The sequence below is a fragment of the Bradyrhizobium sp. 33ap4 genome (assembly GCF_032654765.1).
GTDB lineage: Bacteria > Pseudomonadota > Alphaproteobacteria > Rhizobiales > Xanthobacteraceae > Bradyrhizobium > Bradyrhizobium australafricanum.
The window spans coordinates 1-112,939 of record NZ_JAUMTJ010000017.1; the positions used below are offsets into that span (position 1 = coordinate 1).

A 112,939-nucleotide genomic window follows, 5' to 3' on the forward strand; every position below is an offset into this window, starting at 1 on the left:
TCCTCGACCACGTTGAATCTCCCTTAATATGCGATTCTCAACCCTCCAGATCGCGGCTTTCTGACTCAGTAAGACTAAGGCGCGATGAGATTGGGTTGAATCGTCATCGCGCCTTAGCTCTTTGTTTGAGCATGAGCTTTTCGGAAAACCGCTTCGCACTTTTCCGGATCATGCTTTAGCTCGCAGCAGCGACCGGCGCCTCGTCGTACAGGCCGTAGACCCGTTCGGCCTTGGCAAATCCAGCGATAGGAAACTCGCCGAGATCGCTCCAGCCGCCGTCGCTGATGCCGGCGAAGCGCTCCGAGGCCACCACGGTGCGGCCAAGACGGCCAGCGATCTTCTCCAGCCGCGCGGCGAGATTGACCGCCGGACCGATGCAGGTGAAGTCGAGCCGGTTGCCGCCGCCAATATTGCCGTAGAGCACGCGCCCGAGATGCAGCGCGAGGCCGAAACGGAAGCGTTCGACGGCATCGCCATTGGCGAATTGCAGCGCCTCGACGCCGGCGCGGGACGCGCGCGCAGCTTCCAGCACCCGTGAACAGACCTGCACCTCGTCGCCGAGATATTCGTCGACCGGGAACACCGCGAGCAGGCCGTCGCCCATGAATTTGAGCACTTCGCCGCCATGGTCGCGGATCGCGGTGACCTGGCAATCGAAGTAGAGGTTGAGGATTTCCACCACCGTCTCGGCCGGCAAGCGGTCCGACAGCGCGGTGAAGCCGCGCAGGTCCGACAGCCAGATCGCGGCATCCATCGTATCGGCATGGCCGCGCCGGATCTGGCCGCCCATGATGCGCTCGCCGGCACGGTTGCCGACATAGGTGTCGAGCAAGAGCGAGGCGGTGCGGCGCAGGGTGATGATCTCGATATAGCGCGCCAATGGCACGGTGATCGACCGGATCGCATCGAGCTGCTCCTCGGTGAAGCCACCCGGCTGCCTGGTGGTCCAGCTCGAGGCATTGACGAAGCCGTCGGTATAGACCAGCGGCACGGCGATGTAGTCGGTGACGCCTTCGGCCTGCAGGTCCACGACGATCGGAAACCGGGCGCTTGCGGGATCGTCGAGCCGCGCGCGTACTTCAACACCCTGCCTGAACACGGTCGACAGCGGGCTGACGGCAAATTCCGGGGAGTCCAGGATGTTGTGATCGACGGTGCCGGTTTCGACCTCGGCGCCGGGCTTCCAGAAGAAATGGCGGCCATAGATCTCCGGATGCAGCGTGCGCACGAAGACGCCGATGCGCCACAGCGGCAGGCCGGCCCGCACCAGGCGCTCGCAGCATTCCGCCATCATCTGCGGCGGGGTCGGCGCCGACCGCGCGCCGCCGATCATCCATTCGATGATGTCCCGAAGCTCCGACGCGTTCATGGCATTCCCCCAGGGCGGTCTGGCGACCGCCACTATATAAGGGATCAGCGCCCGGTCTGCCCGCGGTCGCGCAGAAAATGATCGGCCAGCACGCAGGCCATCATGGCCTCGCCGACCGGTACCGCCCGGATGCCGACGCAGGGGTCGTGGCGGCCCTTGGTCAGGATGTCGGTATCCGCGCCCTTGCGGTCCACGGTCCGGCGCGTGGTCAGGATCGAGGACGTCGGCTTGACCGCAAAGCGCACCACCACAGGCTGCCCGGTCGAGATGCCGCCGAGGACGCCGCCGGCATGGTTGGACAGGAAACGCGTTCCGTTGTTGCCGGTCCGCATCTCGTCGGCGTTCTCCTCGCCCGACAATTCGGCGGCGCCGAAGCCGGCGCCGATCTCGACGCCCTTGACCGCGTTGATGCTCATCATCGCCGCCGCCAGGTCGCTGTCGAGTTTGGCGTAGATCGGCGCGCCGAGGCCGGCTGGCACGCCCTCGGCGACGACCTCGATGACGGCGCCGATCGAGGAGCCGCTCTTCCTGATGCCGTCGAGATAGCTTTCGAAGAACGCCGCCTTGTCCTTGTCGGGACAGAAGAACGGGTTGTTCGCAATCTCGTCCCAGTCCCACTTCTCGCGGTCGATCTTGTGCGGCCCCATCTGCACCAGCGCGCCGCGCACCTTCACCTCGGGCAGCACCTTGCGCGCGATCGCACCGGCCGCGACGCGGGTCGCGGTCTCGCGCGCGGAGGAGCGTCCGCCGCCGCGATAGTCGCGCAGGCCGTATTTCGCTTCATAGGTGAAGTCGGCATGGCCGGGCCGGAACTTGTCCTTGATCTCGGAATAATCCTTCGAGCGCTGGTCGGTGTTCTCGATCAGCAGCGCGATCGGCGTGCCGGTCGTCACCTGCGCGCCGGTTTCCGGATGCGCCATCACGCCGGACAGGATCTTGACCGCATCCGGCTCCTGGCGCTGGGTGGTGAAGCGCGACTGGCCGGGGCGGCGGCGGTCGAGGTCGTGCTGGATCTCCTCCGCGGTCAGGGGGATCAGCGGCGGGCAGCCGTCCACGACGCAGCCGATCGCGACCCCATGGCTCTCGCCGAAGGTCGTGACGCGGAACATATGACCGAAAGTATTGAAGGACATGGCGTGTCGTAACGCGCAGAGGCAGCGGGGTCAAACAGCCAAGCTGTCATTCCGGGGCGATGCGGAGCATCGAACCCGGAATCTCGAGATTCCCCGGGGCGCAATTGCGCCCCTGAGGTTCGCTTCGTGCCCCGGAATGACAGTGCGAGTTAACTATGCTTCCGCAGCCCCTGCTCACCGAATACGTAGACCGCCCCCTGCTCGATATAGAGTTCGGCGGCCGAGGCCGGCGTCTCGAAGCCGAGCGCCACCATCAGCGCCCGCGCCGTACCGCCATGGGCGACCGCGACCGTGTCCGACGTCACCGACCGGTACCAGTCGGTCATCCGCACCTGCACGTCGACATAGCTCTCGCCGCCGGACGGCGACACCGTCCACTTCTCGGCCAGGCGGCGGGCATACAGCGCGGGGTCCGCAGCCTGCGCCTGCGCCAAGGTCGAGCCCTCCCACGTCCCGTAGCCGATCTCGCGCAGCCGCGCGTCGAGCGCGTAGTCGCCCGGCGGCAGGCCGAGCTCGGCGCGCACCAGCTCCATGGTGGCACGCGCCCGGATCAGCGGGCTTGCGACGAACGGCAGCGTCGCCTTGTCACGGCGGTCGCGCGCGAGGAGATCGCCGAGGATGCGCCCGGCATGCGCGGCCTGGGCGCGACCGCGCTCATTGAGGGCGATGTCCTGCACGCCCTGGAGCCGCCCTTCGGCGTTCCACGCGGTCTCGCCGTGGCGGATGTAATAGATCGTCGGTACCGGCATTCCCGTAACGGCTGGTCCCTGCTGCGCGAGAGGTCGGCCGCCTCAAGGCTTCCACGCTTCGAATTTTTTCGGCTCGGAGGTACACCAGCACTTCGGCTGGCGACAAGCCCAAATCGGCCGCAGCTTGGGCGGTATGCGCGCAGATCGGCGCAGACGGAATAGCCACGCCGCCAGGGTGTTATGTTGGACAAGGCTATCGCCGAGACCATCGAAGACTGGGATGCATGACCGCGTTTCGTCAAAGTGTCGAAGCCATGATACCGGCGCTGCGTCGCTATGCGCGCGCGCTGGCGCGTGACACGGATATCGCCGACGATCTGGTGCAGGACACGCTGGTGCGGGCGCTGCGCTCGGAGCGGCTGTTTCTCGGCGGCGACGTCAGGAGCTGGCTCTACACGATCCTGACCAATCTGAACAAGAACCGCCGGCGCTCGCTGGCGCGGCGGCCGGCGTTCGTGCCGCTGCTCGATAACAATGCCGACGCCAGCGGCACCGAGGCCGAGGGACGCGACATCGAACGCGCGCTGTCGACGCTGGTCGAGGAACAACGCTCGGTGCTGCTGCTCGTCATGCTGGAGGGCATGAGCTACCGCGAGGTCGCCGATATCCAGGGCGTGCCGATCGGCACGGTGATGTCCCGCCTCGCCCGCGCCCGCGCCCATGTCCGGGCCTCGATCGAGGGCCAGCGCCCGGCGCTCCGGCGGGTGAAATGATAATGTGCGCGATGGCCGGCGTTATGCATGAACGATTTTCGAACAAGATTTGGCAGAGACGACTGATATGACCGACCCGAACATTCCCGTCACCGAAGACGAGTTGCACGCTTACGTCGACAACGAGCTGCCAGCCGAACGCCGCGGCGATGTCGAGGCGTGGCTTGCCGCGCATCCCGACGACGCGGCGCGGGTGCAGTCATGGCGTGCGATGGCCGAGACACTGCATGCACGCTACGACACCGTGCTGGACGAGGCGGTGCCGAAACGGCTCGAACTCGAGCGGCTGGTGCGCCAGCCGCGCCGCTGGGTCTATGGCGCGGTGGCGGCGACGGTCATGGCCTTCGTCGCCGGTGGCGGCGCCGGCTGGATCGCGCGCGGAGCGGCGGCGACGCCGTCGGCATTCCAGAGCTTCACGGTCGATGCACTCGATGCGCATCGGCTCTACGTGGTCGAGGTCCGGCATCCCGTCGAGGTGCCCGGCAGCGAGCGCGACCACCTGCAGCAATGGCTGACCAAGCGCTGCGGCTGGGACGTCCGCGCGCCGGAGCTGACCGGGCTGAAGCTGGTCGGCGGCCGCCTGCTGCCCGGACCGAGCGGCCCGGCGTCGTTCCTGATGTATGAGAGCACGTCGGGTGAGCGGTTCACGGTCTACACCGCCAAGGTGAAGACCGAGGCGACCCAGATGCGCTACGCCGTGCAGGGCAGCGACGGCGCGCTGTTCTGGGCCGATCGAGGCGTCGCCTATGTCGTCAGCGGCGGCACCGATCGCACGCGCCTGACCCAGGTCGCGCAGGCCGTCTACGATCAGATGGAGAAGAGCGGCGGATGATCTTCCGTAATTTTACGGAAGATCAGGTCGTCGAAATTGCGTCATTTCGAGCAAGTGAATCCAGCCTCACTCAGCGTCCCAATTCCGACATCGAAAACTTCGATTCGCGTCATCGACGCGTCTCATTATCGCACCGGATGCTCACGCGAAGATGATCCGCGCCAGATCCGCCGATCGGCGCACGCGGCCTCGATTGGGGTTTTGTGTACCGCGCTGGTCCCCCTCTCGAGGCCGCACTCCTTTCCGCCGTCCAATCTGCACGCCGCAGATGGGACTTCCGGCGGCCGATCATCTTTTGACGCGCTCACGACACCCGCGTCTACCCCGATAGACTCCGGGGTAGTTGCAGTTTCGCGTCTTCGCGTCTTTGGGGCGCGCTCTCGGCGGTCAGCCGAGATCGCTGCGCGGATTATAGGGGTTACGATCCCGCCACGTCTGCATCAATGCCTCAAGCTCGGCATCGTTCCCGTCGGGAAGGATGATGCGGGTCGTGACATAGAGGTCGCCGGTCGCGCCCGCCTTCGACAGCCCCTTGGCCTTGAGGCGGAAGGTACGGCCGCTCGAGGTGTTCTTCGGGATAGACAGTTCGACCGCGCTGCCGAGCGTCGGCACGCGGACCTTGCCGCCCAGCACCGCCTCGTAGAGGGTGATGGGCAGGTCGATCCTGAGGTCGTTGCCGTCGACCTTGAAGAACGGGTGCGGCGCGACCGAGATCGTGATCAGGAGATCGCCGGGCGGATGGCCTTGCGCGGTCTCGCCCTGCCCCTTCAGCCGGATCTGCTGACCCGCAGCAACCCCGGGCGGAATCTTGACGTTGAGCTCGCGGCCGGTCGGCAGGCGGACGCGCTTGTCGCCGCCCCTGACCGATTCCTCCAGCGACACCGTCATAGCGACCGAAAGATCGAGGTCGACGCCGACCCCGCCGCCGTCAAACTCGAACGGACTGGCCCGGCCCGCGCGGCTGCCGCCTCCGCGAGCCGCATTGCCAAACATGCTGTTGAGGATGTCCTCGAAGCTGCCGCCGCCCATGCCGCCGCCGGGCCCGGAGCGGAAACTGTACTCGAAGCCGCCCGGACCGGCACGGCCGCCGGCACCGCTGCCGCCAGGGAAACCCTGGAAGCGCGGCTTGCCTTCGGCATCGATCTCGCCGCGGTCGAACTGCTTGCGCTTGTCCTCGTCGCCGACGATCTCGTTGGCCGTGTTGATCTCCGCAAAGCGGGCCGCCGCCTTCGGGTCGTTCTTGTTGTTATCAGGGTGATGCTTCTTGGCGAGCTTGCGATAGGCGCTCTTGATCGTCGCAGCGCTGGCGCTCCGCTGCACCCCCAAGACCTCATAGGGGTCGCGCATCCGTCACGTCTCCTTCACGGGAAAAATCAGTCCTGGCCGGGAACCCGTCCGGGCCCACTTTACCTTGATGTGGGGGCTCAGTGGCATTTTTGCAACTAGTCCGGCTTCGCCGGAATTCTCAGGATTTTCTCCAGGGCTTCAGGCTATGGATTTCCCACCGCCCTTGTCCAGCCTTGCATGCGGCGCCCTGCAGCCAGCTCTCGGTGGCTCCGTTGACGTAGCTGGCAAGGAAATCCCGGCACGTCTTGCCGTCCTCGCCCGAATAGGCCTGGGCCAGCGGCGTCACCGAGCCGCGCGCGCCGGTTTCAGGATTTTCCCAGGGCTGGCTGGAATCCTTGTCGCCCTTGGTCAGCACGTCGGAGGCGGCATTGCGGGCGAAGGCGAGATCGCTGTCGGTCGGCATCACCGCATTGATCTGGGTCGGCCTGATCGAGCCCGTCACATCCTTGTCGTCCAGCTTGGCGAAGGCCTCGCTGCGCGACAGGCTGCAACCGCTTGCGCCGACGCCGATCAGGATCAATGTCACCACCGCGCCTGCGGGGTGGATCGCCGATAGGCCAACGCGCCCCCATGCCCTATATAGGGCTAGTAACGCGCTTTCAGACGCGGGCGGATGCAAATCGGGACTCCTGACATGACCGACACGACCTCCATCAAACACCCGACACCGTTAACATCGGGTGATTTCACCGCGGCGGAGGAGCCGTTCGCCCTGTTCGCCGAATGGTTTGCGGAGGCGATCAAGTCCGAGCCGAACGATCCGAACGCGATGGCGCTTGCGACCGTCGATCCCGACGGCCTGCCCGACGTGCGGATGGTGCTGATGAAGGGCTTCGATGCCGACGGCTTCGTGTTCTACAGCCACATTGCGAGCGCCAAGGGCCGCGAATTGGCCGCAAATCCCAAGGCTGCTTTACTCTTCCACTGGAAATCGCTGCGCCGCCAGGTGCGCATCCGCGGGCCGGTCACGCCGGTGACCGATGCCGAGGCCGACGCCTATTTCGCCACCAGGCCGAAGCAGGCGCAGATCGGCGCCTGGGCCAGCAAGCAGTCGCAGCCGCTGGAGAGCCGTTTCGCATTCGAGCAGGCGATCGCCAAGACCGGTGCGAAATACGTCATCGGCGAGGTGCCGCGGCCGCCGGGCTGGAGCGGCTGGCGGATCACGCCGCAGCGCTTCGAGCTCTGGCACGACCGCCCGTACCGCCTGCACGACCGCATCGAATTCCGCCGCGACGGCGCCGGCAGCGCCTGGTCGAAGGTGCGGCTCTATCCCTGAAAGCTGCGACCGTCATGGCCGGGCGAAAGCGCGAAGCGCATCTTCGTGTAAGATGACCCGGCCAGCGACGTCTTGATCCCAAGTCATCCCAAGTCGTTCGAAGGCGTGGATGCCCGGCACGCCGCCGCGCATGACGAAAACGAAAGAAACCGTCGATGCCCCACCCATCCAATGCGCCGCGGCGCACGCTGCTTCTGACCGGCGCAAGCCGCGGCATCGGCCATGCCACCGCGATCCGGTTCTCGTCCGCCGGCTGGCGCGTCATCACCCTGTCGCGGCATGCGTTTCCCGAGGTCTGCCCCTGGGGCGCCGGGCCGGAAGACCATATCGAGGTCGACCTCGGCAGCCATGACGACACCGTTCGCGCGATCTCTGAGATCCGCAGGCGGCTCGAGAACGATGAACTGCACGCGCTGGTCAACAACGCCGCGATCTCGCCGAAGGCTGCGGGCGGCGGCCGGCTCGGCACCATGGACACCGACATCGAGACTTGGACCCACGTTTTCCACGTCAACTTCTTCGCACCGATCATGATCGCGCGTGGGCTGATCGAGGAGTTGAAACACGCCAAGGGCGCGGTGGTGAACGTCACCTCGATCGCCGGCTCGCGCGTGCATCCGTTTGCCGGCGCGGCCTATGCGACGTCGAAGGCCGCGCTCGCGGCGCTGACGCGCGAGATGGCATCGGACTTCGGCCGCGTCGGCGTCCGCGTCAACGCGATCGCGCCGGGCGAGATCGATACCTCGATCCTGTCGCCGGGCACCGAGAAGATCGTCGACCAGCAGATCCCGATGCACCGCCTCGGCACGCCGGACGAGGTCGCCAAGATCATCTACGTTCTCTGCACGGAGACCAGCTCTTACGTGAACGGTGCGGAGATCCACATCAACGGTGGTCAGCACGTCTGACGCTGGGAAGAGCCGTATTTCGGGGAAGGAAGTTTTGAGGCGATCCCGGCCGCCGCCGCGGCCGTCATTGGGATTGCTTCACTTGCAGGCGCAACAACGCAAACGAGGCTTCTGCCTCCGAGGCTTCGGCCTCTAGTCTGCGTAGAACCGACGCGACTTCTTCTCGGGCTGCCGCAGCGCGACGTCGTTCAGCGCGCTGGAGCATTCGTCTTCGTCCTCGCCATCCAGCAACGCAGCGCCACAGTAACGGCAAAGTCTCGGCGAGATCGCCTGCACCTTGCCTGCTGCGCGGTCCTGTTGATAGCGCGCAAAGTCGATGACGTTACGCCGTGGCGTTATGATCTTCTCAACCATTGCTGTCCTCCGGCTTCGAGGCGGGCGTTATCGCAGACAAGTTTCGCCCAAACGTTCAGCGCAACGCTCAAATTTTAGCAGAGGAAATAAGGCAGGAAGCGCGTCCCAAAACGCGACGCGTGGAACCGGTCTACAGCCACTTCTTCCACTTGAAGATCCAGTACGGCACGATCGCCGCGATCAGCATCAGCACCAGTGCATACGGATAGCCGTGCGCCCATTCGAGTTCCGGCATCACCTTGAAATTCATGCCGTAGATCGAGGCGATCAGCGTCGGCGGCATCAAGACCACCGCCATCACCGAGAACAGCTTGATGATGTTGTTCTGTTCCAGATTGACCACGCCGAGCATAGCGTCGAGCACGAAGGTGATCTTGTTGGAGAGATAGGAGGCGTGGTCGGTCAGTGAGGCCACGTCACGCTGCATGGTCTTGAGCTGCTCGCGCATGTCCTTGGACCATTTCACGCCCTCGACCACCGCGGAGAGGAAGGTGACGAGGCGGCCGATCGAGACCAGGCTTTCGCGAACCTTCGAGGTCAGGTCGCCCTTGCGGCCGATCGCGATCAGAATCTGCGAATATTGCTTGGCGTGGCCGTGGCGCTCGCTCTCCGGCTCGAAGATGTCGTGGGACACCTGGTCGATATCGGCCCCGCAGCGCTCCAGAATGTCGGCGCAACGGTCGATCACCGCGTCCAGCAGTTCCATCAGCACCTGCTCCCCGGTGATGCTGGGGGAACAGGCGCGCGCCAGCTTGTTCTCGACCAGCGCGAACGGCTTCGGCAGGTCGTAGCGCACCGTCACCAGCCGATGACCGGTGAGGATGAAGGTCACCGCCGTGGTGCGCGGCATGTCGGTGTCGGACTGGCACATCAGCGTCGCGGTCATGTAGCGCGCGCTGTTCTCGATATAGAGGCGGCTGGAGATCTCGATCTCCTGCATGTCTTCCCGGGTCGGCACCGCGATCCCCGCGAGCTTCTCGACCGCCCGGTCCTCCTCCACGGTCGGATTCACCAGATCGACCCAGACCGCTCCCTCGGGCAGCGCGCCGAGGTCCGTCGCGGTGGCCTTCTTGAGCGAAAACTCGGACGGAACGAACACCGACAGCATCACGAACTCCACGAAACAAGGCTGGCAGGACCCGCCGACTTAGCGCGATTCTGGGGGGCGCTTCATGACCGGGGTATTAACCGGGCATCCATACTTGTGGCGGCCAGGCGGCAGCGACGTGACGCCGACTCGTCGACCGTTGCCTGTTTGCACAAAAACCAACCCGGCACCAGAACAGTTGCGGCAAAAAAGCCACAGACAGCGTCCCGCGATGCGGGAAAGGCATCTAAAGTCTGGGAATAATGGCACGTTTCGGCAATAATGCCGCTAATGGAATCGTGGCGTTTGGGGCGTAATAGTGGCGCTTTCGGGCGCGGATTTTCGATTGGAATGTAATCATGTCGTCGCTCAAAGTTACCCTCGGGATCCTGGCCGCGGGCCTGATGTTGTCGGGCTGCATGCAGGCCACAACCTATGAGGCAACCAACACCGCGAACTTCAAGCCGCGTGACAAGGAACTCCTGGCCAAGACCACCTACGTCAAGACGCCGGTCGCTGAACCGTTCCGCCGCGCCATCGTCGAGTACCACCGCAAGGAAGCCCCCGGCTCGATCGTGGTCGATTCCGACAACCATTACCTCTATTACGTGCTGAACGACGGCAAGGCGATCCGCTACGGCATCACCGTCGGCGAGGAAGCCATGGCCTGGTCCGGCATCGCCAAGGTCGGCAGCATGACCGAATGGCCGGCCTGGCACCCGACCCCCGGCGAAATCTCGCGCCTTGGCGTCCCGACCTTCGTGGCCCCGGGCCCGGACAATCCGATGGGCTCGCGCGCGATGTATCTCTATTCGGGCGGCAAGGACACGCTGTTCCGCATCCACGGCACTAACCAGCCGGAATATATCGGCGCGTCGATCTCCTCGGGCTGCATCCGCATGACCAACGAGGACGTCATCGACCTCTACAACCGCGTCAAGCTCGGTACCATCGTCGTGGTGCTGGAGCCGAAGCACGGCGACTCGCCCTACAAGCCGCAGATGGCGCTGCAGGGCGGCGGCGGCACGACCTACTGATCCAATCGCAATCGCGATCAAAAGCGCCGGCTTTGCCGGCGCTTTTTTGTTGGCTGCGGTTTGGTCTTGGCGCTGCGGTCGGGCGCGGCCGCATCATCTGATTTTGTGGCGTCCGGCTTGCCGGTGCCAGACTTGCCGTGGGTCAGCTTTGGATGTGTCCGCTTTCGGCGCGTCGGATTTGGCGGCGACCTCGCGCGGCGGTGCCTCTTCGGGGCGCTCGGCCGGCAACAGCGGCGCGACCTGCGGCAGCGGGTCGTCCACGTTCCACTGGCAGATCCGGTAATTGTTGCGACGCTCGATCAGGTCGAGATGGATGTGGTCCTCGTGGTACCAGTCCGAGCCCGGACCGAGCACCGTGGAGAAGCGGGCACAGACCGAATGCAGCACGGTCTCGCGCAAGGTCCGCGGCACGCTGCGGTCGGTCAGCGAGATCGACTTGCCGTTGGCGAGACCGAGCGCGCGGACGTCGAGCGCATTGGCGCGGCCGTGCTCGGAGAGCTGCGCTCCGGCGACCCGATTGCGGCCGCGGCACTCGAACGAGTCGAAATTGTCGAGATTGCTGATCCCGCCCCCGAGGCTCTGCGCGAGCGGCGCGATATCGGTGCGGACCCAGTCGGCGACCGCAGCGGCCATCTTGCAGCGGAGGATCGCGGCGGGCTTGACCGCGACCTTGCGCTTGTCCGCTAGCACGATCGCCTCGAGCCGCACCAGATCCTCGCCGCCGCAGCCCCCGGCGCCGTGGATATCCGGAATGCTCGGGGCGATCGCGATCTCCTCGGTCAGCGCCTGCCGGCAGGCCGAAAGCTGCGGCGCGGCGGGCTCGGCCGGCTTGGCGGCATCAGCGGGCTTGGCCGTCTCGCTGGGCCTGGCCGCCTCGGCAGGCGCGGCCGGAGACTGCGTCCCGGCTGCGGGAGGTTCGGGCTCGGTTGCCGCCGGCGCGTGAGCTGCCGCCGGCGCCTCAGCCGGGCGTGGCTTCGGCAGCGGCACCGCTGAGCGGCGGGCTGCCTTATGCGGCCTTTGCGGCCGGGTGCCGAACAGATCGTCCCACGGAAAGCTGGGCGCGCGGCGGGCGGCCTCGGCGGGGCCTGCTTGCATGCCAAGGCAAAGCAGCACGGCGGCGGCGGTAACCATTGCCGCGCCCCCGCGACGAAACGCGCCAACAGGCCATTTTCGGCTTGCTTTCTCCGCGCTAAAGTTCATGTCAGTTCCATGATTTTACTGCCGGCCGTCCAAGATGCCGGCGGATCATGTGTGAGGATCGAGGAGGGATTCGCGTATGCTTGGTTTGATGCAAGATTGGCCCTTGCTGTGTCACAAGATTATTGAGCACGCCGCCAAATATCACGGCACACAGGAAGTCGTGACGCGGTCGGTCGAAGGCCCCATTCATCGCACCACCTACGCCCAGATCCACACCCGCGCACTGAAGGTCTCGCAGAGCCTGGAACGTGACGGCATCAAGCTCGGCGACCGCGTCGCCACCATAGCCTGGAACACCTGGCGCCACCTCGAGGTCTGGTACGGCATCATGGGGATCGGCGCGATCTGCCATACGGTCAATCCGCGCCTGTTTCCGGAGCAGATCGCCTGGATCGTCAACCACGCCCAGGACCGCATCGTCATCACCGACCTCACCTTCGTTCCGGTGCTGGAGAAGATCGCAGGCCAGCTGCCGAGCGTCGAGCGCTACGTGGTGCTGACCGACAAGGCGCACATGCCGCAGACCACGCTGAAGAACGCGGTCGCCTATGAGGACTGGATCGCGGCATCCGACGGCAAGTTCGAGTGGAAGACCTTCGACGAGAACACCGCGGCGGCGATGTGCTACACCTCCGGCACGACGGGCGATCCCAAGGGTGTACTTTATTCGCACCGCTCCAACGTGTTGCACGCGCTGATGGCCAATTCGAAGGACGCGCTCGGCACCTCCGCGTCGGACACAATGCTTCCGGTGGTCCCCTTGTTCCATGCCAACAGCTGGGGCATCGCCTTCTCCGCGCCGTCGATGGGCACCAAGCTCGTGATGCCGGGCCCGAAGCTCGACGGCGCCTCGGTGTACGAGTTGCTGTCGACCGAGAAGGTCACGCACACCGCCGGCGTGCCGACGGTGTGGCTGATGCTGCTGCAATACATGGCCGCCAACAACGTCAAGCTGCCGGATCTGCAGATGGTGATCTGCGGCGGGTCGGCGATGCCACGCTCGATGATCCAGGCGTTCCTCGACATGGGCAGCCAGGTGCGCCACGCCTGGGGCATGACCGAGATGAGCCCGCTCGGCACGCTGGCGACGTTGAAGCCACCGTTTACCGAGCGCACCGGCGAGGAGCGGCTCGACATCCTGCAGACCCAGGGCTATCCGCCGTTCGGCGTCGAGATGAAGATCACCGACGATGCCGGCAAGGAGCTGCCGTGGGACGGCAAGACCTTCGGCCGTCTCAAGGTTTCGGGCCCGGCGATCGCCAAGGCCTATTTCCGGGTCGACAGCAACATCCTCGACGATGCCGGCTATTTCGACACCGGCGACGTCTCGACGATGGACGAGCACGGCTACATGCGGATCACCGACCGCTCCAAGGACGTGATCAAGTCCGGCGGCGAATGGATCTCCTCGATCGATCTCGAGAACCTCGCGGTCGGCCATCCGGCGGTCGCGGAAGCCGCCGTGATCGGTGTCCATCACCCCAAATGGGATGAGCGGCCGCTGCTGATCGTGCAACTCAAGCAGGGCCAGAGTGCCACGCGCGAGGACATCCTGAAGTTCATGGACGGCAAGATCGCCAAATGGTGGATGCCCGACGACGTCGCCTTCGTCGACGGCATTCCCCACACCGCGACCGGCAAGATCCTGAAGACGGCGCTGCGCGACCAATTCAAGGATTACACGTTCCCGACCGCCGCGGCGTGAAAACAAACGCTCGTCATGCCCGGGCTTGACCCGGGCATCCACGACTTCATCGTGCGGCAAGACATGGATGGCCGGGTCATAGGCGAGCGCAAGCGACGCCGTCCTTCGGAGGGCTATGCGCGGCCATGACGATTCGGGGTAAAGCCCAAATCCCTTGAATTCGCCGCAGGTCCGTGGTCTCACACGACTGATCGCGGCGGCCGAGGTCGCCTGAGGACATCTCAACCGGCAGATTTTTCGACGATGGCGCGCAGGTTTTCCGCTCCCTACCAGCAGGAGCCCGTGTCCGGTCTCGCCACCTGGTCGCGCAACCTCGCCATCTTCTCCGTCGTCGCGGTGGTCGTTTCGATCCTGATCGTCCGCTTCGGGTTCCTGGAAGTCAAGCCGGCGCTGGCGACCTTCTTCGGCGCGCTGGGCCTGGCCGGCCTGTCGATCCTGCTCGGGCTGGCCGCCTTTGCCGCGATCTGGCAGAACGGCACCCGCGGCATGGGCCGGATCCTGCTCGCGCTGCTGATCGACGCGGCGATCCTCGCCTACCCGGCCTACCTCATCTATCAGTACCGCAAGCTGCCGCGGATTTACGACGTCACCACCGACGCGATCGACCCGCCGAAATTCGAGGCGCTGGCGCGGCTGCGCACCGGGGAAGGCACCAATCCTGCCGCCTATGCCGGCCTCTATTCGGCCGAGCGGCAGCGCGCGGCCTATCCCGATATCGAAACCGTCGAGCTCGAAACCCCGGTCGACCGCGCCTATGAGCTGACGCTGCGGCTGGTGAACCGCCGCAAATGGCTCGTCATCGACGCGCGCGCGCCGCAGCCGCCGCGCCGCATCGGCCGCATCGAGGCGGTAGCGCGGACGCCGATCATGGGTTTCCGCGAGGACGTCTCGATCCGGGTCACGCCTGACGACGAGGACTCCCGCGTCGATATCCGCTCGGCGTCGCGCTATTTCGACACCGATCTCGGCAGCAACGCCGCCCGCGTCAAGAAGCTGATCGAAGACCTCAACAGCGCGGCCGAGAACGACAATGCCAAGCCGGCGAAGAAGGCGGCTCCTGTCGCGCCAAAGGCGCCGCCGGCGAAGACGGTGAAGAAGTGACGCGGTAGCGTCATTCCGGGGCATCGCGCAGCGATGAACCCGGAATCTCGAGATTCCGGGTCTGGTGCTTGGCACCATCCCGGAATGACGAACTAGGCCAATCGGTACGTCCCGCCGATCACGGGATCGCCGTCCGTCGCCACGACGCCGCGTGCGACCAGGTCCTCCAGATGTGCCAGCACCGAATAGCCGGCGGCATTGGCGAGCCGCGGATCGAGCCCGATATAGATCGCCCGCACCATGGTCGGGATGTCGGCCTCGCCCTTGCCGAGACGATGCAGGATCGATGCCTCGCGCGCCCGGCGATGCCGCGCCAGGAAACGGACGTAACGCGGGCCTTCCGGAATCTCCGGGCCATGGCCGGAGAAATACAGCTGCTCGGGCCGCTGTTCCAGCCGCTCCAGCGAGGCCATGTAATCGATCATCGAGCCGTCCGGCGGCGCCACGATCGAGGTCGACCAGCCCATCACATGGTCGCCGACGAAATTGATGCTGCGCTCGGCCCAGGCGAACGCCAGATGGTTGGCGGTGTGGCCGGGGGTGGCGACCGCCTCCAGCGCAAAGCCAGCGCCCTCGATGACGTCGCCATGCTTGACCTGCACGTCGGGTCGGAAATCGCGGTCGGCGCCGGATTCCGGATTATGCTTTTCGCTCTCGAAGCGCGGCCGCGAGGCGCGGTGCGGCCCCTCGGCATAGACCGGCGCGCCGGTCGCGGCCTTGATCCGCGGCGTGTTCGGCGAATGGTCGCGATGGGTATGGGTGACCAGGATATGCGTCACGGTCTCGCCCTTGACCGCATCGAGCAGCGCCTTGGCATGCGCCTCGTCGTCGGGACCGGGATCGATGATCGCGACCTTGCCCTCGCCGACGATATAGCTGACCGTGCCCGTGAAGGTGAACGGGCTCGGATTGTTGCAGAGGACACGGCGAACGCCGGGGCGGACCTGTTCGACCACGCCGGGCTTCAGCGGAAAGTCGCGGTTGAACGGGATGTCGTCGTTGTCGGCCATGGGGATTTTCTCTGCATCGTCATTCCGGGATGGCCCGCAGGGCCAGACCCGGAATCTCGAAAGAAGGGAAAGGAACGCGGCACGAGATTCCGGGTTCGCGCCGTCCAAGTCGGCTGTTGCCGACTTAGACATTTAAAATCTGCCGAACTCGGGTAAACCTGAGTTCGGTTGGCGCGCCCCGGAATGACGAGCAAGCGCCCTTACGAGAACGCCTGGATGCCGGTGATCGCGCGGCCGAGGATCAGCGCATGGACGTCGTGCGTGCCCTCATAGGTGTTCACCGTCTCGAGGTTCGCGGCGTGACGCATCACGTGATACTCGATCTGTATGCCGTTGCCGCCGTGCATGTCGCGCGCCATGCGGGCGATGTCGAGCGACTTGCCGCAATTGTTGCGCTTGACGATCGAGATCATCTCAGGGGCCATCTTGCCCTCGTCCATCAGGCGGCCGACGCGCAACGAGGCCTGCAGGCCGAGCGCGATCTCGGTCTCCATGTCGGCGAGCTTCTTCTGCACCAGCTGGGTGGCGGCGAGCGGCCGGCCAAACTGCTTGCGGTCGAGCGTGTATTGCCGCGCGCGGTGCATGCAGTCCTCGGCAGCGCCCAATGCGCCCCAGGAGATGCCGTAGCGGGCGCGATTGAGGCAGCCGAACGGGCCCTTGAGGCCGGAGACGTTAGGCAGCAGCGCGCTTTCCGGCACCACCACATTGTCGAGCACGATCTCGCCGGTGATCGAGGCGCGCAGCGACAGCTTGCCGCCGACCTTCGGCGCCGACAGGCCCTTCATGCCCTTCTCGAGGATGAAGCCGCGGATCTGGTTGTCGTGCGCAGCCGACTTGGCCCACACCACGAACACGTCGGCGATCGGCGCGTTCGAGATCCACATCTTGGCGCCGTTGAGCTTGTAGCCGTCAGCGACCTTCTCCGCGCGGGTCTTCATGCCGCCGGGATCGGAACCGGCGTCCGGCTCGGTCAGGCCGAAGCAGCCGACCCATTCCCCGGTCGCAAGCTTGGGCAGATATTTCTTGCGCTGGTTTTCGTCGCCATAGGCGTAGATCGGATACATCACCAGCGACGACTGCACCGAGTTCATCGAGCGATAGCCGCTATCGACGCGCTCGATCTCGCGCGCCACGAGGCCATAGGCCACGTAGCTCGCATTGGCGCAGCCATACTCCTCGGGCAGCGTCACGCCGATCAGGCCGAGCTCGCCCATTTCGTTGAAGATCTCGCGGTCGGTTTTCTCTTCCAGATAGGCCTTGGTGACCCGCGGCAGCAGCTTGTCCTGCGCATAGGCCCGCGCAGTGTCGCGGATCAGGCGCTCGTCTTCGGTGAGCTGGTCGTCGAGCAGGAACGGATCATCCCACTGGAAGCTGGCGGCAGCCGGCTTGTCCTTGGCCTGGGGGCGCACGCTCATGAAACATCCTTTCGCATCGTCTATCGGAAATTGGCGGATAAATTAAAGCGCTATGCTGCGAAGCGCAATTGAATTGGGACCTTCGTCATTCCGGGGCGATGCGTCAGCATCGAACCCGGAATCTCGAGCTTCCGGGTTCGCGCTATCGCGCGCCCCGGAATGACAGTGCTAGGTCTCCAGCTTCTCGTTCGACACGATCTCGATGCCGAAACCTGACAATCCCTTGTAGTCATGCACCGACGAAGTCAGGTGCCGGATCGAGGTGACGCCGAGATCACGCAGGATCTGTGCGCCGACGCCGACCTCGCGCCACTGCCTGTGGCGATCGGCCTCCGCCGTCTTCTGCTCGCCAACCGGCTCGACCGGAACACCGGCGGCACCATCGCGCAGATATACCAGCACGCCGCGGCCGGCATCCTTGAAATGCCGCAGCACGGCTTCCATTCGCGCCGGCCCGGTGAACAGGTCTTTCACGATGTTCGGCTTGTGCAGCCGCGTCAGCACGTCCCGGCCGTCGCCGATGCCGTTATAGACGAAGGCGGCATGCATGATCTCGTCGAACGGCGAGCGATAGGCGTAGCCCTGCAGCGGGCCGATCGGGCTTTCGGTGGTGAAGGTCGCGACCCGTTCGATCAGCTTCTCGCGCGCCTGGCGATAGGCGATCATGTCCGCGATCGTGACATGCTTGAGCTTGTGGGCGGCGGCGAATTTGGCGACCTGCTCGCCCTTCATCACGGTTCCATCGTCGTTCATCAGCTCGCTGATGACGCCTACCGGCGGCAGGCCGGAGAGCCGGCACAGATCGACCGCCGCCTCGGTGTGGCCGGAGCGCAGCAGCACGCCGCCGTCGCGCGCGATCAGCGGGAAGATGTGGCCGGGACGCGCGAAATCATTGGCGCCGGCATTGGGATTGGCGAGCGCGCGGCAGCAGGAGGCGCGTTCCTCGGCCGAGATGCCGGTGCCACCATCGGGCTTGTAGTCGATCGAGACCGTGAAGGCAGTGGTGTGGTTGGACTCGTTGTGCGCCACCATCGGGTCGAGCCGCAGCCGGCGGGCATCCTCGGTGGTGATCGGCGCGCAGACGATGCCGGAGGTGTGGCGGATGATGAAAGCCATCTTCTCCGCCGTACAGAACGACGCCGCGACGATCAAATCGCCCTCGCCTTCCCGGTCGTCATCGTCGGTGACGACAACGAGTTCACCCTTCGCAAAGGCTTGCAGCACTTCCTGGATCGTATCGGCCATTGTCCTGACATCTCGCTATATGCAGGCAGTGGATTAGCCGGGTTCCGATGTCAGCGCCAGTATCATTATGCAACCCGCCATGCATCCGGCAGGGATACCAGGAGGGGAGATTTCACCTCTCCCAAAGGGAGAGGTCGGATCGCATCGCTCGATGCGATCCGGGTGAGGGGTTCAGCCCTCTCGTGGGACTCGAGCCCCCTCACCCGCTGCGCAAATCGACCTCTCCCCGATGGGGAGAGGTGATGGACAGCCTTGAGACCGGCGTTACGGCAGCACCTCGCGCCGGTCGCTGAGCTGGGCGTCCAGTTCGGCGCGCTTGTCGTCGAGCAGACCGGCGTCGGCCGCCTCGATCACGGAATAGAGCTCGCCGGCGTCGCTGAGCCGGGTCACCGTCACGTAGTCGGCGCCGGCGCTGTAGAGGTCGTCGACGCCGGTCAACAGGTCCGCGGTGGCAACGATCCGCGCGGTCGGATTGAGGGCGCGGACGTGGCGCACCAGCTTCTCATTGTCGGCGCCGACCAAGAGGAAATCCGGCACGCTCAGGATGATGATCTCGGCCTTGCCGATGCCGGCATGAACCAGGGTGTCGACATTGCTGATGTCGCCATAGATCACATGCATGCCGCGGTCGGACAGCGTGCGGAACACCAGCGGGTTGAAATCGATGACGCTGATCTGCTCGAGCAGCGACTGGTTCTGCCGCTCGATCTGGCTGATCAGCGCGCTCGCCGCGCGGAAAAAGCCGAGGATGACGATGCGCCGGATCTCGCCATGTCCGCCCTCGTGCCCGGCCTCGCCGCGGCCCTGGCCTTCCTGATCGAGGTCGCGCAGCCCGATCCGCTTCAACGGACCAATCAGGCCGCGCACGATCTGGTCGCTGCGTCCCATCGCGAAGGTCGAGAGCACCGCCAACACCACGAAGGCGAACGAGGCCGCACTCGCGGTTTCGGTTCCGATGTGGTTGGCGGCGACGCCGGTCTGGATCACGACCAGCGAGAACTCGGAGATCTGCGCCAGGTTGATCGCCGGCAGCAGGCTGGCGCGCAGGCCCTGCTTCATCAGATAGAGCGGCGTGAACGTCGTGATCAGGCGGCTCGCCACCGTGAAGGCCGCGATGACGAGCGCAAGCCAGATCACCGATAGGCCCGGAATCGGGATCGTCATGCCGAGCGCGACAAAGAACAGCGTGATGAAGAAATCCCGCAGCGTCGTGACCTTGGCGGTGACGTCGAGCGCATAGGGAAAGGTCGAGATCGAGACGCCGGCGACCAGCGAGCCCATCTCGCGCGACAGATGCAGCCGCTCGGCGATCTCGCCGATCAGGAAGCACCAGGCGAGCGCGCCGAGCAGCACGAGCTCGGGCCGCCGCGCGATCTGGTGGAACAGCCGCGGCAGCACGTAGCGGCTCAGCACCAGCGCGGTCGCGACCAGCACCGCGACGCGGGCAATCGACAACAGCACGACGCTGATCTGCAGATTGTCGAGGCTCGGCTGCACCGCCAGGAACAGGATCGCGAAGATGTCCTGCAGCACCAACACGCCGAGCGTGATGCGGCCCGGCAGCGTATCCAGCTCGCGCTTCTCGTAGAGCACCTTGACGATGATCACGGTCGACGACAGCGCGCAGGCGACGCAGAGATAGATCGCGTCGAACTTGCCGCCGCCGACCGCAAGCCCGATAGCGGCAAAGAACGCCACGCCGATCAGGCAGCCGCCGATCAGCTCGCCGGCTCCGGCGAACAGGATGACCTTGCCGGCACGGATGATCTTCTTGAGGTCGATTTCCAGCCCGATCATGAACAGCATGAAGATCAGGCCGAGCTCGGAGATGACGCTGATCGATTCCTGGGACTTGACCCAGCCCATGCCGAATGGACCAATGAAAAAGCCGGCGATAAGGTAGGCCAGTATCAGCGGTTGCCGGGAGAAATGGGCCAGCAGCCCAATCCCCCAGGCAAACAGGATACAGAGCGTGATATCGGGAATCAGTTCATGCATGCGTTCAAAGACTTCCTGTTGCCGCAACCTAGAGGGCCGGGCGTGAGGATCAACCGAGCAATGTGTCACATCCGCGCAGGCGGCATTTTTCTCGCAGTTTTGCTCTGCCTGCTCACCGTGCGCATGTCAGAGGCGCTAGCACAATCCTCGGCAAGTATTGAACAAAATTTCGCGAACTCGTTGATGGCGGTGCCATCGGAGGGCCTCACCGCCTCCGGTGCATTCTACGTGCCGGTGTATTCCAGCGTGTCGATGAGCCAGGGCAAGCTCAGGGCCGATTTTTCGGTGACGCTCAGCGTGCACAACGCCTCCGAGACGAAGCCGCTGGTGCTGAAGCGGATCGCCTATTTCGACACATCAGGCAAGATGGTGGAGAGCTACCTTAAATCGCCGGTCGCGCTAAAACCGTTTGCGACCGTCGAGGTCGCGATCGCCACGACCGATACCCGCGGCGGCACCGGCGCGAATTTCGTGGTCGATTGGGCGGCCGCCGGCGAGATCGCGGAACCGGCGGTCGAGGCCTTGATGGTCGGCAGTGTCGGCGCAGGGCACTACGCCTTCATCAGCCAGGGCCGGCCGATCCGGCCGGTCGGCAAGAACTAACCGCATGGAAGGCCGCTTGCCGCGGCCTTCTCAACGATAACAACACGGAGCGAAACGTCCATGTCCACCTCAGCCCAGTTCGACTTTACACCGCTACTCGCGGCCGGCCTGCCTGCCCCGGCCGCACGCTGGACCGGGCTCGCCAAATACAGCTTCGTCGGCGGCAACAACGATCCCGACCAGGTCCCGGTCGACGGGCTGCTGGAGGCGGTCAACGCCGTGTTGAAGCGCGAGGGCAGGAATCTGGCGACCTACAATCTCGCGCACGGGCCGCAGGGCTATCTGCCGCTGCGCCAGTTCCTGACCGAGAAGCTGAAGCGCGACGCCGGGATTGCCTGCACGCCGGACGAGATCATGATCGTCTCCGGCTCGCTGCAGGCGCTCGATCTTGTCAATCACACCTTGCTCGCCAAGGGCGATACCGTGCTGATCGAGCAGGAAACCTATCAGGGCTCACTGAACCGGCTGACACGGCTCGGCGTCAATGCGGTCGGCATTCCCCTCGATGGCGAGGGCATCAGGATCGATGCGCTGGCTGCGGCACTCGCCGATCACAAGCGGCGCGGCATCACGCCGAAATACATCTACACCATCCCGACAGTGCAGAACCCGACCGGCTCGATCCTTCCCGAGAGCCGCCGCGCCGAGATGCTGAAGCTGTCAAGGGAATACGGCGTGCCGATCTTCGAGGACGATTGCTATGCCGATTTGATCTGGAACGGCGAACGGCCGCCCGCGATCTATGCGATGAGCAAGCATGGCGGCGTGATCCATATCGGCTCGTTCTCCAAATCGATCGCGCCTGCGCTGCGGGTCGGCTTCATCGTCGCGCCCTGGGGGATCATGTCGCGAATGCTGCCGCTGAAGACCGACGCCGGCTCCGGCGCACTGGAGCAGATGGTGCTCGCGGAATATTGCGCACCGCATTTTTCGACCCATGTGCCGCGCCTGACCAAGGGCCTGCGCGCCAAGCTCGATACGCTGATGGAGGCGTTGAACGAGCAGTTCGGCACCGCGGCCGAATTCGAGGCGCCCAAGGGCGGCATCTTCCTCTGGGTCAAGCTGCCCGACAATGTCGACACGCTGAAGCTCTATCAGGCGGCGCTTGCCGCCGGCGTCTCGATCAATCCGGGACCGGAATGGTCGACCAGCAAGGCCCATTCCGGCAGCCGGCTCCGCCTCTGCTTCGCCAGCCCCTCGCACGAGCAGATCCGCGAGGGCGTTGCCGCGCTGGCCGAGGTGTGCCGCAAGGAGTTCGGCGTGCCGGCGCGCAGCAGCAATGTGGAGAAGCGCGGCTAGATCATGATGACTTTGCGCCGAAGCGAGTTGCGGACTCCGCTTCACCTCGCCCCGCGTGCGGGGAGAGGTCGGAACGCATCGTCAGATGCGTTCCGGGTGGGGGGAGCCTCCGCAACCTCAGCTATCACCGGATACGCGGAGGCAGCCCCTCACCCCAACCCTCTCCCCGTAAGAACGGGGCGAGGGAGCGCAGCGCGCTTGCGGTCGCCATTCGATCTGATCTCATCATGCTCTACCGATCTGCGCGCCTACCTCACCGAGAACGGCGCCTGATAGGGCCGGCCGAACGGCACGCCGTTGACCACGGTCTGCACCGGCTTCAGCAGCAGATTGCCGTCGCGCTTGTTGTTGCGGGTATCGACGAAGGAGACCGGGCCTTCGACGAGATCCATGATCGCGACGTCGCCGGGCGCGCCACGCTGCAGCGTGCCGACCTTCGGGGTCCGGTTGATGATCCGCGCCGGCGCCGAGGTCGCCATCGCCACCACCTGATCCAGCGACGAGCCCATCGCCAGGAACTTGCTCATCACGTTCGGCAGGAACGGAATGCCGGGCGAGTTGCCCGAGAAGACGTGGATGTCGGAGGAGATCGTATCGGGCGCGCAGCCGGCGGGGATCGCGACTTCGGCCACCGTGAAATCGAAGCTGCCGCCGCCATGGCCGACGTCGAACAGCACCCCGCGCTGCTTGGCCGCGAGCGCCGCCGGCAACAGCTTGCCCTCCTGCACGATATTGGTGAAAGCGCCGGACATGTTCGGCGCGCCGGAATATGCATGGGTCAGGATATCGCCCGGCCGAAGCAGATCGAGGATGTCGGACATCAGCTCCCTGGTCTCGACGCCGCCGATATGCACCATCATCCGCGCCGGCCAGCCGCACATCTCGCAGGCCTGAATGCCGCGCTTCAGCGGCTCGAGGCCATGCTTGAAGATGACGTTTTCCGACATCCGCACCTTGACCCCGATCAGGAAGTCGGGGTTCTCGGCCAGCGCCATCGCGCAGGCTTCGACCTGGGCGTTGTCGATGTTGTAGAGCTCGGCCACCGGGAATGCCGACAGGCCATTATTGGCGATGTGGACGAAGGCGTAGATCCGCGCCCGCGATTGCGCCACGATGAAGCGCCGCAGCGCCGCGAGGTTGTTGACGCCGGCGTCGCCCGCCGAGACGACCGTCGTGGTGCCCTGGAATTGCACCAGCTCGTCGGCGGGAATGCCGATCGCCGATCCGTACGGGTAGACGTGGCAGTGCAGATCGACCAGACCCGGCATCACGAGCTTGCCCGACGCGTCGATGGTCCTGGCGGCGCGAGCAGCCGGGATATCGTCTTCGATCGCCTCGATGATGCCCCAGCGGATGCCGATGTCGCGCTTGCCGCGCAGCGACTGGCTGGGATCGATGACATCGCCGTTCTTGATCACGAGGTCGAACTTGTCGTCCGGCCCCATCGCCGCAGCGGCCGGCCTCGCGATGGCTGCGGCAGCGGCCGATCCCGTCACTTTCAAAAAATCCCGGCGTGAAAATTCGCTCATGGCAACGTCCCCCCGAACATTGATTTTTATGGCGCGATGATGCGTCGGACGCAGCGGTTAGGCAAGGCCGGGAAAGCCGCCCGTGCGCTCGCTCATCGGTTGTGCGCACCAACACGCGACGGCAGCAGCGTTCGAGGCAGTTGCTGAACAAGTGTTCAGAAAACTCCTCTGGTTCCTGAGGAACGTTTCAATCTCCGTACGGTTTTCTCTTCGCTTATTTGAGGAGGATGAGATGAAAAAGATTGGCTTTGTTCTCGCGGCGGTTGGTGCGCTTGCGGTGGCCGTTCCGTCGATCGCGAGCGCCGAGACGGTCGTGATCAGACATGGCGGTCATCATCACTGGGACCGCGGCTGGGGCGCACGCGCCGAAATGCGCCATGACCGTGGCTGGCATCGCGGTTGGCATCATGGCTGGCATCACGGCCATGACCGGACGGTGATCATCAAACGTCATCACTACTAAGGACCGACACAACGGAAAATGGCTCCTCACGGAGCCATTTTCTTTTCTGCTTCCTCAGGGCCAGCGGCCTCAATCCCACGCCGGCGCAAACCCCGGATTGACGCAGCGCATGTCCTTGGGCAGCGCCGCAATCGCCTTGCGGTCCGCGTCGTCGAGCTTGACCTTCAGTGCGTCGAGATTGGCCTTTTGGCTTTCGGCGCGCGAGGCTTTCGGAATAGCCGCCACTCCATCCTGATCGAGCAGCCATTTCAGCGCCACCTGCGCCGCGGTCGCATCATGCTTGCTGCCGATTTTCGCCAGCGTCTCGTCGGTGGCGAAGCGGCCCTGGGCGAGCGGACAATAGGCCACCAGCGGGATCGATTTCGCGGCGAGATATTTGCGCACCGGCGTCTGGTCCAGCATCGCGTGATATTCGATCTGGTTGCAGGCGATCGGCGCCTTGATGTCCTCGACCACGGTCTTGAGCAGCGCGGTGGTGAAATTGGCGACGCCGATCGCGCGGGTGCGGCCTTCCTCCCTCAGCTTCATCAGCGTCTCGAAGACGGCAGGCAGCTTCATACTCCGCGACGGCCAGTGCACCAGATAGAGATCGACGTGATCGAGCCGCAGCTTCTTCAGGCTGGCGTCGAACGCTGTCCGGATCGCATCCGGCGCCAGGTTCTCGTGCCAGACCTTGGTGGTCACGTGCAGGTCCCTGCGCGCGACATTCGAGGCAGCGATCGCCGCCCCGATCGCCTCTTCATTGCCGTACATCTCGGCGGTGTCGATATGCCGATAGCCGAGCCCAAGCGCGCTCTCGACCGCCGCGCGGCAGGTATCGCCCTGCATGCGGAAGGTGCCGAGCCCGAGCTGCGGCAGGCTGATGCCCTGTGTCTGCAGATTTTCCATGGATAGCTCCTGACGCGTGGGACGCCGATGCCATCGACGACGTCACGCCAGCAAATCGTTTCGTGGGAATGAAATTGGCAGGAATGCCGACACGCAGTCTGCCCGCAAACCGGGCCCTCGGGCAAGACGCCGGCAATCAAGATGTCGCGACGGATCAGAGACGGCGCTAGATGTGCTGCGCCATGATCTGGCCGGGCCGCGCGTCCGGCCGCGGCTCGATATCGACCGACCAGAGGTCGTGGTTGTCGACGTCCTTCAGCGTCACCGTCATCACGCCGGTCTTGCCGTCGATGTCGACGCGGCCGAAGAATTGCAGCCCGAAGCACGGCGCGAGATTGTCGCCCTGCTCGGCCGAGCAGCCCTTCTGGTACATCGCCTTCGGGCCAAAGGTGTTGTCGAGCTCGCCCGGCGACCAGGTGCCGGCATGCAGCGGACCGGAGACGAACTCCCAGAACGGCTCGAACTCCTGGAACACCGCGCGGTTCGGATCATAGTGATGCGCGGCGGTGTAGTGCATGTCGGCGGTGAGCCACACCGTGTTGCGGACCCCGGCGCGCTTCATGAAGGACAACAGATCGGCGATCTCGTGCTCGCGCCGCGCGGGCGGCCCGTCGCCGAGCGCGACCGCATCGAGGCTGACGAGGCCGATCGGCAGATCCGCCGCGATCACCTTCCAGACAGCATCCGACGCCACCAGCTCCCGCTTCAGCCAGGCGAGCTGGCTCTGGCCGAGGATGCAGGCGTGGTCCGGATCGCCCTGCTTGTTCCAGCTGGAATCGCGATAGGAGCGCATGTCGATGATGAAGACGTCGAGCAGCGGCCCGTAGGGAATCTTGCGGTAGACGCGGCCATCGCGCTCCGGCATCAGCCGCATGGGCATGAATTCGTGGAAGGCGCGGCGTGCCCGTGCCACTAGGCGCGAGCTGCCGTCCGCCTCATAGCCGGTCGCATCGGTGGTGCCGAGTGGCGACCAGTCGTCGGCCACCTCGTGGTCGTCCCACTGCGCGAACATCGGCACCTCGGCGTGGAAGGCGCGGAAACTCTCGTCGAGCCAGTTGTATTTGTAGTTGCCGCGAAACTGATCGAGGCTCTGCGCGACGACGGATTTCTCCTCGGTGACGATGTTGCGCCAGATCTCACCGTTTGGGAGTTTCTGCTCCGACGGCACCGTGCAATCGGCGTAGATGTGATCGCCGGAATGGATGAAGAAGTCCGGACGCTCGTCCAGCATGGTGCGGTAGCTGCGCAAGCCGCCGCGCGCGGGGTCGATGCCCCAGCCCTGCCCGACGACGTCGCCGGACCAGACGAACGAGACGGGACGCCGGTCGGCCGGCGCGGTTCGGAAATGGCCGACCCGGCTTTCGCCTGATGTGCCCTCGCGGTCCTCGAAGCGCACGCGATAGAACAGGTCCTGGCCCGGCGGCAGGCCGTCGAGCAGCAGCTTGGCGGTGAAGTCGCGCTCGGGCAGCGCATCGGCGGACACGGTGCGCAGGATGCTGGCGAAGCTTTCGACCGCGGCGCATTCGATGTGCATCCGCGCGGCGCGATCGGCGCGCGCCCAGATGACAGCGGAATCGCTTGCCACGTCGCCGGACTGGATGCCCGCAATCGCGGGCCGATCCGCGGCGCGGCTCAGATACGGTCTTGCCAGCGCGCCGAATCCCGCCAGCGCCGCGGTCGACGCCGAGCGCACCAGAAGCTGGCGCCGGGTGAGGCCTCGCCGCCTCGCGGAGTTCGCTGTCGGCATCGAATAACCTTCGTCGAATCGCAACGAAGGTTTTGCCTGCGCTCCTTGACTCCGGCCTTACGGTTTCTTGACTCTCCGCCGACGGTTTTGCGACGGCGGGATGACTCGGGGGCGGCTGCTGGGACGGCGGCCCCGGATATCGAGCGCTCAAGCACCAAACCCGTCATCCTGAGGAGGTCGCGAAGCGGCCGTCTCGAAGGATGAACGGCCCGTCCGTGGCCGATCCATCCTTCGAGGCTCGCTTCGCTCGCACCTCAGGATGACGGGTCAAGGATTGACGCACTTCGAGAAAGCAGAGGCGCGAGAGCGCCGCCTCACCGATGCCAGTTGCAGATGCCGCCGGTGCGGCACGGCCAGGTCTGGATCCGTGTGTCACGGGCCTCCGCATCAAGCGGGTTCGAGTGGCGGCGCGCGAGCTTGGCACGGGCGGGCACGCGCGCTTCCGCGCGCTTCTTCTCGTGCGGCGCGGTCACCCTGGTGGTCCGAACGGCTTTCTTCGGCGCGACTTTCGGCTCCTCGACCTGCGGCTCGACATTCGCATGCTGATCGGGGCCATGGTCGGTCTTCGCCTCGACCGGAACGGGCTCGAACTGCGCCGGCGGGCCAAGCGGCTTCGGCGACAACACTGCGCGTGAAAGATCGAGGCTGAAGAACTCGCTGGGGCGATACTCGTCAGCCAACGCCACGCCGCCCAAAGCCAGGCACGCGGTACAAACGGTTGCAACAAAAGCGTTTTTCAGGACCATCAAACGGCCTCCTGAAATCACTCGAACAGACAGCCATCATGTAGGGGCTCGGGCGTACGAATCCAGCCACCGCTTGCAGGCAGGGTTGCCGGTCAACCAGGGCGGCTGTGGAAAGTTCCCCGGCCTTACTCCGCCGCCTGCGCCAGCGGCTGGCTGATCGCGCGCTCCAGCCGAGCGCATTCGGTGCGGTAGCGGGCGACGTTGCCCTCCTTGATGTGGCCATAACCACGCACGAGCTCCGCAGCCTTCGCCAGCGCCACGAGGCGCGGCAAGTCGAGCGGCTTCTTGCCGTCGAGGTGACGCAGGATCATCGCCGAATACTCGACCGGCAATGCGCGCTCCATCTTGCGCTCGGCGGTATAGCCGAAGATGTCGAAGGCGGTGCCGCGCAGGCCCTTCAGCCTTGCGAGCATGCCGAACGCCGTGAAGATCCACGGACCGAATTCACGCTTCTGCAGCCGCCCGGTGACGGGATCGCGCTGGGCCAGCAGCGGCGGCGCCAGCAAGACCTTCAAGCCGGAATTGCCTTGGAATTGTTCCCTCAAGGCCTTGCTGAACTCGCCGTCGGAATAGAGCCGCGCGACTTCGTATTCATCCTTGTAGGCCATCAGCTTGAACAGGCCCTTTGCGAAGGCCTCCGTCAGGTCCTGCGAGCCCGGCGCGGCCGCCGCCTCGGCGGTGCGGACGCGCGCTACATCGTCGAGATAGCGCCTGGCGTAGGCCGCGTCCTGATAGTCGGTGAGGAATTTGGCGCGGAACGCGATCGCCTCATCAAGCGTCTTCTTGGCCGGCGCGGCGCCGGCGCTCTTGAAGCGTGCGGCGCTGACCACGCGTTGCAGATCATGCGCGGCGAGCCGGCCCCACGAGAACGCGGTCTTGTTCATCTCGATGGCGGCGCCGTTGAGCTCGATCGCCTTCAGGATCGCTTCCAGCGACAGCGGGATCGCGCCGCGCTGAAAGGCAAAGCCGAGCATGAAGGCGTTGGTGGCGATGCTGTCGCCCATCAGCGCGGTGGCAAGCCCGGTGGCATCGAGGATATCGAGGTCGCCAGGCGTCACCGCGCCGTTTAGCGCGTCGCGCATCGAGCTGGCTTCGAAGTCGATATCGGGATCGATCACGAAGCTCGCGGTCGGCAAGAGATCGGCGTTGACCACGGCGCGGGTGACGCCGCGCTCGGCGCGGCTCAGCGCCGGCACGCTGGTGGCGACGACGAGGTCGCAGCCGAGGATCAGGTTGGCATTGCCCGGTGCGATGCGCACCGTGGTCAGCATGTCGGAGGCGGGCGCGAGCCGGACATGGCTCATCACGGCGCCGTTCTTCTGCGACAGGCCGGTGAAGTCGAGCGTCGAACAGGCGAGCCCCTCGACATGCGCGGCCATGCCGAGCAGCGCGCCGATGGTGATCACACCGGTGCCGCCGATGCCGGTGATCAGGATGTTGTAGGGATTGCTCAACGCGGCCACAGGCGGCGTCGGCAAGTCGGCGAACAACGCCTTGGGATCGGCGGCAGCGCGGTCCGCCTTGCGCAGCTTGGGGTCCTGCACCATCACAAAGCTCGGGCAAAAGCCCTCGATGCAGGAGAAATCCTTGTTGCAGTTCGACTGGTCGATGCGGCGCTTGCGGCCGAGTTCGGTCTCCAGCGGCTGCACCGAGACGCAGTTCGACGCCACCGAGCAGTCGCCGCAACCCTCGCAGACGCGCTCATTGATGAAGACGCGCTTGGCCGGATCGGGGAACAGCCCGCGCTTGCGGCGACGGCGCTTCTCGGCGGCGCAGGTCTGGTCGTAGATCAGGACGGTGAGGCCCTCGATCTCGCGCAGGATGCGCTGCACGGCATCGAGCTCGCGCCGATGATGAATGGTAGCGCCGGCCGGGAAATAATTGGCGGGATATTTGTCTGGATCGTCGGAGACGATCGCGAGCCGCTTGGTGCCCTCCGCCCAGACCTGGTGTGCGATCTGCGACACCGTAAAGCCGCCCTCGGCCGGCTGGCCGCCGGTCATCGCAACCGCATCGTTGTAGAGGATCTTGTAGGTGATGTTGACGCCGGCCGCGGCCGCTGCGCGCAGCGCCAGCAAGCCGGAATGGGTGTAGGTGCCGTCGCCGAGGTTCTGGAACACATGCTGTTCGCTGGTGAACGGCGCCTGCCCGATCCAGCTCACGCCCTCCGCGCCCATATGCGAGATGGTCTGGGTGTTGCGGTTCGGCACCGACAGCGCCATGCCGTGGCAGCCGATGCCAGCCATGGCGCGGCTGCCCTCGGGGATCTTGGTCGACGAGTTGTGTGGGCAGCCCGAGCAGAAATACGGCGTGCGCTGCAGCTTCGCGGTGCCCGTGCCCTCGGCGGGGCGATCGAACGCCTCGAGTTTTGCCAAACGCTGCTCCAGCAGCGGGCTGCGGTGACCGAGCCGGCGCAGCCGCGCCACCACGGCGGCGGCGACCATGGTCGGCGTCAGCTCGCCCTCGCTCGGCAGCAAGGGAGCGCCGCTCTCGTCGCGCTTGCCGACCACCGAGGGACGCTTGGAGGCGTCCATGTTGTAGAGGATGCGGACCAGCTGGTCCTCGATGAAGCCGCGCTTCTCCTCGACGACCAGCACATCCTGCAGGCCCTCGGCGAAGGCGCGCGCGCCGCGCGCTTCGAGCGGCCAGGTCAGCGCCACCTTGTAGATGCGCAGCCCGAGCGCCTGCGCATCGGCATCGGTGATGCCGAGATCGGCGAGCGCCTGGCGCAGATCGAGATAGGCCTTGCCGGTCGCCATGATGCCGAGCCGCGCCGGCTTCGAATCCAGCACGATGCGATCGAAGCGGTTGACGCGGGCGAAGGCCGCGACCGCCTCCATCTTGGGCCCGTGCAACCTGCGCTCGGCTTCGAGCGGCGGATCCGGCCAGCGGATCGAGAGCCCGTCCGGCGGCATCTCGAAATCGTCGGGCATGATGATCTTGATGCGATCGGGATCGCTGACGATCGAGGCCGAGCTTTCCACCGTCTCGGAGATCGCCTTGAAGCCGACCCAGCAGCCGGAATAGCGCGACAGCGCGAAGCCGAGGATGCCGAGGTCGAGATAATCCTGCAGCGTCGCCGGATTGACCACCGGCATCAGCGCCGAGGCGAACACCTGCTCGCTCTGATGCGCCAGGGTGGAGGATTGGCAGCCATGGTCGTCGCCGGCCAGCGCGATCACGCCGCCGTTCGGCGAGGTGCCGGCGGAATTGGCGTGCTTGAGCGCATCGAGCGAGCGGTCGACGCCTGGGCCCTTGCCGTACCAGATGCCGAACACGCCATCGACCTTGGCGCCGGGGAACATGCCGACCTGCTGGCTGCCCCACACCGCGGTCGCCGCCAGATCCTCGTTGAGGCCGGGGACGAAGGCGATGTCATGTTCCCTGAGGAAGGACTTCGCCCGCCACAGCGCGTGGTCGTACATGCCGAGCGGCGAGCCGCGGTAACCGGAGATGAAACCGGCGGTGTTCAGCCCGTGCGCGCGGTCGCGTTCGCGCTGCAACATGGGCAATCGGACCAGCGCCTGGGTACCGGAGAGGAAGATTCGTTTCGTGTCCAACCGGTACTTGTCGTCCAGTCCAACTTCCATCAACGCCATCAGTTTCACCGTCAGTCAGCCACGCCGGTCCGGACCGGTCTGATTATCTTCCGAAATGATCATGCATCAGCATGCACTGATTTTGTTATGCATGAACAGCCCCGTTCCATGGCCGCAGCACATATCTCATGTTGCGCATGCGAGGCCTTGTTGCGCTGCGAGGCCTTGTCGTTCTGCAAGGCCTTGCCGAACCCCGGCATCTTTGAAACGGTGGCGCGCAAAGGGAGACCAAGGATGATTACAGTCGAATCCGCATTCACGACGGAAATCGTGGAGAACGGCAATCTGCTGGTGGGTCCCTGGCGCAGCCCGAAGCAGATGCTGCAGGCCCAGACCTACGACTCCCACGCCTCGATTCACGACGATGCAACGGCGCAGAAGCTCGGCTTTCGCGGCGGCACGATCGAGGGACCGACCCATTTCAGCCAGTTCGCGCCGCTGTGCGAGCGGATCTGGGGCCGCGCCTGGTTCATCACTGGCTGCCTATCCGCGCATTACCGCAACCCGGTGTTCGAAGGCGAAGAGGTGCAGGCCCAGATCGAGAAGCCGAAGCCGGGCCAGACCGTTTGCACGATCGGGATGATCAAGCGCGACGGCACCGAGATCCTGCGCGGCACCGCCTCGATCGATGGCAACGGCAGCGAGACGGCGCTCAGCCACCGGCTCGGCGAATTGAAGCCGCTGACCGATCCCGTGATCCTCGCCGACATCAAGGTCGGCATGAAGACGCCGCGGCAGGCGATCAAGATGGATTTCGACCAGAACATGGGCGATCTCTATCCATTTTCGCTGGCCGAAAAGCTCAAGGTGATCACCGAGCCTTCGGATTATTATTCGCTGGAGCACAATCCCTGGGGCCGCGCCATCATCCCGATGGAGATGCTGAGCGTGCTGTTCCAGTACCGCGCGCGCGAGGACCGCCTGCCGGTCCGCGGCCCCGCCGTCGGGCTGTTCGCCGACCAGGAGATCCGTCTTCTGCGCGGGCCGCTCTTCCCCGGCGAGACCTATTGGGTCGAGCGCGAGGTCGTGGCGCTTTCCGGCAGCAAGCGCACCGAGAGCATGTGGGTGCGCTCGACCGTGTTCGATGCCGACAACGCGGTGGTCGCAACGATGCTGCTCAACGGCGCCAGCATGAAGGACTCCTACGCCAACTACGAAAGCGAGCACAAAGCCCTCTACGGCTGAAACGACAGCCGCCTCTTCCGCAAGCCGCCGAAACAAGGACAACAACAATGGCCCGCCTGCCCTATCTCGAAGCCGATCAGGTCGCCCCCGAATATCGTGACATGCTCAAGCGCAACACCAATCTGCACAAGCTGCTGGTGAACTCGCCGGACATGGCGCGCGCCTTCAACGGCGTCGGCGGCTATATCCGCTTCAAGAGCAAGCTCGATCCGCGCTTACGCGAACTCGCGATCCTGCAGGTCGGCTGGCTCGAGCAGTCGGAATACGAATTCACCCACCATGTGAAGATCGGCAAGGAGTTTGGCGTCACTGACGAGGATATAAAGGGCCTGATCGCGGAGACCAGTGGCCAGCCGTCGAAGCTCGAGCCGCTGGCAAAGGCGATCCTCAAGGGCGCCCGCGAGATGGTGCGCGAGCTCGCGATGTCGGAGGCGACCTTCGCCGAGATCAAGCAACATCTCTCCGACGAGCACATGACCGATCTCGTGCTGACGATCGCATTCTACTGCGCCGTGGTGCGGGTGCTCGCCACCATGCAGATCGACAACGAACCTTACTACAAGGAGGTACTGCAGCAGTACCCGCTACAGGGAGTGAAGTGAGATGCGCCTGCAAGATCGCGTCGCCATCGTCGTCGGTGCAGGCCAAAGCCCCGGCGAGGGCATCGGCAACGGCCGCGCCACCGCGCTGACCTTCGCGCGCGAAGGCGCCAGGGTGCTGTGCGTCGATTACAATCTGGCTTCGGCGCAGGAGACGGTCGACCTGATCGCGGCCAAGGGCGGGACTTCAGTCGCCTTCAAGGCCGACGTCACCAAAAATGCTGACATCAAGGCGATGGTGGCGGACGCACATGGCCGCTGGGGCAGTGTCGACATCCTGCACAACAATGTCGGCGTCAGCCTCTCCGGCGGCGATGCCGAACTGCTTGATATCACCGAGGAGGCGTTCGACCGCTGCGTGGCGATCAATCTGAAGAGCTGCATCCTCGCCGCCAAGCATGCGATCCCGATCATGCGCGCGCAGCAGCGCGGCTCGATCATCAACATCTCGTCGATGGCCGCGATCACGACCTATCCCTACGTCGCCTACAAGGCGACCAAGTCGGCGATGATCGCCTTCACCGAACAGCTCGCCTACCAGAATGCGCAATATGGCATTCGCGCAAACGTGATCCTGCCGGGATTGATGAACACGCCGATGGCGGTGGACACCCGCGCCCGCGAATTCAAGAAGAGCCGCGCCGAGGTCGAGGCCGAGCGCGACAGCAAGGTGCCGCTGCGTCACAAGATGGGCACCGGCTGGGACGTCGCCAATGCCGCGCTGTTTCTCGCCTCCGATGAAGCAAACTTCGTGACCGGCGTCACGTTGCCGGTCGATGGCGGCGCAAGTGTGCGGCGCGGTTAATCGAGACGATTAACCTGTGTGACAATTTGGGATTAATCACTGTGACGAAATCACGCGTTATTGCGCCGCAATGATTCGAAAAAATTGAAGTATTCCAATGACACGGCGATGTGACGACGCGTCCACATAAATCGAAATCCTGACTCGTTGTGGTCGCACGAAATTCATCTGCGCTCTGTATCTCGCACGCCAAGAACTTCTGGAGTGCCTGGACCGATGAGCGAAGAATTCGAACTCAGACCCGATCAGTGGGATGCGCTGAAAGCGTTGCGGGCTCCCGCAGCAAACCCTTCACGGCTGAACAGGTTCGCCGTCGAAAGCCTGATCACGCTCGGCTATGTCGCCGTGCGCGGCGATTCGTTTGAGCTGACGCCCGCGGGCCGCAAGGTGCTGGTCCGCGGTTCATCACAATTGCTGCTCGATATCGCAGCCTGATTCCGTTCGAAGCTGACACGAACGAGAGCTTCAGTTTTGATTGAATCAAAGCTGAAGCTCTCGTTTTTTTGTCTTGCCGCGTTTTCTTCACGCGAACCGGTATCCACTTCGCTCGAAAACGCTCTGCACACGCGGCATCATGCCGCGTGTGCTTTTCCAGGGATGGTCGTCTCGCCGTGCTGCGTCAGCGGCTTCATCCCGGTGAGGCTGCGCAGCAGCACGTAGAACACCGGCGTCAGGAACAGGCCGAACACCGTGACGCCGATCATGCCGGAGAACACCGCAACCCCCATCGCGCGCCGCATCTCCGAGCCCGCGCCGGTCGACAGCACGAGCGGCAGCACGCCCATGATGAAGGCCATCGACGTCATCAGGATCGGTCGCAGCCTTAAGCGACTCGCCTCGATCGCGGCACGGATCGGTGACCGCCCGGCGAATTCGAGCTCGCGCGCGAATTCGACGATCAGGATGGCGTTCTTGGCCGACAATCCGACCAGCACGATCAGGCCGATCTGGGTGAAGACGTTGTTGTCGCCCTTCGACAGCCAGACCCCGAACATCGCGGCCAAGAGCCCCATCGGCACGATCATGATGATCGAGAGCGGCAGCGCCAGGCTCTCATAGAGCGCGGCGAGCACCAGGAACACCAGGAGGATCGCCAGCGGAAACACCCAGATTCCGGAGTTGCCGGCGATGAACTCCTGATAGGTCAGGTCGGTCCATTCGAAAGCGAATCCGGGCGGCAGCACTTCGGCCGCGATCCGCGTCGCCGCCTCCTGGGCCTGGCCGGAGGAATAGCCCGGCGCGGCAGCCGCGTTGATGTCCGACGACAGGAAGCCGTTGTAGCGGATCGCGCGTTCCGGACCCGCGCTCTGGCGGACCTTCAGCAACGCCGACAGCGGCACCATGTCGCCCGACGACGAGCGCACCTTCAACTGCCTGATGTCGTCGGCACGCGCGCGGAACGGCGCGTCGGCCTGCACATAGACCGAGTAGGTGCGGCCGAATTTGTTGAAGTCGTTCACATAGTAGGAGCCGAGATAGATCTGCAGCGTGTTGAAGACCTCCGTGACGGGCACGCCGAGTTGCAACGCCTTGGTACGGTCGATATCGGCGAACAGCTGCGGCACGTTGACCTGGAAGCTCGAGAACACGCCGGCAATCTCCGGCGCCTTCTGCATCGCCGCCATGAACGCCTTGGTCGCGTCGTTCAGCGCTTCATAGCCGAGGCCGGCGCGGTCCTCGATCTGCAGCTTGAAGCCGCCGATGGTGCCGAGGCCGTTGACCGGCGGCGGCGGGAACATGGCGATGAAGGCATCCTGGATGCCGGCATATTTCTTGTTAAGCGCCGCCGCGATCGCCGGACCGCTGAGCGAGGGATCCTTTCGCTCGTCGAATGGCTTCAAGGTCGAGAACACGATGCCGGCGTTGGAGGAGTTGGTGAAGCCGGAGATCGACAGGCCGGGGAACGCCACCGAGCTTTCGACGCCGGGCTGGGTCAGCGCGATGTCGCTCATCTTGCGGATCACTTCCTCGGTGCGGTCGAGCGTCGCGCCATCGGGCAGGCGGGCAAAGCCGACCAGATACTGCTTGTCCTGGCCCGGCACGAATCCGCTCGGCACCTGCTTGAACAGAACGCCGGTCAGGCCGATCAGCAGCACATAGAGGCCGATCACCACGGCCTTGCCGTAGATCACCTTGGTGACGGTGCGGCCGTAGTTCTCGGAGGACTTGGTGAAGACCTTGTTGAAGCCGCGGAAGAACCAGCCGAGCGACCTTTCCATGATCCGGGTCAGCCAGTCCTTCGGCTCGTGATGTCCCTTCAGCAGCAGAGCCGACAGCGCCGGCGACAGCGTCAACGAATTGATCGCGGAGATCACGGTCGAGATCGCAATCGTCAGCGCGAACTGCTTGTAGAACTGTCCGGTGAGGCCGGAGATGAAGGCGAGCGGCACGAACACCGCGATCAGGACCAGCGCGATCGCGATGATCGGGCCGGACACTTCGCGCATCGCCTGATTGGTGGCATCGCGCGGCGACAGGCCGGATTCGATGTTGCGCTCGACGTTCTCCACCACGACGATGGCATCGTCGACCACGATGCCGATCGCCAGCACCAGGCCGAACAGGCTGAGCGCGTTGATTGAGAAGCCGAACACATGCATCACCGCGAAGGTGCCGACGATCGACACCGGGACCGCGATCAGCGGAATGATCGAGGCACGCCAGGTCTGCAGGAACAGGATCACCACCAGCACGACAAGCGCGATCGCCTCGAGCAGCGTATGGATGACAGCCTCGATCGACGAACGCACGAATTGCGTCGGATCGTAGACGATCTGGTAGGATACGCCTTCCGGCATGTTCTTCTTGATCTCGGCCATCGTGGCGCGGACATGGTCGGAGATCTCCAGCGCATTCGACCCCGGCGCCTGGAAGATCGGGATCGCGACCGCCTGCTTGTTGTCGAGCAGCGAGCGCAGGCCGTATTCGGAGGCGCCGAGCTCGACCCGCGCGACGTCGCGCAGCCGCACCACCTCGCCAGCCGAACCTGTCTTCACCACGATGTCGCCGAACTGCTCCTCGGTCGAGAGCCGTCCCTCGGCGTTGACGGAGAGCTGGAGGTCAATGCCCTTGACGCTGGGCGAGGAGCCGACCACACCGGCGGCAGCCTCGACGTTCTGGGCCTGGATCGCGTGTACGACGTCGCTCGCGGTCAGCGAATGCTCGGCGGCTTTCTGCGGATCGACCCAGACCCGCATTGAATAGTCGCCGGCGCCATAGAGCTGGACGTCGCCGACGCCGTCGATCCGCGCCAGCCGGTCCTTGACGTTGAGTACCGCGTAGTTGCGCAGATACGTCATATCATAGCGGTTGTTCGGCGACAGCAGATGCACGACCATGGTGAGGTCGGGCGAGCTCTTCTTGGTGATGATACCGAGCTGGCGCACCACAGCCGGCAGGCGCGGCTCGGCCTGCTGCACGCGATTCTGCACCAGTTGGGTCGCCTTGTCGGGGTCGGTGCCGAGCCGGAACGTCACCGTCAGCGTCATCGCGCCGTCGGTGGTCGCCTGGCTCGACATGTAGAGCATGCCTTCGACGCCGTTGATCTGCTCCTCGATCGGGGTCGCGACCGTCTCGGCGATCACCTTCGGATTGGCGCCGGGATAGGTCGCGCGCACCACGACCGACGGCGGCACCACGTCGGGATATTCCGAGATCGGCATCGCCAGCAGCGAGATCAGCCCGGCCAGGAAGATCAGGATCGAAAGCACGCCGGCGAAGATCGGCCGGTCGATAAAGAATTTTGAGAGATTCATGGCTCCGCCCCCGCGTGCAGCGCCTAGCGCTGCACGACGTGCTGGTTGGTTTCAGTAGATGCCTGCTGCATGCCGCGCGCGCCCATCTCGGCGACTTCCATCTTCAGGAGTGCGCCGGGACGCACGCGCTGCAGGCCGTTGACGACGATGCGGTCGCCGGATTTCAGGCCGGCGGAGACGATCCGCAGGCCATCGACCGAGCCGCCAAGCGTGATGGAACGATAGACGGCGCGGCTGTCGTCGCCGACCAGCATGACGAACTTCTTGTCCTGGTCGGTGCCGACGGCGCGCTCGTCGATCAGCACCAGCGTCTGCTGCTTGGGCTGGCCCATGCGCACACGGGCGAACTGTCCCGGGATCAATCGCCCATCATCGTTCTTGAATACGGCGCGGACGCGGATGGTGCCGCTCTGCCCGTTGACCTGGTTGTCGATGAGCTGGATGTGCCCCTTGGCGCTGAGGCCGCCCGACGTCACCATGTCGACCGGAATCTGGTCGAGATTGCCGCGCTTGCCGGAGGCATCCGCGATCGAGTTCAGCGCGCGCAGCACCACTTCCTCATCGGCATCGAAGCTCGCATAGATCGGATTGACCGAGACCAGCGAGGTCAGGACCGGTGACGAGGTGCCGGCGGCGACGAGATTGCCGACGGTGACCTCGATCCTGCCGACCCGGCCGTCGACCGGCGCCCGCACCTCGGTGTAGTCGAGATTGAGTTTGGCCGTCTGCAGCGCGGCCTCGGCGGCCTTGACGTTAGCGACTGCCTCGCGGTTGGCGTTGTCGCGCTGGTCGAAATCGCGCCTGGTCACGATGTTGTTGCCAACCAGCTGCGCGCCGCGCTCGACTTCGCTCGTGGTGAACACGACGCGGGCCTTGGCGGCCTCGAGCTGCGCCTGGGCGCGATCGACCTCGGCGGCGTAGGGCGCGGGGTCGATCTTGAACAGGATGTCGCCGGACTTCACCAGCGCGCCCTCGGTGAAGTTGGTCGAAAGGATCGCGCCCGCCACCCGCGGCCGGAGCTGAACCCGGTCGACGGCTTCGAGCCGGCCCGAGAAGTCATCGAACAGCGTGGTCGGCCGCGGCTGGATCACGGCAACGGTGACCGGGACCGCCGGCTCGGGGGCCGCGGCAGTCGCGGTCGCCTGTGCGGCATGGAAATAGTGGCCGGTCGCGATCGAACCGGCCACCGCGAGGGCGCCAAGGATCACGATACCGCCGACGACACGTCGGAAGCGGCCGGAACGGGGATTTTGGATTGACGAGGGCATTCACGCGCTCCAGATATCTGTAGTGTTCGCTACAGATGTGGAGCTGGACGCCGGTTCGCAAGATACTTATGTATCAAGCACTATGAATTTCTTATCTCATTCATGGGGAAATGGGAAGTCGCGGAAAAACATCACGTGCAACAAGAGGATAAGCCAGGGACAATCCGTCATAGAAACGGCACCCGGCTTACGGAGCAACGAAAAATGGGAATGGGACGCCCCCGCGCTTTCGACGCGGACGCCGCTTTGGACCAGGCCATGGACGTGTTCTGGCGCCACGGTTACGAGGGCGCGACGATCGCCCAGCTCACCGAGGCGATGAATATCAATCCGCCGAGCCTCTACGCCGCCTTTGGCAGCAAGGAGGGTCTGCTGAAGGCCGCGCTCGACCGCTACACCGAGAAGCGCGACGCCTGGATGGAAAAGGTTTTGGGCGCCGCCACCGCCCGAGAGGTGGCCGAACGATTTCTGATGGAGCACGCGGACGCCCAGACCGATCCCGCCAACCCGCCCGGCTGCCTGCTGGTGCAGGGCGGCCTTGCCTGCGGCACCGGCTCGGAGAATGTTCCATTTGAACTGGCAGCGCGCCGCACCCGAACGGAGGACCAATTGCACGAGCGTTTTGTCCGCGCGAAGGCCGAACGCGACCTGGGCGAAAGCGCCGATCCGGCCACCCTTGCCCGCTATCTCTCCGCGGTGACATCAGGCATGTGCGTGATGGCTTCCTCGGGCGCCGACCGCAACGCGCTGCGCGAGATTGCAGCGGTGTCGCTGAAGGCGTTTGATGAGCAGGCGAAGGGGTAGAGCGGTTGAAGGGGTAGAGCGGTTCACGTCAAGCGCCTGCGGCCCCAACGACGTTGGGAGTGACCGGCGATGAAGCATTGGACCGGCTGGCTGCCGGGTCTCAGCACGCTGCGTCGATATCAAGCGGCGTGGCTCCCACACGACATCGTCGCCGGGCTGGTGCTCGCGACCATGCTGGTCCCGGTCGGCATCGCCTATGCGGAGGCGTCCGGCCTGCCCGGCATCTACGGGCTCTATGCGACGATCATCCCGCTGCTCGTCTACGCGCTGTTCGGGCCGAGCCGCATCCTTGTCCTTGGGCCGGACTCGGCGCTTGCGGCCATCATCCTCGGCGTCGTCGCTCCGCTGTCTGGCGGCGATCCGATGCGTGCGGCAACCTTGGCCGCCATGATGGCGGTCGTCTCCGGGACGATATGCATCGTCGCGGGTATCGCGCGGCTGGGATTCCTGACCGAGCTTCTCTCCAAGCCGATCCGCTACGGCTACATGAACGGCATTGCCCTGACCGTGCTGATCAGCCAGCTGCCAAAGCTGTTCGGCTTTTCCATTGAAGGCGATGGACCTCTGCGCAGCCTCTGGGCGGTCATCGGAGCAATCGTCGACGGAAAGACGAATTGGGCGACCCTCGGGATCGGCCTTGCGACGCTGGCGGTGATCCTGCTGCTAGCCCGGAACAAGCGGTTGCCCGGCATTCTCATTGCCGTCGTCGCCGCGACGGTCGTCACCGGGGTTCTCGATCTCGGGGCCCGCTTCGGCGTGACGGTCCTGGGTTCGCTTCCCCAGGGCTTGCCGGGATTTGCCATTCCCCGGATCGGCTATGGCGACATCGTGCAGGTGCTGATCGGCGGCTGCGCCGTCGCGCTGGTGTCGTTCGCCGATACCAGCGTCCTGTCGCGCGCCTATGCAGGACGATTGGGCGATCGCGTTGATCCCAACCAGGAGATGGTGGGGCTCGGCGCGGCCAATCTGGCGGCCGGCTTCTTTCAGGGTTTTCCGATCAGCAGCAGCGGATCGCGAACGCCCGTTGCGGAAGCTGCCGGAGCGCGCACGCAATTGACCAGCGTCATCGGCGCGCTGGCCATCGCCTTCCTGCTGCTGATAGCGCCGAATTTGCTGCAGCACTTGCCCAACGCAGCATTGGCGGCCGTCGTCATCGCCGCTGCGCTCGGCCTGTTTGAGATCGGCGACCTCAGGCGAATCTACCGCATTCAGCAGTGGGAGTTCTGGCTATCGATGGTCTGCTTCGTCGGCGTGGCCGTGCTGGGGGTGATTCCCGGAATAGGCCTCGCCATCGTGCTCGCCATCGTCGAATTCCTGTGGGACGGCTGGCGGCCGCATTCCGCCGTGCTGGGCCGCGCCTCCGGCGTGAAGGGCTATCACGACATCACGCGATATCCGGACGCACGCCAGATCCCTGGCCTGGTGCTGTTCCGGTGGGATGCGCCGCTGTTCTTTGCCAATGCCGAGTTCTTCAAGGAACGCGCGCTGGACGCCGTGGCAAAATCCCCGACGGCGGTGCGCTGGTTGGTGGTCACGGCCGAGCCCGTCACCAGCGTGGACGTGACCGCGGGCGATATTCTCGCCGAGTTGGACGAGGCGTTGCACGCACAGAAGATCGAGCTGTGCTTTGCCGAGCTCAAGGACCCCGTCAAGGACAAGCTGAAGAAATTCGGCCTGCTGGCGCAACTCGGCGAGAATAACTTCTTCCCCACCATCGGCGTTGCCGTTGCGCGCTACCTCGAGATCAATGCTGACGTGACCTGGGAGGACTGGGAAGACCGCGCCGAGGCCTAAAGCGCGATGGGTTCAATCGTCAGCGCGCTATAAGCGCTTTTGTTTGAGCATGATCTCCGCGCAAACGCTTCGCGTTTGTCGCAGGGAAAACCGCTTCGCACTTTTCCGGATCATGCTTCCCAGCCGTCCGGGCGCATCACCACATCGTCTGTCGCGCGCGCTCCGGCCATTCCCGATCGTATTCTTCGCCGCCGACCGTGTGCTCGCTCATCTCGGCGAGGATCTGGCCCGGCGTCGGCAAGACCTTCGGATCGACCCGCTCGTCCGGATTCCAGAGATCGGAGCGCACAATCGCGCGCGCACACTGGAAATAGATCTCCTCCACATGCATTACGATCACCGTGCGCGGTGCCTTGCCCTCGATCATGAAGGAGGCGAGCAGCTCCGGCTCGGCCGTGACATAGGCGCGGCCGTTGACGCGCAGCGTGCTGCCTGAGCCCGGAATCAGGAACAGCAAGCCGACGCGGGGATCGCGAACGATGTTGCGCAGCGAATCGCAGCGATTGTTGCCGCGGCGATCCGGCATCATCAGCGTCTTCGCATCATGGATGCGCACGAAGCCCGGCAGGTCGCCGCGCGGCGAGCAATCGAGCCCTTCGGGGCCTGCGGTCGCAAGCGACACGAACGGCGATTTCTCGATGAGCACACGATAGAGCGGCGTCACGTGATCGGCGACCTTCACGGTCGACGCGTCGTTCGGGAAGCCGTAGATCGCCTCAAGCTGCTCGACCGTTTCGACCACCGACATTCGTGCCGTTCTCCTATGGTTGCTAGTCGTCCCAGCGTTCGCCCTTGATGATGCGGACAAGCTGTCGCGCATGATAGTCGGCGGTGCCGGAATTGACGATGGTGAAATCGGGCGTTGACGTGCTCTCGTCGACGGTGCGGGCCAGCCGCCGCTCGAGAAGGCCGTCGCTGCTGCGCGCCCGCATCGCGAGCCGCGCGGCCAGCACATCTGGCGGCGCCGTGACCAGCACCACGACAACATTGGCATAGTTGCGGCGCGCCGCGGCGATCACGGTACGCGAGACGTTCGCGATCACGGTGCGCCCGGCGCCGATATCGTCGTTGATCGACCGCGACAGCGCGTAGCGATGGCCGTGCGCTTCCCAGTGCATGGCGTAGTCGCCGGCGGCTACCGCGCGCTGGAAGCTCTCCGCGCTGACCTCCTCATTGTCCTCCGACGCCGAGGCCTGGCGGGTGATCAGTCGACGGGGAAACACGACATCGCGATCATCGCCACAGGCCGCCTTGGCGAACCCCAGCAGCGTATCCTTGCCGGCGCCGCTCGGGCCGACCACCAGGATCAGCCGGCCGGGACCGATTCCGGCGCGCCGATCGGCGACGACGGATGCATCGGTCATGCGACCCTCCCTCCCTCGCGCCAGACGCTGCGCACGACAGGCAGATCGCGCGCAACGTGCACGCGGATCAGGTCGGCGCGCCGGCCGACCGCGATCTCGCCGCGGTCGGTGAGCCCGACCGCTTCGGCCGGCGTCTTGGTCACGGTGCGCACGGCGGAAGCGAGATCGATCGCCGGCACATGCCGCGGCAGCTGCAGCGCCGCCATCAAAAGGCTGGACGGGATGTAGTCCGACGACAGGATATCGAGCATGCCCTCATTGGCGAGATCGACGGCCGCGATGTTGCCGGAGTGCGAGCCGCCGCGCACCACATTCGGCGCGCCCATCAAGATGTCGATGCCGGCGGCGTGCAAGCCTCGCGCGGCTTCCATCGTGGTCGGGAACTCTGCCACCGCGACCTTGTCGTTGACGGCGTCGACCACGTTCTCATCCGTGGTGTCGTCATGGCTCGCCAGCGGGATCCGGTATTCATGCGCCAGCGCGACGATCGCGCGGGTGTTCGCCACCGCATATTCCTTCTGATAGGCGAAGCGCCGTGCGAACAGCACGTCGAGCTGGGCGTCGGTCATGCCGCCGCCCTTGCCGCGATAGTAGTCGCGCAGCTTGACCTCGTCGCGGAACTGGCGCTGGCCCGGCGTGTGGTCCATCAGCGACATCAGCCGCACGTCCGGCCGGTCGATCAGCTCCTTGGCCTCGGCGACCACGTCCGGCATCGGGACCTCGCAGCGCAGATGTAGGAAGTGATCGGCGCGCAGCAGATTCTCCTCGCGCGCCGCCGCGATCGCCGCCGCCAGCACGCCGGCGCGGCCGTCGACATCCTCGGCGCCGTCCTCGCGCCAGACCCGCAGCGAATCCAGCACCGTGGTGATGCCTGAGGTCGCGAGCTGCCCGTCATAGGAGATCACGGCCGCGACCGGATTCCAGAACACCTTCGGCCGCGGCACATAGTGCATCTCGAGATGGTCGGTGTGCAGCTCGATCAGCCCGGGCATCAGGAGATCGCCGCCGGCATCCTCGGCGGCCTCGGGCGCCCTGCCCTCGTCGAACTCGGCGATCTTGCCATCAGCAATCGCGACCCAGCCCTGCTCGATCACGCGATCGGCGAGGACCAGCCGGGCGTTGCCGATGATAGTGTCTTGCTTGGCGGTCATTTCAAACGGTCCTTCAGGCAGCAGCCGCGAACGAGGTCACATCGACGATGCGGTCGGCAATCAGATGACGGATTTCGTCGTCATGGACAATGGCGACCATCGCGACGCCCTTGGTTTTCTTCTCCGCGATCAGCTCGACCACCACGGCGCGATTCGCCGCATCGAGCGAAGCGGTCGGCTCGTCCAGCAGCAGGATCGGCAGGTCCGAGATGAAGCCGCGCGCGATGTTGACGCGCTGCTGCTCGCCGCCGGAGAAGGTCGAGGGCGGCAAGGTCCACAGCCGCTCCGGAATGTTGAGCCGGCGCAGCAGCTGGCCGGCGCGCGCGCGGGCCTCCTCGCGCGCCACGCCGTTGACGATCAAAGGCTCGGCGACGACGTCGATCGTCGCCACCCGCGGCACGGCGCGCAGGAACTGGCTGACATAGCCGATGGTCGAGCGGCGGATGCTCAGCACCTGGCGCGGCTCGGCGGTGGCAAGGTCGACAACCATGCCGTGATGGCGGATGCCGATCCGGCCGCTGTCGCAGCGATAGTTGCCGAAGATCATCTTCAGGATGGAGGATTTGCCGGCGCCCGACGGGCCCGACAGCACCACGCACTCACCCGGATCGGCGTGGAACGAGACGCCGCGCACCACGGGCAGTTCGACGCCGCCCTGCAGATGCATGGTGAAGGTCTTCTCGGCGTTGGCAAGTTCGATCATCGCGGTCATTGGCACGCTCATGGCGGAAGAATCGAGGAAACGAGCAGCTGCGTATAGGGCTCACGCGGATCGTCGAGCACCTGGTCGGTGAGGCCGGTCTCGATGACGCGGCCGCCCTTCATCACCATCACGCGATGCGAAAGCAACCGCGCCACGGCGAGATCGTGGGTCACGACGATCGCGGCGAGCCCGAGCTCGCTGACGAGGTTGCGCATCAGGTCGAGCAAACGCGCCTGCACCGAGACGTCGAGGCCGCCGGTCGGCTCGTCCATGAACACCAGCCGCGGCTCGGTGACGAGGTTGCGGGCGATCTGCAGCCGCTGCCGCATGCCGCCGGAATAGGTCTTCGGCGCGTCGTCGATGCGGCCGGTATCGATCTCGACCCGCTCCAGCCAGGTCGACGCGGTGTCGCGGATGCGGCCGTAATGATTCCAGCCGACCGCCATCAGCCGCTCGCCGACATTGGCGCCGGCCGAGACGCCCATGCGCAGCCCCTGCGCCGGGTCCTGGTGCACGAAGCCCCAGTCGGTGCGGAACAGGAAGCGCCGCTCGGCCTCGCCGAGTTCAGCGAGATCGCGCAGCACGCCGTCGCGCATCCGGTAGCACACCCGGCCCGCGCTCGGCGCGAGCTGCGCCGAGAGCAGCTGCAGCAGCGTCGACTTGCCCGAGCCGGACTCGCCGACGATCGCCAGCACCTCGCCGGGATAGAGCGCGAACGAGACGTCGCGGCAGGCGGCAAGCCGGCCGTAATTCTTGGCAAGCCCCTCGGCCACCAGCAACGGCTCGTCGTTGTCGAGGCTCGAGAGCTCAGACATGCGCCTTCTCCTTGTGCGGCGCTGCGCTCTCGGTGCCGTGATGGCCGGCGGCCTGGCGCTGCTCGCAGAAGTCCGTGTCGGAGCAGACGAACATCCGCGCGCCCTTGTCGTCGGTGATGATCTCGTCGAGATAGGAATTGTCGGCGCCGCACAGCGCGCAGGGCGCGTTGAAGCGGTAGCGCGTGAACGGGTGATCCTCGAAGTCCAGCGACACCACGGTGGTGTAGGGCGGGATCGCGTAGATGCGCTTCTCGCGGCCGGCGCCGAACAGTTGCAGCGCCGCGCAATTGTCCATCTTCGGATTGTCGAATTTCGGCGTCGGCGACGGGTCCATTACGTAGCGTGCGTTCACCTTCACCGGATAGGCGTAGGCGGTCGCGATATGGCCGAAGCGCGCGATGTCCTCGTAGAGCTTGACGTGCATCAGCCCGTATTCGGCGAGCGCGTGCATGCGCCGCGTCTCGGTCTCGCGCGGCTCGAGGAAGCGCAGCGGCTCGGGGATCGGCACCTGATAGACCAGCACCTGTCCGGCATGCAGCGACGCCTCGGGAATGCGGTGCCGGGTCTGGATCACGGTCGCGTCCGTGGTCGAGGTCGTGGTCGCGACACCCGCGGTCTTGCCGAAGAATTTGCGGATCGAGATCGCGTTGGTGGTGTCGTCCGAGCCCTGGTCGATCACCTTCAGCACGTCGTCGGGACCGAGGATCGCGGCGGTCACCTGCACGCCGCCGGTGCCCCAGCCATAGGGCATCGGCATCTCGCGGCTCGCAAACGGCACCTGATAGCCGGGGATCGCGATCGCCTTGAGGATCGCGCGGCGGATCATCCGCTTGGTCTGCTCGTCGAGATAGGCGAAATTGTACGTCGGCGCGTTCATTCCGCGGCCTCCTGCATTTCCACGGCCTCGTTGGCTTCCGCGAACTCCTGCCGCAGCTTGCGCAACAGGCCGAGCTCGGACTGGAAGTCGACATAGTGCGGCAGCTTGAGATGCTCGACAAAGCCGGTCGACTGGACATTGTCGGAGTGCGACATCACGAACTCCTCGTCCTGCGCCGGCGCCGCCGCCTCCTCGCCGAGCTCGCGCGCACGCAGCGCGCGATCGACCAGCGCCATCGACATGGTCTTGCGCTCGCTCTGCCCGAAGGCGAGGCCATAGCCGCGGGTGAAGCACGGCGCCTCGGTCGTCGAGCCCTTGAACTGGTTGACCATCTGGCACTCGGTCAATTCGATCGAGCCCAGCGGCACGGCAAAGCCCGCGTCCTCGGCGAAGAACTCGACCTCGACCTCGCCGAAGCGGATCTCGCCGGCGAAGGGGTGATTGCGGCCGTAGCCGCGCTGCGTCGAGTAGCCGAGCGCGAGCAGGAAGCCCTCATCGCCGCGCGCCAGATTCTGCAGCCGCAAATCGCGGTCGGCCGGAAAGCTCAGCGGCTCGCGCGTGAGGTCGCCGACCGGCGTGTTGCTATCTGCCTGCGGCGAGGATTCGATCAGACCGTCACGGCCGAGAATGTCGGTCACCCGCGGCGTGGCGGCCTGCGAGGCCTCCGCGGTCGCCGGCTGCTCCGGCACAAAGCCTTCAGCGAGCTGCGGATCGAGCAGGCGATGGGTGTAGTCGAAGGTCGGCCCCAGGATCTGGCCGCCCGGAACGTCCTTGAAGGTCGAGGAGATCCGCCGCCGCACCTGCATCTCGCCGGTGTTGACCGGCTCGGTGGCGCCAAAGCGCGGCAGCGTGGCACGGAAGGCGCGGACCAGGAAGATCGCCTCGATCATGTCGCCGCGCGCCTGCTTGATCGCGAGCGCCGCGAGCTCGCGGTCGTAGAGCGAACCTTCGGTCATCACGCGATCGACGCCGAGCGCGAGTTGCTCGGAAATCTGTGCCAGCGTCACCTCGGGCACCTCGCGGTCGCCGCGCCGCTCATGCGCGAGCAGACGATGGGCGTTCTCGATGGCGCGCTCGCCTCCCTTGACGGCTACATACATCGCTCACACTCCGCTTGCGATCAGCCGCGTGGTGCGCGGGATCGCCACAATGGCATCGTCATGGACCAGCACGACATCGATGCCGCGCGGGAACAGGGCTTCGTTGATCGCAAGCCGCTGGAACAGGTCGCGCGGCTTGAGCATCGCCTGCAGCACGGCGCTCCCGTCGATACCGGGCCCTTTCAGCTCGAAGGCCGGCCCCTGCGACAGGCTGTCGACCTGCAGGATCAGCGTGGTCGACCGGTCAGGATATTCGCTGCTGCCGAATGCGAAGCGATCGAGCGCCGGCAGGCTCGCGGCATCGCCGATCAAAGCGAAGCTCGCGATCGAGGAATCGGCCACCACCGGCGCGCTGGCGTGAAACTTCAGCCAGCGGGCGACGTCCGGCGTCGCCGACATCGCAGCGTCAAGCCAGATCGGCGTGTCGTGATCGAACAGCGTCAGCGCGATCGCGGCCGAGCCGCGCATCATGCCGGCGGGCGTTCCGACGCTCGCGGCGACGCGCTGCACGCTGCCCGGGCGCGCCATCGCATCCATCACGGAACGGAAAGCCGACTGCGCCGACAGCACCTTGTCGGCAAAGCCCGCGGGCATTTCGGCAATCGTCGTCATTGCATCATCCCTCACCGCGCACCATCGTGTAGAAATCGACCCGCGTCGCCGCGGTTTCCGCTGCCTTGCGGCCGCGTTCGGCGTTCATGGCGACGCGCAGCGGCGCGATCACCTTGGCCTCCACCTCGCCGGACAACTCCGCCGACTGCACCATGGCGTCGCACAGCGCGATCATCTGCGCCTTCCGCGCGTCGCGGCCGAGCGTGTAGCCGAAGCCGACCTCGCCGGTCGCAAGCCGCACCGCCGCGCGCGACACCGTCGCCTCGCCGAGATTGAATGGCGCACCGTCGCCGCCGATCCGCCCGCGCAGCATCACAAGGCCGTTTTCCGGCTCGCGCAGGTTCTCATGCGCGGGCACCGCGATCGCGGCCAGCCTGCCTGCGATGTCCGTAGCGGCGGCGTGCGCCAGCACCGTCATCGCGGCCTTGCGCTGGGCCTGTTTGCTGTTTGGTCCGGTCGAACTCATGGTCGAACTCATGGGCAAACCTTTGGGCAACCTTGCATCAAGTTGTCTATGATACTAGACAACTTGATAGCGGAGCGCCATGACTGTTTCGTGACAAACCAAAGATTTCTGGTATCACCGCGCCATGAGCATGCAGGAAAGTTCCGGCGTCGCCTTGTGGCGGCAGGTCGCCGACGGCATCGAGCGCGGCATCGCTGACGGCCGCTTCGCCGCCGGCGAAAAGCTGCCCGGCGAGATGGAGATCGCCGAGACGTACCGGGTCAACCGGCACACCGTGCGGCGGGCACTCGCCGCATTGGCCGAGCGCGGCCTGGTGCGCGCGGAGCGCGGCAGCGGCACCTATGTCGAAGCCCAGCGCCTCGCCTATCCCTTGCGCTCACGCACGCGGTTCTCCGAGATCGTCGGCGCCGGCGGTCACGAGCCGCGCGGCCAGCTGATCGATGCGAGCAGCGACACCGCCAATCGCGAGCTTGCGCGCGAGCTCGGCCTGAAGATCGGTGCGCCGCTGATCCGGATCGAAGCGGTGCGGCTCGCCGACCGGACGCCGATCTGCGTCTCCACCACCTGGCTGTCGGCCGAGCGGTTTCCCGATGCCGGCAGCGTGTTCGCCAACGTCCGCTCGATGACGAAGCTGCTCGGGCATTACGGCGTCAAGGACTACCACCGCGCCTCGACCCGGATCACCGCGGCGATCGTCGATGCGACCGACGCCGCGCGACTCGACCTGCCGCTGGGACGGCCGGTGCTGGTGGTCGACGCCACCGACGTCGACATACTGGACCAGCCGTTGGTGACCAAGCGCTCGCGCTTCGCCGCCGAGCGCGTGGAGTTTCTGGTCGAGAACGGCTGACAATCCCCTTTGTAATCCGAACTAAACGGTCGAGCCCTGCAAGGCCCGATGTCTTGTTACACACGCCCACGGCCAGTATGAACGTTGGTCGTCGTCAGGTGCCCGATATTGCCTCGCTGCGCAACCACGGCTCATCCATGAGCCGATCGAGCACCCCCCCAGGTAAAAGCGCGGTACGATCCACTGCTCTCCAGCGCGAGATCGACCAGCACGGTATCGCGCACTTGGCCCGCGCGTGTTTGCGGCTCCTTCAAGGACATGGCGGGGCTCCGACTGGCGTGCGGCCACGTCGCGGCCGGCGAACGATAGACAAAGCAGCCATCAGCTCCTGCCGGGAAGCGGTTGCGGGAGTGGTTGCGGACGCTCGATTCCTGGCCGCCCAGGTCTCGGAGGCCGAGTGACCGGGCGGTGGCCTGGCCGTCGCCATCCGTGCCATCCCGCCGGACCACCCCAACCCATGCCGCGCCTTGAACCAAAACCACACCGATACCAACCGCCGCCGCGCCATCCCCTGCTGTACCAACAGTAGCGGTGGCCCCTCCAGGTGAATTGGACAGTTTCCGCGAGACGAAGCTCGTCGGCGGCCTGGCGCAGACCCAGCGGCGCAATGAGGCCGGCCTGCGAACGACCGCTGGTCGCCGTGATCGCCACCGAAGCAATCCCAAGTGCTAGGCCCCATAGAAACAATTTGCGCATGATTTTCTCCCGGCTCCTGGTTGCGCGGAAGGGAAGCGACCGCGGAGCCGAACGCCGCAGCCAACCTCATCGCTGGCGATCCGCCCAAGGACCGATGCTGTTGCGCACTGATCCCCACGCAAGTCCGCAGCGTATTAGGCCGCCACAAGATCGGCGACTAGGCAGCCTTGGCCTGAGTTGCGGCTGCGAGCGCGTCGCGAAGGTGCTGCTCCTTCTTTTCATCGAGCGAGGTCGTCAGGACGATCCCTCCCGCATCCTTGATCGCATTGAGAACCTTGTCTGAGGTCATGGACTTGATCAGCAGGAACAGAACGGCATCTCCCGATTTCACCTTCGACGCGAGATCCTTCATGAACTGGTCTCTGATCCCGAAATCGGTCAGCGCACCGCTCAAAGCGCCTGCGCCGGCTCCGAGCGCCACGCCGAGAAGGGGATTCAGGAATACCATCCCCAAGAGCAGTCCCCAGAAGCTGCCACTGGCGGCGCCGGTCATGGTGGTGTTCACGAGCTGATTGAGCTTTACAGCGTCCCCGGTTTTGACTGCGATCACGGCATCGCTGATCGTGATCAGGTACTCGCTCTGAAGCTTGAGTATTTTTTGCCGAACTTCCTCTGCTTTGACTTCGGATGGGTACACGATCGCAACGAGATCTGACATTGAACACTCCCTGATGGCTCGAAGTGCTGCCCCTATTCCGCGCGTGATGCACGGCCGAAACTTAGCACAGACCCGAAAGTCTCTTGCCGCGCAATCATGCACGCAGCTTCACAATCCCGAGATGTTTTTAGCGCTCGGTGCAATTGAGTAAGCGACATTGTCGCATGTGTCTCGAACAAGGACTCGCCGCAAGCCTGTGTGCCGCGCCCTTCTGAGTTCGACCCGTGCGACCAAAAAGCCGTCGCGGGATCGGCCGGATGACAAATCCTCATCCCGTGCTGACTTCAGGGCGCCGCTGCTTTAGGTTGATTGGTTCAATTGTCGGTGCACTGCGAAGAGAGCACGCATGTCGACGGCGATCTCGGTCCTCGGTGGAGTTGGTTTGTTCCTGCTTGGCATGAGCGTCATGACCGCCGGCCTCAAGGGACTCGCCGGATCCAAATTGCGGACAGTCCTGAGCAAGGCAGCAGCGACCCCGCTATCCGGTGCGCTGTGGGGCGCCATCGTGACCTTGATCGTGCAATCGTCCAGCGCCACGACGATGACCACCATCGGTCTGGTAAGCGCGGGCGTGCTGACCTTTCCACAAGGGCTGGCCCTGGTGTTCGGTGCGAACGTCGGAACCACGGGAACCGGCTGGCTCGTTGCGCTGATCGGCGTTCGCGTCTCCCTCACGGCCGCGGCGCTCCCGATGATTTTCGTCGGCGCATTGATCAAGCTGTTGGGCGGTGGCCGTGTATCCGCAGCGGGAGCAGCCCTTGCGGGGTTCGCGCTGGTGCTGTTCGCGCTGACGACCCTGCAGCAGGGCATGGGAGGACTAGCCGAACGGTTGCACCCGGCGGACTTGCCGGCCGTTCTCGGCGCCACCTGGTGGGCCGGCTTGTACGGGGTGCTGGCGCTGGCCGTCGTCGGACTGGTGATGACCGCCGTGATGCAATCGTCGACCGCGGCTATCGCGGTGACGCTCTCGGCACACTATGCTGGAGCCATCGGCCTAGACCAGGCATGCGCACTGATCATTGGGCAGAACATCGGAACGGCGACCAGTTCCGCCATGGCGGCAATCGGCGCGAGCAGCACCGCCAAGCGATTGGCCTTGGCGTACATCCTGTTCAAGCTGATTGCGGCGGCTATTGCGCTGGTGCTCTTCCCCGTGACCATTCCCCTTCTGGTCCGCGCCTCAGACAGCATTGGTGGTGTAACGCTGCTTGCAGCTTATCACACCGCCTACAACGTCATCGGCGTCCTGGTGCTGCTGCCTGTGATCAATGGCTTTACCCGGTTCGTCGAGCGCATCCTGCCCGAACGAGGCTCACCGCTGACCAGGTGCCTGGATCCGGCAGCGCTCGCGACCCCGATCGCAACCGTCGAGGCAGTGCGACGCACGGTCGCGCGCGCGCTTGAAGCGATGTGCGGATCATTGGCGACAGCACTGTCAACAGCGAGTCAGGACGCCTCCGTCCCGGCGAGACAGAACACAGTGCCAGCGGGGGAAGCTGCCTCTGCCCTGCGCCAGGCGCAGGAGTTCATATCAGAAGTAAGTGGACCTCCTGAATCGCAGAATGAGCAGCGGCGGCTCACCAGCACGGTACATGCACTTGACCACGCGTCTCGCCTGGCCGAAACCTTCGGCGAGGAAATCGAACTCGGTCGGCTCCCCAGCGGCTCCCAGGACATGCGCGCGGTGGAACTCTGCGTGGAGGCCATGCGTAGCGCGGCATCGCTCGCCGCTGAAGTCGCTGTCGTGCCCGACGCTTCCGATTCCGCCAGAAAGATCAAGCCGAGAACAGCGTCGACGCGGTCGCACCAGTCAGGGAAGGCACTCGCCACAGCCGGGACATCGACCGAGCAGGCCCTTGCGCATCTGGAACACTGCGCGAAAGCACTCGGCGAAGTGCGGAGAGACCACCGCAAGGCCACGCTCGACTCAGTGGCGGATGGAACGACGATCGCGGACGACGCAATCGCTCGCGTCGATACCGTACGGCGCCTTGAAACGCTCACGCATCACGCCTGGCGCTCCCTCGCGCATCTTCACGGTCGCAGCGCATAGTGCGATACAAAACTCGAGGCGCCCCGCAAGAGCAGGGCGAGGCAAGGTTCTACACCACGGCGCGCTGGCCGATGATGGCAAAACGCAGCTTGCTCGAGATGAAGTCGATCGCGGCGACCGCGATGAGAATCATCAGGATCAGGAACGACACCTTCTGCCATTCCAGCACGCGGATCTGCTCGGCGAGCTGCAGTCCGATGCCGCCGGCGCCGACGATGCCGATGATGGTAGCCGAGCGGGTGTTCGACTCGATGAAGTAGAGCACCTGCCCGGCGATGACAGGCAGCACCTGCGGCAGCAGGCCGAAACGGATCTCATGCAGTGCGCTGCCCCCGGAAGCGCGGATGCCCTCGACCTGCTTGCGGTCCGCCGCCTCGATCGCCTCGGAGAACAGCTTTCCGAACGCGCCGAAGTCCGAAACCATGATCGCGAGCACGCCGGCGAACGGGCCGAGGCCGACGACATTGATCCAGACCAGCGCCCAGATCAGCGTATCGACGCCGCGGATCGAATCCAGGAAGCGCCGCACCGGGAAGCGGATCAGGTTCGAGGGGATGATGTTGCGCGCCGCCAGCAGGCTGACCGGCAGCGCGAACAGCGCCGCAAGCGTGGTGCCGAGCAGCGCGATCGACAGCGTCTCGCCGAGTGCCTGCATGTAGAGCGGGAACGACGAGCCGGGATTCGGCGGGATCATCAACATGGTGATCCAGCCGAGCTGGCCGATGCCCGCGATCAGCCGCGACGGCGAGAAGTCGAGATCGACCAGGCCGAACACGAAGATCGCGAGCGCCGCCACGATCATCGCCGGCAACGCCAGCCGCGCTGACGCAGGCCGGTCGAAGGCGTCGGGGTATTTCGCGCGCAGCTCGCTGGTGTCCGGCCTCGGCATCTGGCTCATCGCCGCGTCTCCTTGCCGAACAGCCGGCCACGCAGCCAGCCGGTCGAGATGTCGATGATGAAGACGGTGACGATGATGGTGATGAGGATGGCGCTGACGTCGGAATAGTAGAACTTGCGGATCGCGACCACCAGCTCCTGGCCGATGCCGCCGGCGCCGACGAAGCCCATCACCGAGGCCTCGCGGACGTTGATCTCGAAGCGCAGCAGCGCATAGCTGGCATAGCCGGCCGAGACCTGCGGCAGCACGGCAAAGCGCATGCAGGACAGCCAGCTCGCGCCGGTGGAGCGGATGCCCTCGACCGGCTTCATGTCGGCATTCTCGACGATCTCGGCGAACAGCTTGCCGAGCGCCCCGGTGGTGTGGATCGCGATTGCCAGCACGCCGGCCATCGGCCCGAGGCCGAACGCGATCACGAAGATCAGCGCGAACACGATGCCGGGGACGGTGCGGGCGAATTCCAGCAGGCGGCGGATCGTGAAACGTACCCACGGGCCCGGTGACGTATTCTGGGCCGCGAAGAAATTGAGCGCGAAGGCGAGCACGGCACCCGTCAGCGTGCCGACATAGCTGATCAGGATCGTCTCGCCGAGCATCTTCAGCCACTTATGCCAACCCCAGAACCATTCGGCGGGATCGGTCCAGACCCGCGCGCCGGAATCCAGCGTCAGGATGCGATCGAAATAGCTGACGAAATTGCCGAAATAGGTGAACAGCGTGCGCAGGTTCACTTCCGCGCCGAACGCCGCGATCACCAGCACCGCACAGAATGCCGCCGTTGCCAGCGCGGCCTTCAACCGCTTGCGTGCGACGGACTTGCGGTAGGCGTCCCCCAGCGTCACCAGTTGCTGCGCTGGAAGAATGGATACGGCGGTCGCCATCGACGCGTGCCAGTCCGGTTCGGAGTTGAGTGGAGAGAAAGGGCCGGGCTATACGCCCGACCCTCGTGACGTCAGGCGTGCGATCAGCTCGCCTTCTTTCGCAAACCGTCGACGAACTTGATCAGCTCGATGGTGCCGTCCCAATCCTTGGTGGTGGCGGGATGGAAGCCCTTCTTCTGACCGTCGGACAGACGGTCGAAGGCGGCCTTGTCCTTGGTCGGGGCGTCGAAGAAGGCCTTTGCGATCGCGGCCTTCAGGTCCTCCGGAAGATCGGTGTTGTACGCATAGGGGCCGTTGATGATCAGCGCCGACTTGTGGATGATGCGGAAATCATCCTTCTTCATCGCCGAGCCGTCGGCATTCTTCAGCATGCCCTTGGTCAGCATCTGGGCGAGCGTGGAATCATCCTCGTTGGTCCACTGGTTGGCGGCCACATCAACGGTTCCCTGCGACAGCGCCAGGACGGCGTTCTCGTGGCTGCCGGTGAACACGACCTTGCCGAAAAAGCCTTCGGCGTTCGTGATGCCCATCTTGTTGAGTTCGAAGCGCGGCACGTTGTTGCCGGACGTCGAGTTCGGATCGACCAGGCCGAGATTCTTGCCCTTCAGGTCCTCGACGGTCTTGTACGGGCTCGACGCCTTGACGAAGAACACCGAGTAATAGCCGGTCGAACCGTCGGCGTTCATATCGTTGGCGAACGCGTCGGTCTTGACGCCGGTCAAGCGCGCGCGAGAGAACGAGGCCGAGCCGTAGCTGGCGATCTGGATGTTGCCGGCGCGCTGGCCTTCGATGACGGCCGCGTAGTCGTTGGCGATGCGCAGTGTGACCTTCACGCCGAGTTCCTTCGACAGATACGCCACGAACGGCGTCCAGCGCTCGGTGACGCCGGAGGCGTTCTCGGCCGGCACCACCGCGAAGGTGAGCTCCGGATACTTTGCCTTCCAGTCCTGCGCGGAGGCCGAACCGGCAAATGCCAGCGCGGCGGCGCCAGCCAGAATGATGCGACGAGTGAACATGACTACCCCTCTTTTGTTGTAGTTGCACCTGTTGGCCGGGCAAAATGCCCGGCCTCCCAGATTGAAAAATGCGCGACGCTCAGGCCGCGGCTGCGGTGCCGAGTGCCGGCGCAGTTGCACCGTCGGGCGCGGGCAGCGGTGCTGCGCCGATGACGTCATTGGCCTCGAGGTCATAGAGCTCGCGGGCGATATGGTCGGTGAGCGCCGCGGGGGCGCCATCGAACACCACGCGACCCGCGGCCATGCCGACCAGGCGGTCGCAATAGGTCCGCGCCAGGTCGAGCGAGTGCAGATTGCAAAGCACCGTGATGCCGAAATGCTTGTTGATGCGCAGCAGCGCGTCCATCACGATCTTGGTGTTGCGCGGATCGAGCGAGGCGATCGGCTCGTCGGCGAGAATGATGTCGGGCTCCTGCACCAGCGCGCGGGCGATCGCGACGCGTTGCTGCTGGCCGCCGGAGAGCTGGTCGGCGCGCTGTGCCGCCAGCTGGGCGATGTCGAATTGCTCGAGCGCCGACAGTGCGAGCGCCCTGTCCTGCTCCGGCCAGACCTGCGCCAGCGAGCGCCATGACGGAATCTGGGCCAGCCGGCCCATCAGCACGTTGGTCAGCACATCAAGGCGGCCGACCAGATTGAACTGCTGGAAGATCATCGCCGAGCGCGCGCGCCACCGCCGCAGTTCCTTGCCGCGCAACGCGGTGACGTCGGTGCCCTCGAACAGGATACGGCCGGAGGTCGGATCGGCGAGACGGTTGATCATCCGCAGCAGCGTCGACTTGCCGGCGCCGGAGCGGCCGATCACGCCGACAAAGCTGCCCGGCGCGATCGAAAAGGACGCGTTGTCGACTGCGGCTTTCGTGCCGAAACGGCACGTCAAACCTTCCACCACCAGCATGTAATGCTCCAACCGCGCCTCGTTGGGCCATCGCTATCCCCGGCGTTTTACAGTTATGTGACGACGGCGCTGCGGTGCGGCGATCGTCCACACCCCTCCCTTGTCGCTCCCTTGCCGTCATCGCAACGTCATGATGTTGTCATCAAGCATCCCGATGACGAGCGCGCATCCCCCGGAAGCCCAAGATTCTTGAAGATTTGCGGAGGCCCTGATGGCCGGAAAAACACTCTCGGTTGTGCCGACCGTCGACCCGACCGCGTCGGTCCGTGAGAGCAAGCTCGGCAAATATACCGAGGTCGGCGCGCGCACGATCCTGCTTGAAGTGAGCATGGATGACTATTCCTACGTCGTGAATGACAGCCAGATCACCTACACCTCGATCGGCAAGTTCTGCTCGATCGCGGCGATGACCCGCATCAACCCCGGCAACCACCCGATGCATCGCGCGACTCAAGCGCATTTCACCTACCGCGCCAGCGCGTATTTCCCCGGAGAGAGCGACGACACCGACTTCTTCAACTGGCGACGTGCGCATCACGTGCATATCGGCCATGACGTCTGGATCGGGCACGGTGCGATCCTGTTACCAGGACGGAACATCGGAACCGGCGCTGTCGTCGCTGCCGGCGCGATCGTGACCAAGGACGTTCCCGCATACACCATCGTTGCCGGTAATCCGGCGCGGCCCGTGAAGCGGCGCTTCTCCGAGACGATCGCCGACCGCCTCGCCGCGCTCGCATGGTGGGACTGGGATCACGAGACGCTCCGCCGCGTCCTGCCCGACTTTCGCAAGCTCGCGGTCGAGGAATTCCTCGACAAGTACGAGGCCGAGGCCGTATCCAAATCGCAAGCCAAACAACGGAGCGCCGCATCGTGACGGACATTTTCATCGAGGGCGGGCGCACGCTGGTTGACGGCGCCCTGGTCGAGACCTCGCTGCGGACCGCAGGCCGCGACATCGGCGCGCTCGACGCCGAGCAGGGTCGCGCCGTGCTTCACATCGATGCCAGTGGCCTCCTGGTGCTGCCCGGCATCATCGACCTGCATGGCGATGCGTTCGAGCGGCAGATGATGCCGCGCCCCGGCGTCGACTTCCCGACCGACGTGGCGCTGATCGACAGCGACCGGCAGGCGATCGCCAACGGCATCACCACCGTGTTCCATGGCGCGACCTGGTCGTGGGAGCCCGGCCTGCGCAGCGCGGAGAATGCGCGCAAGCTGCTCGATGCGATCGAGGCGCTGCGGCCGCAGCTCGTCGCCGACACCCGCTTCCATCTGCGCCACGAGACCCACAATCTCGAGGCCGAGGCCGAGATCATTCAATGGCTCAGTGAAGGCCGCATCGACCTGTTCGCCTTCAACGACCACAGCAACGTCAAGCCGAAGAAGCGCAACCAGCTGGCCGAGCGCACCGGGCTCTCCGTCGAGGCCGTCAACGACATGCTCGACCGGATCGTGGCGCGCCGCCCCGAGGTGCCCGCCTCGATCGCGCGACTCGCCGCCGCCGCGCGCGCGGCCGATATCCGCATGCTCTCGCATGACGACAACAGCCCGGCGATGCGCCAGGAGTTTCGCGCGCTGGGCGCCACGATCGCCGAATTCCCTGTCAACGAGGAGACCGCGCGCGACGCTGCGGCGGCGGACGACTTCATCGTGTTCGGCGCGCCCAATGTGGTGCGCGGCGGCAGCCATACCGGCTGGACCAAGGCATCCGACATGATCGCGCAGGGCCTCTGCTCGGTGCTGGCGTCGGACTATTACTATCCGGCGCAGTTGCTCGCGGCGTTCCGCCTCGTCGCCGATGGCATCCTGCCGCTCGCCAGGGCCTGGGACCTGATCTCGTCGGCGCCGGCCCGCGCGGCCGGGCTCGCCGATCGCGGCGTGCTCGCCGCGGGCCGCCGTGCCGACATCATCGTCGTCGACGACAAGGCGCCGCTGCGGCCGCGCATCATCGCCGTAATAGCGGCCGGACGGCTGGTGCATCTGGCGGACGCGAGCTGCCTCGTTCATTCACTCGCGCCGCGCAAGACGGTTGCGGCGGCGTAGCCCAGTCCCATGGCCAGCACTCCGCGCTACGCGATCTATTATGCGCCGTCACCCGACAGCGTTCTGCACCGCTTCGGTTCGACACTGCTCGGCTACGATGCGGTGTCGGGCGACGACCTGCCGTTTCCCGAAGGCGTCACGCCGGACTGGCGCGAGATCACCGAAGATCCGCGCAAGTATGGATTCCACGCCACGCTGAAAGCGCCCACCGCGCTCGCCGACGGTCGAAGCGAGGCCGAGCTTCTCGATGCCTGTGCCGCCTTCGCCGGCCGCGCGCGGCGCATTCCGGTGATCGAACCGGTGGTCGATGCGATCAGCGGCTTCATCGCGGTGATCCCGGCCAGCCGCTCGGATGATCTGCAGCAGCTTGCCGCCGATTGCGTCACCGAATTCGACGCGTTCCGCGCGCCGCTGACGCCGGAAGATCGCGCGCGCCGCAGGCCAGAGAAACTCACCGCGCGGCAGTGCGACTATCTTGACCGCTGGGGCTATCCCTACGTCATGGAGGAGTTCCGCTTCCACATGACGCTGACAGGGCGGCTGAGCGACGAGCGGCGCGGCCCGATCGTGGCGCAGCTGCGCTCACGGTTCGCGGCGGTCGACCTCGCGCGGCTCGCAATCGACCGCATCGCGCTGTTCAAGCAGACCGACAGCGCATCGCGCTTCCGCATCATCGGCAGCTGGCCGTTGCGGGCGTAGCGCGCGCTATTCCTCCGCCCGGGTGCGGGCGATGATCTCGGCGGCGCCCTTCTCCAGCAGCTCCATGCCCACGGCGCGGCCGAGTTCGCGCGGCCGGTCCGCGGGTCCGCGCCGCGTCACGTCGATGAAGCCGGCGCCGGCCTCGTCGAGCACGGAGGCGCGCAGCGTCATCTCGGCTCCCGCGAGCGTGGCGTGGCCCGCGATCGGCGAATTGCAATGACCGTTGAGCACCCACAGCACCTCGCGCTCGGCCTCGGCCGCAAGCCGCGACTGCACGTTGTCGATCCCGGCAAGCCGCGCACGCGTCGCCCAGTCGGTCTCGACGCATTCCACCGCGACAATGCCCTGGCCGACCGCCGGCAGCATCTCGCCGACCGAGAAATCATGCGCGATGCGCGCGGTCATGCCGATGCGCTCCAGGCCCGAGCGCGCCATCACCAGCGCATCCGCCGGCCCCACGTCGCCGCCGCCGGGCAGCCGCTGCTTGTCGCCGCGATCGAGCTTGGCCACGCGCGTGTCGGCGGCGCCGCGATAATGGATCACGGTCGCTTCCGGAAACAGCCGGCGCAGATAGGCGGCGCGGCGCACGGCGTTGGTGCCGATCATGAAGCCCTTGCCGCGCGCGGCGCGCAGCGTTTCCAGCGACAGGCCGGGACGCAGCACGAGGCTGTCATTGGCGGCATCGCGCGCCAGCATCGCGGCGATGACAAGACCCGGCGTCTCCTCGTTGCCCGGCACGTCCTTCAGCGAATGCATCGCCGCCTGCAAGGTGCCGGCACGCATGGCTTCGCGGATCTCGGCGACGAAGGCGCCGCCCTTGCCGCCATGACGCAACAGCTTGCTGGTCTGGTCCTGGTCGCCGCGGGTCTCGAACTTGACGATGTCGACGGCAAGGTCCGGCGCCGAAGCGCGCAGCAGGCGTGCGACCTCATCTGTCTGCGCGAGCGCCATCGCGCTCTTGCGCGTCCCAATCCGCAAAACCTGTCCCGACACGAAAGCTCCGCTACGCGTGATCATCACCGGTGGGGGATTAGAACAAAAAGCCAGTCAAAACAACGGTTTTTGCCCCTCTTTGGCGACGCTCAGACGAGCTCCTCGACAAGCTCCACCCCGGCCGCGCGCATCGCCGCGGTGGCGACGGCAAGCGAACCGCCGAGATCGATGGCGCGGCAGCCTGCCAGCACCACCGTGGTCTCGAAACCGAGCCGGCGCGCATCGAGCGCCGAATACTGCACGCAATAGTCCGTGGCGAGCCCCGCCATCACAATGCGCTTGAGGCCGCGCTCGCGCAGATAGCCGGCGAGCCCGGTCGGCGTCTTGCGGTCGTTCTCGAAGAACGCCGAATAGGAATCGATCGCGGCCCGGAACCCCTTGCGGATCACGAGCTCGGCCCGCTCGGTGGCGAGGTCAGGATGAAACGCGGCGCCCGCGCTGCCCTGGATGCAATGATCCGGCCACAGCGTCTGCGGCCCATACGGCATGGCGATCTCGGAGAACGGCGCCGCGCCCGGATGCGAGGTCGCAAACGAGCTGTGGCCGGCCGGATGCCAGTCCTGGGTCAGCACGACATGGTCGAACCGGCCGGCCAACCGGTTGACGACCGGCACGACGGCATCGCCGTCCGCGACCGCCAGCGCGCCGCCGGGGCAGAAATCGTTCTGCACGTCGATGACCAGCAACAGATCGTCGGGCGCAATCTTCATCATGTGCCGATCCGCAACGATGCGCGCAGCTTGCGCAGGCAGGCGATCACCGACAGCGCGGTGATGCGGCCGGTCTTCGGGTTCTCCGAGGGAATGTTCTCGATCATCATCGAGAACCGCGCGGAATCTGAATCGACCTCGATCCGGTGGGTGTTGCGGGTCACGGTGGGATCCGCCCAGATCTCGACCCTTGTGCGGTCGGGGCCGATGCCAGCCAGCGACAGCGCCACCGCGACGTTGAGGTTGGCCGGAAAACCCTTTGCGGCGTCGCGCGCACTGCCCTCGAAGATGCGCAGCGGCTCGGTGATGCCTTCGATCCGGATGTTGTTCTCGACCAGATGCGGCGCGCCGACGAGGCCCGCGACCGGCTTGCGCGTCACCAGCCTCGCCGAATGAATGGTCCCGATCGCCGCGGCGGTCACCGCATCGAGCCCGATCAGCGCGCCGGTCGGCACGATGATCTGGCCGCCATGGGCCTTCGCGAGATCGACGAGGTCCTCGTTCTGCAGCAGCGCGCCGACGCTGAGCACGACCGCGGTCTTGCCGCGCTCGACCACCGGCGCCACGATCGAACGGACCAGTTTGCTCGGCGCGCATTCGACCACGATGTCGGCGACCTCGGCCAGCTGCTCGATCGGCACCAGCTTCGGCGCAGACTTGAGCTCCGCCACCCAGCCGCGATGCTTGTCCGGGCTGTTCGCCGACACCGCAACCAGCGTCAGGCCCTCGATGCCCTGATCGAGCGCCTTGACGACGTCGGTGCCGATCGCGCCGAGGCCGGCGACCGCAACCCGTGTCCTTGCCTTGCTGTCAGCCATCATTTCCCGCCGGCGAGCATCTTGACCAGGCGATAGAGATACTCCTCGCCCTCGTAGAACGACTTGACGAGCACGCGCTCGTCCTTGCCATGGATACGGTTGTCGTCGACATCGGCGGCCAGCCCGGAGTGGCCATAGGTCGGAATCCCCGCGTTACGCAGATAGCTGCCGTCGGTCGCGCCGGTGCTCATGACCGGAACGATCGACGCATCCGGCCAGAACTCCTTCGACAGCTTCTCGATCGAACCCATGATCTCCTCGTTGAGGGGCGACGGCGGGCTCAGCACGGCCTTGCCGGTCGGAGCCACCGCGATCTCCTTGTCGGCGAGCACGCGCTCGATCGTCGCCTGCACGCCCTCGACCGGCTCGCCGGGCAGGATCCGGCAGTTCACCTTGGCGGTCGCCAGCTGCGGCAGCGCGTTGATGGCGTGGCCGCCCTCCAGCATGGTCGCAACGCAGGTGGTGCGGAGCTGCGCATTATAACCCGGATTCTCCGACAATCGCTCCAGCGCCGCCGGGCCGGGCTGCGGCGCCAAAATGGCCTTGATATCGTCGGCATGCGACGTGTCGACCTCGGCGGTCTTGGTGAAATAGATCCGGGTGGTCTCGTTGAGATTCATCGGGAAGCTGTAATTGGAGAGCCGCACCAGGCCTTCGGCGAGATGATAGATCGCGTTGTCCTTGCGCGGCAGCGACGAGTGGCCGCCGCGATCCTTCACCGTGAGCTGGTAGCCGATCGAGACCTTCTCGCTGGTCTGCACGCTGTTGCGGATCGCCTTGCCGTTCTTGAGACCGACGCCGCCGCCTTCATTGAGCGCGAACTCGGCATCGATCAGGTCGCGGTGGTTCTTGATCAGCCACTGCATGCCGAGACCGTTGGCATCGAGGATCTCCTCGTCGGTCTCGAGCGCCACGATGATGTCGCGATCGGGCTTGTAGCCCTCCTTCTTGTAGCGGATCAGATTGGTGATGAAGGCGGACGCCATGTATTTGTCGTCGCTGGAGCCGCGGCCGTAGAAATAGCCGTCCTGCTCGGTGAGCTTGAACGGATCGACCGACCAGTCCTCGCGGTTGGCGGGGACGACGTCGATATGGGCGACCAGGAGGATCGGCTTGCGCGCGCCGGAGCCGTGCAGCCGCGCCACCAGATTGCCCTTGTGCGGCGCCGGCGAGAACACGTGCACGTCGGCCTCGGGGAAGCCAGCCGCGCGGAGCCGCGCGCCCATCGCCTCCGCTGCCTTCTGGGTATCGCCGGTCGCGGTGGTCGTGTTGATCTCGACCAGCTCCTGGTAGATGCCGCGGGCGAATTGCTGCTGCTCGGTCAGCCCCTGCGCCGCGGCGCCGGTTGCCAGCAGCGCCGGACCAAGCGCTGCCGCGAGCCGCAGCGATCGAACCGTGTCTCTAGCCTTGTGCGACATCGTACTCTCCCAGAATTCCGCCGCCTGATCGGAGACGAATTCAGACAGGCGACACGCGCTTTGGCAAGACGGCGAGCCCTTCAATTTCCGCGCGCATGCTCCGCGGTTTCGCGCACGCTATTTGCAGTCCTTATTTCGAGTCCTTGGCCGCGATCACCTCGATCTCGACCAGGAATCCGGGATTGGCGAGCGCGGCGACGCCGACCACCGAGCGCGCCGGCAGGTTCGGCTGGCTGCCGCCGAAGAACTGGGTGTAGCCCTCCATGAAGGCCTTGAAGTCCATCGGCGCGGATGCGTTGTGCACCAGGAATACCTGCATCTTGACGACGTCGCCCATGCCAAGGCCCTGGCCTTCCAGAATGGCCTTGATGCGGTTGAGCACGCCGACGGTCTGCGTCTTGGTATCGCCATAGGCCTGCGGGCTTGACGGATCGGCGTCCTTGTTGATCGCCGGCGGCACCTGGCCGCTGACATAGACGGTCGTGGTGTTGCCGGTGACGGTCACGGCCTGCGCGATCGGGAATGTCGAGTTGGGAATCGGATGCCTGACCACATCCGCGCAGGCGACCGTCGCCACCGCGGATAGCGCCGCGCCCAGTGTGATACCGATGAATTTCATCAAACTCTCCCCGAGTGTTTTTGTCAGCGGCGGGCGTCCTGGACATCCTTGGTCGTCACCGCGTCCTCATAGTTGTTGCTGAAGTGCGTCCGCAGATAATTCACAACGGCGGCGACCTGACCATCGGTCATCATGTCGCCGAACGCCGGCATGCCGCGGCGGCCGTTGATGACCAGGAAGACCGGATAGCTGCCGGCCTCGAGATTCTTGTTGCCGGCCAGCGACGGGTAGCTGCCCGCCCCGCTGGCGCCCGTCGCATCCGGCATGTGGCAGCCCTGGCACACATTGGCGAACAGCTCCTCGCCGGTCATCTCGACGAAGCGGTAGCCCGAAGAGAAGGTGCGCTTGCCCGCGCCGCTGTCCTGCCCAAGGGCTGCCGTCGCCCACAGCAGCGCCAGTCCAGCGACGACGGATGTTGCGGTCCGCATCATCATGTCTTCACCACGCGTTCGTGCAGCCGGGAGATGACGTCGAGCGCGGACAGGATGGCGCCCTCCTGCCAGGCCGGCAGCTGCGAGGCGTGCTCGCCCGCCAGCACGATACGGCCGTCGATCTGGCAGAGATTGCGGTAATGCTGCGCGCGGGTGGCTTCGGTCCATTCGCCGGCGCAGCCGAGCGTGAACGGCACGCGATGCCAGGCCACCGCGACGCCGTTCTCGAATTCGTTCCTGTACTGCGGATGGATCGCGGCGCCGAACTCGACCGCGCTGGCGACCCGCTCGGCCGGCGTCATCGCGGTGAATTCGAACGAATTGGCACCGCCATACATGTAGGCGCCGAGCAGGATGCCGCGGCCGCCGCGGTTGAAGCCATAGTTCGGATAGGCGATCTGCCGGATCGGCAGGTCGGTGTAGCTGATGCCGCCGTAGATCGCGTCATCCTCCTCCCAGAACCGCCGCTTGAACTGCAGGCCGATCTTCACCGAGGCTGCATAGGGCACGGAGTCGATCGCACTCTTCATCGGCACGCTGACATCGACCGGCAACTGGCTCAGGATCGGCAACGGGATGGTGCAGATGCACCAGTCGGCGGTGGCCTGCTGCACCGTCGATGGACTGGCGGTGTCGACATAGCTCACGGTGACGCCAGAGCCGTTCTGCTGGATCTGCGTCACCTTGGCGCCATAGCGGATGAGATCGCCGACCTCGCGCGCGAACGCCTTGCCGATCATGTCCATGCCGCCGACCGGCTGGAACATGGTGGTCTGGAAATCGTAGCGCGCAAAGGTCTGCAGATAGCGCCACATCCGCGACCGCAGCAGCTCCTGCAGCGGGATCGGCTCGCTGGGCAGCGGATCGCCCATCAGGCCGCCGCCGGGATCCCGCGCATAACCGCGGAACTCGGCCGACACGAGGTTGGCATTGTACTTGTAGTCGCGATCCAGCGCGCCCCAGTCGCGCAGCGACTGCAGCAGGATCTCCTGATCTTCCTTGCCGACGGTCTCGTCGAGCCGGCCCTGCTGGGTGATCTTTGCGAGCAGCTCCGAGACCCCGCCCTGGAAATCCGCCTTGATACCGCGAAAGCGCTGCGGCTTGCCGCCGAATGCACGCGTCGCGTGCAGATAGGCGTTGTGATTGAGCTGGATGAAGGGTTCCAGCGTCACATTGAGCCGGCGGCAATAGTCGAGCAGCGCACGGTGATGATAGGGAATCCGCCACGGGCCGGGATTGAGATAGAGCCCCTGCTCGAACTGGCTGGTCTGCCTGAAGCCGCCGAGCTCGACAAAACTGTCGCCGCCGCGGATCGACCAGTTGCGGCCGCCGGCGCGGCTGTTGAATTCGAGGATCTGGACCTTGTAGCCGGCCTTGCGCAGCTCCAGCGCCGCCGTCATCCCGGCAAGCCCCGCGCCGAGAATCAGCACCGAGGCGCCCTTCACATCGCCTGCGAGCTTCAGCGGCCCCTTGTAGGCGGATTCGGACGCGAAGCCGAGGCTCGTCATCGCGTGATACATCGCCGAACTGCCGGCAACGGTGCCAATCAGCGCCAGCAGATCACGCCGCCTGATCACAGATTCGTTCTGCACCCGCGCTCACCCAGCCGCTGACGTCGATGGCGAAGGGAAACGGTTGACGCGATCCGTGTCAAGAAAGGGCGCACGCTTCCACATCCACCCACACGCGCTTTTGATGCATCACGCGACCGCCACGTCACACCACGCGCTCGCGATGCACGCGCCGGCAATCCATTTCGAAGTCGAGGCCAACCACCGGCGGCCGGTCGAAATGCCAGGTCAAGCCGTTGCGCAGCACGCCGCGGCGACCGAGCTCGCTTTCGAGCACCGGATAGGCGTCGTGCACAGTGTAGAGCTGCACCGCGGTGGTGTCCTGCCAACGGCCGCCGAACGCGCTCATCCGGCGTTCCATCTCGTCGGCCACGAATTTCGCCTTCGCCAGCAGGCCGGCCGGGCTGGTGTCGCCGAGGGCCACGGTATGATCGCGATAATTGGCCTTGCCCTCGACCGACTCGCCGCTGCCGGCGACGACAAAGCTGGCTGGTTCGTCCATGGCGGCCGGCACCGTGTAGCAGAAGGCGTGGAAGCTCGGCTCGCCGGGCGGATCGAGCTTCGGACAGACATTGCTGCGCGCCACCGGATTGACGCCGTCCCGCATCGCACCCCAGGCCACGAGCGTCTTGATGTAGATCTCGTTGAAGGCCCTGAACCCGTCCTCGGTGAACGGCGCCGGGGAACGCAGTTCGCAGGCGCCAAATGACGTCAGCGGACGACCCGCCGCTTTGATGATGTCGGCAATCCTTGCAAAACCCGCGCCCAACGGCACCGGTTCAGAGAACCTGACGCGCTCGATGGCAAAGCCGGGCAGCGCAGCGATGCCGCAGGAATACTGGCTGACGCCGGGCATGAAGCGGTAGCCGCCGTCGGAAGCCTCGATGGTGTTGGTCATGGTGCCTCGTGAACACGGTGATGTTGCCGTCGCGATGACGCCTCGCTTGATTTCACCACAGCTGTCGTCCCTGCGAAAGCAGAGACCCATACTCCGCGGCCGAGGTTGTTAAAGGGACTCGTCATTTCGGCGTCGTGAAACAATGACGATCGGTGGTTATGGGTCCCTGCTCCCGTGCGCAATTGCGCACTAGGCAGGGACGACACTGAACTTGTTGCACGACCACCGGTGGAAGGGCTCCCTTCCCTCTCACCGTCGTCCCGCGACGAGCCGGGCGGTCGTCGGCCGACAGCGATCGTCAGTCGGCCGGGATGAAGTGGAGTGTGCCTGCCCGGCGCGTCGGCTTGCCGGTGTCTTCGTATGATTGACGCCGTCCATCACAGGCACCTCGGGGAAGTCGAACGGGCTTACACCATCCAGGCAGGCCACGTTGACGGCATACAGGTTCTGGTTCGATCGCCGTTGATGATGGGTGTAGATCCCGCAGCGCGAACAGAAGAAGTGCTGCACCGATCCGGTATGGAAGCGGTAGCTTGTTAGCGCATCCTCGCCGTGCAGGATCTTGATCCCGCCCATTTCGGCCATGGCAACGACGGCGCCCCGCATCCGGCAGTAAGAGCAGGTGCAGCGGCGGATCGAATTGAAGCCGTCGCTGAGCGTCACCTCGAAACGCACCGCGCCGCAATGGCACTGGCCAGCCCGAACACCCATGTCGCCCGTCATGTTGCTGCGTCTCCTGTCCAGATCGCCTCTGCGCCCGGTCTAGCCGGGCGGACGAGAAGGTCTCAGCGACGTCAACGCGCAGCAAGCCCGCAGTTCGCGCGGAACCGCGCAGGAGCATGATCTGCCAACTAAGACTGATCTCAATCCGAACGTATCGTCAGGATCGGCGCCGGACAACCGATCAAAACTCGCGCATGATAGGAGAAAAACTCACGCGAGGGCTCGATGCAAATTTCTGACAGGGCTAGTGCGACTTGGCAACGTAGGGGCAGCCGCCCTCATCGAGCGGACGGAAGGCCTGGTCGCCCGGCACCGTCGCGAGATACTCGTAGAGGTCCCACTTGCTCTTGGACTCTTCCGGCTTCTTGATGCGCATCAGATACATGTCGTGCACCATCCGGCCGTCCTCGCGCACGAGGCCGTTCTGGGCAAAGAAATCATTGACCGGGGTCTTGCGCATCTGCGCGATCACAGTCTCCGAATCGACCGAGTTGGTGGCGGCAACTGCCTTGAAGTAGTGCCGGAGCGCCGAGTTGACGCCGGCCTGATAGGCGGTCGGCATCGCCCCGTGCCGCTTGAAGAACTCCTGGGCGAACACGCGCGTCTCCGGCGTGCGATCCCAATAGAAGGAATCGGTGAACAGCAGATCGTGCGCATGCGCGAGGCCAAGCGCGGGCACGTCGGTGAGCGTCACCTGCAGCGCGACGACCTGCATGCTGGCGCGGATATTGAACTCGTCGGCCTGCGACACCGCGTTGCGGAAGTCGGAACCGGCATTGGCAAGCGCCAGGATCTTGGCGCCGGAGGACTGGGCCTGCAGCAGGAACGACGAGAAATCGGCGGTATCGAAGGGATGGCGGACCGCGCCCAGCACCTTGCCGCCGGCCGATGTCACGGCCTTGCTGGCATCGCGCTCCAGCGCCTGGCCGAACGCATAATCCGCCGTCAGGAAGAACCAGGGCGTGCCGCCGCGCGCAACCACGGCCTTCGCCGTCGCGTTCGAGGAGGCATAGGTGTCATAAGTCCACTGCACGCTCGTCGGCGAGCATTGCTTGCCGGTGAGATCGGACGAGCCCGAGCCCGAGATCAGAAACAGCTTCTTGCGTTCGCGCGTCACGGTCTGGATCGCGAGCGCCACCGCGGAATTGACGCCTTCGGCGATCACGTCGACACCCTTGTTGTCGATCCAGTTGCGCACGATGCCGGTCGCCACATCAGGCTTGTTCTGGTGATCCGCCGAAATGATCTCGATCTTGCGTCCGGCGACCGTGCCACCGATTTCCTCCGCGGCCATCTGCGCCGCGATCACCGATCCCGGGCCATTGCCGTCGGAATATTGCCCGCTCATGTCGGTGATGATGCCGACCCGCAGCACGCCATCCTCCGCTCGGGCAGCGCCGGCCGCAAATGAGAGACACACGGCAATTGCGACCAGGACATGCGAGCGTTTCGTGATGGACATTTCGTTCCCAGGGGTTTCGACGTTTCGGACGATCTCCTGAAGCAATCAGGGATCGCCGACAACCCCGTCGCCGGCATGGCGCTCTGCGATTCCGCTCAGAAATTCCGGGAGAAGGAACACAGCTGGACCCCGGCACGCTCGCATTTCCGATCATGCGAACGCCGCGACGAAATTTCGCCGCGGCGTGCGTTGAATCATACGAATGGATAATGCGTGGTGGCGTCGAGATCGCCTCAGCGCCGCTGCCACAATTGCCGTGCCAGAACGCCGGCCTTGCGTTCGATCGCCTCGGCGGCGTCGAGACACATGTCCTCGCGATAGCGCGAGCCGACGATCTGGACGCCGACCGGCAATCCCTCATCGAGACCCACCGGCACCACGGCCGCCGGCAGCCCCAGAACGTTCATCGACGAAATGAAGCGCAGGTCGTTCCAGAACAAATCCTTGACGCGCTGATCGCCGCCGAGATCGGCGTTGACCTCCGGCGTCTTGCGCACGGTGGTCGGCATCAGCACCAGCGGATACTGCTCGAGGAACGTCATCCAGTTCCGGATATGGCGCGAGCGCTCGGCGATCGCCTTCATGTAGCCGGCCTGGTCGAGCGGGTTGGCCAGCGCCATGAAGCCGCGGAACGTCTTCTGGAAGTCGGCGCTGGTGGTCGCCAGCATCTGGTCCTGCTGCAACACGCGAACCTCGGTCATGATCAGGTCGCACCAGAGCTGCCAGACCTTGTTGAGGTCGGGGACCTCGACCTCGCTGACCGCATAGCCGGCATCGGCGAGATGATCCGCCGCCTTGCGCTGGAGCGCAATAACGCTGCGATCGGTCGCCATGTCATCGGGGATCTTTGCGAGCGCGACCTTGATCGGCCCGGCCGGCTTCGGCCCCGTCAGCGGCGCCGGCACGTACCAGGGATCGCGTGGGTCGCGCTTCGCCATCACCTCGAGGCCGAGGCGCACGTCGGCGACGTGGCGCGCCAGCGGCCCTTGCGACGACATGAACTGCGCCATCAGCGGCCGCTCCGCGGTCGCGCTCGGATTGAACGCCGGGATGCGGCCCTGGGTCGGCTTGATGGTGGCGATTCCGTTGCAATGCGCCGGCCAGCGCAGCGAGCCGCCGATGTCGTTGCCATGCGCGATGGTGCCGATGCCGGCCGCGATCGACGCGCCGGCGCCGCCCGACGATCCGCCGCAGGTCACGTCGGCATTCCAGGGATTGCGCGTCAGGCCATGCAGCGGGTTGTCGGTGAAGCCGCGCAGCGAGAACTCCGGCGTGTTGGTGAGGCCGATGATGACGGCGCCGGCCTTCCTGAGATTGGCCGTCACCGGCGAGTCGCCCGGCGCGATGTTGTCCTTGAATGCCACCACGCCGTTCGAATTGGCCTGGCCCTCGACGTCGATGTTGATCTTGATCGTGACCGGCACGCCGTGCAGCGGCCCGACGGCGCCGCCTCCGCGCTTGCTCGCGGCCAGCGCCTCGTCCGCGGCCTTCGCCGCCTGCATCGCAGACGCGCCGAGATCGACCACGACGGCGTTGAGCGCCGGATTGGCGTCCTGCATGCGGTCGAGATGGGCGCGAACCACCTCCTCCGACGTCACTTGGTTGTTTCGGATCGCCGCGGCCGTGTCGACGGCGGACCAGTGCCAGATCGGTGCATTCGTCACGTGATGTTCTCCCATGATGGCCAGTGCTTGTTGTTGGTTCAGTCTCGCGGGTCGATCGGCGTCAGCTTTGATGCACGCGCCTCGATCAGCTCGGCCACTGCGAGACAGACGTCTTCCCGGAAGCGGCCGGCGATCACCTGCACGCCGACCGGCACGCCCTCGGCGGTCCCGGTCGGTACGACGACCGACGGAAAGCCGAGCGCGGGCACCGCAAGCAGCGGCCGCTGCGCGTCGAGCAGCGCGCGGACCACCGCCGCGTCTTCCTGATCCTGATCGAAACGGAACGGCAGTTGCGCCGAGACCGGCAGGATGATGACGGGATAGCGCTCCTGGAACAGCTGCCAGGCCCGCACGATCGCCAGCCGCTGCTCGAAGCAGGCGAGCACCTGATCGCCGTCGAGCTCGGGCGCGTAGGCGATATGGCACTCGAGATTGTAGCGGCTCCGATCGTCGCCGAACTTGCGGATCATCGGCGCCAGCACGCGCCGCTCCTCATTGATGACGAGGCGATGCCAGAGATCGGCCGCCTCCGCGAGCCGCGGCGGCACGGTCTCCTCCACGGCAAAGCCGGCCTCCGCGAGCCAGCGTCCGGCAGCGCGCACCGCCGCGCTCACCTCCGGCGCCTCGTCGCCGAACGGCGCGGGCGCGACCGCGACACCGATCGGACGCTTGAGCGGCGCACCTTGCAGGGGCACCGGCAGCCATGTGCCGTCGCGCGCGTCCGCCTGGGCCATCGCGGCAAGGCCGAGCCCGAGATCGGCGACCGAGCGGGCCAGCGGCCCCTGCACCGACATCATCTGCGCGGTGATCGGACGATCGCTGGTTGCCGACGGATTGAACGCCGGAATCCGCGCCGGCGTCGGACGCAGGCCGGCGACGCCGCAGGCGTAAGCCGGATAGCGGATCGAGCCGCCGAAATCATTGCCATGCGCGATCGCGCCCATCCCGGAGGCGACGGCCGATGCGGCGCCGCCGCTGGAGCCGCCCGGCGTCAGCCGACGGCTCCACGGATTGTAGGTCGCGCCGTGCAGATCGTTGTTGGTGAACCAGCGGTGCGAAAAGGCCGGCGTGTTGGTGCGCCCGACAATGACCGCGCCCGCCTTGCGAAGATTCGCGACCACCGGGCTGTCCTCGGTGGCGATCACGTCGCGGAAGGCCACGACGCCATTGGTGGTGGCGCAGCCGCGCTGGTCGACATTGACCTTGATCGTGACCGGCACGCCGTGCAGCACGCCGAGCTCCGCGCCTGACTTCACCGCTTCGTCCGCCGCGTCCGCGGCGGCCAGCGCTTCATCGGCGAGCACAGCGACAATGGCGTTCAATGCCGGATTGACCTCGGCGATGCGATCGAGGCTGGATCGCACGGCTTCCCGGCTGGAAATCGCGCGCGTCGCGATCGCACGCGCCAGATCGACGGCCGACCAGCTCCACAACTCATTCTCGCGCCGCGTGTCCATTGTCGTTTTCTCCAGGGCGTGATGCAGCAGTCCGCCGATGCGGTTCAATCGAGCCGCAACGGCTGATGAAACACGGGCAGATCGATGCGCCGGTCTTCCGCGGGAACGACCACCGCTTCGGCGCTCAGCACATGATCGAGCATCACGCGCCGGGCGCGCGCGGCATTGCCGGAGCGGAACGCGGCCATCAGACGCTTGTGAAACTCGATATTCTCGCAGGTGAAGCTGGATGCGAATTCCTGCACGCCGAGCTTGCCGATCAGATGCCTGATGGCCTCGTTGACGAACCGGCACACCAGGCCGAGCAGCGGGTTGGGACAGGCCTCGATCAGGATGTCGTGGAAATCGATCTCGGCGTGGCGATGATGTTCCCAATCGGCATCGCCACGGGGATGATGCTCCTGGACCGCGATCGCCTTTTCCAGTGCTGCGAAATGCTCCGCCGTGAGGTGGCCGACCACGCTGAAGGCGAGCTCCGGCTCGATCAGCCGGCGGATCTGGTAGATCTGCGCGGTGCTGGTCGACTGGAAATAGAAGTAGTTGCTGAGCAGGCCGACGATCCGGTTGATCGACACCGGCGCCACCCGCGCGCCGCCGCCGGGACCGGTGGTGTTCTGCACCAGCCCCTGCACCTCCAGGGACTTGAGCGCCTCGCGAATGGTCGAGCGGCTGCAGCCGAACATCTCGATCAACTCGCCCTCCTGCGGCAGCCGGTCATTTGGCTGCAAGCCGGCCTGGAAAATGTGGCTGCGGATCAGGTCGGCGACCGCGTCCGAGCGCTTGCGCTTGATCGAGGCGCGGCGCGAAGGGTCGAGGGACGGGAGAGCCGATTTATCCATTTTATGATCATAAATAGGTCGGGCACGGTATGGCAAGACGTTTCCGCCGGCCGCCCGGGCGACATCGGTCAATAGTCCCGTTCCAGGAACGCAGAAATCGACGCTGCGGACTCAGGATCGATCAACATCTGATGCCTAGAATGCCACGGCAAATTCCAATGAGGCCGGCATGACAGGCGACGAAGTTCGAGATCAGGCTCAATCCGGTGGCGGCGTGGGACTGTCCGACGAAAACCTTGCGCTCCACCGAAGCGCCATCCAGAGCCGCATTACGTTTCAAGGCCTTGCGACCCGGCCATTCGAGGGGCTGTCGTGGGACTACTTCCTCGCGGATGTCGAGCTGGAAGCGCGCGCTGCGCGCATCGGGATGCGCGACACGACCATCGGTCGTACTGCGACACCATACAGTTGCTGCCTGCGGCCGCGATCGTCCGCCTGGATGCAGCGCTTTCCGTCTACTTCCTGCCTCCCGAGCCCGAGAGCGAGGCTCACGTCGATTACCTCTTGCGACCGCTGGACGCCGCGACGGCAAAGCGGATGCGGCAGCGTCGTCATGCCGTTCACGCCATGCAGGCCGTGGCGCAACAGCAGGAAGAGGCCAGAAAAAAAGCGGCTGCGCCGGACGAAGAACTCAAGTCGCAATATTGGCCGTGTCCGCATGCGGCGCTGAGTACCGAGCCCGACGACTTCCTGCTCTGGATCAAGGATCAGACGCCCGACACCTGGCACGTCATCGTCGAGAGCTGGGATCACAACAGCGACGATCGGGATAGCGTGATCGAATGGATCTTCGAGCAGCCGAACTGCGACCTCGGCACGGCCGCGCAATACTTTTTCATCGCGGCATTGGGGCTCGCCAACGAGGAGCCGGCGCAACTCAGTTCCGGCTATCGGCGCAAATGGCATCTCATGAAGCGCGTGGCCGACAACTGGCAACGCGGACATTATCTGCGCAATGAATTGCAGCCCTCAATTCAGCCGTCCGACGTCCAATACTACGACGAGTTGGTGGCGCGCCGGGAGGCCAGTGGTCGTCCGCTGCCGTGGACAGTGCCCGGACCGAAACTGCGCCGGTTTGGCGGACGGCAGGCGAATTCAGCGTATTTCTACGAGGACTGCCATTTGAGGCTGGGCTTTACGGCTTGGAAACAGCAGCGCGAGCAATTCGGGTGCGGCAGGGACTTTCCGCGCTGTTGCCAAGAATGATCACGCCTCCTCAATTCGACAGGCGCTGCGCCTCGAGGCCGCGGCTGTAGCGCGACATCGCAAAGCAGAACACGAAGTAGATCACGCCGACGAACAGCGTACCCCCCGGTCGCTTGGCATCGCCCCGAGGCAAAGCGCCTACGCGGTCAAAGGGCGACCGGACGCTGGACGATGGTGATGACGAGGAGCCCGCGGAACCGAGGCGGCGTCTCGCTTAAAGCGGACTATGGTTCACGGTGTGGCGCATCTGGCGACAAAAGCCCTCCACGAACTGCGCGAGCGCCTCGAAATTGACCAGCAGCCTTTCGGCCTGCTCCCGGTCAACCGAACCAGGGGCAAACGATTCCGCCAGACGCCGCTGGCGATCTGCGCGATCCCGGCACGCTGCGGCCCTGCTTTCGGCAAACTCCAGTTGCTCATGTCGGCGGCCGAGCTTGTCTTCTTCCTCAAGCAGCCGCTTGTTGAGCATCGATCTCGTGTTGGTTGGAACGTCCGGGCGCTTCAGCAGATCCAGATAGTGGTCGATGTTTGCGCGCGCGGTATACTCGTTCACGTATGTGCCTCCCGCCAGTCGCAGTCTCGGTCGGCGAGGCTTGGCTTCAACATTCAGGAGTTGCTCGATCTCCGCCAGGAGTTGGCGAAGCTCATCGGTCGAAAACCCTTGCAGGGCATCGTGGACCTGGTTTCGGGTACTCTCGGGATAGGAGGCGTTGTCTTCGGCCATTGGCGCACGGCAAAAATCAAAGTAACGCCCTGTCAGGGCCGAACCAAATCAACAAATCAACGGCAGCATTTGCGTTCAGTCCAGATCGAACGATGCCCGCGCGAACAATGATTTCTGTCATCGCGCGCGCTCGCGAATCCAATGGCGCTCAAGATAAGTTACGGGCGGAACATCGCCTAGTGCACTCTGTGCCAGCCGCGCCTTTGCGCCAAGCATCGGCCAAGTCTTGGTTGCCGCATCGTTAAAGCCAGAACAGGCCGCTCCAGAAATCAAAGCAGACGGCCGCGGATGCGAACAGGCGGCACCGAAGGATGCAGCATGTGAGGGAGGCAAGCGAGCGATGGGCCGCTATTGTGAAAACGCCCAGTAAAGGTGCTTCTCGTCTTCCGACAACAGCCTCACATGGTTGATAAAGTCCCAGACCATTTCTCCGAAGGCACTGCCGCCGCCCTGGCTCGACTTGGCGGATACCATATCGAGCTCGTACCAGCCCCTGTACATTTCCTCGTCGATGCCTTCCAAGCGGTCCTTCATGGCCTGAGCATTGAAAGCGCCGCAAGATTCGGTGAACAGGCTTCTGACCGGATGGATTTGCCACATGCCGCGATGGCGCTCTTCGCTGCCCTGCTGCCCGTAGACACCCGACTCTCCACTGAACGGAAACGCGCCGCGCGTCGCCTTGATCATCTCGCGGCGCTTGGCGTTGCCTTCCTTGATGTCGACATACACCGATATGACCATATCGTTGTAGTACCAGAGGTCCAGGCACGCCGGATATCCAGCGTTCAGGATCACTTGCACGAGCTTTTTGATACGCTGCCCCTTGTAGCCCTTCATGCCCTGCACAAGCGCAAGCAGGCGCATCAGAAACGTCTTGGCATCATTTGGAGTCCAGACGCAGATATCCTCGGCCTCGAAATCGATCGGATCATGATCGACGGGCGGGATGTAGATGATGCCGGGATTGGCCGAATTGCTGAACATCCAATTGTTGCCGCTAGGGCTGACTTTGACGCATCCCACATAGTGGCTGAGGTACCAGTTCACGACATCGGGGTCGTCGGTCATGAAGTTGAAATAGATCAGCTCCTTGACTCCGACACTGAACTTCTCGGCGACGGTGTGCCAGTCTTCCTGAGGCCGGGTATCTCCCGGTCGGACGGGCCCGTGGGGCCGGTAGGGAATGCCGCCTTGCATCAATCCCCAATTGCGTGGGACGGGCATGCCCTTTGGCGGTCGCTCGATCGGGTGAGGCGAGCGTTTCGGGGGCGCCATGGCATCGATCTCCTCATATGCGGCGTGATCGCATCACATGAGTGCAAGTTGCCGCTGCCGGGGTTCACACACTCACGGAGATGTTTTCCACTTTCTCAAGCTTGTCCGGATGGGGCATATCAGGTTCCGCGCAAAGCGGATCGATCCATCACGGCAGGCTCCAAAAACGTCCCATGCGACGAAGGAAAATGCGATGCGACCCAGACAAACGCATAGAGGTCGAGGCTTCGCGCTCGAACGTGATCACCACCTCAGCCGTGCGCGCGCTGCGCCTCGAGGCCGCGGCTGTAGCGCGACATCGCAAAGCAGAACACGAAGTAGATCACGCCGACGAACACATAGACCTCGACGCTGAAGGCCTGCCAGGCCGGATCGACGATCGCGGTCTTGGCGGTGGTCAAGAGATCGAAGATGCCGATGATCAGGACCAGGCTGGTGTCCTTGAAGAAGGCGATGAAGGTGTTGACCAGCGGCGGGATGACGTGGCGGATCGCCTGCGGCAGCACGATCAGCGCGTTCTTCTCCCAGTAGGACAGCCCGAGCGCGTCGGCGGCCTCATATTGTCCGCGCGGCACCGCCTGCAGACCGCCGCGCACCACTTCCGCAAGATAGGCGCCGGCATAGAGGATAAAAGCGATCTGGGCGCGCAGCAGTTTGTCGATGTTGACGCCGTCGGGCATGAACAGCGGAAACATGACGCTCGCCATGAACAACAGGCTGATCAGCGGCACGCCGCGGATCAGCTCGACATAGAGCACGCAGAGCGAGCGGATCGCCGGTAGCTTGGAGCGGCGGCCGAGCGCGACCAGGATTCCGAGCGGGAAACCGAACGCCAATCCGAAAGTCGCCAGGATCAGCGTCACCGGCAGCCCGCCCCAGCGGTCCTGCGTGACAAAGGACATGCCGAGAAAGCCGCCCCACATCAGGCACCCGATCGCGATCAAGGCCGCAGCCCACAGCAGGAACAGCTCTTTGCGCCAGAAGCTGCGGCGGCTCGAGACCACGAACAGCGCAATGAAGAACACGACCGCGAGCGCCGGCCGCCACTGCTCGCTGAACGGATAGGTGCCGAACAGGATGAAGCGGTACTTCTCGGGGATCACCGCCCAGCAGGCGCCGACGCCGCGCAGCGCGCGGCAGGCGCTGGTGTCGTTGCCGGAGACGATCCAGACCGCGTTGGCGATGCCCCATTGCCAGAGGCCGATGCACGCCTTGCCGAGCACGAACAGCAGCAGCAGCGTCATGATGCTCGACGTCACGGACGCGAACAGGTTGGCGCGCAGCCAGGCCACGATCTGGCCGCCGAGCGTGCGCTGCGCGCGGCGCCGGCCGATCGGCAGCGGATCCTGCGGGAGATGTGCGACCGAGCTCATGTCAGCGCTCCACCAGCGCGATCCGCGCGTTGTACCAGTTCATGAACAGGCTGATGCCGAGGCTGATGGTGAGGAACACCATCATGATCAGCGCGATCGACTCGATCGCCTGCCCGGTCTGGTTCAGCGTGGTGTTGGCGATCGAGACGATGTCCTGGTAGCCGACCGCGACCGCAAGCGACGAATTCTTGGTCAGGTTCAGATACTGGCTGGTCATCGGCGGGATGATGACGCGCAGCGCCTGCGGCAGCACGATGTGTTGCAGCACGAAGCTGCGCTTCAGCCCGAGCGCCTTGGCGGCGTCCGACTGGCCGCGCGGCACCGCCTGGATGCCGCTGCGCACGATCTCGGCGATGAACGCCGAAGTATACGTGACCAGCGCGATCAGCAGCGCGAAATATTCCGGCGCCAGGGTCAGCCCGCCGACGAAGTTGAAGCCGCGCAACTCGGGCAGCATGACGCTCCAGCTCGCACCCAGAAGCCACGACACCAGCGCCGGCAGCGCGATGATGAGGCCGAGCGCGTAGGGCCAGGCCGGCCGCGCCTTGCCATCGAGCATCTGCTGCGCGATCAGGCGGCGCCTGACGATGAGGAAGACGATCACGCCGGCGACCAGCGCAGCGAGCGTCCAGCCATTGGCCTCATGCAGCGGCACCGACGGCAGCACCAGGCCGCGGTTGGACAGATAGACCCCGTCGACCGGCTTCCACGCCTGGCGCGCCGCCGGTAGGCCCTGCATCAGCACGTACCAGAACAGGAGTTGCAACAGCAGCGGCAGGTCGCGCAGCACCTCGACATAGACGGCGGCGAGCCGCGCCAGCAGCCAGTTCGACGACAGCCGCGCGATACCGACCAGCGTGCCGATCACGGTCGCCAGCACGATGCCGATGACCGCGACGCGCAGCGTGTTGACGACGCCGACGATGAACGCGCGCAGATAGGTGTTCTTCGGCGTGTAGTCGATCCAGCTGTCGGCGATCGGCATGCCGGCTTCACGGCCGAGGAAGGCAAAGCCGGTCGAGATGCGCCGCACCGAGAGGTTATGGACCGCGTTGGACCACAGCCAGGCGACGACGGCGACTGCGATGGCGACCACCAGGATCTGCCAGAACAGGCCCGCGACGCGGGGATCGCTGAGCGAAAGCCGCCAGGGCCGGGCGGGAGGGCGTTTCGGCGTCGATGTCGTCACAGCACAAGGACCCCAGTGAGAAGCGATCTTCTGCCATGCGCAAGAGCGTTTTCGAGCGAAGCCTGTCCCGGACTTGATCCGGGATGGATACCCGGTTCGCGTGAAGAAGACGCGTCAACCTCAAATCCTGCGCGCGTCATATGTTGCACCAATTTAATATTTGTGCAACATATGTTTCATGGCCCAGGCCCAGCCGAAACCATCGCCCCTGAACGAATTGTGCAGCGCACTGCCGTCGCTGCCGATGCGCTTGCAGGAGGTCGGCCGGTTCGTCGCCGCCAATGATTACGACGCCACCACCCGCTCGATGCGCGAGCTCGCTTCCGTGGCCGGCGCTGATCCTGCCTCATTCACCCGTCTTGCCAAGGCGCTCGGCTATTCCGGCTGGGACGAATTGCGCGCCGCACTCACCGAGGCGCGCCGGCCGGCGCAGGGCTCGCCGTTCTCCGGCCGCGCCAGGAGCCGCCGCGCCGGGCCGAATGCCGATGTCAAACTGGTGCACGACAAATTGGAGGCCGAGGCCGCGGGCCTTGCGCGGATTTCAGCGAGCGCGATCGCGGAAGCCGCGCGTGCGCTGCACTCCGCTGACAGGATCTGGATATCGGGGTTTCGCAGCTGCCGCAGCGTCGCGGAACTGCTGACCTATCAGCTTCGCCTGTTCCGCCCCGATGCCGTGCAATTGGTCGGCGGCTCCGGCCCGTTCGATCTCGACCACGGCGCCTTCCGCTCAGGCGACGCCGTGGTCGTGATCGGCTTTGCGCCCTACACCCTGGTCAGCGTCGAGACGGCGCGCGCGGCGCATCAGGCGCGTGCTGCGCTGATCGCGATCGCCGACACCATCACAGCTCCGATGGCCGAAGGCGCCGATCATCTGCTGCTGTTCGAGGCCGCCTCCTCCCCCGGCTTCTTCCCGAGCCTGACCGGCGCGATCGCAGTCGCCCAGTCGCTGGCGGCCGTCGCTTTCACGCTGGGCGGCGCGAGCGCAAAACGCAAGCTGGAGGAGACCGAGGGCCGGCTTGCCGAGATGTCGCAATATTTCGTCGAGAAAGGATGACTGTCATGGCAGCCAACAAGAGCCGCGTGATGCATCGCAGCCTGCGCGAGACCCCGCCGAAAGCGGTCGGCGGCGACGGCGTCTGGCTGATCGCGGAGGATGGCCACCGGATTCTGGATTCCTCCGGCGGCGCCGCGGTGTCCTGCCTCGGCCATCAGCATCCGCGCATCCTGGCCGCGATCGCCAAGCAGGCTTCGAAGATCGCCTATGCCCATACCGGATTCTTCTCCTCCGAGCCCGCGGAAGAGCTCGCCGAGCGGCTGGTCGGCCACGAGCCCGGCGGCCTCGGCTATGTCTATTTCGTCAGCGGCGGGTCGGAGGCGATCGAGGCCTCGATCAAGCTGGCGCGGCAATATTTCATCGAGCGCGGCGAGCGGAAGCGTGCGCGCTTCATCGCGCGCCGCCAGAGCTATCACGGCAATACGCTCGGCGCGCTGTCGGCCGGCGGCAATGCCTGGCGCCGCGAGCCCTACGCGCCGCTGCTGTCGCCCTCGTTCAGCCATGTCACGCCGGCCTTCGCCTATCACGAGAAGCGCGACGACGAATCGGAGGCGGCGTTCGTGGCGCGCCTTGCCGCCGAGCTCGAAGCCGAATTCCAGCGGCTCGGCCCCGATACGGTCGCGGCGTTCATCGCCGAGCCCGTGGTCGGCGCCACCGCCGGCTGCGTGCCAGCGCCGGAGGGTTACTTCAAGGCGGTGCGCGAGATCTGCAACCGCCACGGCGCGCTGTTGATCCTCGACGAGGTGATGTGCGGCATGGGCCGCACCGGCACGCTGCACGCCTGGGAGCAGGAAGGCATCTCGCCCGACATCCAGGCGATCGCCAAGGGGCTCGGCGGCGGCTATCAGCCGATCGGCGCGATGCTTGCCAGCGGCACGATCGTCGACACGGTGCGCGACGGCTCCGGCGCGTTCCAGCACGGCCACACCTATCTGGCGCATCCGCTCGCCTGCGCCGCCGCGCTCGAAGTGCAGAAGGTGATCGCTGAGGAGAAGCTGCTCGACCAGGTCAAGGAGCGCGGCCGCCAGTTCGAGCAGCGGCTCACCGAACGGTTCGGCAATCATCGCCATGTCGGCGACATCAGGGGCCGCGGCCTGTTCTGGGGTATCGAGCTGATCGCCGACCGTGCCACGCGGCAGCCGTTCGATCCCAAGCTGAAGCTGCATCAGCGGATCAAGTCCGCCGCCTTCGCCGGCGGGCTCGGCTGCTATCCGTCGGGAGGCACCGCCGACGGCCAGCGCGGCGATCATGTGCTGCTCGCCCCGCCCTATATCGCAACGTCCGGCGACATCGACATGATCGTCGAACGACTAGGCGCCGCGGTGGACAGCGCGCTGAAGGATATCGGTCACGGAGCATGATCCGGAAAAACGGGCACCGGTTTTCCCGCGACAAACGCGAAGCGTTCGCGCAGGGATCATGCTCAAACGTTAGGAGGAGGAGGAAAGCATGCTGAGGGGTATCATCACTCTAACCGTTCTCGCCGCGGGCATCGCGGGCGCAAGCGCCGCGACGCTCGACACCGTCAAGCAGCGCGGCACGTTGGTGTGCGGCGTCTCGACCGGCTTTGCCGGATTCTCGGCGCCGGATTCGCAAGGCAACTTCAAGGGGCTCGACGTCGACTATTGCCGTGCGCTTGCCGCCGGCGTGCTCGGCGATCCCGCCAAGGTGCGCTACGTCGCGCTGACCGCGCAGAACCGCTTCACCGCGCTGCAGTCAGGCGAGATCGACGTGCTCTACCGCAACTCGACGCAGACCTTTCTGCGCGGCACCACGCTTGGGCTGCGGCAGGGACCGGTCAATTTCTACGACGGCCAGGGCTTTGTCGTGAAGAAGGACCTCGGCGTGAAGGAGCTGAAGGACCTCAAGGGCGCCACCGTGTGCGTCGCCCAGGGCACCACGCATGAAGTGACGCTCGGCGACTATGGCCGCGCCAACGGCATCGACTGGAAGCCGCTGGTGTTCGACCGCGTCGACACCATGTACCAGACCTTCTTCGGCGGCCGCTGCGATGCCATGACCCAGGATGCTTCCGCGCTCGCCGGCGCGGTCGCGACCGCAGCCCCGAAGGCCGATGACTACGTCGTGCTGCCGCAGACCATCAGCAAGGAGCCGCTCGGCCCGTTCACCCGCAACGGCGATGAGGTCTGGAGCGACATCATCACCTGGCTGCATTACGGCCTGATCGAGGCCGAAGAGCTCGGCGTCACCCAGGCCAATGCCGACGAGATGGCGAAGTCGCAGGTCCCGGCGATCCAGCGCCTGCTCGGCGCGTCTGGCGATCTCGGCTCGCGCCTCGGCCTCGACAACAAATGGCTGCTCGCCGCGATCAAGGCCGGCGGCAACTACGGCGAAATCTTCGAGCGCAATGTCGGCAAGGCCAGCCCCTTGAAGCTCGAGCGCGGCCTCAACGCCACCTGGAGCAAGGGCGGGTTGATGTACGCAATTCCGTTCAAGTGACCGAAGTTACCTCGCCCCGCCTGCGGGGAGAGGTCGGATTGCGAAGCAATCCGGGTGAGGGGGCGCCTCCGCATACCCTCCTCTCACCTGTTACGACGATAGAGCCCCTCACCCCAACCCTCTCCCCGCGAAACAGCGGGGAGAGGGAGAGCAAGAAACATCGATGCGCATCACGCTCATTCACGCCCTGAAACACTCGATCGTGCCGATCGAAGCATCGTTCGCACGGCATTGGCCGGAGGCGCGGTTGATGAATCTGCTCGACGATAGCCTGTCGGCGGACCTCGCGCGCGACGGCAAGCTCACCGAGCGCATGACCGAGCGATTTCTGACCATGGGCCGCTATGCGGCAAGCACCGGCGCCAATGGCATCCTGTTCACCTGCTCGGCGTTCGGGCCGTGCATCGAGGCGGTGGCGCGCGAGCACGCGCCGATGCCGGTGCTGAAGCCGAACGAGGCGATGATCGAGCAGGCGGTGGCGAAGGGCAAGCGGATCGGCCTGCTCTCGACCTTCCCGCCGACGCTGGTGTCGATGCCGCCGGAATTTCCGTCACAGGTCACGCTGGTGCCAAAACTTGCCGATGGCGCGCTGGCAGCGCTCGACCGCGGCGACCGCGCCGAGCATGACCGCATTGTGGTCGAGGCGTCCAAGGAGCTGCGCGACTGCGACCTGATCGCACTCGCGCAGTACAGTATGGCGCCGGCGGCTGAGCGCGTCGCCGAAGTCACCGGCCGCGAGGTGCTGACGACACCCGACAGCGCGGTGCTGAAGCTAAAGGCGATGCTGGGGGTTTGATCTCCGTCATTGCGAGCCACCCGGTCGGCGCGAAGCGCCGCCGGATGACAGGCTCCGCGAAGCAATCCATTTCACCGCATACGCGGATCGATGGATTGCTTCGTCGCTTCAGCGCAAAATTGCTTCGCAGTTTTGTCGCGAGCTCCTCGCAATGACACAAGGTCGCGGCTCACGCCCCCGCGTCGTGCACGTTCAGATCGACGCCTTGCGGATCCCTAATCGTCGACACCGTGATGAGCGAGATCAGCGACAGCACCGCGATGTAGACGCCGACGCGCCAGGACTGGCCGTAGGTGCCGATGATCCATTGCGCGATCATCGGCGCGAAGGCGCCGCCGAAGATGGCGCCGAGCGCATAGCCGATCGAGACGCCGGAATAGCGCACCTTGGCCGGAAACAGCTCGGCATAGAGCGCCGCCTGCGGGCCATAGGACAGGCCGAGCGCGATGGTGAGCCCGACCGCGCTGACGAAGAACAGCAAGAGGTTCTTGCTGTCGATCAGGAACCACATCGGCACCGCCCACAGCACCATCAGGGTGTAGCCGATCTGGAAGCAGCGCACGCGGCCTATTTTGTCGCCGAGGATACCGCCGAGCAGCGTGAAGATGAACCAGCTCACCGCCGCGAGCGTGCCGATCAGCAGCAGCTGCTCCGACGGCATCTTCAGCGTGTTGGCGCCGTAGCTGATGATGAACGCGATCAGGATGTAGCCGGCTGCATTGTTGGCCATGAAGATCAACGCGGTGCGCAGGATCTCCTTGCTGTGATTGCGCATCAGGTCGCGCAGCGGTGCAGAGGATTCCTTGTGCCGCCGCTGCATCGCCTGGAACACCGGAGACTCTTCGACCGTGCGGCGGATCACGATGCCGACGACGATCAGCACGATCGACAGCAGGAACGGAATCCGCCAACCCCATTCGATCATCGCCTGCTTGCCAAGCGTCGCGGTGAGCACCCACAGCACGCCTGTCGCCAGGATCATGCCGAGCGGCGTGCCGATCTGCGGGAACGAGCCGAAGAAGCTGCGCTTGTCGACGGGCGCCGATTCCACCGCCATCAGCGCCGCGCCGCCCCACTCGCCGCCGGCCGAGAAGCCTTGCAGGATGCGCAGCAGAATGAGGAGTGCCGGCGCCCAGGCACCGATCTGCGCGTAGGTCGGCAGCAGGCCGACCAGCGCGGTCGCCGCCCCCATCAATAGCAGCGTGACGACCAGCATGTTCTTGCGCCCGAAGCGGTCGCCGAGATGGCCGCAGACGATGGCGCCTAACGGGCGGAACAGGAATGAGAGGCCGAGCGTCGCGAACGAGACGATCTGCGCCAGCAGCGGATTGTTCGCGTTCATCGGCGCGAAGAACAGCGCGCCGAACACCAGGCCCGCCGCCTGGGCGTAGACGAAGAAGTCGTACCACTCGATGGTGGTGCCGACGAGCGTTGCGGTGAGGACCTTGCGCTCCTCATCCGACAGTTCAGCGCCGCGCGAGCGCGCGGACAGTTCGATGGACATGTCGCCTCCCCAAAACCCGTTCTTGAACCTGTTCTTGGCCGCGCGGGCGTGGTCGGCGGCGATGCGCCTGCCCCGCACGGATGCTGGGCCCGGGATTAGCAGAGGTTTCCGCACCACACGAGCAAAATAGTTGCAGCCGCAACGATATTCGGCGAATTGTGCTTTTGGCCCCGGTTCCCCGACCCCGCTACCTCGACCGCGATCGGCGGGCAGCTATCCCGAAACGCCGATTGTGCATCGCAGCAAGATCGCTACGATGCGAGGATTCCCAAGAGGTTGCTAAGTGTCTGACATCAATGCCGATGCCTGGGTTTCCTCAGGCCACCGCCCGATGGGCTTTCCGGAATTCGTCGTCGTTATCGCCTCGATCATGGCGCTGAACCCGCTGGCGATGGACATGATGCTGCCGGCGCTGCCGAACATCCGCTCCGCGTTCCAGATCGGCGACGCCAACCGCCCGCAGATGGTGCTGTCGATCTTCCTGGTCGGCTTCGGCGTCGGCCAGTTCGTGATGGGCCCGCTATCGGACCGCTTCGGCCGCCGCCCGGTGCTGCTCGGCGGCATGACCGTCTACACCATCGCCGGCCTGCTCGCGATCATGGCGCCCTCGTTTGAGACGCTGCTGCTGGCGCGCGCGCTGCAAGGGCTCGGCACCGCGGCAACCCGCGTGATCGCGACCTCGATCGTGCGCGACTGCTACGCTGGACGCCGGATGGCGAGCGTGATGTCGCTGGCGATGATGGTGTTCATCGCAGTCCCCGTGATCGCGCCGTCATTCGGCCAGGCGGTGATGCTGCTGACGCACTGGCGCGGCATCTTCGTGCTGCTGATGATCTACGGCGTGATCGCGCTGGCCTGGAGCGCGATGCGGATGCCGGAGACGCTGCCGCTGGAATTGCGCAAGTCGCTGGCGATCCCGGAAGTGCTATCCGCGTTTCGCCAGACCGTCACCAATCGCCAGACGCTCGGCTACGCGCTCGCCGCCGGCGGCGTGCAGGGCTCGCTGTTTGCCTTCGTGTTCTCCTCGCAGCAGATCTTCACCGAGATCTTCAAGCTCGGGCATTACTTCCCCGTGGCGTTCGCGGCCTGCGCGGTCGGCGTCGCGATCGCCGGCTTCCTCAATTCGCGCATCGTCGGCCGCATCGGAATGCGCGTGATCTCGCACGCCGCGCTGACCGGCTTTGCCGTCGTCGCAGGCGCCCTGCTGCTAGCGGTGAAGACCGACACGCTGTCGCTGCCGCTGTTCATGGTGCTGTCGGGCCTGATGATGTTCGCGTTCGGGCTGATGATGGCGAATTTCACCGCGCTCGCGATGGAGCCGCAGGGCAAGATCGCCGGCACCGCCTCCTCGCTGTACGGCACGATCACGACGCTGCTCGGGATCGGCGTCGGCACCACGATCGGCCAGGATTACGACGGCACGCTGGCGCCGTTCGCGACCGGCTTCTTCCTCTGCACGCTGGCCGCGCTCGCCGTCGTCTTGGTGACGGAGAAGGGCCGGATGTTCCGGCCGCATCATCATCCGATTTGATCTTCGTAGCCCGGATGCAGCGCAGCGAAATCCGGGACGCTTTTACCTGCGGCACGAACCCCGGATTACGCGGAGCCTGTCATCGGGCGCGCGTTCGCGCGACCCGTTGGCTCCATCCGGGCTACAATTCTGACTGGTTGCATCACTGTAGCCCGCATGAGCGCAGCGATATGCGGGGCTGCTGTTCCCGGATATCGCTTCGCTCATCCGGGCTACAATTCTGACTGGTTGCATCACTGTAGCCCGCATGAGCACAGCGATATGCGGGGCAACTGTTCCCGGATGTCGCTTCGCTCATCCGGGCTACAATTCTGACTGGTTACATCACTGTAGCCCGCATGAGCGGAGCGATATGCGGGGCTGCTGTTCTCGGATGTCGCTTCGCTCATCCGGGCTACAATTCTGATTGGTTACATCATCACTGTAGCCCGCATGAGCGGAGCGATATGCGGGGCCACTGTTCCCGGATATCGCTTCGCTCATCCGGGCTACGATTCTGAGATCGCGTCAGGCTTCGCGAGTCCGTCCGACGCTGCTTTGCGCCCGGGCGGGCGCCACCGCACGCCGCGTCGCCGCAAATCCCTCCATCCCGAGCTGCCACTGCAAGCCCACGATCGCGCCCTTGGTCGGCTGCAGCAGCGCGAGCGCGCTGAACAGCGTGAATGGAAGCCAGATCGCCAGTTGCAGCCAGGCCGGCGGCGCGTAGTTCATCTCGAGCCACAGCAGCGCCGGCACCACGACGTGGCCGACCACGACGATCACGAGATAGGCCGGGAAATCGTCCGCGCGCTGCGGGGTGAAGTCCTCGCTGCAGACTTCACAGTGATCGGCGACCTTGAGGAAACGGCCGAACAGATGGCCACGCCCGCAGTTCGGGCACTTCATGGTGAAGCCGCGCCACATCGCCTTTGGCAGGGAAACCGTCTCGGTCATCGTCGTTTTCCTTTCGCCGTCGTCCTTGACCTGATCTGGAAAATCCATACAATATGCATTCGAGCACCTACAATCAAAGATAAAGCGTCGAATTGCATGGATTGGATCCCTACAGTTTCGGAATGGCACGGCCCGATGTTTCTGCGCATCGTCGATGCGCTGGCCGCCGACATCGCGAGCGGCCGGCTGGTGCGCGGCCAGCGGCTGCCGACCCATCGCGCGCTGGCGTCAGCGCTCGATATCGATCTGACCACGGTGACTCGCGCCTATGGCGAGGCGCGGCGGCGCGGACTGCTCGACGCCCGTGTCGGCCAGGGTACGTTCGTCTCGGAGACCACCGCGCGCGCCGCGTCCGACCTGCCCGCGCCCGTCAACATCGACCTGTCGATGAACCTGCCGCCGCAGCCGGTCGAGGCCAATCTCGACCTGCGCATCGCGCAGGGACTTGCGACCATCCGCTCCGAAGCCGGGTTCTCCGCCTATCTCGGCTACACGCGTCCGGGCGGCACCACTGCGGAGCGCGAGGCCGGCGCCGCATGGCTCGCGCCGCGCGTGCCGCAGGCCTCGGCCGACCGCATCGTGATCTATCCGGGTTCGCAGGCGATCATCTTCAACACGCTGTTGGCGCTGACATCGCCGGGCGATGTCGTGGTGACGGAGGCGTTGACCTTTCCCGGCATCAAGGCCGCGGCGGCGCGGCTCGACGTCCGCCTGGTCGGGGTTGCGATGGACGCCGAGGGCGCGCGGCCCGAGGCGCTCGACGAGGCCTGCCGCAAGCACAAGCCGAAGGCGGTCTATCTAGTGCCGACGCAGCAAAACCCGACCACGGCGACGATGAGCGCGATCAGACGCAAGGCGGTCGCCGATATCATCAGCAAGCGCGGCTGCGTCCTGATCGAAGACGACGTCTACGGGCCGCTCGAACCGCAAATGGCGCCGATCGCTACGCTCATTCCGGAGCGCACCTACTACGCCGCGAGCATCGCAAAATGCATCGCGCCGGCCCTGCGCGTCGCCTATCTCCTGGCGCCCGATGCCGCCGCCGAGCAGCGCATGCGCGCCGGCATGCAGGCCACCATGCAGATGCCGCCATCGCTGATGGTCGCGCTGGTCACGCAATGGCTGCGTTCCGGCGTCGCCGCCGACATCATCCGCGCCATCCGCAACGAGGCCGCGGCGCGCCAACAGCTCGCGGCCCGCTTCCTCAAAGGCGTCAGCTATGCGGCGCGGCCGGCGAGCCACCATCTCTGGATGCCGCTGCCGAAACATTTCGACGGCACCGACCTGCTGTCGCATCTGATGCGCAACGGTCTCGCCGTGGTCGGCGAAGACGCCTTTGCGGCAGGCGATGCCGCGCCGCGCGGCCTGCGCGTGTCGCTGGGTGCGGCACGCAACCGCGCCGAACTGAGCCAGGCACTGCAGGTGTTGTCGAATGCGGTGCGCACGCCCGTCGGCGCTACCCAAATCGTATAATTCCGGCGATCGCCGGGAATAAACTCGCCCCAAAATGATTATGGTGCGCGGGAGCGCGCGCCGCTAAAACTCTGCGCTCAGGGCATCAGGCAGGGGCAGGCTTTTCAATGTCGTGCGGGTATGATCGGGCAGTCCACCGTGCTGTGCTGTCGCTTCGCGGAGCAGTGACCGCGATCGGTTGTCTTGCAGTTGTCATATCAGGCGCGGCGCGCGCCTCCGATGCCCCTGCCCCGGCGCCGGAAAAACTCGCACGCATCACCGCATTCTTTGACAACGAGGTTGCGACAGGAAAAATTCCGGGCGCAGTCATCCTGATCCAGCAGCACGGCAAGCCGGTCTACCTGAAGACCTTCGGCTATCGCGACGTCACGACCAAGTCGCCGATGCGGCCCGACACGATGTTCGCGCTGCATTCGATGACCAAGCCGATCACCAACACCGCCGCGATGATGCTGGTCGACGAGGGCAAGTTGTCGCCGCAGGATCCGCTGTCGAAATACATCCCGGCCTTCGCCGACGTGAAGGTCGCCATCGAACCGGACGGTGGAAACGATCCGGCCAAGGTTGAGCTGGTGCCGCCGATCCGGCCGGTGACCATTGAAGATGTCATGCGGCACACTTCGGGCATCACCTACGAATATATCGGTGCCGACTGGATCCAGAAGATCTACCGCGCAGGACATCTGTTCGACGGCAAGTTCGACAACGAGGAATTCGTGGCACGGCTGGCCAAGCTGCCGCTGTCGCGACAGCCCGGCACGCTGTGGCGCTACGGCCATTCCACCGACGTGCTCGGCCGGGTGATCGAGATCGTCTCGGGCAAGACGCTCTATCAGTTCGAGAAGGAGCGCCTGTTCGATCCCCTGAAGATGAACGACACCAGATACGTGCTCGATGCGGAGACCGAACGGACAAGGCTCGCCGAGCCGCTGCCCTCGGACACCATCCTGATCGAGGGCGAGAACGACCGGCGCGCGCATCCGGAATGGGAATCCGGCGGCGGCGGCCTGGTATCGACCATCCTCGATTATGCGCGCTTCGCGCAGATGCTGCTCAACGGCGGCGAGCTGGACGGCAAGCGCTATCTCAACCCCGCAGCCTTCAAGACCATGACGACGGACCATATCGGGCCGGGCTCCGGTGTCGGCCGCGACTATTGGTACTTTCCCGGCGACGGCTTCGGCTATGGCTACGGCATCGCCGTGCGCACCGATCCCGGCATTGCCAAGCCACCACCGCCCGGCTCGATCGGCGAGTTGAAATGGGACAGCGGCAGCGGCACCTATTTCGGCGTCGATCCGAAGCTCGACATGATCTACATCATGCTCGAGCAGACCCAGAACGAGCGCCAGCGCATTACGCCCGCGTTCCGCAAGCTGGTCTACGACGCGTTCAGCCCGGATTGAGTTCCCACCGTCGTCGCTTACGCTCCTCGCAATGACGCGGAAACCTTCCCGCCTTACGACTTGCGCCGAACCGGTTCCTGCCTGCGCCGTGCTGCGGCCGCGATCAGGCTCGCGGTGCATTCGTCGCAGACGAACGCACACCCGTCCGTAAACAGGCCGACCCGTGCATCGAGGCCGATCGCATCGTCGTCGACGATCCCATCGATGATGCCACCGCGACACACGCATTGGTGGTGCGACGCCAATTCCCGTTCCATGACGCGCTCTCCAGCCGTCGCAGCTTCCTCTCCCCTGCTTCCCTCGCGCTATATACTATCGTATATATCGCGACGACAAGGCAGGCGGGTGAACAATCCGGTCGGGAACCCTGCAGACAACAACCATCGACCGGAGACGATCGCCAAGAAAATCCTGCCTGGTCCAACCAGGTTCATCGAGGAAACGCGATCATGATAAAAAACAATGGCGCCGCGGGACGTCCGCGCGCAACGGGAGAACTGCTCAAGATCCGCCGCGCATCGCTAGCGGCCATCATCCTTGCGCTCGGTGCGGCCGGCGCAGTGCGCGCCGAAACAGCTGCGGTCGGCGTTCCCGACAAGAGTTTTCCGGAGAGCGTGACCTCGACTTCCGACGGGACGCTCTACGTCGGCAGCTTCAACCATGGCGGCGTGACGAAGATCTCGGGCGGCAAGGCCGAGCAGCTGGTCAAGCCGGGCGCCGCCGACAGCCGCTCGACGCTGGGCGTGCTCGCCGACGAGAAGAGCGGCACGCTCTATGTTTGCTCCAACGACATCAGCGCTATGGGCGTGGCGGGGCCGAGCGACACCAAGGGCGCCTGGCTGAAGACCTTCGATCTCAAGAGCGGCGCGCCGAAGGGCAGCTTTGCCCTGAGCGATCCGAAATCGTTCTGCAACGACATCGTGGTCGGGGCCGACGGCACCGCCTATGTGAGCGATTCCTTTGCGCCGTTCGTTTATAGCCTGAAACCCGGCAGCACGGCGCTGGCGACGTTCGCGACCGATCCGCAGCTCGCGCCCGCCAAGGACGGCGTCGGGCTCGACGGCATCGCGATCGGCGCCGACGGCAATCTTTATGTCACGACATTCATTCCGGCAAAACTGTTCAAGATCGAGATGAAGGACGGCAAGGCGGGCGCGGTGACCGAGTTGAAGCCGTCGCGGCGGCTCGACCACGCCGACGCGTTGCGTGCCCATGGCGGCAGCTTCCTGCTGATCGAGGGCAACGGCAAGCTCGACAAGGTCACGGTGAAGGGCAGCGAGGCTACCATCGACACCATCAAGGATGGCCTCGCCGAGCCGGTCTCGGTGACGCAGGTCGGCGATGTCGGCTGGGTCGCCGAGGGCAAGCTGTCCTACGTGATCGGCGACAACAAGGGCAAGGACCCCGGCCCGTTCAAGCTGACGCCGGTGGCGTTGCCGAAGTAGCGGCGGGCTGGGTTATGCTTCGCAGCAAACTCGGTGTATCTCCCCGGCTTGCGGGGTCGAGACGAGCGAAGCTCCTGTTAGGTCGGGTCGCATCGATAGATGCGATCCGACTCCTCACGGCGTTCGTGCTTAAAGGCCGCGCCGTACTGGATGCCTGTGCGGGGTATGGCACCGGAGAGATGAGAGCCCGCGGCCCCTCCAACACGTCGTCCCTGCCTAGTGCGCATTTGCGCACGGGAGCAGGGACCCATACTCCGCGGCGGACCTTGTTGAAGGAATTCGTCGTTCCAGCATCGCCCAGCAATTGGCATTTGTGGTTATGGGTCCCTGCTTCGCAGGGACGACCATGCCGGCACGATTTCTGAATAATGGAAAAGTACCACTGATTTGCCCGACGAGTCAAGTTGCCGTGTCCGCCGGTTGCCGTGTCCGCCGGCAGCCACCGGCTCCTTTGCATGGGGTTGTTTTCGATATTTTGGCAGTGCGCCCCTGCGTCTCGGCACCGATGCGGTCGCCCCGCCGTCACCACGTCATCCGCTAGATCACATAGAACCCGTGCGTGCCGTCGCGGCGCAGCTGCTCGACGAGGCCGTACTCCCAATCGAGATAGGCCTGCATCGCCTGCTCCGCGACGCCGGTGCCCTCATAGGGTCGCCGGTAGCAGTGCGCGGGATCGGGCCGCGGCACGATGCGCGGCGGGCCGACTTCGAGCCGGCCGTCATAGCCGCCGTCGAGCACATAGACCTCCCAGCCCATCTGCGCGAGCCAGGACGCCGTCATGTCGGCGCGGATGTTTTTGTCGTCGCTCAGCACGATGCGCGCGCCGCGCACGGGCGCGGCCATGTCGATTTCCTGCACCAGCTGGCCGCCGGCATAGTGGCGGAAGCCGGCAAGGTGACCGGTCGTGTATTCCTCGGCATCGCGCACATCGAAGCGATACAGCGTACGGTGTGCGTCCTCGTCCAGCGCAGCGAGTTCATCGATCCCGATGTGACGGACGCCGGCGCGATAGGCGACGTCGCGCGCATTGTCGCCTGCGCCCTCGAACGGACCGATGCCGCCGCGCTTGCCGGCGCCGTGCTCGAGATCGTGCTTCGCCAGCGTCCAGCCGATCGTGCCGTTGCGCAGCGCCCGCACCTTGTTGGGCAGTCCGGCATTGATCAGCGACTGCGTGCCGATGATCGAGCGGGTGCGGCCGGCGCAGTTGACGATGATGGTGGTGTCGGGATCCGGCGCCGCGCCGCCGGCCCGTAGCACCAGCTCGGCGCCGGGCACGCTGACCGAGCCCGGGATGTTCATGGTGGCATATTCGTCGAAGCGACGGACATCGAGGATCGCGATGTTGGCCTTGTCCGAAATCAACGCGGCGACCTCGTCAGCACTCAGCGACGGCGTGTGCCTGCGCGACTCGACCAACTCGCCGAACGCCTTGGCGTAGGAATTGACATCCTCGAACACCTCGTAACCGGCCGCCTTCCAGCCTCCTAAGCCGCCGGCGAGCGCGGCGACATTGCCGTAGCCCAGCGCCATCAACTGCTCCACGGCGGCAGCGACCAGCCCCTCGCCATTGTCATAAAGAACGATCGGCACGTCCTTGCGCGGCAATCGCAGCTCGGCTTCGAGCGCGATCCGGCCGGCCGCCATGTTGGCGGCAAACAGCGGATGGCCGGTGGCGAATTCCGCCTCATGCCTGACGTCGAGCAGCGCGATCTCCCGGCGCAGCAGCAGCGTTGCGCGGATGTCCTGGGGCGTGACGGAAGCAAGTGTCATGGAATGCTGGCCTGACAGAAGAAAACGGCAGGCTTGCTCTAGGCCGAAATCACGTCTCGTCAATAGCTTTAACCGGCCCGCAACCCCGATCTTCACGAGCGGGGGTCCGGGGAACGAAAGCCCGCCATCCCGCTTTGCTCAACCGGGATGCACTTGCTACGTTCCCAATCGGCCCCGTTGGCGCCCGATCAGGCCTTCCGGACAAGAGAAGGTAGCGGGGCCAGCCCGAAGTTCTGGGAGGATGACCATGAGATCCGTCGGAAATGAACCCTTGTCGCGTCACGCCCTCGCCTTCGTGCTGGCCGGCGGACGCGGCAGCAGACTTCAGGAGCTCACCGACAAACGCGCCAAGCCCGCGGTCTATTTCGGCGGCAAGTCGCGCATCATCGATTTCGCGCTATCCAATGCGGTGAATTCGGGCATCCGCCGCATCGCGGTGGCGACCCAGTACAAGGCGCACAGCCTGATCCGGCATCTGCAAGGCGGCTGGAACTTCTTCCGGCCGGAGCGAAACGAGAGTTTCGACATCCTGCCCGCAAGCCAGCGCGTCTCCGAAACGATGTGGTATGTCGGCACGGCCGACGCGGTCTACCAGAACATCGACATCCTCGAAGCGCACGGCACCAAGTACATCCTGGTGCTCGCCGGCGACCACGTCTACAAGATGGATTATGAGATCATGCTGAAGCAGCATGTCGAAAGCGGCGCCGATGTCACGGTCGGCTGCCTTGAAATGCCGCGGGCTGAATCCAGCGCCTTCGGCATCATGCATATCGACGAGACCGGCCTGATCCAGTCCTTCCTCGAGAAACCCGCCGATCCGCCACCGATGCCCGGCAAGCCCGACAAGTCGCTGGCCAGCATGGGCATCTATGTCTTCAATTCGGAATTCCTGTTCGACGAGTTGCGCCGCGATGCCGTTGACCCGAACTCGGCCCACGATTTCGGCAAGGACATCATCCCCTATATCGTGAAGCACGGCCGGGCGATCGCGCATCAGTTCAACGATTCCTGCGTCCGCTCCGGCGACGATCCCCGCTCCTACTGGCGCGATGCCGGCACCGTCGATGCCTACTGGGGCGCCAATATCGATCTCACCGACGTGGTGCCCGAGCTCGACCTCTACGATCGATCATGGCCGATCTGGACCTATGCCGAGATCACCCCGCCCGCCAAGTTCGTGCATGACGAGGACGGACGACGCGGCCAGGCGGTGACCTCACTGGTCTCGGGTGCCTGCATCATCTCGGGCGCGTCGCTGCGCCGCTCCTTGCTGTTCACCGGCGTGCACGTCAATTCCTACGCCAATATCGAGAATGCGGTGATCATGCCCTATGTCAATGTCGGCCGCGGAGCACGGCTCCGAAACGTCGTGATCGATCGCGGGGTGAGGATTCCGGAAGGGCTCGTGGTCGGCGAGGATCCCGAATTCGACGGCAAGCGCTTCCGCACCACCGAGAGCGGCATCACGCTGATCACGCAGTCGATGATCGACAGGCTGGGGACATGACGCCCATCCGCGTCCTCGCAGTCGCCTCTGAAGTCTACCCGATCGTCAAGACCGGCGGCCTTGCCGACGTGGTCGGCGCGCTGCCGGCGGCGCTGAAGCAGCACGGCGTCACGACGCGGACGCTGGTGCCCGGCTATCCCGACGTGCTCAAGGCGCTGGCTTCGGCGGAGACGCTGCTGCACCGGCCGGAATTCTACGGCGGGCCGATCCGCGTGCTGGGCGGCACGCATGATGGCCTCGATCTGTTCGCGCTCGACGCGCCGCATCTCTATGCGCGGCCCGGCAATCCCTATGTCGGCCCGGACGGACGCGACTGGCCGGACAACGGCATCCGCTTTGCCGCGCTGTCGCGGATGGCGGCGGAGATCGGCCAGGGCGCGATCACCTCCTTCGTCCCCGACATCGTGCATGCGCATGACTGGCAGGCGGGCCTCGCACCCGCCCTCCTGCATTATGCCGGGCAACCGCGGCCCGGCACGGTGATGACCGTGCACAACCTCGCCTATCAGGGCCAGTTCTCGCCGGACATGCTTGCCGCGTTCGGCCTGCCGGGCGAATCCTACGCGCTCCATGGCGTCGAATATTACGGCACCATCAGCCTGTTGAAGGCCGGCCTGCAATTCGCCGACCGCATCACCACGGTGTCGCCGACCTATGCGCGGGAGATTCAAAGCGACGAGGGCGGCATGGGGCTCGGCGGCCTCCTGCGCGAACGCGCCGCTGTGCTGAGCGGCATCCTCAACGGCATCGACATATCGGTGTGGAATCCGGCCACCGATCCCGACATCGCGGCACGCTTCAGCGCCGAGCAGCCGGCGGAGCGCGCGGTGAACAAGGGAGCGCTGCAGCGGCGCTTCGGGCTTGATCCCACGCCGGATGCGATGCTGCTCGGCGTCATCAGCCGGCTGTCATGGCAGAAGGGCCTCGACCTGCTGCTCGAGAACATTCCGACGCTGCTCGGCGAAGGCATTCAGCTTGCGCTGCTCGGCAGCGGCGATCGCGACCTGCAGGATCGCTACGCCGCGCTGGCGCGCGACAATCCCGGACGGATCGCGGTCGTGATCGGTTACGACGAGGCGCTGGCGCATCTGATCCAGGCCGGCGCGGACGCGCTCGCGGTGCCGTCGCGCTTCGAGCCGTGCGGCCTCACCCAGCTGTGCGCGCTGCGCTACGGCGCGGTCCCTGTTGTCGCCAATGTCGGCGGCCTTGCCGACACCGTGCTCGACTTCGACGAAGTCGCGATCACCGGCGATGCGCCGACCGGCGTCAAGTTCGCACCCGTCACCTCGGATGCGCTCGCCCACGGCTTGCGCAAGGCAAACCTGCTGTTCAACGACAAGGTGACATGGTGCCGGCTGCAGCAGGCCGGCATGGCCACCGATGTCTCCTGGCACAATCGCGCCGGCCGCTACGCCGCGCTCTATCGCGAGCTCGCGACGACGCGGCGCTAAGCCGCCGCGATCAGTTCAGCAGATCGCAGGACGCGATGCGGTTGATGTCGGCGAGGCGCCGGTCGGGATTTCCCTTGAGATCAAGGCTTGCGACGAGATCGAGCAGCCGGCCATAGGCGCGGTCGGCGACCGCGACCGGCAGCGGCTCCTCGTCGAAGGTTTCGACGTAGTTGCCGACGAGTCCGCTCAGCAGCCGGCAAACGCCGCGTTGCTCCGGGTCGTCCTTGCTCAGAATCTCGAGTTTTTGCTGGAAGGTCCTGAAGGTTCGCAACCCATGGGGCTGTTGCGAAAGCCAATTGTGCAAATCAGGATACAGATCGGTCATATCAGCCTCTTCAAAATGGAGAAGAAGCTACCGGCTTATACAGCTCATCACGGTTCCGCGCCATCGCGATTTTTGCATGCATCCTCTGCCCTGCCGCGCAGGCCGTGTCATTGGACTGGCACGTCCTGCGATTAAAGTCGCGCGAGGGCCGGCAAGATCCTGTAGCGCGCGATCTCGTGCGGATAGTCGCCGCGATTGGCGAGCAGCACGATGCCGAGCCTGCGCGCCGGCACCAGGCCGACATAGGCTGAGGCGTTATTGAGACCGCCCGGCTTGTCGATCACGGTGATGCCGTCCAGCCGCACATGCTCCCATGCCATCGCCTGGCCGAACTTTTCGTCGACGCGAAAACTCTCCCGCTCGGTCATCTGCAACGCTGCGCGCAATTCGGGATCGATCACCGCGCCGTCGAGGCAGGCGCCCAGCAATATGCCGAGATCGCGCGCCGATGAGAACATCTGGCCGGTGCCTGGAAAATCGTAATAGCGCTGCTGATTGCCCGGCGGACCGATCGCCGTGCCGTCGTGGGAGTAGCCCTGAACCACGCGCTGCATCAGCTCGGGCGCCATCCTCGCGCGGTTGTCCTCGCTGCGGTCCGGAACGAAGGTCGACGTCATTCCGAGCGGATTGAGGATGCGGCTCCCGATCAACGTCGCGATCGGCATCTCATAGCGCCGCTCCAGCACCAGCTGCAGCAGGACATAGCCGGCATGGCTGTAGATGCGCTGCTTGCCCGGCTGCTCTCCTGCCGGCGGCGTCCACGCGTTGAGCATCGCGATGAACTGATCACGGCTGAAGGTCCCGACCGGCCATGGCGGATGATCGGTCGGCAGCAGCAGCCCCGACGTATGATTGACGAGTTCGCCGATGGTGACGCGGCTGACGTAGTCGCCGTTGAGCTCGGGCAGATACTTGCCGACCGGATCGTCCAGCCGCAATTCGCCGCGCTCGGTGCCGAGCGCGACCAGCGTCGCCTCGAACAGCTTGCGCAACGAGGCAAGGTTGAACAGCGTGTCCGGGGTGACCGGCCGCTTCGCTGAGTCATCAGCGAAACCGTAGTTGAAGAACGCGACCCGGCCCCCGGCGTAGACCGCCGCGGCGAGGCCGCCCGGGTCGGTCGCGGTCGCGGTCGGCGCGAGTTCCGTCGTGACGATGTCCCTGATCTGCGCGTCCATGTCGGAATCCGCGCGCGCTACCCCAAGCACGCTACCAGCGACCACGAACAGGACGGCCGCGATCCAGACGGTGAGCCATTGTCTCATGAAGAACGAAATCGGCACGATGTTGCGATGCGACCTGCAGACAATCTGTTCACCATCGATAGATGGCGACATCACGATCCTAGCGGTGGAACCCAAGCGTCCGAATTCACGATTGCGCGTCTTGCGCCGTTACCCGCCCGGCTGGGGACGGGGCGGCCCGATCGCTGTTCCGGTGGTCACTTCCGGAAGCCGCGATCGCGACCGCCCTCCCACTCCAGCCACGGTGCGGGAACTGCAATCGAACTAAAAAATGCGGGACGTCTGAAAATGACGGGAGTGGGCTTCGACGAAAAGGCAAGATCGGCGCTTACCGATCGGGCCAAGGATATTTCTGACTTCGTCACATTCCGCTCCCAACCGGGGACGTTTCTTCCTAGCAACAATTCGTCAATCGAAGGTTGCATAAGCCGATCGGATTCGATTTTCAAGACACGGTCATCCGCGACGTTTTGTCTTGTTCCAGATGCCGGATGCGCGCGATGCCTCGTTAAACATCGATTAACCATCGATCGCGCCGCGCGAGCCTATGTGGCGCGCAAGCGGACGATCGACCGCGGCAACGACGCCAACAGCAGCACGAGACAGACGCAAAGCAGCACGATGTCTTTGAACAGGAACTCGCCGGCCAGGTTCCAGCCCATCGGATCGGTCGACAGGCTCCATTTGACCACCCCCGGCGTCGTGAAGAAGAACGACCACGTCACCGCAAAGGTGATGACGCCCATCAGCGAGCCGATCGCCGAGAGAAGCGGGCTGAACGCGCCGGCGGCGAGCAGCGCCGCAATGCCGAACTCGGCGACGCCGAGCACGTAGGCCTCGCCGCGGAGGCCGAACACCGACAGCCACGAGATGAACGGGCTGTTGCTGATGAACTGCGCGATGCCTTGCGCCGATTGCAGCGTGAACTTCTGCATGCCGAACGACACGAAGATCACGACCATAACCCAGCGCAGGATCGCGAGCGCTCGATAAGACCCCTCGCCCTGTTCGGCGATGTTGAACGACAGATTCATGCGGTTGTTTCTTCCCTCGCTGCGATGCCATCATCGGCCGCTGTTGCGGCGTTCGTGGCAAAACTACGCAGCGTGCCGCGCGTGCGTTACGCGCGGGACAACGTCTCGGCCTTCACGATGATGTGCAGACGAGATGAGGAATAATCGCTGCGAGAGATGTCTTCGGCGCGAAGCCGCAGTGCGCGCCGCGTCGGCCTCACGCGCGCTGGCGCAGCGGCCGCGCGGCGTTCTTTGCCGGCACCGGCATGGTGAAGCCGTACAGGAACAGGTCCACCACCATGTCGGCGAACTCCCCTGGATCGATCCCGCCCTTCGGATCGTACCAGGTGTGGCTGAAGTTCAGGATGCCGAACAGCATCATGCTGTAGATCTTCTTGGTCCGCTTGACGATCTTGCCTTCCTTGTCGAGCTTGACCAGCAGATCCGAGACCGTGTCGACCAGCTGGCGCTCCAGCGCCTTGATCGCATCCTGCTCGGTCTCGCCGAGGAACGAGAGGTCGTTGAGGATCACGCGCTGCTCGTCGCTCGAACGCGCATTCAGCGCGACGATGGCCTGGATCGCGGCGCGGAACTGCTCCAGCGTCGTCGCCTTTTCGGCCATCGCGGCTTCGACGTCCGCGATCATCTCGCGGATATGGGCGTCGAGGATCGCGAACAGGATCGCTTCCTTGGAATCGAAATAATGGTACAGCGCGCCGCGCGACAGCTTGCAGGCATCCGCAAGGTCGGCGATCGAGGCACGCATGTAGCCCTGCCGCGCGAACAGGCCGCAGGCAGTGGTGAGAATGTTCCGCTGAATCTCGTCGTAATTCTCTGAGCGCGTCCGCGCCATTGCCGTCTCTCTCATGCACCATCGGCGCCGCCGGAATCGGGCGACTGCCTCTCTCTATACTACCGCAGCCCTAGGCTCTCCTCCCCTTTGCGGGCACCATCCACCAGAACTCTTCGATCGCCCGTGCGACGAGCGACCTGCGTCAAAAAATAATTTGAACGACCGGTCGGATTATAATAGACTGCCTTCCATCAAGCAAGCGGATTGCGCACGCCGGGAGCAACCCGGCGGCATCGCGGGAGGTTGCGCGTGGATTCTCAGAGGATCGATGCTGTCGTGATCGGAGCCGGTGCCGGCGGGCTGTGTGCCGCGGCGCGTCTCGCCCATGGCGGGCTGCATACGCTCGTCGTCGACGACAAGGACCGGCTCGGCGGGCGCGCCTCGACCGAGGAGATCGATGGCTTCAAGGTCAATATCGGGGCGATCGCGATCGAGTTCGGTGGCGTGTTCGAGGAAACCTTCCACACCGTCGGCGCCCCGCTCGACATCCGCGCGCCGGAGCCCGCGAGCTCGTTCTTCATCGACGGCAAGGTGATCGATGTCGGCCGCGGCGGCTGGTCGCTGCTGCTCGGGCAACTGACCAAGCAGGCCTCGCGCATCCTGGAGAAATTCGCCGACGCCCGCTCCGGCAACCTGCCCGACGGGCGGCAATCGACCGAGGACTGGCTGAAGGGCTACACCAGCAACGCCACCGTACACGCGCTGTTCCGCAATCTTTGCGCGGCGATCTTCGCCTGCAACGCCGCCGAGCTGCCGGCCCGCGCCTTCCTCACTTATTTCACCAGCAAGGGCGCCTTCAAGAAATTCGGCTTCTGCCCGCAGGGCACGATCGGGGTCTGGAACAGCCTGGGCAGCGCGATCAGGCGCAACGGCGACATCTGGCTGGAAACGCCGGCGACCACGATCCACACATCAGACGGCCGCGTCGAAGGCGTCACCGTTCTGCGCAATGGTGAACTGGTGCGGATCGACACCGATCTCGTCATCAGCAATGCCGGGCCAAAGGCCACCGTCGCGCTCGCCGGCAGCGAGGCGTTCCCGGCGGATTATATCACCAGGGTGAAGAACGACCTTCGCCCGGCCGCCAACATCGTCATCAATGTCGCGAGCCGCGAGCCGCTGATCGGTCATCCCGGCATCGTCACCTTCGGCAAGACGCGCCGGCTCTGCAACATGGCCAACCTCTCCGCTACCTGTCCGGAATTGGCGCCGCCCGGCTGGCACCTCTATGTCGCCTATGCCGTGCCGGTACCCGCGCTCGGTGACTTTGACTCCGATGCAGAAGTCCAGCTCGCGCTCGAGGATCTGCGCGAGCAGTTCGCGAATTTCGACCAGGCAAAAATCCTGTCGATCCGGGTGATGCGCGACGACTGGCCGGCACAACGCAGCTGCGCCGGCTACGATTTGCCGCGCGAGACCGGTATCGAGGGCCTGTGGTGCGTCGGCGACGCGGTGAAGCAATATGGCAATGGCGGCACGCAGGCCTGCGCCGAGACCGCCAAGCTCGTCACCGATGCGATCCTCGCCGCGCGCCCTCGCCGGTCAGCAGGCGGGGTCTGAACGCGATGCCGACGACCATCCCGCATCCGACGCCGCAAGCAGCGCCGCAGGCCGCGCCGGCGCAGGATGGCTTGCTCGAATTCCGCAACATCCGGATCGTCTACGACAATGCGATCGAGGCGATCCGTGACATCTCGATCGCGGTGCCCGAGGGCAGCATCGTCGCCCTGCTCGGCTCCAACGGCGCCGGCAAATCGACGCTGCTGAAGGCGATGTCCGGCATCCTCTATACCGAGGAAGGCGTGATCGAGAACGGCAGCATCCGCTTCCGCAATGACGAGGTGCATCGCCTTGCACCGGACGAGCTGGTCCGCCGCGGCATCGTGCAGGTGCCGGAGGGCCGCCGCGTGTTCGCGGCGCTCACCATCGACGAGAACCTGCAAATGGGCGGCTACACCAGGACCGGCGCCGAGGCGCGCGAGCGCCGCGACAAGGTGTTTGCGCTGTTTCCGCGGCTATATGAGAGGCGCGACCAGATCGCCGGCTACATGTCCGGCGGCGAGCAGCAGATGCTAGCGATCGGCCGCGCGTTGATGACCGATCCCGTGCTGCTGGCGCTCGACGAGCCGTCGCTCGGGCTCGCGCCGCTGATCATCGACCGCATCTATGAGGTGATCGTCCGGCTGCGCGACGAACTGAAGATGACGGTGCTGCTGGTCGAGCAGAACGCGCAGCGCGCACTCGACATCGCCGACTACGGCTACATCCTGGAGACCGGCCGCGTCGTGCTCGACGGCACGGCAGCGAGGCTCACCGCCAACGAGGACGTCCAGGAATTCTATCTCGGCGTCTCCTCCACCGGTCGCAAGAGCCTGCGCGACGTGAAGCACTACAAGCGCCGCAAGCGGTGGCTGTCGTGACCGCGCTGCTCACGGTCGAGAACCTGTCAAAGCGCTTCGGCGGCCTGCAGGCAGTCGCCGATGTCAGCCTGCGCGTCGCGCCCGGCGAGATCTGCAGCGTGATCGGTCCGAACGGCGCCGGCAAGACCACGCTGTTCAACATGATCTCGGGCGTGCTGCGGCCGAGCGGCGGCCGCATCATCTTCGACGGTATCGACCTCTCGACGATCTCGCCGTGGAAGTTCGCCGCCGTCGGTATCGGCCGCACCTTCCAGAATCTGGCGCTGTTCAAGCACGGCACCGTGGTCGAGAACATCCTGACCGGCCGCCACACCCATCTGCGCTCGACCGTGCTCGATGCGGTGTGGTTCTACGGGCGTACCCGCAAGGAGGAAATCGCGGCACGGCAGCGCGTCGAGCACATCATCGAATTCCTCGAGATCGAGCATATCAGGGACGCCGTGGTCGGCACGCTGTCCTATGGCCAACAAAAGCGCGTCGAGCTCGCCCGCGCGCTCGCCTGCGAGCCGAAGCTGTTGCTGCTCGACGAGATGGTCTCCGGCATGAACCAGGAGGAGACCGAGGACATCGCGCGCTTCGTGCTCGACATCCGCGACGAGCTCGGCATCACCGTCGTGATGATCGAGCACGAGATGCGCATCGTGATGGACATCTCTGACCGCGTCCATGTGCTGAATTTCGGCCGCAAGATCGCCGAAGGCGCACCTGGTGCGATCAGGCGCGATCCGGCAGTCGCGGACGCCTATCTCGGCGGTCAGCGCACTGACGCGATGACAAAGGCAGGCGCGTGATGTCGACGCTGGACAGCCTGCGCACCGCTCATCCGCCGCTGCCAGCCAGCGCCGCACGCAGTGTGCCCGCAGCCGGCATCGACGCGTTGCAGGCTACGCTTGCGGATGCCGCCATCACCATCCCGCAATTGCTACGGCAGCGCGCCGCGATGCACGGCGAGGCGCTGGCGCTGCGCGAGAAGGACTACGGCATCTGGAATCCCTATTCCTGGCGGCACTATTACGACACCGCGCGCGCGGTGGCGCTCAGCCTGCTCTCGCTCGGCATCAAGCCTGGCGACCGGATCGCCATCGCCGGCGAGAACACGCCGGAATGGTTTTACGCCGACCTTGGTGCGCAGATGATCGGCGCGGTGGCGGTCGGCATCTATCCGACCAATCCCTGGGTCGAGCTGCAATATATCGTCAAGCATTCGGGCGCCCGCATCGTCGTCACCGGCGACCAGGAGCAGACCGACAAGGTGCTCGACGCGATGGCCAATAATGGCGGCCTGCCGGACCTCGAGGCCATCGTCTGCGTCGACATGAAGGGCCTGCGGCATTACCGGCAATCGGAGCTGATGTCGTTCGCCGCATTGTGCGAGCGCGGCAGGACCTACGCCCAGGAGAATTCGGAGGCCGACGCGACGCTCGACCGCCTGATCAGCCAGGGCGCGCCCGACGACGTCTGCATCCTCGTCTACACCTCAGGCACAACCGGCCCGCCCAAGGGCGCGATGCTGACCCATCGCAATCTCGTCTACGCCGCCTATGCCTACGCCAAAACCGTGGGCACTGCCGACAAGCCGTTCGAGGCGGTGAGCTATCTGCCGCTGTGCCACGTCGCCGAGCGCTGCTACGGCACCGTGACCCATCTCGTGCTCGGCGGCACCGTTTCGTTCGCCGAATCGATCGACACCGTCGCGATCAACATCCGCGAGATCGCGCCGACCTTCTTCGTCGGCGTTCCCCGCATCTACGAGAAGCTGCAGCAGGGCTTTCTGTTCCGCCTCGGCGAGAGCGGCCGCCTGCGCCAGAGCTTCACCAGGGCCTGCCTCGCCTGGGGCCGCACGCTGTCCGACCGTCGACAGGCCGGCAAGGCCAGTATGCTCGATCGTGCCGCCTACGGACTGCTCTATCTCCTGATGTTCCGCAATTTGCAGCGCCATCTCGGCTTTGCCTACAGTCGGCACCGGCTCTGCGCCGGCGCCTCGATCTCGCCGGAGACGCTGCGCTTCTTCGACATCATCGGCCGTCCGGTGTCGCAGGGCTACGGCCTCACCGAAAGCGGCGGCGTCGCCTTCATCCAGACCGCAAGCCATCACCGGATCGGCGGCTGCGGCGTGCCGCTGCCGCAGACCGAATGGAAGTGCGACACCGACGGCGAGATCCTGCTGCGCAACCCCGGCGTCTTCAAGGGCTACTTCCTCGACGAGAAGGCCTCGACCGCCTCGCTGGAGCCCGGCGGCTGGCTGCGCACCGGCGACATCATCGATGTCCTCGACAATGGCGAGATCGCCGTGGTCGACCGCAAGAAGGCGATCATCATCACCGCTGGCGGCAAGAACATCGCGCCGTCCGAGATCGAGAACGCGCTGAAGGATTCCGAATTCATCAAGGAAGCGATCGTGGTCGGCGAGGCCAAGAAGTATCTCGGCGCCATCATCCAGGTCGACTACGACAATGTCGGCCGCTGGGCGCGCGACCGGGCGCTCGCCTACACCAACTACAAATCGCTCTCGCAGCTTCCCGAAGTGAATGAGCTGGTCGAGCGCGTCGTCAACGAGACCAATAAGCGGTTCGCCCGGGTCGAGAACATCAGGCGGTTCGCCATCCTGGAAAAGGAGCTCGACCATGACGACGGCGAGCTGACCGCCACCCAGAAGGTACGCCGCGCAATGATCGAGAAGAAGTTCGCCCGTGAACTCGCCATCATCTACCGGGCGGAGGGCTGAATGCAGTATCTCATCCAGCTGCTGATCTCGGGGCTCGCGATCGGCGCGATCTACGGGCTGATCGCGATGGGCTTTGCGGTGATCTACAAGTCCACCGGGCTGGTCAATTTCGCCCAGGGCGAGATGACCATGATCACCGCCTATACCGCCTGGACGATCTCGACCACGGTCAGCGGCAATGTGTTCGTCGTCGCGGTGGGCGCGATTCTCGCCGCTGTCCTGCTCGGCCTGATCATCGAGCGGCTCGTGATGCGGCCGATGCTGGGCGAGCCGGTATTCGCGACCGTGATGGTCACGATCGGGCTCGCCGTGATCCTGCGCTCCGCCATCAACTTCATCTGGGACGCCTATCCGCACGGCCTCGACATCGGCATGGGCCGCGGCATCGTGCATCTCGGCGGCATCGGCGTGCGTACCGGGCAGATTGCGGTGATCGCGACGCTGCTTCTGCTGATCGCCGCGATCTGGGCGTTCTTCCGTTACAGCAAGGTCGGGGTTGCGATGCGCGCGGTCGCAGCCGACGATCGCACGGCGCTGTTGATGGGCATCAGCGCAACAAGAGTTCATGCGCTGGCCTGGGCCGCGTCTTCGGTGATCGCCGGCATCGGCGGCGTGTTCTTCGCGCTGTCTTATGATCTATCGCCGGCGATGTTCCAGCTCGGGCTGAAGGCGTTTCCGGCCACCATCCTCGGCGGCCTCGACGCCGTGCTCGGCTCCGGCCTCGGCGGCCTCCTGATCGGCATCACCGAAAACCTGGCCGGCGGCTATATCGGCTCCGGCATGAAGGAGGTCGCGGGCTTTGCCATGATCATCATCGTGCTGATGATCCGCCCGTTCGGCATCTTCGGCGAACGCGACATCGAGAGGGTGTGATGCGCACCGGCGATTACAAGCAGAGCTACGGCGAACTGGTTGCGCTGATCGATTCCCCGCCGGTGTGGCTATGGTCGGCCGTGTTGCTGCTGGCGCTGATCACCGCTCCTTTTGTGCTGAACTCCTACGCGCTGTCGTTCCTGATGATCATCCTGATCACGGTCACCGGTGCGCTCGGACTCAACATCCTGACCGGCTACACCGGCCTGATCTCGCTCGGCCATGTCGGTTTCCTCGTCACCGGTGCCTATGCCTATGCGGTGCTGGTCTCGAAGTACCACATGCCGCCGCTGGTCGGCTTCTTCGGCGCCGGCGTGGTGCCGGCGCTGGCGAGCCTGATCGTCGGCGCGCCCTCGCTCCGGCTCAAGGGACTTTACCTCGCCATCACCACGCTCGCCTTCTCCTTCATCATCAACACCGTGATCCTGGAGATGCGCTGGCTCACCAACGGCGCACGCGGCATTCAGGTGCAGCGGCCCGAGATCCTCGGCATCAGCTTCGACGGCGACGCGGCCTTCACCTATCTCTGCCTCGGCATCGCGGCACTGACGCTGTTCGCCACCCTCAACATCCGCCGCAGCCGGGTCGGCCGCGCCTTTGTCGCGATCAGGGACAACGACACGGCGGCGCGTGTCATGGGCATCAACCTGCATGCCTACAAGCTGTTCGCCTTCGTTACCTCGGCGTTCATCACCGGCATCGCCGGCGCGCTGTACGGCATCTATCTCTCCTTCGTCAGCGTCGAGGGCTTTCCGTTCCTGCTCTCGATCGAGGCGCTGGCGATCCTGATCGTCGGTGGACTCGGCTCGGCGCTCGGCGCGGTGCTCGGCACCATCCTGATCGTGCTGCTGCCGGAGGCGACGCGGATCGTCTTCAGCCTGTTCAGCGCGCAGATGGATGCGACCTTCACGACCGGCGCGCAGGAGCTGAAGAGCATGCTCTACGGCCTCGTCATCATCTTGTTCCTGCGCTTCCAGCCGCGGGGGCTGGTCGGCGCCTGGCACGACATCAGGCGGGCCTGGGTGCACTGGCCGCTGCGCTACTAACAAGAAAAGACGCAACACCATGAGGAGGAGACGATGATCAAACACCTGGCGGCGGCCGCGCTGCTGCTTTCCGCGGCCTGTCTCGCGACCGGCCCGGCTGCTGCCGCCGATCCCGGCATCACCGACAGCGAGATCCTCATCGGCGACGTCGAGCCGCTGACCGGCCCGCCGGCGCTGCTGGGCGTCGCCGCCTCGATCGGCCACAAGATCGCGATCGCCGAAGCCAACGCCGCCGGCGGCATCAACGGCCGCAAGATCAAATATGTGCTGGAGGACGACGGCTACGTCACAGCGCGAACCATCCAGGGCGTCAAGAAGGTGATCGACGTCGACAAGGTCTTCGCGATGCTCGGCATCTCCGGTTCGGGCCAGTCGATCGCCGTGATGCCGGTGCTGGAGAAGTCCGGCATCCCGACCGTGATCGACGTCGCGCCGGTCAAATTCCTGTGGGAGCCGGCGCGCAAGAACGTGTTCGTGGTCGGGCAATCCTACGAGGAGGGCATCATCCACCTCGTCAACTTCCTCGCCGACAGGAACCCCGGCAAGAAATGGGGCCTGATCACCCAGGACGACGATTACGGCATCACCGTGCGCGACGGCTTCGATTCCGTGGTCAAGGCCAAGAAGCTGAACGTCGTCTACAGCGGCAACTACAAGAAGGGCCAGCAGGACTTCTCATCCGACATGCTGCAGCTGAAGGATGCCGGCGCCGAAGTATTTTTGGCCGGCGGCATCATCGCCGAGAACATCGCGATGACAAAGGAGCTCGAGAAATTGAACATCAAGCCGGTGACCGGCATCTTCTGGCCCGGCCGCATCGAGCCGGTGCTGAAGCTGATGGGCCCGGCCGGCGACGGCATCTACGCGGTCGACTATGTCGAGCCGTTCGCCGGCGCGGCGGGCAAGGCGTTCCTCGAGAAGGCCAAGCCGCTGGTGTCGGAGGCCGAGTTCAAGGGCATCAACCGCTACACCATGACCGGCTATGCCGCCGCGAAGGTCTTGATCGCGGCGATCGAGCGCTGTGGCAAGCAGCCGACCTGGGCCTGCACCATCTCGGAACTGGAGAAGACCAGGAATGTCGAGACCGGCGTGATGGCGCCGATCAGCTTCGGTCCCGGCGTCCGCTTCTCCAACCAGAAGCTGCAGATCATGCAGGCCGATGCCGCGACGCTCAGCTTCAAGCCGGTGAACTAGAGAGATGAAGGTCCTGATCGTCTTTGCCCATCAGGAGGCGCAGTCGTTCAACGCTGCACTGCTGGCGCGGTCGGTGGCGGAACTGACCGCGCTCGGGCATACGGTCAGGATCTCCGATCTCTACGCCATGCGGTTCAACCCGGTAGCGACCGCCGAAGACTTTGGCGCGCGGCGGTTTCCCGACCGGCTGCAATATGACCGCGAGCAGAAATACAATCTGCAGCACGGGGCGCTCAGCGGCGACATCGCCGCCGAGATCGAGAAGCTGCTGTGGTGCGACCTCCTGATCTTGCAGTTTCCGCTGTGGTGGTTCTCGGTCCCCGCCATCATGAAAGGCTGGATCGACCGCGTGTTCGTCAACGGCGCAATTTACGGCAGCGGCCGCCGCTACGACACCGGCGGCCTTGCCGGCCGCCGCGCCATGGTCGTGACCTCGACCGCCGCCTATCCCGGCATGTGCGCGCCCGACGGGCTGGTCGGTGCGCTCGATGTGGTGCTGTGGCCGATCCAGAACGGCATGCTGGCCTATGCGGGCTGCAAGGTGCTGCCGCCGTTCGTGTCGTATTCAGTGAACTTCGTCGACGAGGCCACGCGGCACCGCTATCTCAACGACTATGCCGAACGGCTGCGGCGGCTCGAGACCACCGAGCCGCTGTTCTTCCACCCGCTCGCGGATTTTGGCGAGGACTGGCGGCTGAAGCCGGGCATTGCGGCGCAGACTGTCGGCCAGGGCGCTCGTGCCCAGAAATGACATGACCCGGACGGAGGTCTGCTCCCTCGCCCCGTTCTTACGGGGAGAGGGTTGGGGTGAGGGGCCGCATCCGCAGACGCGCTGCCAGAAACGCTCGTGGAGACTCCCCCTTACCCGGATCGCATCTCACGATGCGATCCGACCTCTCCCCGCAAGCGGGGCGAGGTAAGAAAGAGCGCCGGCGTCACATCCTTTTCGCCACTTCCTCCAGCATCACCTCGGTGGCGCCGCCGCCGATCGTCAGCACCCGCGCGTCGCGCACCATGCGCTCGATCGGGGTGCCGCGCATGAAGCCTGAGCCGCCGTGCAGTTGCAGGCAGCCATGCACGACCTCGTGCAGCACCTCGGGCGACAGCGCCTTCACCATCGAGACCTCACGCAGGCAATCCTGCCCGGCCGCCGCGAGCTCGGCGGCCTGATAGGCCAGCGCCCGCGCCGCCGCCGCCTTCGCGGCAAGCTGGGCGAGCTTCAGCCGCACGCCCTGCTGATTCCAGAGCGGGCCGCCGAATGCCTGCCGCGTCTTCACGTAATTCGTCGTCAGCTCGATCGCCTTGGCGGATTCGCCCGCGCAGATGCCGCCGATGCAGATGCGCTCGTTCTGGAAGGTCTCCATGATGCCATAGAAGCCCTTGTTCTCCTCGCCGAGCAGGTTTTCCGCCGGCACGCGCACGTCCTGGAACGCGATCTCGGCGGTGTCCGAGCAGAGCCAGCCATGCTTGTCGAGCTTGGTCGCCGTGATGCCCGGCGTGTTGCGCTCGACGATGAACAGCGAGATGCCGCGGCTGCCCTTGGCATGCGGGTCGGTCCGCGCGGCGACGATCAGGATGTCGCCATAGACCGCGTTGGTGATGAACATCTTTGCGCCGTTGATCACCCAGCTGTCGCCGTCGCGCCGCGCCCGCGTCTTGAGGCCTGCGACGTCGGAGCCCGCATCGGGCTCGGTCACCGCGATCGAGCAGACCGTCTCGCCGCGGATAATCGCCGGCAAATACTTCTGCTTCTGTTCCGGCGTACCGCGCAAGGAGATGTGCACCGCCGACATGTCGGTATGCACGAGGATCGACGAGGTGAAACCGCCGAAGCTGGAGCGCCCCAACTCCTCGGCGAATACCATCGAGGCCAGCGGCCCCATGTCGGTGCCGCCATGGTCGACCGCGTGGCGCATGCCGAGAAAGCCGAGCGCGCCCATGCGGCGATAGATCTCGCGCGGGATCTTGCCGTCGCGCTCCCACGCCTCGGCATGCGGCACTACTTCCTTCTCGACGAAGCGGCGCACCTGCTCGCGCAGCATGCGCAGCTCCTCGGGCAGATTGGGCTGCTCCGAAAAGTGGAACTCGGCCTCAGTGAGCTGGCGCGGATCCGACGTCATGACGTTCATTGTGGCGCCCTCTCATGGCCGATGTGAAGATGGTTGCGCAAAAAAGCTGCCAGCGATGCGATCGCCTCGCGCGCCTGCGAAATCTCCGGGAACATCTGGAAGACGTGGATCATGCCGTCCCACACCTGGAGCTTGACGTCGACACCGGCAGCCTGCGCCCGGGCGGCCAGTTCCGTCGCATCGTCGCGCACGGTCTCGCGGTCGCCGACCTGCACCAGCAGCGGCGGCAGACGGGTGAGATCGGCATAAAGCGGCGAGGCCAGCGGATCGCGGACATTGCCGTCCTTGCCAAGGTAGTTCTTCGCCAGCGCCAGGATCATCGCGCGCTGGTGGATCGGATCGGCCTCGGCCCTGCTCTGATAGCTCGCGCCGCTCGCGGTGAGATCGGTCCAGGGCGACATCAGCGCGGCGGCGGCGGGCAGCGGCAAGCCACGGTCGCGCGCCGCCAGCATCGCGCACAGCACGAGATTGCCGCCGGCCGAATCCCCGGCGAAGGCGATATCCGCCGGATGCAGCCCCTGATCGCGCAGATATCGATAGGCAATCAGCGCATCCTCGAGTGCCGCGGGGAAACGATGCTCCGGGGCAAGCCGGTAATTGATCGAGAGCACGCGGCAGCCGGATGCATCGGCGATCCGTGCGGCCAGTTCGCGATGCGACGCGACCGAGCCGATACGGAAACCGCCGCCGTGAAAATAGAGGATCACCTTGTCGCGCGATGCGCCCGTCGGCACGAGCCATTCGCCGTCGACCCCGCCGGCGGCGACCGGTTGGCGCGTCACCGGCACCGAGCAGCCGGCAAAGGCGGCGTCCCAGTCGTCGCGCATCTGCGCCACCGATGTATCGCGGGTCCAGCTGCGATAGATCGCGCGCAAACGCTCGATCGCGCGATCGACCGGCGTGATTGCGATATCGTCGTCCGCGCTGCCCATTTCAGCCGCCGATGCCCATGCCGCCGGAAACGCCGAGCGTCTCTCCGGTGATATAGGCGGCCTGGTCGGAAGCCAGGAACAGCGCGGCAGCCGCGACCTCCTCCGGCTCGCCGAGGCGGCCGAGCAGCGTTGCGCCGGTCATTGCCTGCAGGATCCTGTCGCCGCCCTTTGCCACCGCCTGCTCCAGCATCGGCGTGCGGATCGGTCCCGGCGCCATCGCGTTCGCAGTGATGCCATAGCGTGCATTCTCCCGCGCGATGCTCCGGGTGAACGAGATCACGCCGCCCTTGGCCGCGGAGTAGACCGCGCCGCCCTTTGAGCCGAGCCGCGCCGCTTCCGAGGTAACGTTGATGATGCGGCCAAAGCCCACCGCCTGCATCGCCGGCAACGCGGCGTGGGTGCAGGCCAAGACCGAGGTGAGATTGACCGCGATCAGCCGCGCCCAATCCTCCGCCGTGGTATCGGTGAAGAAGGCATGCTGATCGATGCCGGCATTGTTGACGACAATGTCGAATGGGCCGTCCTGCGCCATCACAGCCTGCACTGCCGTGGCATCGCTGACGTCTAATCCTGCAACGCCGGCGCCGGTCTCGCGCGCCAGCTCCGAGGCCGCGGCGACATCGAGATCGGCGATCACAACCCTGGCGCCCGCGCCGGCAAAGCTGCGCGCGATCGCAGCACCGATGCCCCGCGCGCCGCCGGAGACGAAGGCGCGGCGGCCATCGAGACGTCCGAATGGCAAGCTCGCCACCTCAGCGCCCCGTGAATACAGGCTGGCGCCGCTCGATCACCGCGGCGAGCCCTTCGCGTGCATCGGTCATCCCCGAGAGTTCCGCGACGGTGCGCGCCTCTTCCGACAGGCATTGCTCGATGCTGGTGCCGGTGCCGGCCCAGACCAGCCGCTTGGTCGCCGCCAGCGCCTTCGGCGCGCCGGCCGCAAGCTCGCGGGCCAGCACGAGCGATGCATCGGCGAGCTCGGCATCGGGCACGACCCTGGTGACGATGCCCATCTGCAACGCTTCGGCAGCCGGGATCACCGGGTTGGTCAACAGGATCGACATCGCCCGCCGCAGGCCGACCAGCCGCGACAGTGTAACGGAGACGCCGGCATCCGGCGCCATCGCCACCCGCGTCGCGCCAGCGAGGAACTTTGCCGATTCCGCCGCGATCACGATATCGGAAGCGCAGACCAGGCCGAAGCCGCCGCCGCCCGCCGCAAAGCCCTGCACCGATGATATGACCGGCGCCTCCAGCCGCAGCAATCCAGTCACCGCATTCTGCAGATACGCCGTCGCCTGACGGATATAGTCCGGCAGCTTCTCGCCCTTGGAGGCAAAGGCGCGGACGTCGCCACCGGCGCAGAAATTGGTGCCCTCGCCGCTCAGCAGCACGACGCGCAGATCGGAATGACCATGACAGACCATGATGGCGTCACACAGCGCGCGGAGCAGCTCGACGCTCATGCCGTTGGCCGCATCGGGGCGGTTGAGCCGCAGCCGCGCGATGCCGTCGGTGATGTCGAGCAGAACGGGGCCCTTGTCGATCATGGCGCGTTTTCCTCTAGACCAGGAACGAAAGCGTGTAGATCGCCTTGTCGTTGTTGACGAGGATGACCTTCTTGGCGGCCATCCGCAATTCGCCATCGACATGGCGCAACCGGTATTCATTGCGCGCCGCCCACAGCGTGTCGTCGCGCAGGCTCGATTCGAAAATGAGGCTGTTGCTGGCAACCGCGATGTCGCCGTCGTCAGGCTGCTCATCCATCAATTCGATGTTGGAGATCAGCCGGCGCAAATTCGACTGCGGCGTCTGGGTGAAGTGCTTGCCGGTCATCAGCTGCCGGACGCGCAGCGCGATCCGCGAGCGGTTGTCGTAGATGATCGACATCTGCCGTTCCGGGTCGATGTCGGCACCGTTGGCCGGCACCCAATAGACGCCATCGTCGGTCCAGAGCTTTTCCCAGGCCTCGTATTGATGCTCGTCCTGCAGCCGCGCCTCGCGATAGAGGAAGGCGGTGATGGCGCTCATCAACGTGGCGCTGCTCTCGCGCGACAGCATCAGTTTGGCTCCATCAGCTTGCGATAATGGGTCCAGATGCCGCGCGACGGCACCTCGTCGGTGACGTGGCCGACCGTGAAGCCG

The 112,939-nt window shown here is 65.1% G+C and carries 105 protein-coding genes and 2 pseudogenes (1 of these 107 cut by a window edge); 42 read left to right on the top strand and 65 right to left on the bottom strand.

Annotated elements, in window-relative coordinates:
* Window positions 1-175: 175 nt before the first annotated feature.
* The 3 genes from Q2M23_RS14870 to Q2M23_RS14880 all read right to left on the bottom strand — a co-directional run bounded on the left by Q2M23_RS14870 (window position 176) and on the right by Q2M23_RS14880 (window position 3,251).
* Entirely contained in the window at window positions 176-1,369 is a 1,194-nt protein-coding gene (locus Q2M23_RS14870; protein WP_057015212.1) for an adenylate/guanylate cyclase domain-containing protein, read from the bottom strand.
* 44 nt (window positions 1,370-1,413) lie between these two features.
* Window positions 1,414-2,502, bottom strand: a complete 1,089-nt coding sequence (aroC, locus tag Q2M23_RS14875) for a chorismate synthase (RefSeq protein WP_057015211.1) — start codon at window positions 2,500-2,502, stop codon at window positions 1,414-1,416.
* Window positions 2,503-2,651: 149 nt separating this feature from the next.
* Window positions 2,652-3,251, bottom strand: a complete 600-nt coding sequence (locus Q2M23_RS14880) for a histidine phosphatase family protein (protein WP_168857197.1) — start codon at window positions 3,249-3,251, stop codon at window positions 2,652-2,654.
* A gap of 224 nt (window positions 3,252-3,475) precedes the next feature.
* Between Q2M23_RS14880 and Q2M23_RS14885 the strand changes: the two genes are divergently transcribed.
* Both Q2M23_RS14885 and Q2M23_RS14890 read left to right on the top strand, forming a co-directional pair.
* Entirely contained in the window at window positions 3,476-3,964 is a 489-nt protein-coding gene (locus Q2M23_RS14885; RefSeq protein ID WP_016844579.1) for a sigma-70 family RNA polymerase sigma factor, read from the top strand.
* Window positions 3,965-4,031: 67 nt separating this feature from the next.
* A complete protein-coding gene (locus Q2M23_RS14890) occupies window positions 4,032-4,796 on the top strand; it encodes an anti-sigma factor family protein (RefSeq protein WP_057015209.1) in 765 nt (254 codons plus the stop codon).
* Window positions 4,797-5,183: 387 nt separating this feature from the next.
* Here Q2M23_RS14890 and Q2M23_RS14895 read toward each other — a convergent pair whose 3' ends face one another.
* On the bottom strand, window positions 5,184-6,143 hold the full coding sequence (locus Q2M23_RS14895; protein WP_316395973.1) for a DnaJ C-terminal domain-containing protein: 960 nt from the start codon (window positions 6,141-6,143) through the stop codon (window positions 5,184-5,186).
* A 118-nt stretch (window positions 6,144-6,261) separates the two neighbouring features.
* Entirely contained in the window at window positions 6,262-6,669 is a 408-nt protein-coding gene (locus Q2M23_RS14900; RefSeq protein ID WP_316395974.1) for an RT0821/Lpp0805 family surface protein, read from the bottom strand.
* A gap of 108 nt (window positions 6,670-6,777) precedes the next feature.
* Here Q2M23_RS14900 and pdxH point away from each other — a divergent pair, with 108 nt between their 5' ends.
* The gene (pdxH, locus tag Q2M23_RS14905) at window positions 6,778-7,419 is read left to right on the top strand and encodes a pyridoxamine 5'-phosphate oxidase (protein ID WP_316395975.1); all 642 of its coding nucleotides are present in this window, start codon (window positions 6,778-6,780) and stop codon (window positions 7,417-7,419) included.
* A 155-nt stretch (window positions 7,420-7,574) separates the two neighbouring features.
* Window positions 7,575-8,327, top strand: a complete 753-nt coding sequence (locus Q2M23_RS14910) for an SDR family NAD(P)-dependent oxidoreductase (RefSeq protein WP_018270354.1) — start codon at window positions 7,575-7,577, stop codon at window positions 8,325-8,327.
* A gap of 132 nt (window positions 8,328-8,459) precedes the next feature.
* Here Q2M23_RS14910 and Q2M23_RS14915 read toward each other — a convergent pair whose 3' ends face one another.
* Together Q2M23_RS14915 and Q2M23_RS14920 are read right to left on the bottom strand one after the other, a co-directional pair.
* Window positions 8,460-8,681, bottom strand: a complete 222-nt coding sequence (locus Q2M23_RS14915; RefSeq protein WP_063709281.1) for a hypothetical protein — start codon at window positions 8,679-8,681, stop codon at window positions 8,460-8,462.
* A gap of 130 nt (window positions 8,682-8,811) precedes the next feature.
* On the bottom strand, window positions 8,812-9,789 hold the full coding sequence (locus tag Q2M23_RS14920; protein WP_057015269.1) for a magnesium transporter CorA family protein: 978 nt from the start codon (window positions 9,787-9,789) through the stop codon (window positions 8,812-8,814).
* A 338-nt stretch (window positions 9,790-10,127) separates the two neighbouring features.
* Between Q2M23_RS14920 and Q2M23_RS14925 the strand changes: the two genes are divergently transcribed.
* On the top strand, window positions 10,128-10,805 hold the full coding sequence (locus Q2M23_RS14925) for a L,D-transpeptidase (RefSeq protein WP_057015206.1): 678 nt from the start codon (window positions 10,128-10,130) through the stop codon (window positions 10,803-10,805).
* A gap of 93 nt (window positions 10,806-10,898) precedes the next feature.
* Here Q2M23_RS14925 and Q2M23_RS14930 read toward each other — a convergent pair whose 3' ends face one another.
* Window positions 10,899-11,936 (bottom strand): extensin family protein, encoded by a 1,038-nt coding sequence (locus tag Q2M23_RS14930; protein ID WP_316395976.1) that lies wholly within the window; start codon window positions 11,934-11,936, stop codon window positions 10,899-10,901.
* A 145-nt stretch (window positions 11,937-12,081) separates the two neighbouring features.
* On the opposite strand from Q2M23_RS14930, the gene Q2M23_RS14935 reads away from it, so the two are divergent.
* Both Q2M23_RS14935 and Q2M23_RS14940 read left to right on the top strand, forming a co-directional pair.
* On the top strand, window positions 12,082-13,710 hold the full coding sequence (locus Q2M23_RS14935) for a fatty-acid--CoA ligase (protein ID WP_057015204.1): 1,629 nt from the start codon (window positions 12,082-12,084) through the stop codon (window positions 13,708-13,710).
* Between the two features lie 243 nt (window positions 13,711-13,953).
* Window positions 13,954-14,811: a DUF1499 domain-containing protein gene (locus tag Q2M23_RS14940; RefSeq protein ID WP_057015203.1), complete on the top strand. Its 858-nt coding sequence runs from the start codon at window positions 13,954-13,956 to the stop codon at window positions 14,809-14,811.
* Window positions 14,812-14,903: 92 nt separating this feature from the next.
* On the opposite strand, the gene Q2M23_RS14945 is transcribed toward Q2M23_RS14940, so the two are convergent.
* The 4 genes from Q2M23_RS14945 to Q2M23_RS14960 all read right to left on the bottom strand — a co-directional run bounded on the left by Q2M23_RS14945 (window position 14,904) and on the right by Q2M23_RS14960 (window position 20,479).
* The gene (locus tag Q2M23_RS14945) at window positions 14,904-15,821 is read right to left on the bottom strand and encodes an MBL fold metallo-hydrolase (RefSeq protein ID WP_057015202.1); all 918 of its coding nucleotides are present in this window, start codon (window positions 15,819-15,821) and stop codon (window positions 14,904-14,906) included.
* A 200-nt stretch (window positions 15,822-16,021) separates the two neighbouring features.
* Window positions 16,022-17,236: an acyl-CoA dehydrogenase gene (locus Q2M23_RS14950; RefSeq protein WP_028334515.1), complete on the bottom strand. Its 1,215-nt coding sequence runs from the start codon at window positions 17,234-17,236 to the stop codon at window positions 16,022-16,024.
* Between the two features lie 168 nt (window positions 17,237-17,404).
* Window positions 17,405-18,481 (bottom strand): 3,4-dihydroxy-2-butanone-4-phosphate synthase, encoded by a 1,077-nt coding sequence (ribB, locus tag Q2M23_RS14955; RefSeq protein WP_028334516.1) that lies wholly within the window; start codon window positions 18,479-18,481, stop codon window positions 17,405-17,407.
* 264 nt (window positions 18,482-18,745) lie between these two features.
* A complete protein-coding gene (locus tag Q2M23_RS14960; protein ID WP_316395978.1) occupies window positions 18,746-20,479 on the bottom strand; it encodes a cation:proton antiporter in 1,734 nt (577 codons plus the stop codon).
* 60 nt (window positions 20,480-20,539) lie between these two features.
* Here Q2M23_RS14960 and Q2M23_RS14965 point away from each other — a divergent pair, with 60 nt between their 5' ends.
* Together Q2M23_RS14965 and Q2M23_RS14970 are read left to right on the top strand one after the other, a co-directional pair.
* Window positions 20,540-21,082 (top strand): DUF3124 domain-containing protein, encoded by a 543-nt coding sequence (locus Q2M23_RS14965; RefSeq protein ID WP_410469728.1) that lies wholly within the window; start codon window positions 20,540-20,542, stop codon window positions 21,080-21,082.
* A gap of 60 nt (window positions 21,083-21,142) precedes the next feature.
* On the top strand, window positions 21,143-22,381 hold the full coding sequence (locus Q2M23_RS14970; RefSeq protein ID WP_253587668.1) for a PLP-dependent aminotransferase family protein: 1,239 nt from the start codon (window positions 21,143-21,145) through the stop codon (window positions 22,379-22,381).
* Window positions 22,382-22,629: 248 nt separating this feature from the next.
* Here Q2M23_RS14970 and Q2M23_RS14975 read toward each other — a convergent pair whose 3' ends face one another.
* On the bottom strand, window positions 22,630-23,910 hold the full coding sequence (locus Q2M23_RS14975) for an amidohydrolase/deacetylase family metallohydrolase (protein WP_316395979.1): 1,281 nt from the start codon (window positions 23,908-23,910) through the stop codon (window positions 22,630-22,632).
* Between the two features lie 232 nt (window positions 23,911-24,142).
* Between Q2M23_RS14975 and Q2M23_RS14980 the strand changes: the two genes are divergently transcribed.
* Entirely contained in the window at window positions 24,143-24,373 is a 231-nt protein-coding gene (locus Q2M23_RS14980) for a hypothetical protein (protein WP_050387960.1), read from the top strand.
* 69 nt (window positions 24,374-24,442) lie between these two features.
* On the opposite strand, the gene Q2M23_RS14985 is transcribed toward Q2M23_RS14980, so the two are convergent.
* The 4 genes from Q2M23_RS14985 to Q2M23_RS15000 form a co-directional block, all read right to left on the bottom strand.
* The gene (locus Q2M23_RS14985) at window positions 24,443-25,261 is read right to left on the bottom strand and encodes an aldo/keto reductase (RefSeq protein WP_057015422.1); all 819 of its coding nucleotides are present in this window, start codon (window positions 25,259-25,261) and stop codon (window positions 24,443-24,445) included.
* A 166-nt stretch (window positions 25,262-25,427) separates the two neighbouring features.
* Window positions 25,428-27,008: an alkaline phosphatase D family protein gene (locus tag Q2M23_RS14990; protein ID WP_316395980.1), complete on the bottom strand. Its 1,581-nt coding sequence runs from the start codon at window positions 27,006-27,008 to the stop codon at window positions 25,428-25,430.
* 314 nt (window positions 27,009-27,322) lie between these two features.
* A complete protein-coding gene (locus tag Q2M23_RS14995) occupies window positions 27,323-27,754 on the bottom strand; it encodes a hypothetical protein (protein ID WP_200844543.1) in 432 nt (143 codons plus the stop codon).
* A 125-nt stretch (window positions 27,755-27,879) separates the two neighbouring features.
* The gene (locus Q2M23_RS15000; protein ID WP_316395981.1) at window positions 27,880-31,353 is read right to left on the bottom strand and encodes an indolepyruvate ferredoxin oxidoreductase family protein; all 3,474 of its coding nucleotides are present in this window, start codon (window positions 31,351-31,353) and stop codon (window positions 27,880-27,882) included.
* Window positions 31,354-31,587: 234 nt separating this feature from the next.
* On the opposite strand from Q2M23_RS15000, the gene Q2M23_RS15005 reads away from it, so the two are divergent.
* The 4 genes from Q2M23_RS15005 to Q2M23_RS15020 all read left to right on the top strand — a co-directional run bounded on the left by Q2M23_RS15005 (window position 31,588) and on the right by Q2M23_RS15020 (window position 34,377).
* Window positions 31,588-32,538 (top strand): hypothetical protein, encoded by a 951-nt coding sequence (locus Q2M23_RS15005; RefSeq protein ID WP_316395982.1) that lies wholly within the window; start codon window positions 31,588-31,590, stop codon window positions 32,536-32,538.
* Between the two features lie 47 nt (window positions 32,539-32,585).
* Complete coding sequence (locus tag Q2M23_RS15010; protein WP_057015427.1) at window positions 32,586-33,140, top strand: carboxymuconolactone decarboxylase family protein; 555 nt, start codon at window positions 32,586-32,588, stop codon at window positions 33,138-33,140.
* 1 nt (window position 33,141) lies between these two features.
* Window positions 33,142-33,942, top strand: coding sequence for an SDR family NAD(P)-dependent oxidoreductase (locus Q2M23_RS15015; protein WP_316395983.1), 801 nt, complete (start codon window positions 33,142-33,144; stop codon window positions 33,940-33,942).
* 216 nt (window positions 33,943-34,158) lie between these two features.
* A complete protein-coding gene (locus tag Q2M23_RS15020) occupies window positions 34,159-34,377 on the top strand; it encodes a hypothetical protein (RefSeq protein ID WP_076828992.1) in 219 nt (72 codons plus the stop codon).
* Window positions 34,378-34,514: 137 nt separating this feature from the next.
* Here Q2M23_RS15020 and Q2M23_RS15025 read toward each other — a convergent pair whose 3' ends face one another.
* Together Q2M23_RS15025 and Q2M23_RS15030 are read right to left on the bottom strand one after the other, a co-directional pair.
* Window positions 34,515-37,697, bottom strand: coding sequence for a multidrug efflux RND transporter permease subunit (locus Q2M23_RS15025; protein ID WP_316395984.1), 3,183 nt, complete (start codon window positions 37,695-37,697; stop codon window positions 34,515-34,517).
* A 23-nt stretch (window positions 37,698-37,720) separates the two neighbouring features.
* Window positions 37,721-38,965, bottom strand: coding sequence for an efflux RND transporter periplasmic adaptor subunit (locus Q2M23_RS15030; RefSeq protein ID WP_057015431.1), 1,245 nt, complete (start codon window positions 38,963-38,965; stop codon window positions 37,721-37,723).
* A 204-nt stretch (window positions 38,966-39,169) separates the two neighbouring features.
* Here Q2M23_RS15030 and Q2M23_RS15035 point away from each other — a divergent pair, with 204 nt between their 5' ends.
* A complete protein-coding gene (locus Q2M23_RS15035; protein ID WP_028339538.1) occupies window positions 39,170-39,769 on the top strand; it encodes a TetR/AcrR family transcriptional regulator in 600 nt (199 codons plus the stop codon).
* A gap of 69 nt (window positions 39,770-39,838) precedes the next feature.
* On the top strand, window positions 39,839-41,563 hold the full coding sequence (locus Q2M23_RS15040) for a sulfate permease (protein WP_316395985.1): 1,725 nt from the start codon (window positions 39,839-39,841) through the stop codon (window positions 41,561-41,563).
* A gap of 136 nt (window positions 41,564-41,699) precedes the next feature.
* Here Q2M23_RS15040 and Q2M23_RS15045 read toward each other — a convergent pair whose 3' ends face one another.
* The 9 genes from Q2M23_RS15045 to phnG are packed head-to-tail and all read right to left on the bottom strand — an operon-like array spanning window position 41,700 to window position 48,651.
* On the bottom strand, window positions 41,700-42,311 hold the full coding sequence (locus tag Q2M23_RS15045; protein WP_316395986.1) for a pyridoxamine 5'-phosphate oxidase family protein: 612 nt from the start codon (window positions 42,309-42,311) through the stop codon (window positions 41,700-41,702).
* 22 nt (window positions 42,312-42,333) lie between these two features.
* On the bottom strand, window positions 42,334-42,927 hold the full coding sequence (phnN, locus tag Q2M23_RS15050) for a phosphonate metabolism protein/1,5-bisphosphokinase (PRPP-forming) PhnN (RefSeq protein WP_316395987.1): 594 nt from the start codon (window positions 42,925-42,927) through the stop codon (window positions 42,334-42,336).
* Complete coding sequence (locus Q2M23_RS15055) at window positions 42,924-44,078, bottom strand: alpha-D-ribose 1-methylphosphonate 5-triphosphate diphosphatase (protein WP_076829001.1); 1,155 nt, start codon at window positions 44,076-44,078, stop codon at window positions 42,924-42,926. The genes phnN and Q2M23_RS15055 overlap by 4 nt, the downstream gene beginning before the upstream one ends.
* Before the next feature lie 13 nt (window positions 44,079-44,091).
* Window positions 44,092-44,790 carry a phosphonate C-P lyase system protein PhnL gene (gene phnL / locus Q2M23_RS15060; RefSeq protein ID WP_057015437.1) on the bottom strand — a complete coding sequence of 233 codons (699 nt, stop codon included), beginning with the start codon at window positions 44,788-44,790 and terminating at the stop codon, window positions 44,092-44,094.
* An 8-nt stretch (window positions 44,791-44,798) separates the two neighbouring features.
* Window positions 44,799-45,596, bottom strand: a complete 798-nt coding sequence (gene phnK / locus Q2M23_RS15065) for a phosphonate C-P lyase system protein PhnK (protein WP_028339544.1) — start codon at window positions 45,594-45,596, stop codon at window positions 44,799-44,801.
* The gene (locus Q2M23_RS15070) at window positions 45,589-46,473 is read right to left on the bottom strand and encodes an alpha-D-ribose 1-methylphosphonate 5-phosphate C-P-lyase PhnJ (protein WP_316395989.1); all 885 of its coding nucleotides are present in this window, start codon (window positions 46,471-46,473) and stop codon (window positions 45,589-45,591) included. The genes phnK and Q2M23_RS15070 overlap by 8 nt, the downstream gene beginning before the upstream one ends.
* Complete coding sequence (locus Q2M23_RS15075) at window positions 46,470-47,573, bottom strand: carbon-phosphorus lyase complex subunit PhnI (RefSeq protein ID WP_076829004.1); 1,104 nt, start codon at window positions 47,571-47,573, stop codon at window positions 46,470-46,472. Before Q2M23_RS15075 ends, Q2M23_RS15070 begins: the two co-directional genes overlap by 4 nt.
* Window positions 47,574-47,576: 3 nt before the next feature.
* A complete protein-coding gene (gene phnH / locus Q2M23_RS15080; protein ID WP_316395990.1) occupies window positions 47,577-48,185 on the bottom strand; it encodes a phosphonate C-P lyase system protein PhnH in 609 nt (202 codons plus the stop codon).
* 4 nt (window positions 48,186-48,189) lie between these two features.
* Window positions 48,190-48,651, bottom strand: coding sequence for a phosphonate C-P lyase system protein PhnG (gene phnG / locus Q2M23_RS15085; RefSeq protein WP_141341820.1), 462 nt, complete (start codon window positions 48,649-48,651; stop codon window positions 48,190-48,192).
* Between the two features lie 124 nt (window positions 48,652-48,775).
* Here phnG and phnF point away from each other — a divergent pair, with 124 nt between their 5' ends.
* A complete protein-coding gene (phnF, locus tag Q2M23_RS15090; protein WP_316395991.1) occupies window positions 48,776-49,501 on the top strand; it encodes a phosphonate metabolism transcriptional regulator PhnF in 726 nt (241 codons plus the stop codon).
* A gap of 853 nt (window positions 49,502-50,354) precedes the next feature.
* Here the strand turns inward: phnF and Q2M23_RS15095 are convergent.
* Window positions 50,355-50,855 (bottom strand): DUF1269 domain-containing protein, encoded by a 501-nt coding sequence (locus tag Q2M23_RS15095; protein ID WP_076829007.1) that lies wholly within the window; start codon window positions 50,853-50,855, stop codon window positions 50,355-50,357.
* 346 nt (window positions 50,856-51,201) lie between these two features.
* Between Q2M23_RS15095 and Q2M23_RS15100 the strand changes: the two genes are divergently transcribed.
* A complete protein-coding gene (locus Q2M23_RS15100) occupies window positions 51,202-52,908 on the top strand; it encodes a Na/Pi symporter (protein WP_316395992.1) in 1,707 nt (568 codons plus the stop codon).
* A 49-nt stretch (window positions 52,909-52,957) separates the two neighbouring features.
* Here Q2M23_RS15100 and phnE (Q2M23_RS15105) read toward each other — a convergent pair whose 3' ends face one another.
* From phnE (Q2M23_RS15105) to phnC, 4 genes are all read right to left on the bottom strand, one after another.
* Window positions 52,958-53,806: a phosphonate ABC transporter, permease protein PhnE gene (gene phnE / locus Q2M23_RS15105; protein ID WP_316395993.1), complete on the bottom strand. Its 849-nt coding sequence runs from the start codon at window positions 53,804-53,806 to the stop codon at window positions 52,958-52,960.
* Window positions 53,803-54,687 (bottom strand): phosphonate ABC transporter, permease protein PhnE, encoded by an 885-nt coding sequence (gene phnE / locus Q2M23_RS15110; protein ID WP_316395994.1) that lies wholly within the window; start codon window positions 54,685-54,687, stop codon window positions 53,803-53,805. Before phnE (Q2M23_RS15110) ends, phnE (Q2M23_RS15105) begins: the two co-directional genes overlap by 4 nt.
* 83 nt (window positions 54,688-54,770) lie before the next feature.
* On the bottom strand, window positions 54,771-55,703 hold the full coding sequence (gene phnD / locus Q2M23_RS15115; protein WP_316395995.1) for a phosphonate ABC transporter substrate-binding protein: 933 nt from the start codon (window positions 55,701-55,703) through the stop codon (window positions 54,771-54,773).
* A 79-nt stretch (window positions 55,704-55,782) separates the two neighbouring features.
* Window positions 55,783-56,598, bottom strand: a complete 816-nt coding sequence (gene phnC, locus Q2M23_RS15120; protein WP_028334545.1) for a phosphonate ABC transporter ATP-binding protein — start codon at window positions 56,596-56,598, stop codon at window positions 55,783-55,785.
* Window positions 56,599-56,809: 211 nt separating this feature from the next.
* On the opposite strand from phnC, the gene Q2M23_RS15125 reads away from it, so the two are divergent.
* From Q2M23_RS15125 to Q2M23_RS15135, 3 genes are read left to right on the top strand one after another with little or no spacing between them, the layout of a single operon-like run.
* Window positions 56,810-57,475, top strand: coding sequence for a chloramphenicol acetyltransferase (locus Q2M23_RS15125; RefSeq protein WP_141341832.1), 666 nt, complete (start codon window positions 56,810-56,812; stop codon window positions 57,473-57,475).
* Complete coding sequence (locus Q2M23_RS15130) at window positions 57,472-58,644, top strand: alpha-D-ribose 1-methylphosphonate 5-triphosphate diphosphatase (RefSeq protein ID WP_316395996.1); 1,173 nt, start codon at window positions 57,472-57,474, stop codon at window positions 58,642-58,644. Before Q2M23_RS15125 ends, Q2M23_RS15130 begins: the two co-directional genes overlap by 4 nt.
* Window positions 58,645-58,653: 9 nt before the next feature.
* On the top strand, window positions 58,654-59,343 hold the full coding sequence (locus tag Q2M23_RS15135; RefSeq protein WP_253640462.1) for a DUF1045 domain-containing protein: 690 nt from the start codon (window positions 58,654-58,656) through the stop codon (window positions 59,341-59,343).
* Between the two features lie 6 nt (window positions 59,344-59,349).
* Here the strand turns inward: Q2M23_RS15135 and hemC are convergent, their stop codons facing one another.
* The 13 genes and pseudogenes from hemC to Q2M23_RS15200 form a co-directional block, all read right to left on the bottom strand.
* Window positions 59,350-60,360 (bottom strand): hydroxymethylbilane synthase, encoded by a 1,011-nt coding sequence (gene hemC, locus Q2M23_RS15140; protein WP_316395997.1) that lies wholly within the window; start codon window positions 60,358-60,360, stop codon window positions 59,350-59,352.
* Between the two features lie 65 nt (window positions 60,361-60,425).
* Complete coding sequence (pncA, locus tag Q2M23_RS15145) at window positions 60,426-61,046, bottom strand: bifunctional nicotinamidase/pyrazinamidase (RefSeq protein ID WP_141343115.1); 621 nt, start codon at window positions 61,044-61,046, stop codon at window positions 60,426-60,428.
* Window positions 61,046-61,864, bottom strand: coding sequence for an aspartate dehydrogenase (locus Q2M23_RS15150; protein WP_316395998.1), 819 nt, complete (start codon window positions 61,862-61,864; stop codon window positions 61,046-61,048). The genes pncA and Q2M23_RS15150 overlap by 1 nt, the downstream gene beginning before the upstream one ends.
* Window positions 61,864-63,282 carry a M20/M25/M40 family metallo-hydrolase gene (locus tag Q2M23_RS15155; protein WP_316395999.1) on the bottom strand — a complete coding sequence of 473 codons (1,419 nt, stop codon included), beginning with the start codon at window positions 63,280-63,282 and terminating at the stop codon, window positions 61,864-61,866. The genes Q2M23_RS15150 and Q2M23_RS15155 overlap by 1 nt, the downstream gene beginning before the upstream one ends.
* Window positions 63,283-63,412: 130 nt before the next feature.
* A complete protein-coding gene (locus Q2M23_RS15160) occupies window positions 63,413-63,901 on the bottom strand; it encodes a Rid family hydrolase (RefSeq protein ID WP_316396000.1) in 489 nt (162 codons plus the stop codon).
* Between the two features lie 23 nt (window positions 63,902-63,924).
* On the bottom strand, window positions 63,925-64,329 hold the full coding sequence (locus Q2M23_RS15165; RefSeq protein ID WP_316396001.1) for a cytochrome c: 405 nt from the start codon (window positions 64,327-64,329) through the stop codon (window positions 63,925-63,927).
* 2 nt (window positions 64,330-64,331) lie between these two features.
* Window positions 64,332-65,924: an NAD(P)/FAD-dependent oxidoreductase gene (locus Q2M23_RS15170; protein ID WP_316396002.1), complete on the bottom strand. Its 1,593-nt coding sequence runs from the start codon at window positions 65,922-65,924 to the stop codon at window positions 64,332-64,334.
* A gap of 124 nt (window positions 65,925-66,048) precedes the next feature.
* Window positions 66,049-66,801, bottom strand: a complete 753-nt coding sequence (locus Q2M23_RS15175; RefSeq protein ID WP_057018823.1) for a hypothetical protein — start codon at window positions 66,799-66,801, stop codon at window positions 66,049-66,051.
* Between the two features lie 298 nt (window positions 66,802-67,099).
* Window positions 67,100-67,524, bottom strand: a pseudogene (locus Q2M23_RS15180) (GFA family protein).
* 244 nt (window positions 67,525-67,768) lie between these two features.
* Window positions 67,769-68,986 (bottom strand): ABC transporter substrate-binding protein, encoded by a 1,218-nt coding sequence (locus tag Q2M23_RS15185; RefSeq protein WP_141343109.1) that lies wholly within the window; start codon window positions 68,984-68,986, stop codon window positions 67,769-67,771.
* Window positions 68,987-69,219: 233 nt separating this feature from the next.
* Entirely contained in the window at window positions 69,220-70,665 is a 1,446-nt protein-coding gene (locus Q2M23_RS15190) for an amidase family protein (protein WP_316396004.1), read from the bottom strand.
* A gap of 23 nt (window positions 70,666-70,688) precedes the next feature.
* The gene (locus tag Q2M23_RS15195) at window positions 70,689-72,107 is read right to left on the bottom strand and encodes an amidase family protein (RefSeq protein ID WP_316396005.1); all 1,419 of its coding nucleotides are present in this window, start codon (window positions 72,105-72,107) and stop codon (window positions 70,689-70,691) included.
* 44 nt (window positions 72,108-72,151) lie between these two features.
* Window positions 72,152-72,946, bottom strand: coding sequence for a FadR/GntR family transcriptional regulator (locus tag Q2M23_RS15200; protein ID WP_316396006.1), 795 nt, complete (start codon window positions 72,944-72,946; stop codon window positions 72,152-72,154).
* A gap of 567 nt (window positions 72,947-73,513) precedes the next feature.
* On the opposite strand from Q2M23_RS15200, the pseudogene Q2M23_RS44010 reads away from it, so the two are divergent.
* Window positions 73,514-73,855 (top strand): annotated as a pseudogene (locus Q2M23_RS44010) (DUF4274 domain-containing protein); the annotation flags it as partial.
* A 46-nt stretch (window positions 73,856-73,901) separates the two neighbouring features.
* Window positions 73,902-74,072, top strand: coding sequence for a hypothetical protein (locus tag Q2M23_RS44015; protein WP_375166569.1), 171 nt, complete (start codon window positions 73,902-73,904; stop codon window positions 74,070-74,072).
* 90 nt (window positions 74,073-74,162) lie between these two features.
* On the opposite strand, the gene Q2M23_RS15210 is transcribed toward Q2M23_RS44015, so the two are convergent.
* The 5 genes from Q2M23_RS15210 to Q2M23_RS15230 all read right to left on the bottom strand — a co-directional run bounded on the left by Q2M23_RS15210 (window position 74,163) and on the right by Q2M23_RS15230 (window position 78,713).
* Window positions 74,163-74,285, bottom strand: coding sequence for a hypothetical protein (locus tag Q2M23_RS15210; protein WP_256520758.1), 123 nt, complete (start codon window positions 74,283-74,285; stop codon window positions 74,163-74,165).
* Between the two features lie 81 nt (window positions 74,286-74,366).
* Window positions 74,367-74,876, bottom strand: a complete 510-nt coding sequence (locus tag Q2M23_RS15215) for a hypothetical protein (RefSeq protein ID WP_225646334.1) — start codon at window positions 74,874-74,876, stop codon at window positions 74,367-74,369.
* A gap of 348 nt (window positions 74,877-75,224) precedes the next feature.
* Window positions 75,225-76,151, bottom strand: a complete 927-nt coding sequence (locus Q2M23_RS15220; RefSeq protein WP_316396008.1) for a hypothetical protein — start codon at window positions 76,149-76,151, stop codon at window positions 75,225-75,227.
* A 251-nt stretch (window positions 76,152-76,402) separates the two neighbouring features.
* Window positions 76,403-77,524, bottom strand: coding sequence for an amino acid ABC transporter permease (locus tag Q2M23_RS15225; RefSeq protein WP_316396009.1), 1,122 nt, complete (start codon window positions 77,522-77,524; stop codon window positions 76,403-76,405).
* Window position 77,525: 1 nt separating this feature from the next.
* The gene (locus tag Q2M23_RS15230) at window positions 77,526-78,713 is read right to left on the bottom strand and encodes an amino acid ABC transporter permease (protein ID WP_410469729.1); all 1,188 of its coding nucleotides are present in this window, start codon (window positions 78,711-78,713) and stop codon (window positions 77,526-77,528) included.
* Between the two features lie 178 nt (window positions 78,714-78,891).
* Here Q2M23_RS15230 and Q2M23_RS15235 point away from each other — a divergent pair, with 178 nt between their 5' ends.
* From Q2M23_RS15235 to Q2M23_RS15250, 4 genes are all read left to right on the top strand, one after another.
* On the top strand, window positions 78,892-79,767 hold the full coding sequence (locus Q2M23_RS15235) for a MurR/RpiR family transcriptional regulator (protein WP_057018834.1): 876 nt from the start codon (window positions 78,892-78,894) through the stop codon (window positions 79,765-79,767).
* 5 nt (window positions 79,768-79,772) lie between these two features.
* On the top strand, window positions 79,773-81,128 hold the full coding sequence (locus Q2M23_RS15240; RefSeq protein WP_316396010.1) for an aspartate aminotransferase family protein: 1,356 nt from the start codon (window positions 79,773-79,775) through the stop codon (window positions 81,126-81,128).
* Window positions 81,129-81,216: 88 nt separating this feature from the next.
* A complete protein-coding gene (locus tag Q2M23_RS15245; protein WP_057018836.1) occupies window positions 81,217-82,227 on the top strand; it encodes an amino acid ABC transporter substrate-binding protein in 1,011 nt (336 codons plus the stop codon).
* Window positions 82,228-82,390: 163 nt separating this feature from the next.
* Window positions 82,391-83,023 (top strand): aspartate/glutamate racemase family protein, encoded by a 633-nt coding sequence (locus Q2M23_RS15250; protein WP_316396011.1) that lies wholly within the window; start codon window positions 82,391-82,393, stop codon window positions 83,021-83,023.
* A 169-nt stretch (window positions 83,024-83,192) separates the two neighbouring features.
* Here Q2M23_RS15250 and Q2M23_RS15255 read toward each other — a convergent pair whose 3' ends face one another.
* Window positions 83,193-84,527 (bottom strand): MFS transporter, encoded by a 1,335-nt coding sequence (locus Q2M23_RS15255; protein ID WP_316396012.1) that lies wholly within the window; start codon window positions 84,525-84,527, stop codon window positions 83,193-83,195.
* Between the two features lie 331 nt (window positions 84,528-84,858).
* Here Q2M23_RS15255 and Q2M23_RS15260 point away from each other — a divergent pair, with 331 nt between their 5' ends.
* Window positions 84,859-86,058: a multidrug effflux MFS transporter gene (locus Q2M23_RS15260; RefSeq protein WP_410469731.1), complete on the top strand. Its 1,200-nt coding sequence runs from the start codon at window positions 84,859-84,861 to the stop codon at window positions 86,056-86,058.
* Between the two features lie 507 nt (window positions 86,059-86,565).
* On the opposite strand, the gene Q2M23_RS15265 is transcribed toward Q2M23_RS15260, so the two are convergent.
* Window positions 86,566-87,039: a DUF983 domain-containing protein gene (locus Q2M23_RS15265; protein WP_316396014.1), complete on the bottom strand. Its 474-nt coding sequence runs from the start codon at window positions 87,037-87,039 to the stop codon at window positions 86,566-86,568.
* Between the two features lie 87 nt (window positions 87,040-87,126).
* Between Q2M23_RS15265 and Q2M23_RS15270 the strand changes: the two genes are divergently transcribed.
* Both Q2M23_RS15270 and Q2M23_RS15275 read left to right on the top strand, forming a co-directional pair.
* Window positions 87,127-88,464, top strand: coding sequence for a PLP-dependent aminotransferase family protein (locus tag Q2M23_RS15270; protein ID WP_316396015.1), 1,338 nt, complete (start codon window positions 87,127-87,129; stop codon window positions 88,462-88,464).
* A 107-nt stretch (window positions 88,465-88,571) separates the two neighbouring features.
* Window positions 88,572-89,870, top strand: coding sequence for a serine hydrolase domain-containing protein (locus Q2M23_RS15275; protein ID WP_410469730.1), 1,299 nt, complete (start codon window positions 88,572-88,574; stop codon window positions 89,868-89,870).
* Between the two features lie 53 nt (window positions 89,871-89,923).
* On the opposite strand, the gene Q2M23_RS15280 is transcribed toward Q2M23_RS15275, so the two are convergent.
* A complete protein-coding gene (locus Q2M23_RS15280) occupies window positions 89,924-90,127 on the bottom strand; it encodes a hypothetical protein (RefSeq protein ID WP_168859118.1) in 204 nt (67 codons plus the stop codon).
* 192 nt (window positions 90,128-90,319) lie between these two features.
* Here Q2M23_RS15280 and Q2M23_RS15285 point away from each other — a divergent pair, with 192 nt between their 5' ends.
* Window positions 90,320-91,315, top strand: coding sequence for a hypothetical protein (locus Q2M23_RS15285; protein WP_253640470.1), 996 nt, complete (start codon window positions 90,320-90,322; stop codon window positions 91,313-91,315).
* Window positions 91,316-91,852: 537 nt separating this feature from the next.
* Here Q2M23_RS15285 and Q2M23_RS15290 read toward each other — a convergent pair.
* Window positions 91,853-93,085, bottom strand: coding sequence for a rhodanese-like domain-containing protein (locus Q2M23_RS15290; protein WP_316396017.1), 1,233 nt, complete (start codon window positions 93,083-93,085; stop codon window positions 91,853-91,855).
* A gap of 247 nt (window positions 93,086-93,332) precedes the next feature.
* Here Q2M23_RS15290 and glgC point away from each other — a divergent pair, with 247 nt between their 5' ends.
* Both glgC and glgA read left to right on the top strand, forming a co-directional pair.
* On the top strand, window positions 93,333-94,595 hold the full coding sequence (gene glgC, locus Q2M23_RS15295) for a glucose-1-phosphate adenylyltransferase (RefSeq protein ID WP_057018901.1): 1,263 nt from the start codon (window positions 93,333-93,335) through the stop codon (window positions 94,593-94,595).
* Window positions 94,592-96,046 carry a glycogen synthase GlgA gene (glgA, locus tag Q2M23_RS15300; protein ID WP_316396018.1) on the top strand — a complete coding sequence of 485 codons (1,455 nt, stop codon included), beginning with the start codon at window positions 94,592-94,594 and terminating at the stop codon, window positions 96,044-96,046. Before glgC ends, glgA begins: the two co-directional genes overlap by 4 nt.
* Window positions 96,047-96,056: 10 nt before the next feature.
* On the opposite strand, the gene Q2M23_RS15305 is transcribed toward glgA, so the two are convergent.
* Together Q2M23_RS15305 and Q2M23_RS15310 are read right to left on the bottom strand one after the other, a co-directional pair.
* Window positions 96,057-96,371, bottom strand: coding sequence for a hypothetical protein (locus tag Q2M23_RS15305; RefSeq protein WP_057018843.1), 315 nt, complete (start codon window positions 96,369-96,371; stop codon window positions 96,057-96,059).
* 131 nt (window positions 96,372-96,502) lie between these two features.
* A complete protein-coding gene (locus Q2M23_RS15310) occupies window positions 96,503-97,633 on the bottom strand; it encodes a serine hydrolase (protein WP_316396019.1) in 1,131 nt (376 codons plus the stop codon).
* Between Q2M23_RS15310 and Q2M23_RS15315 the strand changes: the two genes are divergently transcribed.
* On the top strand, window positions 97,632-97,880 hold the full coding sequence (locus tag Q2M23_RS15315) for a hypothetical protein (RefSeq protein ID WP_316396020.1): 249 nt from the start codon (window positions 97,632-97,634) through the stop codon (window positions 97,878-97,880). The genes Q2M23_RS15310 and Q2M23_RS15315 overlap by 2 nt on opposite strands.
* Window positions 97,881-98,157: 277 nt before the next feature.
* Here the strand turns inward: Q2M23_RS15315 and Q2M23_RS15320 are convergent, their stop codons facing one another.
* Together Q2M23_RS15320 and Q2M23_RS15325 are read right to left on the bottom strand one after the other, a co-directional pair.
* Window positions 98,158-98,646 (bottom strand): DUF417 family protein, encoded by a 489-nt coding sequence (locus Q2M23_RS15320; protein WP_229190951.1) that lies wholly within the window; start codon window positions 98,644-98,646, stop codon window positions 98,158-98,160.
* A gap of 196 nt (window positions 98,647-98,842) precedes the next feature.
* Window positions 98,843-99,478, bottom strand: coding sequence for a TetR/AcrR family transcriptional regulator (locus tag Q2M23_RS15325; protein WP_076829047.1), 636 nt, complete (start codon window positions 99,476-99,478; stop codon window positions 98,843-98,845).
* 249 nt (window positions 99,479-99,727) lie between these two features.
* Here Q2M23_RS15325 and Q2M23_RS15330 point away from each other — a divergent pair, with 249 nt between their 5' ends.
* The 8 genes from Q2M23_RS15330 to Q2M23_RS15365 are packed head-to-tail and all read left to right on the top strand — an operon-like array spanning window position 99,728 to window position 108,487.
* The gene (locus Q2M23_RS15330) at window positions 99,728-101,038 is read left to right on the top strand and encodes a phytoene desaturase family protein (protein ID WP_316396021.1); all 1,311 of its coding nucleotides are present in this window, start codon (window positions 99,728-99,730) and stop codon (window positions 101,036-101,038) included.
* Window positions 101,039-101,043: 5 nt separating this feature from the next.
* Entirely contained in the window at window positions 101,044-101,898 is an 855-nt protein-coding gene (locus Q2M23_RS15335) for an ABC transporter ATP-binding protein (RefSeq protein WP_316396022.1), read from the top strand.
* On the top strand, window positions 101,895-102,689 hold the full coding sequence (locus tag Q2M23_RS15340) for an ABC transporter ATP-binding protein (protein WP_316396023.1): 795 nt from the start codon (window positions 101,895-101,897) through the stop codon (window positions 102,687-102,689). Before Q2M23_RS15335 ends, Q2M23_RS15340 begins: the two co-directional genes overlap by 4 nt.
* Window positions 102,689-104,623, top strand: coding sequence for an AMP-dependent synthetase/ligase (locus tag Q2M23_RS15345; RefSeq protein ID WP_253624218.1), 1,935 nt, complete (start codon window positions 102,689-102,691; stop codon window positions 104,621-104,623). Before Q2M23_RS15340 ends, Q2M23_RS15345 begins: the two co-directional genes overlap by 1 nt.
* Window positions 104,624-105,496, top strand: a complete 873-nt coding sequence (locus Q2M23_RS15350) for a branched-chain amino acid ABC transporter permease (RefSeq protein ID WP_076829052.1) — start codon at window positions 104,624-104,626, stop codon at window positions 105,494-105,496. It begins immediately after the preceding gene.
* On the top strand, window positions 105,496-106,542 hold the full coding sequence (locus Q2M23_RS15355; RefSeq protein ID WP_316396024.1) for a branched-chain amino acid ABC transporter permease: 1,047 nt from the start codon (window positions 105,496-105,498) through the stop codon (window positions 106,540-106,542). The genes Q2M23_RS15350 and Q2M23_RS15355 overlap by 1 nt, the downstream gene beginning before the upstream one ends.
* 33 nt (window positions 106,543-106,575) lie before the next feature.
* Window positions 106,576-107,736: an ABC transporter substrate-binding protein gene (locus tag Q2M23_RS15360; protein ID WP_316396025.1), complete on the top strand. Its 1,161-nt coding sequence runs from the start codon at window positions 106,576-106,578 to the stop codon at window positions 107,734-107,736.
* Between the two features lie 4 nt (window positions 107,737-107,740).
* Window positions 107,741-108,487 carry an NAD(P)H-dependent oxidoreductase gene (locus tag Q2M23_RS15365; RefSeq protein ID WP_316396026.1) on the top strand — a complete coding sequence of 249 codons (747 nt, stop codon included), beginning with the start codon at window positions 107,741-107,743 and terminating at the stop codon, window positions 108,485-108,487.
* A gap of 184 nt (window positions 108,488-108,671) precedes the next feature.
* Here the strand turns inward: Q2M23_RS15365 and Q2M23_RS15370 are convergent, their stop codons facing one another.
* The 6 genes in view from Q2M23_RS15370 to Q2M23_RS15395 are tightly spaced (at most 13 nt apart) and all read right to left on the bottom strand, a layout consistent with a single transcriptional unit that may run on beyond the window.
* Window positions 108,672-109,865: an acyl-CoA dehydrogenase family protein gene (locus Q2M23_RS15370; protein WP_092083745.1), complete on the bottom strand. Its 1,194-nt coding sequence runs from the start codon at window positions 109,863-109,865 to the stop codon at window positions 108,672-108,674.
* Window positions 109,862-110,797: an alpha/beta hydrolase gene (locus tag Q2M23_RS15375; protein ID WP_316396027.1), complete on the bottom strand. Its 936-nt coding sequence runs from the start codon at window positions 110,795-110,797 to the stop codon at window positions 109,862-109,864. Before Q2M23_RS15375 ends, Q2M23_RS15370 begins: the two co-directional genes overlap by 4 nt.
* 1 nt (window position 110,798) lies before the next feature.
* Window positions 110,799-111,548 (bottom strand): SDR family NAD(P)-dependent oxidoreductase, encoded by a 750-nt coding sequence (locus Q2M23_RS15380; protein ID WP_316396028.1) that lies wholly within the window; start codon window positions 111,546-111,548, stop codon window positions 110,799-110,801.
* A 1-nt stretch (window position 111,549) separates the two neighbouring features.
* Window positions 111,550-112,344, bottom strand: a complete 795-nt coding sequence (locus tag Q2M23_RS15385) for an enoyl-CoA hydratase/isomerase family protein (RefSeq protein ID WP_316396029.1) — start codon at window positions 112,342-112,344, stop codon at window positions 111,550-111,552.
* Between the two features lie 13 nt (window positions 112,345-112,357).
* Window positions 112,358-112,855: an aromatic-ring-hydroxylating dioxygenase subunit beta gene (locus tag Q2M23_RS15390; protein WP_038387409.1), complete on the bottom strand. Its 498-nt coding sequence runs from the start codon at window positions 112,853-112,855 to the stop codon at window positions 112,358-112,360.
* Window positions 112,855-112,939, bottom strand: partial view of an aromatic ring-hydroxylating dioxygenase subunit alpha gene (locus Q2M23_RS15395; protein ID WP_316396030.1) — the final stretch only. The gene runs 1,175 nt beyond the window's last position; only the last 85 of its 1,260 coding nucleotides appear in the window; its start codon lies beyond the right edge, outside the window; the stop codon is at window positions 112,855-112,857. The genes Q2M23_RS15390 and Q2M23_RS15395 overlap by 1 nt, the downstream gene beginning before the upstream one ends.

Bases quoted from the DNA above. Each gene is read 5' to 3' on its own strand.
- Q2M23_RS14870 (WP_057015212.1), bottom strand. From the start codon at position 1,369: ATGAACGCGTCGGAGCTTCGGGACATCATCGAATGGATGATCGGCGGC.
- aroC (WP_057015211.1), bottom strand. From the start codon at position 2,502: ATGTCCTTCAATACTTTCGGTCATATGTTCCGCGTCACGACCTTCGGC.
- Q2M23_RS14880 (WP_168857197.1), bottom strand. From the start codon at position 3,251: ATGCCGGTACCGACGATCTATTACATCCGCCACGGCGAGACCGCGTGG.
- Q2M23_RS14885 (WP_016844579.1), top strand. From the start codon at position 3,476: ATGACCGCGTTTCGTCAAAGTGTCGAAGCCATGATACCGGCGCTGCGT.
- Q2M23_RS14890 (WP_057015209.1), top strand. From the start codon at position 4,032: ATGACCGACCCGAACATTCCCGTCACCGAAGACGAGTTGCACGCTTAC.
- Q2M23_RS14895 (WP_316395973.1), bottom strand. From the start codon at position 6,143: ATGCGCGACCCCTATGAGGTCTTGGGGGTGCAGCGGAGCGCCAGCGCT.
- pdxH (WP_316395975.1), top strand. From the start codon at position 6,778: ATGACCGACACGACCTCCATCAAACACCCGACACCGTTAACATCGGGT.
- Q2M23_RS14910 (WP_018270354.1), top strand. From the start codon at position 7,575: ATGCCCCACCCATCCAATGCGCCGCGGCGCACGCTGCTTCTGACCGGC.
- Q2M23_RS14915 (WP_063709281.1), bottom strand. From the start codon at position 8,681: ATGGTTGAGAAGATCATAACGCCACGGCGTAACGTCATCGACTTTGCG.
- Q2M23_RS14920 (WP_057015269.1), bottom strand. From the start codon at position 9,789: ATGCTGTCGGTGTTCGTTCCGTCCGAGTTTTCGCTCAAGAAGGCCACC.
- Q2M23_RS14925 (WP_057015206.1), top strand. From the start codon at position 10,128: ATGTCGTCGCTCAAAGTTACCCTCGGGATCCTGGCCGCGGGCCTGATG.
- Q2M23_RS14930 (WP_316395976.1), bottom strand. From the start codon at position 11,936: ATGGTTACCGCCGCCGCCGTGCTGCTTTGCCTTGGCATGCAAGCAGGC.
- Q2M23_RS14935 (WP_057015204.1), top strand. From the start codon at position 12,082: ATGCTTGGTTTGATGCAAGATTGGCCCTTGCTGTGTCACAAGATTATT.
- Q2M23_RS14940 (WP_057015203.1), top strand. From the start codon at position 13,954: ATGGCGCGCAGGTTTTCCGCTCCCTACCAGCAGGAGCCCGTGTCCGGT.
- Q2M23_RS14945 (WP_057015202.1), bottom strand. From the start codon at position 15,821: ATGGCCGACAACGACGACATCCCGTTCAACCGCGACTTTCCGCTGAAG.
- Q2M23_RS14950 (WP_028334515.1), bottom strand. From the start codon at position 17,236: ATGAGCGTGCGCCCCCAGGCCAAGGACAAGCCGGCTGCCGCCAGCTTC.
- ribB (WP_028334516.1), bottom strand. From the start codon at position 18,481: ATGGCCGATACGATCCAGGAAGTGCTGCAAGCCTTTGCGAAGGGTGAA.
- Q2M23_RS14960 (WP_316395978.1), bottom strand. From the start codon at position 20,479: ATGCATGAACTGATTCCCGATATCACGCTCTGTATCCTGTTTGCCTGG.
- Q2M23_RS14965 (WP_410469728.1), top strand. From the start codon at position 20,540: ATGTGTCACATCCGCGCAGGCGGCATTTTTCTCGCAGTTTTGCTCTGC.
- Q2M23_RS14970 (WP_253587668.1), top strand. From the start codon at position 21,143: ATGTCCACCTCAGCCCAGTTCGACTTTACACCGCTACTCGCGGCCGGC.
- Q2M23_RS14975 (WP_316395979.1), bottom strand. From the start codon at position 23,910: ATGAGCGAATTTTCACGCCGGGATTTTTTGAAAGTGACGGGATCGGCC.
- Q2M23_RS14980 (WP_050387960.1), top strand. From the start codon at position 24,143: ATGAAAAAGATTGGCTTTGTTCTCGCGGCGGTTGGTGCGCTTGCGGTG.
- Q2M23_RS14985 (WP_057015422.1), bottom strand. From the start codon at position 25,261: ATGGAAAATCTGCAGACACAGGGCATCAGCCTGCCGCAGCTCGGGCTC.
- Q2M23_RS14990 (WP_316395980.1), bottom strand. From the start codon at position 27,008: ATGCCGACAGCGAACTCCGCGAGGCGGCGAGGCCTCACCCGGCGCCAG.
- Q2M23_RS14995 (WP_200844543.1), bottom strand. From the start codon at position 27,754: ATGGTCCTGAAAAACGCTTTTGTTGCAACCGTTTGTACCGCGTGCCTG.
- Q2M23_RS15000 (WP_316395981.1), bottom strand. From the start codon at position 31,353: ATGGCGTTGATGGAAGTTGGACTGGACGACAAGTACCGGTTGGACACG.
- Q2M23_RS15005 (WP_316395982.1), top strand. From the start codon at position 31,588: ATGATTACAGTCGAATCCGCATTCACGACGGAAATCGTGGAGAACGGC.
- Q2M23_RS15010 (WP_057015427.1), top strand. From the start codon at position 32,586: ATGGCCCGCCTGCCCTATCTCGAAGCCGATCAGGTCGCCCCCGAATAT.
- Q2M23_RS15015 (WP_316395983.1), top strand. From the start codon at position 33,142: ATGCGCCTGCAAGATCGCGTCGCCATCGTCGTCGGTGCAGGCCAAAGC.
- Q2M23_RS15020 (WP_076828992.1), top strand. From the start codon at position 34,159: ATGAGCGAAGAATTCGAACTCAGACCCGATCAGTGGGATGCGCTGAAA.
- Q2M23_RS15025 (WP_316395984.1), bottom strand. From the start codon at position 37,697: ATGAATCTCTCAAAATTCTTTATCGACCGGCCGATCTTCGCCGGCGTG.
- Q2M23_RS15030 (WP_057015431.1), bottom strand. From the start codon at position 38,965: ATGCCCTCGTCAATCCAAAATCCCCGTTCCGGCCGCTTCCGACGTGTC.
- Q2M23_RS15035 (WP_028339538.1), top strand. From the start codon at position 39,170: ATGGGAATGGGACGCCCCCGCGCTTTCGACGCGGACGCCGCTTTGGAC.
- Q2M23_RS15040 (WP_316395985.1), top strand. From the start codon at position 39,839: ATGAAGCATTGGACCGGCTGGCTGCCGGGTCTCAGCACGCTGCGTCGA.
- Q2M23_RS15045 (WP_316395986.1), bottom strand. From the start codon at position 42,311: ATGTCGGTGGTCGAAACGGTCGAGCAGCTTGAGGCGATCTACGGCTTC.
- phnN (WP_316395987.1), bottom strand. From the start codon at position 42,927: ATGACCGATGCATCCGTCGTCGCCGATCGGCGCGCCGGAATCGGTCCC.
- Q2M23_RS15055 (WP_076829001.1), bottom strand. From the start codon at position 44,078: ATGACCGCCAAGCAAGACACTATCATCGGCAACGCCCGGCTGGTCCTC.
- phnL (WP_057015437.1), bottom strand. From the start codon at position 44,790: ATGACCGCGATGATCGAACTTGCCAACGCCGAGAAGACCTTCACCATG.
- phnK (WP_028339544.1), bottom strand. From the start codon at position 45,596: ATGTCTGAGCTCTCGAGCCTCGACAACGACGAGCCGTTGCTGGTGGCC.
- Q2M23_RS15070 (WP_316395989.1), bottom strand. From the start codon at position 46,473: ATGAACGCGCCGACGTACAATTTCGCCTATCTCGACGAGCAGACCAAG.
- Q2M23_RS15075 (WP_076829004.1), bottom strand. From the start codon at position 47,573: ATGTATGTAGCCGTCAAGGGAGGCGAGCGCGCCATCGAGAACGCCCAT.
- phnH (WP_316395990.1), bottom strand. From the start codon at position 48,185: ATGACGACGATTGCCGAAATGCCCGCGGGCTTTGCCGACAAGGTGCTG.
- phnG (WP_141341820.1), bottom strand. From the start codon at position 48,651: ATGAGTTCGACCGGACCAAACAGCAAACAGGCCCAGCGCAAGGCCGCG.
- phnF (WP_316395991.1), top strand. From the start codon at position 48,776: ATGAGCATGCAGGAAAGTTCCGGCGTCGCCTTGTGGCGGCAGGTCGCC.
- Q2M23_RS15095 (WP_076829007.1), bottom strand. From the start codon at position 50,855: ATGTCAGATCTCGTTGCGATCGTGTACCCATCCGAAGTCAAAGCAGAG.
- Q2M23_RS15100 (WP_316395992.1), top strand. From the start codon at position 51,202: ATGTCGACGGCGATCTCGGTCCTCGGTGGAGTTGGTTTGTTCCTGCTT.
- phnE (WP_316395993.1), bottom strand. From the start codon at position 53,806: ATGAGCCAGATGCCGAGGCCGGACACCAGCGAGCTGCGCGCGAAATAC.
- phnE (WP_316395994.1), bottom strand. From the start codon at position 54,687: ATGGCGACCGCCGTATCCATTCTTCCAGCGCAGCAACTGGTGACGCTG.
- phnD (WP_316395995.1), bottom strand. From the start codon at position 55,703: ATGTTCACTCGTCGCATCATTCTGGCTGGCGCCGCCGCGCTGGCATTT.
- phnC (WP_028334545.1), bottom strand. From the start codon at position 56,598: ATGCTGGTGGTGGAAGGTTTGACGTGCCGTTTCGGCACGAAAGCCGCA.
- Q2M23_RS15125 (WP_141341832.1), top strand. From the start codon at position 56,810: ATGGCCGGAAAAACACTCTCGGTTGTGCCGACCGTCGACCCGACCGCG.
- Q2M23_RS15135 (WP_253640462.1), top strand. From the start codon at position 58,654: ATGGCCAGCACTCCGCGCTACGCGATCTATTATGCGCCGTCACCCGAC.
- hemC (WP_316395997.1), bottom strand. From the start codon at position 60,360: ATGATCACGCGTAGCGGAGCTTTCGTGTCGGGACAGGTTTTGCGGATT.
- pncA (WP_141343115.1), bottom strand. From the start codon at position 61,046: ATGAAGATTGCGCCCGACGATCTGTTGCTGGTCATCGACGTGCAGAAC.
- Q2M23_RS15150 (WP_316395998.1), bottom strand. From the start codon at position 61,864: ATGGCTGACAGCAAGGCAAGGACACGGGTTGCGGTCGCCGGCCTCGGC.
- Q2M23_RS15155 (WP_316395999.1), bottom strand. From the start codon at position 63,282: ATGTCGCACAAGGCTAGAGACACGGTTCGATCGCTGCGGCTCGCGGCA.
- Q2M23_RS15160 (WP_316396000.1), bottom strand. From the start codon at position 63,901: ATGAAATTCATCGGTATCACACTGGGCGCGGCGCTATCCGCGGTGGCG.
- Q2M23_RS15165 (WP_316396001.1), bottom strand. From the start codon at position 64,329: ATGCGGACCGCAACATCCGTCGTCGCTGGACTGGCGCTGCTGTGGGCG.
- Q2M23_RS15175 (WP_057018823.1), bottom strand. From the start codon at position 66,801: ATGACCAACACCATCGAGGCTTCCGACGGCGGCTACCGCTTCATGCCC.
- Q2M23_RS15185 (WP_141343109.1), bottom strand. From the start codon at position 68,986: ATGTCCATCACGAAACGCTCGCATGTCCTGGTCGCAATTGCCGTGTGT.
- Q2M23_RS15190 (WP_316396004.1), bottom strand. From the start codon at position 70,665: ATGGGAGAACATCACGTGACGAATGCACCGATCTGGCACTGGTCCGCC.
- Q2M23_RS15195 (WP_316396005.1), bottom strand. From the start codon at position 72,107: ATGGACACGCGGCGCGAGAATGAGTTGTGGAGCTGGTCGGCCGTCGAT.
- Q2M23_RS15200 (WP_316396006.1), bottom strand. From the start codon at position 72,946: ATGGATAAATCGGCTCTCCCGTCCCTCGACCCTTCGCGCCGCGCCTCG.
- Q2M23_RS44015 (WP_375166569.1), top strand. From the start codon at position 73,902: ATGAATTGCAGCCCTCAATTCAGCCGTCCGACGTCCAATACTACGACG.
- Q2M23_RS15215 (WP_225646334.1), bottom strand. From the start codon at position 74,876: ATGGCCGAAGACAACGCCTCCTATCCCGAGAGTACCCGAAACCAGGTC.
- Q2M23_RS15220 (WP_316396008.1), bottom strand. From the start codon at position 76,151: ATGGCGCCCCCGAAACGCTCGCCTCACCCGATCGAGCGACCGCCAAAG.
- Q2M23_RS15225 (WP_316396009.1), bottom strand. From the start codon at position 77,524: ATGAGCTCGGTCGCACATCTCCCGCAGGATCCGCTGCCGATCGGCCGG.
- Q2M23_RS15235 (WP_057018834.1), top strand. From the start codon at position 78,892: ATGGCCCAGGCCCAGCCGAAACCATCGCCCCTGAACGAATTGTGCAGC.
- Q2M23_RS15240 (WP_316396010.1), top strand. From the start codon at position 79,773: ATGGCAGCCAACAAGAGCCGCGTGATGCATCGCAGCCTGCGCGAGACC.
- Q2M23_RS15245 (WP_057018836.1), top strand. From the start codon at position 81,217: ATGCTGAGGGGTATCATCACTCTAACCGTTCTCGCCGCGGGCATCGCG.
- Q2M23_RS15250 (WP_316396011.1), top strand. From the start codon at position 82,391: ATGCGCATCACGCTCATTCACGCCCTGAAACACTCGATCGTGCCGATC.
- Q2M23_RS15255 (WP_316396012.1), bottom strand. From the start codon at position 84,527: ATGTCCATCGAACTGTCCGCGCGCTCGCGCGGCGCTGAACTGTCGGAT.
- Q2M23_RS15260 (WP_410469731.1), top strand. From the start codon at position 84,859: ATGGGCTTTCCGGAATTCGTCGTCGTTATCGCCTCGATCATGGCGCTG.
- Q2M23_RS15265 (WP_316396014.1), bottom strand. From the start codon at position 87,039: ATGGATTTTCCAGATCAGGTCAAGGACGACGGCGAAAGGAAAACGACG.
- Q2M23_RS15270 (WP_316396015.1), top strand. From the start codon at position 87,127: ATGTTTCTGCGCATCGTCGATGCGCTGGCCGCCGACATCGCGAGCGGC.
- Q2M23_RS15275 (WP_410469730.1), top strand. From the start codon at position 88,572: ATGTCGTGCGGGTATGATCGGGCAGTCCACCGTGCTGTGCTGTCGCTT.
- Q2M23_RS15280 (WP_168859118.1), bottom strand. From the start codon at position 90,127: ATGGAACGGGAATTGGCGTCGCACCACCAATGCGTGTGTCGCGGTGGC.
- Q2M23_RS15285 (WP_253640470.1), top strand. From the start codon at position 90,320: ATGATAAAAAACAATGGCGCCGCGGGACGTCCGCGCGCAACGGGAGAA.
- Q2M23_RS15290 (WP_316396017.1), bottom strand. From the start codon at position 93,085: ATGACACTTGCTTCCGTCACGCCCCAGGACATCCGCGCAACGCTGCTG.
- glgC (WP_057018901.1), top strand. From the start codon at position 93,333: ATGAGATCCGTCGGAAATGAACCCTTGTCGCGTCACGCCCTCGCCTTC.
- glgA (WP_316396018.1), top strand. From the start codon at position 94,592: ATGACGCCCATCCGCGTCCTCGCAGTCGCCTCTGAAGTCTACCCGATC.
- Q2M23_RS15305 (WP_057018843.1), bottom strand. From the start codon at position 96,371: ATGACCGATCTGTATCCTGATTTGCACAATTGGCTTTCGCAACAGCCC.
- Q2M23_RS15315 (WP_316396020.1), top strand. From the start codon at position 97,632: ATGAAGAACGAAATCGGCACGATGTTGCGATGCGACCTGCAGACAATC.
- Q2M23_RS15310 (WP_316396019.1), bottom strand. From the start codon at position 97,633: ATGAGACAATGGCTCACCGTCTGGATCGCGGCCGTCCTGTTCGTGGTC.
- Q2M23_RS15320 (WP_229190951.1), bottom strand. From the start codon at position 98,646: ATGAATCTGTCGTTCAACATCGCCGAACAGGGCGAGGGGTCTTATCGA.
- Q2M23_RS15325 (WP_076829047.1), bottom strand. From the start codon at position 99,478: ATGGCGCGGACGCGCTCAGAGAATTACGACGAGATTCAGCGGAACATT.
- Q2M23_RS15335 (WP_316396022.1), top strand. From the start codon at position 101,044: ATGCCGACGACCATCCCGCATCCGACGCCGCAAGCAGCGCCGCAGGCC.
- Q2M23_RS15345 (WP_253624218.1), top strand. From the start codon at position 102,689: ATGTCGACGCTGGACAGCCTGCGCACCGCTCATCCGCCGCTGCCAGCC.
- Q2M23_RS15350 (WP_076829052.1), top strand. From the start codon at position 104,624: ATGCAGTATCTCATCCAGCTGCTGATCTCGGGGCTCGCGATCGGCGCG.
- Q2M23_RS15355 (WP_316396024.1), top strand. From the start codon at position 105,496: ATGCGCACCGGCGATTACAAGCAGAGCTACGGCGAACTGGTTGCGCTG.
- Q2M23_RS15360 (WP_316396025.1), top strand. From the start codon at position 106,576: ATGATCAAACACCTGGCGGCGGCCGCGCTGCTGCTTTCCGCGGCCTGT.
- Q2M23_RS15365 (WP_316396026.1), top strand. From the start codon at position 107,741: ATGAAGGTCCTGATCGTCTTTGCCCATCAGGAGGCGCAGTCGTTCAAC.
- Q2M23_RS15370 (WP_092083745.1), bottom strand. From the start codon at position 109,865: ATGAACGTCATGACGTCGGATCCGCGCCAGCTCACTGAGGCCGAGTTC.
- Q2M23_RS15375 (WP_316396027.1), bottom strand. From the start codon at position 110,797: ATGGGCAGCGCGGACGACGATATCGCAATCACGCCGGTCGATCGCGCG.
- Q2M23_RS15385 (WP_316396029.1), bottom strand. From the start codon at position 112,344: ATGATCGACAAGGGCCCCGTTCTGCTCGACATCACCGACGGCATCGCG.
- Q2M23_RS15390 (WP_038387409.1), bottom strand. From the start codon at position 112,855: ATGCTGTCGCGCGAGAGCAGCGCCACGTTGATGAGCGCCATCACCGCC.